General features: G+C 72.3%; 75 protein-coding genes (2 of these 75 running past the window's edge). 23 read left to right on the top strand and 52 right to left on the bottom strand.

Translation table 11 applies throughout. The annotated features are described in order from the left end of the window. The 6 genes in view from OHT01_RS09605 to OHT01_RS09630 are tightly spaced (at most 43 nt apart) and all read right to left on the bottom strand, a layout consistent with a single transcriptional unit that may run on beyond the window. A protein-coding gene (locus OHT01_RS09605; protein WP_328552705.1) for a D-arabinono-1,4-lactone oxidase crosses the window boundary here: on the bottom strand, positions 1-267 show its 5' portion. The gene continues 1,074 nt to the left of window position 1, outside the view; only the first 267 of its 1,341 coding nucleotides appear in the window; it begins with the start codon at positions 265-267; its stop codon lies off the left edge, out of view. Further along, the gene (locus tag OHT01_RS09610; protein WP_328552706.1) at positions 264-1,172 is read right to left on the bottom strand and encodes an SDR family oxidoreductase; all 909 of its coding nucleotides are present in this window, start codon (positions 1,170-1,172) and stop codon (positions 264-266) included. Before OHT01_RS09610 ends, OHT01_RS09605 begins: the two co-directional genes overlap by 4 nt. A gap of 10 nt (positions 1,173-1,182) precedes the next feature. Then, the gene (locus tag OHT01_RS09615) at positions 1,183-1,857 is read right to left on the bottom strand and encodes an RraA family protein (RefSeq protein ID WP_328552707.1); all 675 of its coding nucleotides are present in this window, start codon (positions 1,855-1,857) and stop codon (positions 1,183-1,185) included. A gap of 43 nt (positions 1,858-1,900) precedes the next feature. Then, positions 1,901-3,817 (bottom strand): transketolase C-terminal domain-containing protein, encoded by a 1,917-nt coding sequence (locus OHT01_RS09620; RefSeq protein ID WP_328552708.1) that lies wholly within the window; start codon positions 3,815-3,817, stop codon positions 1,901-1,903. Between the two features lie 35 nt (positions 3,818-3,852). Continuing rightward, complete coding sequence (locus OHT01_RS09625; RefSeq protein ID WP_328552709.1) at positions 3,853-4,662, bottom strand: SDR family oxidoreductase; 810 nt, start codon at positions 4,660-4,662, stop codon at positions 3,853-3,855. An 8-nt stretch (positions 4,663-4,670) separates the two neighbouring features. Beyond that, positions 4,671-5,720: an N-acetylneuraminate synthase family protein gene (locus OHT01_RS09630; protein ID WP_328552710.1), complete on the bottom strand. Its 1,050-nt coding sequence runs from the start codon at positions 5,718-5,720 to the stop codon at positions 4,671-4,673. 275 nt (positions 5,721-5,995) lie between these two features. Here OHT01_RS09630 and OHT01_RS09635 point away from each other — a divergent pair, with 275 nt between their 5' ends. Continuing rightward, positions 5,996-7,258 carry an ATP-grasp domain-containing protein gene (locus tag OHT01_RS09635; protein WP_328552711.1) on the top strand — a complete coding sequence of 421 codons (1,263 nt, stop codon included), beginning with the start codon at positions 5,996-5,998 and terminating at the stop codon, positions 7,256-7,258. Then, the gene (locus OHT01_RS09640; protein WP_328552712.1) at positions 7,255-8,529 is read left to right on the top strand and encodes an ATP-grasp domain-containing protein; all 1,275 of its coding nucleotides are present in this window, start codon (positions 7,255-7,257) and stop codon (positions 8,527-8,529) included. Before OHT01_RS09635 ends, OHT01_RS09640 begins: the two co-directional genes overlap by 4 nt. A 217-nt stretch (positions 8,530-8,746) precedes the next feature. Here OHT01_RS09640 and OHT01_RS09645 read toward each other — a convergent pair whose 3' ends face one another. The 16 genes from OHT01_RS09645 to OHT01_RS09720 all read right to left on the bottom strand — a co-directional run bounded on the left by OHT01_RS09645 (position 8,747) and on the right by OHT01_RS09720 (position 42,722). Next, positions 8,747-9,151, bottom strand: a complete 405-nt coding sequence (locus OHT01_RS09645; RefSeq protein ID WP_328552713.1) for an FKBP-type peptidyl-prolyl cis-trans isomerase — start codon at positions 9,149-9,151, stop codon at positions 8,747-8,749. Between the two features lie 208 nt (positions 9,152-9,359). Then, complete coding sequence (gene ilvC, locus OHT01_RS09650; protein ID WP_328552714.1) at positions 9,360-10,361, bottom strand: ketol-acid reductoisomerase; 1,002 nt, start codon at positions 10,359-10,361, stop codon at positions 9,360-9,362. Positions 10,362-10,414: 53 nt separating this feature from the next. Continuing rightward, a complete protein-coding gene (ilvN, locus tag OHT01_RS09655) occupies positions 10,415-10,981 on the bottom strand; it encodes an acetolactate synthase small subunit (RefSeq protein ID WP_328552715.1) in 567 nt (188 codons plus the stop codon). A gap of 14 nt (positions 10,982-10,995) precedes the next feature. Beyond that, positions 10,996-12,876, bottom strand: a complete 1,881-nt coding sequence (locus OHT01_RS09660) for an acetolactate synthase large subunit (RefSeq protein WP_328552716.1) — start codon at positions 12,874-12,876, stop codon at positions 10,996-10,998. A gap of 57 nt (positions 12,877-12,933) precedes the next feature. Continuing rightward, a complete protein-coding gene (locus OHT01_RS09665) occupies positions 12,934-13,722 on the bottom strand; it encodes a 4'-phosphopantetheinyl transferase family protein (protein ID WP_328552717.1) in 789 nt (262 codons plus the stop codon). 40 nt (positions 13,723-13,762) lie between these two features. Continuing rightward, positions 13,763-15,079 carry an MFS transporter gene (locus OHT01_RS09670; RefSeq protein ID WP_328552718.1) on the bottom strand — a complete coding sequence of 439 codons (1,317 nt, stop codon included), beginning with the start codon at positions 15,077-15,079 and terminating at the stop codon, positions 13,763-13,765. Further along, on the bottom strand, positions 15,076-16,683 hold the full coding sequence (argH, locus tag OHT01_RS09675; protein ID WP_328552719.1) for an argininosuccinate lyase: 1,608 nt from the start codon (positions 16,681-16,683) through the stop codon (positions 15,076-15,078). The genes OHT01_RS09670 and argH overlap by 4 nt, the downstream gene beginning before the upstream one ends. After that, positions 16,680-17,936, bottom strand: a complete 1,257-nt coding sequence (locus tag OHT01_RS09680; RefSeq protein WP_328552720.1) for an ATP-grasp domain-containing protein — start codon at positions 17,934-17,936, stop codon at positions 16,680-16,682. The genes argH and OHT01_RS09680 overlap by 4 nt, the downstream gene beginning before the upstream one ends. Beyond that, positions 17,933-18,985, bottom strand: a complete 1,053-nt coding sequence (locus tag OHT01_RS09685) for a PLP-dependent cysteine synthase family protein (protein WP_328552721.1) — start codon at positions 18,983-18,985, stop codon at positions 17,933-17,935. The genes OHT01_RS09680 and OHT01_RS09685 overlap by 4 nt, the downstream gene beginning before the upstream one ends. Before the next feature lies 1 nt (position 18,986). Then, positions 18,987-19,904, bottom strand: a complete 918-nt coding sequence (locus tag OHT01_RS09690; protein ID WP_328552722.1) for a GHMP family kinase ATP-binding protein — start codon at positions 19,902-19,904, stop codon at positions 18,987-18,989. Between the two features lie 242 nt (positions 19,905-20,146). Beyond that, the gene (locus tag OHT01_RS09695; protein ID WP_328552723.1) at positions 20,147-27,220 is read right to left on the bottom strand and encodes a non-ribosomal peptide synthetase; all 7,074 of its coding nucleotides are present in this window, start codon (positions 27,218-27,220) and stop codon (positions 20,147-20,149) included. After that, positions 27,217-38,586, bottom strand: a complete 11,370-nt coding sequence (locus OHT01_RS09700) for a non-ribosomal peptide synthetase (RefSeq protein WP_328552724.1) — start codon at positions 38,584-38,586, stop codon at positions 27,217-27,219. Before OHT01_RS09700 ends, OHT01_RS09695 begins: the two co-directional genes overlap by 4 nt. 110 nt (positions 38,587-38,696) lie before the next feature. Next, positions 38,697-39,953, bottom strand: a complete 1,257-nt coding sequence (locus tag OHT01_RS09705; RefSeq protein ID WP_328552725.1) for a glutamate synthase-related protein — start codon at positions 39,951-39,953, stop codon at positions 38,697-38,699. Continuing rightward, positions 39,950-40,939 (bottom strand): asparagine synthetase A, encoded by a 990-nt coding sequence (locus OHT01_RS09710; protein ID WP_328552726.1) that lies wholly within the window; start codon positions 40,937-40,939, stop codon positions 39,950-39,952. The genes OHT01_RS09705 and OHT01_RS09710 overlap by 4 nt, the downstream gene beginning before the upstream one ends. Further along, on the bottom strand, positions 40,936-42,267 hold the full coding sequence (locus tag OHT01_RS09715) for a methylaspartate mutase (protein ID WP_328552727.1): 1,332 nt from the start codon (positions 42,265-42,267) through the stop codon (positions 40,936-40,938). Before OHT01_RS09715 ends, OHT01_RS09710 begins: the two co-directional genes overlap by 4 nt. Beyond that, positions 42,264-42,722: a cobalamin B12-binding domain-containing protein gene (locus OHT01_RS09720; protein WP_328552728.1), complete on the bottom strand. Its 459-nt coding sequence runs from the start codon at positions 42,720-42,722 to the stop codon at positions 42,264-42,266. Before OHT01_RS09720 ends, OHT01_RS09715 begins: the two co-directional genes overlap by 4 nt. 246 nt (positions 42,723-42,968) lie before the next feature. On the opposite strand from OHT01_RS09720, the gene OHT01_RS09725 reads away from it, so the two are divergent. Both OHT01_RS09725 and OHT01_RS09730 read left to right on the top strand, forming a co-directional pair. Next, positions 42,969-43,265 (top strand): hypothetical protein, encoded by a 297-nt coding sequence (locus OHT01_RS09725; RefSeq protein WP_328552729.1) that lies wholly within the window; start codon positions 42,969-42,971, stop codon positions 43,263-43,265. Positions 43,266-43,316: 51 nt separating this feature from the next. Beyond that, complete coding sequence (locus tag OHT01_RS09730) at positions 43,317-43,529, top strand: MbtH family protein (protein WP_328552730.1); 213 nt, start codon at positions 43,317-43,319, stop codon at positions 43,527-43,529. Positions 43,530-43,591: 62 nt separating this feature from the next. Here OHT01_RS09730 and OHT01_RS09735 read toward each other — a convergent pair whose 3' ends face one another. Further along, positions 43,592-44,518: an ornithine carbamoyltransferase gene (locus tag OHT01_RS09735; RefSeq protein WP_328552731.1), complete on the bottom strand. Its 927-nt coding sequence runs from the start codon at positions 44,516-44,518 to the stop codon at positions 43,592-43,594. Positions 44,519-44,577: 59 nt separating this feature from the next. Beyond that, positions 44,578-45,933 carry a helix-turn-helix domain-containing protein gene (locus OHT01_RS09740; protein ID WP_328552732.1) on the bottom strand — a complete coding sequence of 452 codons (1,356 nt, stop codon included), beginning with the start codon at positions 45,931-45,933 and terminating at the stop codon, positions 44,578-44,580. Between the two features lie 278 nt (positions 45,934-46,211). Between OHT01_RS09740 and OHT01_RS09745 the strand changes: the two genes are divergently transcribed. Beyond that, positions 46,212-49,223: an AfsR/SARP family transcriptional regulator gene (locus OHT01_RS09745; RefSeq protein ID WP_328552733.1), complete on the top strand. Its 3,012-nt coding sequence runs from the start codon at positions 46,212-46,214 to the stop codon at positions 49,221-49,223. 88 nt (positions 49,224-49,311) lie between these two features. Here OHT01_RS09745 and OHT01_RS09750 read toward each other — a convergent pair whose 3' ends face one another. Both OHT01_RS09750 and OHT01_RS09755 read right to left on the bottom strand, forming a co-directional pair. Continuing rightward, complete coding sequence (locus OHT01_RS09750) at positions 49,312-49,794, bottom strand: hypothetical protein (RefSeq protein WP_328552734.1); 483 nt, start codon at positions 49,792-49,794, stop codon at positions 49,312-49,314. 166 nt (positions 49,795-49,960) lie between these two features. Further along, positions 49,961-50,317: a hypothetical protein gene (locus tag OHT01_RS09755; RefSeq protein WP_328552735.1), complete on the bottom strand. Its 357-nt coding sequence runs from the start codon at positions 50,315-50,317 to the stop codon at positions 49,961-49,963. Between the two features lie 277 nt (positions 50,318-50,594). On the opposite strand from OHT01_RS09755, the gene OHT01_RS09760 reads away from it, so the two are divergent. Genes OHT01_RS09760 through OHT01_RS09790 form a run of 7 tightly spaced genes read left to right on the top strand, consistent with a single transcriptional unit; the run spans position 50,595 to position 70,835 of the window. Next, the gene (locus OHT01_RS09760; RefSeq protein WP_328552736.1) at positions 50,595-51,992 is read left to right on the top strand and encodes an MFS transporter; all 1,398 of its coding nucleotides are present in this window, start codon (positions 50,595-50,597) and stop codon (positions 51,990-51,992) included. Then, complete coding sequence (locus tag OHT01_RS09765) at positions 51,976-55,527, top strand: amino acid adenylation domain-containing protein (protein ID WP_328552737.1); 3,552 nt, start codon at positions 51,976-51,978, stop codon at positions 55,525-55,527. The genes OHT01_RS09760 and OHT01_RS09765 overlap by 17 nt, the downstream gene beginning before the upstream one ends. Further along, positions 55,512-56,564: a MupA/Atu3671 family FMN-dependent luciferase-like monooxygenase gene (locus OHT01_RS09770; RefSeq protein ID WP_328552738.1), complete on the top strand. Its 1,053-nt coding sequence runs from the start codon at positions 55,512-55,514 to the stop codon at positions 56,562-56,564. Before OHT01_RS09765 ends, OHT01_RS09770 begins: the two co-directional genes overlap by 16 nt. Continuing rightward, positions 56,561-61,339, top strand: coding sequence for a non-ribosomal peptide synthetase (locus OHT01_RS09775; RefSeq protein WP_328552739.1), 4,779 nt, complete (start codon positions 56,561-56,563; stop codon positions 61,337-61,339). Before OHT01_RS09770 ends, OHT01_RS09775 begins: the two co-directional genes overlap by 4 nt. After that, positions 61,336-65,502, top strand: coding sequence for a non-ribosomal peptide synthetase (locus OHT01_RS09780; protein ID WP_328552740.1), 4,167 nt, complete (start codon positions 61,336-61,338; stop codon positions 65,500-65,502). The genes OHT01_RS09775 and OHT01_RS09780 overlap by 4 nt, the downstream gene beginning before the upstream one ends. A gap of 3 nt (positions 65,503-65,505) precedes the next feature. Next, positions 65,506-68,799 (top strand): non-ribosomal peptide synthetase, encoded by a 3,294-nt coding sequence (locus OHT01_RS09785; RefSeq protein WP_328552741.1) that lies wholly within the window; start codon positions 65,506-65,508, stop codon positions 68,797-68,799. Then, a complete protein-coding gene (locus OHT01_RS09790; protein ID WP_328552742.1) occupies positions 68,796-70,835 on the top strand; it encodes a beta-ketoacyl synthase N-terminal-like domain-containing protein in 2,040 nt (679 codons plus the stop codon). The genes OHT01_RS09785 and OHT01_RS09790 overlap by 4 nt, the downstream gene beginning before the upstream one ends. 51 nt (positions 70,836-70,886) lie before the next feature. On the opposite strand, the gene OHT01_RS09795 is transcribed toward OHT01_RS09790, so the two are convergent. The 10 genes from OHT01_RS09795 to OHT01_RS40160 all read right to left on the bottom strand — a co-directional run bounded on the left by OHT01_RS09795 (position 70,887) and on the right by OHT01_RS40160 (position 81,492). Then, a complete protein-coding gene (locus OHT01_RS09795; RefSeq protein WP_328552743.1) occupies positions 70,887-71,624 on the bottom strand; it encodes a thioesterase II family protein in 738 nt (245 codons plus the stop codon). Positions 71,625-71,767: 143 nt separating this feature from the next. Next, positions 71,768-72,232, bottom strand: coding sequence for a hypothetical protein (locus tag OHT01_RS09800; RefSeq protein WP_328552744.1), 465 nt, complete (start codon positions 72,230-72,232; stop codon positions 71,768-71,770). Positions 72,233-72,242: 10 nt separating this feature from the next. Beyond that, complete coding sequence (locus tag OHT01_RS09805; protein WP_328552745.1) at positions 72,243-72,485, bottom strand: hypothetical protein; 243 nt, start codon at positions 72,483-72,485, stop codon at positions 72,243-72,245. Between the two features lie 101 nt (positions 72,486-72,586). Further along, on the bottom strand, positions 72,587-73,741 hold the full coding sequence (locus tag OHT01_RS09810) for an OsmC family protein (RefSeq protein WP_328552746.1): 1,155 nt from the start codon (positions 73,739-73,741) through the stop codon (positions 72,587-72,589). Position 73,742: 1 nt separating this feature from the next. After that, the gene (locus OHT01_RS09815; RefSeq protein WP_328552747.1) at positions 73,743-75,026 is read right to left on the bottom strand and encodes a trans-sulfuration enzyme family protein; all 1,284 of its coding nucleotides are present in this window, start codon (positions 75,024-75,026) and stop codon (positions 73,743-73,745) included. Positions 75,027-75,029: 3 nt separating this feature from the next. Continuing rightward, complete coding sequence (locus OHT01_RS09820; protein WP_328552748.1) at positions 75,030-76,400, bottom strand: MFS transporter; 1,371 nt, start codon at positions 76,398-76,400, stop codon at positions 75,030-75,032. Next, the gene (locus OHT01_RS09825) at positions 76,337-77,437 is read right to left on the bottom strand and encodes an alanine racemase (protein WP_328552749.1); all 1,101 of its coding nucleotides are present in this window, start codon (positions 77,435-77,437) and stop codon (positions 76,337-76,339) included. The genes OHT01_RS09820 and OHT01_RS09825 overlap by 64 nt, the downstream gene beginning before the upstream one ends. After that, complete coding sequence (locus OHT01_RS09830; RefSeq protein ID WP_328552750.1) at positions 77,434-78,585, bottom strand: SagB/ThcOx family dehydrogenase; 1,152 nt, start codon at positions 78,583-78,585, stop codon at positions 77,434-77,436. Before OHT01_RS09830 ends, OHT01_RS09825 begins: the two co-directional genes overlap by 4 nt. 432 nt (positions 78,586-79,017) lie before the next feature. Continuing rightward, positions 79,018-81,330, bottom strand: a complete 2,313-nt coding sequence (locus tag OHT01_RS09835; protein WP_328552751.1) for an FdhF/YdeP family oxidoreductase — start codon at positions 81,328-81,330, stop codon at positions 79,018-79,020. Between the two features lie 21 nt (positions 81,331-81,351). Beyond that, the gene (locus OHT01_RS40160; protein WP_405915783.1) at positions 81,352-81,492 is read right to left on the bottom strand and encodes a 50S ribosomal protein bL37; all 141 of its coding nucleotides are present in this window, start codon (positions 81,490-81,492) and stop codon (positions 81,352-81,354) included. A gap of 102 nt (positions 81,493-81,594) precedes the next feature. Here OHT01_RS40160 and OHT01_RS09840 point away from each other — a divergent pair, with 102 nt between their 5' ends. Next, complete coding sequence (locus tag OHT01_RS09840) at positions 81,595-82,068, top strand: GreA/GreB family elongation factor (protein WP_328552752.1); 474 nt, start codon at positions 81,595-81,597, stop codon at positions 82,066-82,068. 59 nt (positions 82,069-82,127) lie between these two features. Here the strand turns inward: OHT01_RS09840 and OHT01_RS09845 are convergent, their stop codons facing one another. The 6 genes from OHT01_RS09845 to OHT01_RS09870 all read right to left on the bottom strand — a co-directional run bounded on the left by OHT01_RS09845 (position 82,128) and on the right by OHT01_RS09870 (position 88,591). Further along, positions 82,128-82,406, bottom strand: a complete 279-nt coding sequence (locus OHT01_RS09845) for a hypothetical protein (protein ID WP_328552753.1) — start codon at positions 82,404-82,406, stop codon at positions 82,128-82,130. Between the two features lie 94 nt (positions 82,407-82,500). Beyond that, a complete protein-coding gene (locus tag OHT01_RS09850; RefSeq protein ID WP_328552754.1) occupies positions 82,501-85,053 on the bottom strand; it encodes an ATP-dependent Clp protease ATP-binding subunit in 2,553 nt (850 codons plus the stop codon). Between the two features lie 262 nt (positions 85,054-85,315). After that, complete coding sequence (locus OHT01_RS09855) at positions 85,316-86,215, bottom strand: family 1 encapsulin nanocompartment shell protein (RefSeq protein WP_328552755.1); 900 nt, start codon at positions 86,213-86,215, stop codon at positions 85,316-85,318. Then, complete coding sequence (locus tag OHT01_RS09860; RefSeq protein ID WP_328552756.1) at positions 86,212-87,267, bottom strand: Dyp-type peroxidase; 1,056 nt, start codon at positions 87,265-87,267, stop codon at positions 86,212-86,214. Before OHT01_RS09860 ends, OHT01_RS09855 begins: the two co-directional genes overlap by 4 nt. A 144-nt stretch (positions 87,268-87,411) precedes the next feature. Further along, positions 87,412-88,047 carry a DUF1345 domain-containing protein gene (locus tag OHT01_RS09865; RefSeq protein WP_328552757.1) on the bottom strand — a complete coding sequence of 212 codons (636 nt, stop codon included), beginning with the start codon at positions 88,045-88,047 and terminating at the stop codon, positions 87,412-87,414. A gap of 58 nt (positions 88,048-88,105) precedes the next feature. After that, the gene (locus OHT01_RS09870; RefSeq protein ID WP_328552758.1) at positions 88,106-88,591 is read right to left on the bottom strand and encodes a PaaI family thioesterase; all 486 of its coding nucleotides are present in this window, start codon (positions 88,589-88,591) and stop codon (positions 88,106-88,108) included. A 148-nt stretch (positions 88,592-88,739) separates the two neighbouring features. On the opposite strand from OHT01_RS09870, the gene OHT01_RS09875 reads away from it, so the two are divergent. From OHT01_RS09875 to OHT01_RS09890, 4 genes are all read left to right on the top strand, one after another. Further along, entirely contained in the window at positions 88,740-89,225 is a 486-nt protein-coding gene (locus OHT01_RS09875; RefSeq protein WP_328552759.1) for a winged helix-turn-helix transcriptional regulator, read from the top strand. Positions 89,226-89,446: 221 nt separating this feature from the next. Next, positions 89,447-90,811, top strand: coding sequence for a diacylglycerol/lipid kinase family protein (locus OHT01_RS09880; RefSeq protein WP_328552760.1), 1,365 nt, complete (start codon positions 89,447-89,449; stop codon positions 90,809-90,811). A 129-nt stretch (positions 90,812-90,940) separates the two neighbouring features. Continuing rightward, positions 90,941-91,729 carry a polysaccharide deacetylase family protein gene (locus OHT01_RS09885; protein ID WP_443043375.1) on the top strand — a complete coding sequence of 263 codons (789 nt, stop codon included), beginning with the start codon at positions 90,941-90,943 and terminating at the stop codon, positions 91,727-91,729. A gap of 89 nt (positions 91,730-91,818) precedes the next feature. After that, positions 91,819-92,268 (top strand): SRPBCC family protein, encoded by a 450-nt coding sequence (locus tag OHT01_RS09890; protein ID WP_328552761.1) that lies wholly within the window; start codon positions 91,819-91,821, stop codon positions 92,266-92,268. A gap of 685 nt (positions 92,269-92,953) precedes the next feature. On the opposite strand, the gene OHT01_RS09895 is transcribed toward OHT01_RS09890, so the two are convergent. From OHT01_RS09895 to OHT01_RS09920, 6 genes are all read right to left on the bottom strand, one after another. After that, positions 92,954-94,129 carry a glycoside hydrolase family 6 protein gene (locus OHT01_RS09895; RefSeq protein ID WP_328552762.1) on the bottom strand — a complete coding sequence of 392 codons (1,176 nt, stop codon included), beginning with the start codon at positions 94,127-94,129 and terminating at the stop codon, positions 92,954-92,956. Between the two features lie 185 nt (positions 94,130-94,314). Further along, positions 94,315-95,469 carry an XdhC/CoxI family protein gene (locus OHT01_RS09900; protein ID WP_328552763.1) on the bottom strand — a complete coding sequence of 385 codons (1,155 nt, stop codon included), beginning with the start codon at positions 95,467-95,469 and terminating at the stop codon, positions 94,315-94,317. Positions 95,470-95,537: 68 nt separating this feature from the next. Then, positions 95,538-96,995 carry an NCS2 family permease gene (locus OHT01_RS09905; RefSeq protein WP_328552764.1) on the bottom strand — a complete coding sequence of 486 codons (1,458 nt, stop codon included), beginning with the start codon at positions 96,993-96,995 and terminating at the stop codon, positions 95,538-95,540. Positions 96,996-97,278: 283 nt separating this feature from the next. Beyond that, a complete protein-coding gene (locus OHT01_RS09910; RefSeq protein WP_328552765.1) occupies positions 97,279-99,666 on the bottom strand; it encodes a xanthine dehydrogenase family protein molybdopterin-binding subunit in 2,388 nt (795 codons plus the stop codon). 2 nt (positions 99,667-99,668) lie between these two features. After that, entirely contained in the window at positions 99,669-100,271 is a 603-nt protein-coding gene (locus OHT01_RS09915) for a (2Fe-2S)-binding protein (RefSeq protein WP_328552766.1), read from the bottom strand. Next, the gene (locus OHT01_RS09920; protein WP_328552767.1) at positions 100,271-101,161 is read right to left on the bottom strand and encodes an FAD binding domain-containing protein; all 891 of its coding nucleotides are present in this window, start codon (positions 101,159-101,161) and stop codon (positions 100,271-100,273) included. The genes OHT01_RS09915 and OHT01_RS09920 overlap by 1 nt, the downstream gene beginning before the upstream one ends. 386 nt (positions 101,162-101,547) lie before the next feature. Here OHT01_RS09920 and OHT01_RS09925 point away from each other — a divergent pair, with 386 nt between their 5' ends. Together OHT01_RS09925 and OHT01_RS09930 are read left to right on the top strand one after the other, a co-directional pair. Continuing rightward, positions 101,548-103,221, top strand: a complete 1,674-nt coding sequence (locus OHT01_RS09925) for a PucR family transcriptional regulator (RefSeq protein ID WP_328552768.1) — start codon at positions 101,548-101,550, stop codon at positions 103,219-103,221. 135 nt (positions 103,222-103,356) lie between these two features. Then, a complete protein-coding gene (locus tag OHT01_RS09930; protein ID WP_328552769.1) occupies positions 103,357-104,130 on the top strand; it encodes a hypothetical protein in 774 nt (257 codons plus the stop codon). A gap of 320 nt (positions 104,131-104,450) precedes the next feature. Here the strand turns inward: OHT01_RS09930 and OHT01_RS09935 are convergent, their stop codons facing one another. Beyond that, positions 104,451-105,299 (bottom strand): GntR family transcriptional regulator, encoded by an 849-nt coding sequence (locus tag OHT01_RS09935; protein WP_405918414.1) that lies wholly within the window; start codon positions 105,297-105,299, stop codon positions 104,451-104,453. Between the two features lie 495 nt (positions 105,300-105,794). Here OHT01_RS09935 and OHT01_RS09940 point away from each other — a divergent pair, with 495 nt between their 5' ends. Both OHT01_RS09940 and OHT01_RS09945 read left to right on the top strand, forming a co-directional pair. Then, on the top strand, positions 105,795-106,679 hold the full coding sequence (locus OHT01_RS09940; protein ID WP_328552770.1) for a (2Fe-2S)-binding protein: 885 nt from the start codon (positions 105,795-105,797) through the stop codon (positions 106,677-106,679). 379 nt (positions 106,680-107,058) lie between these two features. Next, the gene (locus OHT01_RS09945) at positions 107,059-108,099 is read left to right on the top strand and encodes a DUF2637 domain-containing protein (RefSeq protein ID WP_328552771.1); all 1,041 of its coding nucleotides are present in this window, start codon (positions 107,059-107,061) and stop codon (positions 108,097-108,099) included. Between the two features lie 90 nt (positions 108,100-108,189). Here OHT01_RS09945 and OHT01_RS09950 read toward each other — a convergent pair whose 3' ends face one another. Further along, a complete protein-coding gene (locus OHT01_RS09950; RefSeq protein ID WP_328558073.1) occupies positions 108,190-108,588 on the bottom strand; it encodes an ATP-binding protein in 399 nt (132 codons plus the stop codon). A gap of 271 nt (positions 108,589-108,859) precedes the next feature. Here OHT01_RS09950 and OHT01_RS09955 point away from each other — a divergent pair, with 271 nt between their 5' ends. Continuing rightward, a complete protein-coding gene (locus tag OHT01_RS09955) occupies positions 108,860-111,871 on the top strand; it encodes an alpha-mannosidase (protein WP_328552772.1) in 3,012 nt (1,003 codons plus the stop codon). A gap of 63 nt (positions 111,872-111,934) precedes the next feature. On the opposite strand, the gene OHT01_RS09960 is transcribed toward OHT01_RS09955, so the two are convergent. Further along, the gene (locus OHT01_RS09960; RefSeq protein WP_328552773.1) at positions 111,935-112,429 is read right to left on the bottom strand and encodes a hypothetical protein; all 495 of its coding nucleotides are present in this window, start codon (positions 112,427-112,429) and stop codon (positions 111,935-111,937) included. A gap of 271 nt (positions 112,430-112,700) precedes the next feature. On the opposite strand from OHT01_RS09960, the gene OHT01_RS09965 reads away from it, so the two are divergent. Continuing rightward, entirely contained in the window at positions 112,701-114,272 is a 1,572-nt protein-coding gene (locus OHT01_RS09965; RefSeq protein ID WP_443043376.1) for a helix-turn-helix domain-containing protein, read from the top strand. Positions 114,273-114,333: 61 nt separating this feature from the next. Here the strand turns inward: OHT01_RS09965 and OHT01_RS09970 are convergent, their stop codons facing one another. Further along, on the bottom strand, positions 114,334-115,343 hold the 3' portion of the coding sequence (locus OHT01_RS09970; protein WP_328552775.1) for a pyruvate dehydrogenase. Its footprint extends 733 nt past the window's final position; only the last 1,010 of its 1,743 coding nucleotides appear in the window; its start codon lies off the right edge, out of view; it ends in the stop codon at positions 114,334-114,336.

Raw genomic sequence — 115,343 nt, forward strand, 5'->3', positions numbered from 1 at the left:
CACCGATGGTGTCGTCGGGTCGAGGGCCACGATCCCGTCGTAGCCCGTCATGTCCAGCAGCAGGCCGTCCGTGGTCGCGATCGGGTTGAAGGAGTGACCGGTTCCGGCGGCGCGGAGCCGCAGCCCCCGGCTCCTCGCGTACTCGATCGCGTCGACGATGTCCTGTTCCTGCGCCGCCCGTACCAGATGGGCCGGGGCGCAATGCGCGGAGCGGGCCCAGTTGCTCCACAGCGGCCTGGAGCCGCCGCGGCCGAGGGGGATTCTCATGCCGTGGTCCTTTCGGAGGAGTCCCGCTGGTACAGATCCGCGCAGTGGCGGTCGACGGCGTCCTGCCAGCGGGGCATCAAGTGGCCCAGCTCGGCGAGCAGTTCGGTGTTGAAGGCCGACGTCCTGGGCCGGCCGCCGACGAACTCGCAGTCGTCGAAGGAGATCGCGGTGGGCGGATGGTCCGCGTTCAGCTTCGGGTCGTACTGCATGAGGGCGTACGCACCGAGTTCGTGGCGCGTGGCCCGGCCCTCGTTGGCGACGTGTACGACGCCGGTGGGGAACTCGTCCCGCGTCATCAGATGGATGAGGGCACGGGCCAGGTCCACGGTGTAGGTGGGGCGGCTGTACTGGTCGCTGATCAGCTCCTGCTGCTCCCCGCGCTGTGCCGCCCGGATCGTCGCCAGTACGTCGTCGTTGTTCTCCGCGGAGCCGCCGAAGAGCCAGGAGGTGCGGACGACCAGGTGCTCGGGCACGTGCGCGGCGATCTGCTCGCCGGCGAGCTTCGTCAGGGCGTAGACGCTCAGCGGGTTGGGGACGTCCGTCTCCCGGTAGCCCTCCGCCGGGGCGTCCGCGCCGTCGAAGACGTAGTCACTGGAGATGTAGACCAGTCGGCTGCCGACCGCACGGCAGGCTTCGGCCACCTGATGCACACCGGAGACGTTGACGCGCAGGGCGAGGCCGGGGTCGGTCTCGCACGGCGCGACGATGGATATCGCCGCGAGATGAAGGACGAGGTCGGGCTGGAAGGCACTGATCGAGGCGGTCGTCGCGGCTTCGTCACCGATGTCGAAGTGGGTGACGGAGACGCCCTTGACGGTCCACTCGGCGGTACGGGGGTCGGCGCTCAGTTCCCTGGTCAGCGCGGTGCCGAGGCTGCCGTCCGCGCCGGTGATGTAGAGGCGCATCTGTTTCTCCTCAGAGGTTGCCGAACTCGGCCCGCAGATCGGCGGCGGTGGCACCGGACGCGATCCGGTCACGGATCTCGTTCTCCCGGCGCGCCACGTCCCGGGAGCCTTCCAGCACCTCGGCGGCCCGCTGCGAGGCCACGGTGGCCACACCGTTCTCGTCGGCGACGATGATGTCGCCGGGGAAGATGACCTGGCCGCCGACCGACACGGGGACGTTGACCTGGACCGGCTCGATGCGGTCATGGACGGCGCCCGGGGACTGCCGCGGCGAGGTGGTCCGGTACCAGAGCGGGAAACCGATGTCGCGGATCTCGTCGATGTCCCGGGCGGCGCCGTCGATGATGGCGCCGGCGACGCCGAACTTGTGGGAGACCGTCGCCGTCAGACCGCCCCACATGGCGGTGGTGGCCAGACCGTGGCAGGCCATGACGATGACGTCACCGGGCTGGGCGCGGGACAGGATCGGCAGGGTGTTCACCCAGTCGTCGATCGAGAGGTTGATGGTGAAGGCCGGCCCCGCGATCTTCTGGTCGTGCCGGACGACCTGGAAGCCGCCGATGGCTCCCGCGCGCCGCTGTCCGTCGGTGACGACACAGCTGGGGCTGTACTCGGCGAGCAGCTCCCGGAAGCCGTCGACTATCTCCTGCGGGGGCCGCTTCAACTCGTTGTAGATGGTGTCCATGATTCCTGTTCGTTCTCGCGGTGGTCGGATGCGGGCAGGCCGGTCACTGATGTGCGACGGGGCGGATCCGGGTCAGGAACCGCTCGGCGAGGTGTCGTGCGCTGAGTCCGTGGGCGTCCAGGACCTCCGCCTCGGTGCCGCACTTGGGCACTTCGGTGAGGCCGATTCCTTCGAAGGCGGGGGTGTCGGGCAGGCCCAGTTCCAGCAGGGACCGGGCGATCAGGTCCGCCTGGCCGCCGTGGGTGTAGTGGTTCTCGACGACGAAGAGAACGCCGGACCGGCCGGCCAGCTCGGCCAGCCAGCCGGAGTCGACCCGGTTGAGCCAGGGCAGGTCGACCACGGTCAGTTCGATGCCCTCGGCGGAAAGCAGTCCGGCAGCGCGGATCAGCTGGGTGAGCACGACGGGTCCGGAACCGATGGCGACGGCCCTGCCCCCGGCCCGTACGACGCGGCCGCGGCCGAGGGTCAGCGGCTCGGCGCCCAGCTCCTCCGCCTCGGCGGGGACGGGGGTGCTGACGAGCCGCAGGTAGGTACTCGACGTCGACTCGACGCAATGGTCGAGCGCTGCCTCGACGGCGGCCGAGTTGGCCGGCTCCAGGACCACCAGCCCGGGGATCGCGCCGAGCGCGCTGACGTCACGGACCGCCTGGTGGGAGTGGCCGGGTGCGGCGGGGATCAGGCCCGCGAGCGACCCCACATAGACGATCTTCCGGTTTTCGGAGGCGTTGGTGTACATCTGCTCGTTCGGCCGCGCGTGCAGGAAGCAGGAGAACGAGTGCACGAAGGGCAGCAGGCCCCTGGCCGCCAGACCACCGGCCGTCGACACCATGTCCTGTTCCGCGATGCCGCACTCGAAGAAGCGGTCGGGCACCTCCTGCGCGAAGGGGATCAGGCCGGTGTCCAGGACGAGATCGGCGTCGAGCGCGACGATCCGCTCGTCGCTCTTCGCGCGGTCGGCCAGGGCACGGCCGTAGACCTGCGGAAGCTGGGGCCCCGCGGCCTTGGCCGGCGGCTCGACGTCCACGGCCACCAGCCGGACCGGGGCGAGTGCGTGCCGCTGGAGGAGCGAGTTCAACGACGCGACGAGTTCGTCGTGGGCGCGCCGGTAGTCCTCGCGGGCGGGGGCTCCGCTGTGGAAGCGGTAGCGCCACTCTCCCTCGGCCATGGACGTCGCCGCGAAGACGCCTGTTCCCGCTCCCTTGACCGTGTCGGCGACGATGACGGCCGGACTGCCGGCGTACTGCTTCTCCCGGAGGCGGAACGCCGTGTCCAGTTCGCGCGGCGCGTTGCCGTCGCAACGCAGGACGCCCCAGCCGAAGGCGCGGAACTTCGCTTCCAGATCGCCCAGGTCGCTCACGTCGGCGACCCAGGTGTCGGACTGGATCTTGTTGTGGTCGACGATCACGGTCAGTTCGCCCATTGCGTGGTGCACCGCACCGGCCAGCGCTTCCCAGTTCTGGCCCTCCTGGAGCTCGCCGTCGCCCGTCAGGACGTAGACCCGACGGCTCGCGCCGGTCAGCCGGTCGCCGAGGATCATGCCCTTGGCGCGGGAGATGCCCATGCCGAGCGAGCCGGTGTTCGCGTGCATGTGCGGGATGCTGACGTCGGGGTGGCCCGGCAGACCGCCGAGGCGGCGCAGTTGGTGCAGCTTCTCCTCGGGGAGTGCGCCGAGCCCGATGTAGGACGCGTAGAGGCCGGGTACGTCGTGTCCCTTGGAGGAGAAGTAGACGTCGCCGTCGTCGGCGAAGGGCGAGTTCATCTCGTTCAGCAGCAGCCAGGCGACGATGTCGGCGGCGCTGAAGCTGGATCCGATGTGGCCCGATCCGGCGCGCATGATGCTGTAGAGGGCGTTGACACGGGACGCGTCCGCGAAGGCCTGGCTGCGGTCGTGCGGATCGTCGATGCCGTCCAGGATGCGAGTGAACTCTTCGACAGGCAGCCAGGCGAGAGAGATGTTCATGGCTTCTCCAGAAGTACGTGCGGCGAGACGGTGGCTCACCAGCACACGTAGCCGCCGTCGACCAGCAACTCGGTGCCGGTCACGTAGCTGCTCAGATCGGATGCGAGAAAGAGCAGGGGCCCGGTGAGGTCCGACGCCTCGGCCATACGGCGCAGTGGGACGCGGTCGCTGAACTTGCCGCGGAAGGCGGCGTCCTGACCGCCCAGTACTCCACCGGGGGAGAGCGTGTTGACCCGGACGCCCTGTCCGCCCCACAGCACCGCGAGGTAGCGGGTCAGCGCGGCCACGCCGGCCTTGGACATGCCGTAGGCGGGCGGTTTGATGAAGGGCGGGTCCTGCGGCAGATGCTCGTAGAGCCGCGGGTCCGGGGCCATGCTGCCGTAGAGCGAGCCGATGTTGATGACGGATCCGGCACCGCCCCGCGCCATCTCCGAACCGAACACCTGACAGGTCTTCAGGACTCCGAGGGCATTGACGTCCAGGATGGACGCGGACACCTCGGCGGGGATGTCACCGAACCGCCAGCTCTCGCCCGAGGTGTTCGGGGGCTGGTCGATGCCGGCGTTGTTCACGAGGATCTCCGGCGTCCCCACCGTGGCCAGGCACGAGTCGAGAGCGGCGCGGAGGGTGTCGGTCTCCGTGACATCGGCCTTCAGGAGCTGGAACCGGTGCGCGGGGTGACGGGAGAGCGTCTCCTCCAGGAGCGGCGGGACCGTCACGGTGCGGTCGATGCCCACGACGTCGGCGCCCGCGGCCAGCAGGGCGTCGACCCAGACCGCTCCGAGACGGCCCAGCACGCCGGTCACCACAGCGACCTTGCCGGTGAGGTCGATCTGCGTACCCATGGCGGCCCTCAGCCGAGCAGGGAGAGCTGGATGGCGTCGTCGGTGGCGAGCGGACTCAGCAGGGGGCGGCCGACTATCTCGTCGATGAAGTAGGGGCGAAGGCCGTCGCCGGGCGACTTGATGGCTATGTCCTCGAAGGTGAGGACCTCGCCGACGCTCAGATCGCGCGCGGCGACGAGCTTCTTGGACATCTTGCGCATGGCGGCGGCCTCGACCGGAAGCTGCTGCTTGTCCGGGCTGCCCAGGGCGCGGCGGGTCCGGTCGAGACCGGCCATCAGCTCCCGCAGGTGGCCCGCCTCCAGCGAGAAGTGGTGGTCGCTGCCGGGCAGGGTGCGGTCCATGGTGACGTGCTTCTCGATGATCCGGGCACCCAACGTGTAGGCGATCACGCTGGATTCGGATTCGATGTCATGCCCGGACAGTCCCACCACGACGTCCGGGAACGCCTCGCGGTACGTACTGATCACCCGCAGATTGAGCAGATCGGGCGTGGCGGGATAGGCCGCGGTGCACTGGAGCAGCGCGAGCTGGTCGGTGAGGGGAGCGACGGTGTCGACGGCCCGGCGCACCTCGTCCATGGTGGCGCCGCCGCTGCTGACGATGAGCGGGATACCCGTCTTGGCCGCATACGAGAGCAGAGGAGTGTTCGTCAGGTCGCCGGAAGCGATCTTGATGGCAGGAACACCGAGTTCCGCAAGGAAGTCAACGCTGGGGAAATCAAAAGCAGTTGCAAAGAAAGCAATTCCCAGATCGGCGGAAAGCTCGGCGAGCTGACGGTATTCGTCGGCCCCGAACTCGACAGCCTCGCGATGCGTGCCATAGGTGGCGCCGAAGCTGTTGCGGCCGGTGTAGGGCTCGTCGTACATCGCTTTGGTGAACAGCGCCTTGTTGTCACGCTTCTGCAGCTTCGCCGCGTGCGCGCCGGACTCGGCGGCCATGCGGATGAGCTCGGCCGCCTTCTCGACGTCCCCACCGTGATTGTGGCCGATCTCGGCTATGACATACGCATCGGAACTGTCCGTGATGCGTCGATCACCTATCGTGATTTCCTGGGCCATGAATGCGTTCCCCTATGTATGCGTTCCCCCATGGGGACGCGAAGCATGACACCAATCTCGCCTCCCCCCGGCGATTGACTGGCCGAACCGTAGCATGATCAAATCAGATTTGGTGCAGGCTTGTTTCTTGTCTCAACTCACTTACTCGTAATGGAAGTTGAAACCAAAAACATCGCATGGGCCACATCGACTTGACGAGCCGTCAGGGGGGCGGAACCGCCTCCCCTCCTCGCTTTGACGCGGCTTGGAGCTTCCCCACCGAGAGGCAAGTAACCGTGAGTATTCTGCTGCTGCACACGCGGAACCTCAGCCGCCGTAGGCACCTGGAGCGGGTCCGGGACTACGCCCAGGAGCACGGCGAGCGGCTGCTGATGGTCATGAAGGACGCCACCTGGGAAAGCGACTACGTCGACCGCGTGGTGTCGGCCGACACCACCAGCATCGAAGAGACCGTGGCCGCCGTCCGCGCGCTCGTCGCCACGGAGGACGAAGCCGTGAACGGCGTCGTCACTTTCGTCGAGCAAAGCGTTCCGGCAGCGGCAGCCGTGGCCGCCGAACTGAAGCTGCCGTCCATCGACGAGAAGGCCGCGTATCTCGCCCGCGACAAGTACGCGATGCGCAGCGCCTTCGGCGCGGCCGGGCTCGTACAACCGGAGTTCGCCCTCGCCGCGACCGTGGACGAAGCCGTCGAGAAGGCCGCCGGTCTCGGATATCCCCTGATCCTGAAGCCGCTGATCGGCGGGGGCAGCAAGTACGTCCGCCGCGTGGACGACGAGAAGGAACTGGCCGAGCACTTCGGGCCGCTCCAGAAGGGCGCCTGGACCGGCTTCGCCCATGACCCGCTGCACACCGGCACGCGTGAGCGGTACGGAGAGGTCCTGCTCATGGAGTCCTACGTACCGGGCTCCGAGATCAGTGTCGAATCACTCGTCCTCGACGGCGAGACCCGGGTCGTGGCCGTGCACGACAAGCCACTCCCGATGGAGGGCCCGTTCTTCGAAGAGGTCTACTACACGACCCCGACACGCCTGCCCGCCTCCCTGGTCGAGCAGATCACCGAGGGGGTCGACGCCGCCCACAAGGCGCTCGGCATCACCACCGGCGCCACACACACCGAGTTCCGCATCACCGCGGAGGGACAGCCGTACGTCCTGGAAACGGCGGCGCGACTCGGCGGCGGTCCTGTCTACCAGTCCGTTCTCGCGAGCACCGGCGTCGACATGGTCACGGGCCTGCTCGACCTGGCCACGGGACGGCAGCCGCGGACCGAGGTCCCCGCGGAGCCCACCCCGACCGGCTTCTACCTCTTCTTCGCCGAGCGTGCCGGTGAACTCGTCGGCGTCACAGGCCTGGACGGGGTCGAGGCCGACGAACGGGTGGGTGAGGTCATGCTCTACGGCCGTCCCGGCGACCAGGTGCTCGTGCCGCCCCACGCCTCGGCGGCGCACGGACACGTCCTCTTCTCCGCGCCCACCTTCGCGGCGGTCGACGCGGGGTTCCTCGAATTCCGTGACGCCATCACCGTGGACGTGCGATGAGGTTCCTGGTCCTCAACAGGACACCGCTCGGCGGACGCAGGTTCCCCGACTGGCTGGGTGACGATCACGAGGCCGTCCTCGTCACCGATCCGGCGGCCGTGTCGCAGGACCCCGATGTCCGCCGGGCCCAGCTCGCCGGTTACCTCCACAGCGAGCTGTTCGAAGGCTTCCACTTCAACCCGCTGGTGGAGGCGCGCGCCCTCGATCTCCACCGCACGTTCGGCTTCGACCGGATCATCGCCCTGTCGGAGTTCGACATCCTGCGCGCCGCCCGACTGCGCGGCCTGCTCGGCGCACCGGGCCAGGACGTGACCAGTGCCACGGCCTTTCGCGACAAGCTGACGATGAAGAGGATCCTGGAGCGGGCGGGCGTTCCGCTGGCTCCCTACGCGCCGGCGGCCCATCTCGACGACCTGCTCACATTCATCCGGGTCCACGACTATCCGGTGGTCGTCAAACCGCGTCGCGGCGGCGGCTCCATGGACGTGCACGTCCTGCGCGGCGAGGACGACCTGGTGGCACTGCTCGGCGCCGACGGCAGCCTGGGATCGGACGACGGCGCCCAACTGCTGGTGGAGAAGTACGTCGAGCACGAGCTCTTCCACGTCGACGGCATCGTCGTGGACGGGCAGGTGCGCCTGATGTGGCCGTCCTCCCAGGGAGAGACGACCTGCCTGGACATCAGGGAAGGCCGTGTCCTGCGCAGTTGCCTGCTCGATCCCGACGATGTCCTCCTCGATCCCTTGCGCAGTCTGACGCGGCAGGCGCTCGACGCGCTCCCCTCCCCCGGCACCTTCATGTTCCACGCCGAGATATTCCGGGACCGCGACGGTGACCTGCTGTTCAACGAGGTCGCCAGCCGCATGGGCGGAGGCATGATCGAGCAGGTGCTGGAATCGGGGTTCGGCGTCACGCTGCCCGAGGTCTATGTCCGGTCGCTCGCGGGCAACAAGCCGCCGTCGCTTCCGGACACTCCGCTGCGGATCGCGGGCCTCTCCCTCTTCCCGCCCCGTGAGGGAGAGCTGGTCTCCCTGCCCGGGACGTGCCCCGTCCCGGGCATCACCTCGTACCAGACCCATGCGGTGCCGGGAACTCGGCTGGCACCCGCCAGGTCGAGCGTGGAGAAGATCGCCTCCGTCCTGGCGGCGGGTGACACGCGCGCTGAGACCGAGAACGCGCTGACCGCCGCCGCGACATGGTTCGAGAGCGGCTCCGTCATCCGCGACGTTCGGCCGGAGCACCGCGAAGAGGGCCGGAAGGAAGAGGGCTAGGAACAGGGGCCGCCGGCCGGCGGGGCGACCAGCGGGATCGCCGCGCCGGGGGCCCTGGCGACCAGCGGGATCTCCATGCCCGGATCCGACGACCGGCGGGATCTCCACGCCGGGATCCGGCCGGCGTCGGCCCGGACGCGGGTGTGACGGTGGACGGGACCGCCGTCGGCTGATCGAGATCATTCAGGCTGAGGGCTGTCCCGTGATCCCCGGTGGATCAGGCCCTGCTCCACCCGGTCGTGCTGGAATACGAGTCCAGCAGGTCCACCACGAAGACCAGGGTCGAGCCCGCCGGGATCAGCGGCGAGGGCGACTGGTTGCCGTAGCCCAGACGCGGGGGAACGATGATCTCGCGCCGGCCGCCGACCTTCATCCCCCTCACCCCCCGGTCCCAGCCCTTGATGACCTTGCCGCCGCCCAGGGTGAACTTGTACGGCTCACCGCGGTCCCAGGAGGCGTCGAACTCCTTCCCGGACGCGAAGGCCACCCCGACGTAGTGGACCCTGACCACCATGCCCGGCTTCACCTCGGCCCCGTCCCCGACGACCAGGTCCCGGATGGTCAGCTCGGTCGGAGCGTCACCCTCCGGAACGTCGACCTCGGGCTTGGTCGGTTCACTCATTGCAGCCTCATCAGGTTCCGTCGGAAGCCGTCGCACGGATCAGCCGGACACATGGACACTCCACGCAGCCGATGGTCACGCTACCGAGCGTGCCGGCCCCTGGAGCACACCGGATCCGGCGAACGAGACGAGATGTCGGCCGAACGGGGGCGTCGCCACGAGGAGCGGCGGGGTCGGTTCCCTGTCGGGCCGACCCCGTCGTCGTCCCTCATGCCTCCCCGTCGTTCACCCACGACATGAGCTTGCGGAGCTCCTTGCCGGTGGTCTCCAGGAGGTGGTTCTCGTCCTGGGTCTTGTACTCGTCGTACTTCTTCAGACCCGAGTGGTACTCGTCCATCCAGTTACGGGCGAAGGTGCCGTCCTGGATCTCGGCGAGGATCTGCTTCATCTCGGCCTTGGTGGCGTCCGTGATGATCCGCGGGCCGGTGATGTAGTCGCCCCACTCGGCGGTCTCGGAGACGGACCAGCGCATCTTCTCCAGGCCGCCCTCGTACATCAGGTCGACGATCAGCTTCAGCTCGTGCAGGCACTCGAAGTACGCGATCTCCGGCTGGTAGCCGGCCTCGGTCAGCGTCTCGAAACCGGCCTTCACCAGCGCGGCCGTACCACCACAGAGAACGGCCTGCTCACCGAACAGGTCGGTCTCGGTCTCCTCGGTGAACGTCGTCTTGATGACACCGGCACGCGTGCCGCCGATCGCCTTCGCGTACGACAGGGTGAGCGCGAAGGCGTTGCCGGTCGCGTCCTGCTCGACGGCCGCGATGCACGGAACCCCGCGGCCCTCCTCGTACTGACGGCGCACCAGGTGACCCGGCCCCTTCGGGGCGACCATGCAGACGTCGATCCCGGCCGGCGGCTTGATGAAGTCGAAGCGGATGTTCAGGCCGTGGCCGAAGAACAGCGCGTCGCCGTCGTCGAGGTTGTCCTTGATGGACTCCTCGTAGACCTGGGCCTGGATCGGGTCCGGCACCAGGATCATGATGACGTCGGCCTCGGCCGCGGCCTCCGACGGCGTCACCACGCGCAGGCCCTGCTCCTCGGCCTTCGCCTTGGACTTGGACCCCTCGTGCAGACCGACGCGGACGTCCACACCCGAGTCACGCAGCGACAGCGCGTGGGCGTGGCCCTGGCTGCCGTAGCCGATGACCGCGACCTTGCGGCCCTGGATGACGGACAGGTCGGCATCGGCGTCGTAGAACAGCTCGGCCATGAGGTAGCTCCGTATTCCTTATGGGTAAGTGGGTATTCGGGTGGCCGGCGGTGTCAGGCGCTCTGTGCGGCCGTCGCCGTCGCGGCCGAGGTGATACGTACCGTGCGGGTCTCGCGGACGCCTCGCTCCGTCAGGGAGCGGGAGCCGCGGCCGATGGCGATCGCGCCGGACTGCACCAGTTCCTTGATGCCGAACTGGGCGAGCATCCGCAGCATCGCGTCGAGCTTGTCGCCGGCTCCGGTGGCCTCCAGCGTGACCGCGTCGGGGGCCACGTCCACGGTCCGGGCGCGGAACAGGTCGGCGATCTCGATGATCTGGGAGCGCGTGGTGTTGTCGGCGCGCACCTTCACGAGGACGAGTTCGCGCTGGACCGCGCCCGAGGCCTCCAGTTCGGCGACCTTCAGTACGTTGACGAGCTTGTTGAGCTGCTTGGTCACCTGTTCCAGGGAGAGTTCGTCGTCGACCCGGACGACGACCGTGACGCGGGAGAGGTCCGGGTGCTCGGTGGTGCCCACGGCGAGCGAGTCGATGTTGAAGCCGCGCCGCGAGAACAGGGCGGCGATCCGGGCCAGGATGCCGGGGGTGTTCTCGACCAGGACGGAGAGCGTGTGCTGGGACATGTCGGAGGGTCCTCTCAGTCGTCCGCGGCGTCGCCGAAGTCGGGACGTACGTCACGGGCGGCCATGATGTCGTCGTTGGAAGTACCGGCCGGGATCATCGGCCACACCATCGCGTCCTCGTGGACGATGAAGTCCACCACCACCGGACGGTCGGTGACCGAGTTGGCCTTGTCGATGACCGCGTCCAGCTCGTCCGGGGACTCGCAGCGCAGGCCCACACAGCCCATCGCCTCGGCGAGGAGGACGAAGTCCGGGACGCGGGTGCCCCGGTTGGCGGCGGAGCCCACACCCCGGGTGGAGCCGGTCGCGGCGTTCGTCGCACCGTCGTGCAGCACGGTGTTGGAGAAGCGCGCGCCGTAGAAGAGGTTCTGCCACTGCCGGACCATCCCGAGGGCGCCGTTGTTGATGACGGCGACCTTGACCGGGATGTTGTTCAGGGCGCAGGTGACCAGTTCCTGGTTGGTCATCTGGAAGCAGCCGTCGCCGTCGATCGCCCACACGGTGCGGTCGGGGCGCCCGGCCTTGGCGCCCATCGCGGCCGGCACCGCGTAGCCCATCGTCCCCGCGCCGCCGGAGTTGAACCAGGTTCCCGGTTCCTCGTGCGGCAGGAACTGCGCCGCCCACATCTGGTGCTGGCCCACCCCGGAGGCGAACAGGGTTCCCTCGGGAGCGAGTTGACCGATGCGTTCGATGACCTGCTGCGGGGAGAGCGAGCCGTCGGCGGGCAGTTCGTAGCCACGGGGGTAGGTGTCCCGCCAGCGGCCCAGGTCCTGCCACCATGCGGTGTGGTCGCCCGCGTCGCCCTCCTTGTACTCCTCGCGTACGGCGGCCGCCAGCGCGCTGATCACCTCGCGGGCGTCGCCGACGATCGGCACGTCGGCGGCGCGGTTCTTGCCGATCTCCGCCGGGTCGATGTCGGCGTGCACGACCTTGGCGTACGGCGCGAAGCTGTCCAGCTTGCCGGTGACCCGGTCGTCGAAGCGGGCTCCGAGGGCGACGATCAGGTCGGCCTTCTGCAGGGCCGCGACGGCGGGCACGTCGCCGTGCATGCCGGGCATGCCCAGATGCTGCGGATGACTGCCCGGGAAGGCGCCGAGCGCCATCAGGGTGGTGACCACGGGGACCCCGGTCAGCTCCGCGAGGTCGCGCAGTTCGGCGGTGGCGTGCGCCTTGAGGACGCCTCCGCCGACGTAGAGGACCGGCCGCTCGGACGAGGTGATGAGCCGTGCCGCCTCGCGGATCTGCCGGGGGTGCGGGCGGGTCCGCGGACGGTAGCCGGGGAGCTGGACGGCCTGGGGCCAGGAGAAGACGGTCTGCGCCTGGAGGGCGTCCTTGGTGATGTCGACCAGGACCGGTCCTGGACGGCCGGTGGAGGCCAGATGGAAGGCCTCCGCGATCGTCCGCGGGATGTCCTCGGCCTGGGTGACCAGGAAGTTGTGCTTGGTGATCGGCATCGTGATGCCGACGATGTCCGCCTCCTGGAAGGCGTCCGTGCCGATCGACCTCGACGGCACCTGGCCCGTGATCGCCACGAGCGGTACGGAGTCCATGTGCGCGTCGGCGATCGGCGTGACGAGGTTGGTCGCGCCGGGACCGGAGGTGGCGATGCACACGCCGACCTTTCCGGTGGCCTGCGCGTAACCGGTGGCCGCGTGTCCGGCGCCCTGTTCGTGCCGGACCAGGACGTGGCGGAGCCTGGCCGAGTCCATCATCGGGTCGTAGGCGGGCAGGATCGCCCCGCCGGGAATCCCGAACACGGTGTCCGCGCCGACCTCTTCGAGGGAGCGGATCAGGGACTGGGCGCCGGTCATCGGCTCGCTCGGGGCGGAGGCGGACTCCTGGGCCCGCATCCGTGGAGGGTGGGCCGCGGGGGCCTGCTGCACAGCGTTCGGCATCGTGGATTCCCAAGGTTCGTAGGGCTGTTGGTGTGGGTGAGAGCGTGGTGTGCGGAGTCAGGTGAGGGTCCCTCCCGTCAGGAGCGCGGGCGGGGGTGCGCGCACCAGGTCGGCCGCCTGCGGTCCGAAGAGCCGGGTGACGGTCGGGCCGGCCGCGGTGAGTTCGCCGCGTACCGCCACCGCCGCCGCGTAGCCCCGGTCCACCGGAACGTCCAGCAGGGTCCAGCCGGACGGCGGGTACGGACCCGCGGGTGTGCCGGAGCCGACGTAGTCGAGGGACGGATCGCGGCCCAGTCCGGTGCCGAGGCCTTTGAGGTAGGCCTCCTTGCGGGTCCACAGCCTCGCCAGTGCGCGGGGCCGCAACGCCGGTGCGAGAGCGGCCAGTTCCTCCTGCTCGGCCACGTGCAGCATCGAGGCCAGTTCGGCGGTGGCCGTCTGGTCCGACACCAGGTCGACATCCACGCCGATCGGCGCCATGGCCGTACCGACGAGGGCGAGATCGCCACGGTGGGAGAGCGAGAAGAACAGGTCGTCACGGCCCGCGCCGAGCACGGTGGGCCGGCCGTGCGGGCCGCCGCAGCAGGGACAGGTGTCCCGGCCGAAGTGGATCTCCTCGGGGCGCCGGCGCAGATACGCCCCGAGGAGCCGCCGCAGTGCGACATGCGCGGCCGTGAACCTGGTTCGGTCGGCCGTGTGCATGAGGGCGGCGGCACGTCGGCGCTCGGTCGCATCGAGCACCGCCTCGTCCAGGATGCCGACGGGGACATCCGAGACCCTCAGGAGCCAGAGGTCGAGTGAGCCAGGGGGTGGCAGCTCACGGGCGACCCACGGCATTGTTCCTTCCACGGGGTCTCTCCTGTTCGTACTCGAAGGGGCCGGTCGGGCCTCATGAGCCACCGGGTGCGGTGGCCGGCGCGGTGGGCAGGTCGTGCCGTGCGCGCAGGGGACCGATCAGCAGCAACAGGGGGCTGACCGCGAGACCGGCGGTCAGCAGCCACAGCGTCGGCCTGAGCCCGAGCGCCGTGCCGAGCACGCCGCCGAGCAGGGAACCGAACGGAATGGCGCCGAAGTTGGCCACCGAGATGCAGGCCGTGATGCGGCCGAGCAGCTGGGGTGGGCAGTACCGCTGGCGGAACGCGCCCTGGATCACATTGGCGAGGACCACACCGAGGGCGAGGAGGGCGCTGCCCGCCGCGAGCGCGGCGAGCATCCAGCCCTTCCCGCCCATCGGGATCAGCAGTGCGAAGGGGGCCGTGGCGGCGGTGGCCACCAGCAGACCGCGTGCGGTGCCCCAGCGGGCGGTGACCCGCTTGGCACCGGTCGCGCCGAGGATGCCGCCGACGCTGCTGGAGGCCAGCAGCCAGCCGACGGCGCTCTCGGGCACAGCCAGCTGCCGGATCATGAAGACCGGCAGGATCGCCTGATACGCCGTCAGCAGCAGGTTGGTGACGGTGCCGTAGGCGGTCAGCACACGCAGGTACGGGTCGCGCACCGTGTACTGGAGGCCCTCGCGGATGTCCTGACGCAGCGGGGTGCGCTCCGGGGGCCGCTCGGGCCGGGGTTCCCGGCTGCGGATGCCGAGCAGGCACAGCGCCGAGACGAGGAAGGTGCCGGCGTTGGCCAGCAGGCCCGACACGGCGCCGAAGCCCTGCGCGAGCAGACCGCCGCCGCCGAGTCCGGCGACCTGGGCCACCGACTCGCTGCCCTGCAACTTGGCGTTGGCGTCCTGGAGTTGGTCCCGGTGCACGATGGAGGGCACGTACACCTTGTACGAGATCCCGAAGAACACCGCGGCGAGGCCGTTGAGGAGCGCCACGACGAGCAGGTGGGTCATGGTGAGCATGCCGAACCAGGCCGCGACGGGCACGCTCGCGAGCAGCACCAGCGAGCCGAGGTTGCACACGAGCATCAGCGGCCGGCGGCGCATCCGGTCCACCCAGGCGCCGGCCGGCAGGCCGATCAGCAGCCAGGGCAGCCAGGGTGCGGCGGCCAGCACACTCACGCTGAGCGTGCTGGCGTTCAGGGTGACCACGGCGACCAGGGGCATGGAGACCGTGGTGATGTTGATGCCGACCCGGTTGGTCGTCTCGCCGAGCCAGAGGAGGCGGAAGTCGCGGTGCCGGGACAGGTCGGGGCGGGGGGTGGCGAGCGTGGCGGTCGGGGTGGCGTCCATGGCCTCTTTCCTGGTGGTGTCCGTGCTCATGCCGCTGCCGCCTTCTGTACGGCCTCGGCGAGTTGGGCCCCGGCGTCCGACCAGCGGTCTCGGCGTGCGGTCGACTCGGCGCGGTGGGCGGCGAGCCGGCGGCGCAGCGGTGGCAGCCCGTCCGTCCCCGGTCCGCCTCCGTGGGCGCAGGCGGCGGCCACGCGGTCGGGGGCGAGGTCGGGGGTGAGGGCGCCCTCGAAGCGGGCGGTCTCCTCCAGGGAGCGGCCGGAGTCGAGCGCGGCCAGCACGGTCTCGCCGACCAGGTGGTGCGCGGCCCGGAACGGCATGCCCTCCAGGACCAGCCGTTCCGCCAGGTACGTCGCCGCGGTGAACCCCTCGCGGGCCCGCGCGGCCATCCGCTCCGGCAGCGGTTCGGTGCCCGCCACCACCAGCCGCAGCAGCGTCACGGCGTCGGTCGTGTCGCTCAGGCCGGGCCACAGGTGGCGCATGGCCTCGGTGCCGACGGCGATGGCGTTGGTGTAGCCGGCGGTGGTCATGGCCGAGGCCGCGCCCACGAAGGCGCCGAGGCTCGCGGTGGAACGGCCCTGGATGTGTTCGAGCAGGAACGGGTTGCGCTTCTGCGGCATCATCGAGCTGGAGCCGACCAGGGTGTCGGCCACCCGCAGCAGCGCCGCCTCCTCGGACGTCCACACGCTCAGGTCGCGGGCGACCCGGGCGAGTGTGACACCGAGCATCGCGGACGTGGAGAGCAGGTTCAGCGCGAAATCCCTGGAGGCCACGGCGTCCACCGAGTTGGGGGCGGCCTCGGTGAACCCCAGGAGCTGGGCGGTGCGTTCGGGGTCGACGGGCACGGAGGTGCCGCCGATCGCGCCGGCGCCCAGCGGGTTCACGTCCAACTGGCGTCCGGCGTCGAGAAGTTCGCCGTAGGCGCGCAGCACGGCGACTGCGACCCCGGTCAGATAGTGCCCGTAGGTGATCGGAACGGCGGGCTGGCCGTGGGTGTACGCCGGCATGGTCACGTCCGCGTACCGGTCGGCCTTCTCCAGCAGTACGGCGGCCAGCCGGTCCACCGCGTCCAGCAGGGCCAGGTAGGGAGTGCGGGCCTTCAGCCGGGCGGTGGTGGCGTTGAGGTCGTTGCGGGAGCGGCCGGTGTGCAGGATGCCGCCGGTCTCGTCGCCCAACTGCTCGATCAGGAAGCCCTCGTAGGCCAGATACACCCCGCGCGGCATCGGACGCCCGCGCACCGGCCCGAAGTTCTCCGCGCGCAGTTGTTCCACGGCCCGCAGCAGAGCGGCGGCCCGGGCGGGGTCCACGACTCCGCGCTCGCCGAGCATGATCAGGTGGGCCCGGTCCACCTCGCTGATGCGGCGCAGCTCGCCGCCCAGCGGATCCGCCGACTCCTCGGACACGTACTGGTCGTAGACGATGGCGTGCGCCTCGGGATCCAGGGCCGAGCTGAGCCGTCCGGTGGCGACTCCGTCACGCGCGGGGGCGGTGGTCGTACGAGGTCCTTGGGGGCGGGAGGCGGCCGGCGCCGGTGCGCCCGGCACCGGCGAGGGCGCGGGGTCGGGGTTCCGCGCCGGCCCGGTGTTCGGGTCGAAGCCCGCCCGCTCGTCGGTCCCGTGCCTGCTCACGGCGGTCATGTCAGCGCCTCCTGCCGTTCCGGTGCCGCGTACGACACCGCCTCCGCGAGCGCGTCGACGCCCTGGGCCGCCGCGTCGGCGGCCTGCGCCGGGTGGTCCGCGAGGGCGATGACGTGGCCGAGGCGGCCGCGGAAGTCGGTGGCGGGGCCGACGGGTTCGCCGGGTGCCCGGTAGAGGGTCGCCTCGACGACACCCGGGACGCGGCGGGCGCGTTCGGCGGCCTCGAACAGGTCGGGGGCGAGGATGCCGTCGCGGTCGACGGTGAGGAAGCGGATCGAGGCGCGGCCGTACCTGCTGCGCTCCGGGTCGGCCGGGCGGCCGAGCGCGGCCAGCACCTGCGCGCGCACCAGGTCGACGCCGACGACCCTGCGCACCAGTTCGGGGATCATGCCCCCGGCCAGCCGCGGGTTGACCTCGATGACCTTCGCGGCGGGACCGTCGAGCCGTAGCTCCACATGGGCCGCGCCCCAGCCGAGACCGAGGGCCGTGACGGCGCGCACCGCGGTCCGGCGCAGCTCGCGCTCCAGGTCCGCCGGGAGCGCCGCCGGCACGTCGTGGCCGACCTCGACGAACGCGGGCAGCGGGCCGACGTGCTTGGCGACGGTCACCACGGCCTCGGTGCCGAACACCTCGACCGAGAACTCCGCGCCGGTCAGATACTCCTCGACCAGGATCCGGCCGGGTGTCGCCACCCCGCGCTCGTTCGTGGTCGCCGCCAGCAGGGTGCGCGCGTGCCCGGCCACCTCTTCGTGGTCGGCGCACAGCCGCACGCCCAGGCTGCCGGAGCCCTGGACCGGCTTGACCACGACGGGCAGGCGGGCCGCCGCCGCGGCCGACACCGCCGCGTCCACCCGGTCCACGATCGCGAAGCCCGGCACGCCCACCCCGGCCGCGGCGAGCATGCGCCGCTGCCGGCCCTTGTCCCGCACGGCCCGCACCGCGTCGGCGGAGGGGCCGGGAAGGCCGAGGCGGGCGGCCAGCTCCGCCGCGGCCGAAACGTAGTACTCGGAGCTGGTCAGCACGCCCGCGATCGGCGTCTCGGCGGCCAACAGGGCTGCCATCGAGCGCAGTTCGCTCTCGTCGGAGGTGTCCACGACCACGGTCCGCAGACCGTCCTCGGCCGCGTACGGATAGCGGGCCGGGTCCGCGCTCAACAGGACGGGAACCACGCCGAGTTCGGCCGCCCGTCGGGCGAACAGCCTTCCGGTGCCTGTGGTGTTGGACTCCACCAGGAGCAGCAGTCCCCCGTTCATGACGCGATCTCCGGCATCATCACGTCGTCGAAGCCGCGCCGCGCCCACAGCAGCCGGGACCAGACCGGCGGCGCGTCCAGCGGGTGCTCCACGGTGACCGGGCCGCCGCCCGGCGCGGGTGCCGGGACGATGTTCTGCTCGCGCAGCCAGACGTCGTTGTAGACGGTGGACTGGTAGCGGTAGCCCTCGTCGGGCAGCACCATCACCACCGTGCTGTCCGGGTTCTGTGCCGCCCACCAGGACGCCACCTGGAAGGACGCGCCGCTGGTCGGGCCCATGAACAGGCCGTGGGTGCGGTAGAGCTCGTGCGTCGCGTGGAACGCCTCGGCGGCGGTCACCCAGTGCGCCTCGTCGTACGCCGAGTGCCGCACGTTGCCCGGGTGGATGCTGCTGCCCAGACCGCGCAGGGTGCGCGGGGCGTCCGGGGTGCCGAAGATGATGCTGCCGTGGGTGTCGACGCCGGCCAGGTGCAACTGCGGGTTGGCGGGCCGCAGGGCGGCGGCGAGCCCGCCCGTCGAACCGCCCGAACCGACCGGTCCCACCAGGCAGTCGACAGCGCCGACGGTGTCACCGATCAGGTCGGCGACGATCCCGTAGGCCCCCGGGTTGTCGGGGTTGTCGTACTGGCCGGGGACGAACGCGTCCGGCCGCTGCCGGCACAGCTCGGCCACCCGGGCCAGCCGGGCGCCCTGGATGCCGCCGGGCTGGCCGGTGTGCTGGACGATCTCCACCGTCGTGCCGAGCATCTCCAGTCTGGTGCGCAGTTCCTGGTCGATGGCGGAGTCGCCGACGATGGTCAGCGGGTAGCCGCGCAGCCCGCACACCATGGCCAGGCCGAGCGCGAAGGTTCCGGAGGAGGTCTCGATGACCGGGGTGCCCGGGGTGAGCACCCCGGCGGCCTCGGCCCGGTCGATGATGTAGCGGGCGGGCAGCAGCTTCATGAGGCTGAAGGCCGCAGCGTAGAGGTTGTCGCTCACCTTGATGATGCGTGGCAGCTCGGTGGCCTCCACGATCGAGGAGTGAGCCTTGGGGAGGATCGTCGTCGTCATGTCAGTCACCCGTTGTGTAGTTCCACTGCTCGTCGATACCGGTGCCGCGCAGGAGTTCCTGCGCCCGTGCGGTGCGCGCCTCGACCTCGGGGTCGTCCCGGTCGAAGAGGAGCCCCGCGATGTCCCCGCTGTGTGCCACCTGCACGCCGACGGCGCCGCAGGTCCGCTGGATGTCCCGGATCCGGTCGAAGCCCGGAACCGGCAGATGCCGCTGGTTGATCTCCGCGCTCGCCGTCGCCACCGAGCCGAGCAGGGCGACGTCCTTCATCTGGATGGCCTCGCGCAGCATGTCCCGCAGGACGGCGAACCGCTCGGCCTCGGCCCCGTCGTAGCGGGCCGGCGGGAGGGCCAGCGTGTCGACGCCCTTGCCGCGGTTGGACGGCCGTGAGCCGAAGCCCAGCACCCGCAGCGGCGGCATCCGGTAGCCGAAGTCCTCGATGACGGTGCCCTCGCGCTGGGCGAACAGCACGGTGGAGTCCTCGAACATCAGCGAGTCCGAGGCGGTCTCCGCGCGCACCGCCAGCCGGGCCACCACCCGCGGCGGCAGCGGATCGGCGAAGGCGTCCTTCACGGCCCAGATGGCCGACAGCACATCGCTGGTCGAGGAGCCGAAGCCGCGGCACAGCGGCACGTCCCCGGTCAGCTCCAGATGTCCGCCGACCGCTCCGGCGCCGGCCGGCACCACCTCCCGCACGGCCAGTTCGGCCGCGCGCCGCGCCTTTCCCTTCCAGCCCGGCGACACGGTGACCTCGGCGCCGGGAGCCGGCGTGAAGGTCGCCCGGGTCGAGTGAAGGGTGCTGGGCAGCGTCACGAGCCCGCGCACGGAACCCTCTCGGCCGGTGAAGACACCCTGCAGAATCTCGCCGTGATGGACGGGGGCCGAAGCTGCCCCGACACGCCAGTCGGAATGATCCACCATGTCCTTGACCTTCTGTTGCCGGTGAAGCCGTGACCTGCGGACGCCATCACGCTACGGAGGCCGCGGGCCCCCGTCCGGCGGCAAGAGCGGCAGGTTGTGGGCGGTTGGCGGCGGACCCCCGACGCGCACACGGCCGCTCCGGGGCTCGCGTCGCACGCACGACAACGCCCGGACCCGCGACGCGCGCACACGAAGATGCCCGGACCCGCCGTGTCGGCAGGCCCGGGCATCCGGTTCCCGTTCTACTGGCGCACTCCGCGCAACTGCTCGCCCAGCACCTTGCCGATCTCCCGCAGCGGTTCGGCGCCGGTCATCTCCCAGTGCTCGCAGTCCACGTCGTACTCCTCGATCCGGCCGAGAACGTACGGTGCCCAGGAGCCGGCGCCGCTCTGCGCGGCCGGCGTCCGCGAGGCGTTGAAGAACACCGCGTTGCCGCCGAACCGCCGCTCGGGCACGTACCGGTACCGCATCTCCAGGTGCGCCGCCGTCGCCTCGACGACCGCGGCGGCCTGCACCGGGTCCAGGGCTCCGAGGATCGGGTCCTCGCGCCGCAGCAGCTCGGCGAGTTCGGCGGGATCGGGCGCCGAGTCGGCGCAGGCCGCGTCGAGTCGGGCGCCACGGGTGCCGAGGAAGGCGGTGAGCACCTCGCGCCCGTCCACGACGGGGGCGGTGAAGCCCTCGGGCAGCGGATAGGCGTCCAGCAGGCCGAGCAGGGCCACCTCCTCGCCGAGCTCCTCCAGGCGGGCGGCGATCGCGTGTGCCACCAGTCCGCCGAAGGACCAGCCCATCAGGTGGTACGGCCCGTGCGGCTGGACGGAGCGGATCTCGGCCACGTAGGTGTCGGCCATCTCCGCCATGCTGCCCGGCCGCAGTGCCGGATCGGTCAACTCCCTTGCCTGCAGGCCGATCAGCGGCCGTTCGTCGAGGTGCCGCAGCAGTCCGGCATAGCACCAGCTCATCCCGGAGACCGGGTGCACGCAGAACAGCGGCGGTTCGCCGGAGGCGGCCCGGATCGGCAGCAGTGTCTCCAGCGGGTTCCCGCCGGCGTTCTCGGCGATGTGCTCGGCCAGCAGGGCCGGGGTCGGGTACTGGAACAGGTCCCGGATGGTGACCGGGGTGTCCCAGACCGCCCGGATCCGGCCGATGAGCCGGGTGGCGAGCAGGGAGTGTCCGCCGAGGTGGAAGAAGTGGTCGTCGATGGTGACGGACGGCACCCCGAGCACGGCCGCGTACAGGCCGCACAGGATCTCCTCGGCGGGGGTCCGCGGGGAGCGCCCCCCGGTGGCCTCGGCCCGCGGCGGCTCGGGCAGGGCGCGCCGGTCCAGCTTGCCGTTCACGGTGAGCGGCAGGGAGTCCAGGGCGACGATCGCGGCGGGCACCATGTACTCGGGCAGCGCGGCGGCCGCGTGCCGGCGCAGCTCGGAGAGGTCCACCGGGGCTTCGGCGGCCACCACGTACGCCACCAGCCGCTTGTCGCCCGGCCGGTCCTCGCGGATCATCACCGCGCACTGCGCGACCGACGGGTGCCTCAGCAGCGCCGACTCGATCTCGCCGGGCTCGATGCGGAACCCGCGCAGCTTGATCTGCTGGTCGGCGCGGCCCAGGTACTCCAGCGCCCCCTCCTGGCTCCAGCGGGCCAGGTCCCCGGTGCGGTACATCCGCGAGCCGGGCGCCCCGTACGGGTTCGCGACGAACCGCTCGGCGCTCAGCACCGGCTGCCCGATGTAGCCGTGCGCGAGCCCGTGCCCGGCGACGTACAGCTCCCCGGGCACGCCCGGCGGCAGCAGCCGCAGGTTCTCGTCGAGGACGTAGGAGTGCTTGCCCGCGATGGGCCGGCCGATGGGGATGGCGGGCGCGGACGCGGTGATGGTGTGGGCGGTGGTGAAGCCCATGCTCTCCGCCGGGCCGTAGCCGTTGACGAGGTGCAGGTGGGGATGGTCGGCCAGGGCCTTGGCGGTGTGCGCGGGCGAGGCCGCCTCACCGGCCGTCATGGCCTCCCGGACCCGGGAGAACACGGCCGGGTGCTCGTCGAGCATGTGGTTGAACAGGCTCGCCGACATCTGCAGGGTGGTGACGCCGTGCCGCTCCACCAGCTCCGCGATCTGGTGCGGGTCGGTGGGCTGGCCGGGCTGCAGTACGCAGACACCGCCGTGCAGCAGCGGCCCGAACACCTCCAGCGCGAACGCGTCCCAGGACACCGGCGAGCTCTGCAGATACGTCTGCTCAGGACCGAAGTGGAGGTAGTCCGGCCCGATGAAGGTGGCCGCGAGGGCCCGGTGCGAGGCCGCCACGCCCTTAGGCACCCCGGTCGAGCCCGAGGTGAACATGACGCACGCGGTGGCCTCCGGGTGCCCGCCGGTCTCCACGGGCGTCCCGGACAGGGCGCTGATCACGGCCGCGTCCACGGTCAGGTCGACCAGGGGCGCCGCGGTCGGCAGCGCGGTCAGATGGGTCTGGGTGACCAGGGCGGACGGCCGCGTCTGCCCCAGCACGGTGGTGAGCCGGTCGGCGGGGAACTGCGGGTCCAGCACGGTGTATCCGGCGCCCGCCTTCAGTACCGCGAGGATCGTGGCGATCAGATGCGGCGAGCGCTCCAGGTGCAGGGCGACGAGGCTGCCCGGGGTGACTCCGCGGGTGGTCAGGTGCCGGGCCAGCCGGTTGGACCACACGTCGAGTTCGGCGTACGTCAGCCGCTGCTCCTCGAAGACCAGCGCCAGGGAGTCCGGGGTGCGGGCCGCCTGCCCGGCGAAGAGCCCGTCGAGCCCGAGGACCGGCGCCCGCGTCGGCACACCGCTCCAGTCCAGCACCCGCTCCCGCTCGCCCTCGGACAGCAGGCCGAGCTCGGAGAGGGGCAGTTCGGGGTCCGTCACGGCCGCCTGGAGCAGTCGTACGAGACGGTCGGCGGCGGCCTCGATCGTCCTCGCGTCGTACAGGTCGGTGGCGTACTCGACGGTGATGTCCAGTCCGCCGGGCTCGCCGTCCGCACCCCGGTGCTCGGCGAACGCGAAGGTCAGGTCGAACTTCGCCACGGAGGCCGACGGGAAGGCGAACTCGCCCTCCAGATCGCCCAGTCGGGGCGCCTCGGTGGAGGTGTCGCCGACGGTGAGCATGACCTGGAAGAGGGGGTGGCGGGCCGTGGTCCGCTCGGGGTTGAGGATCTCGACGAGCCGGTCGAAGGGCAGGTCCTGGTGCGCCCAGGCGGCGAGGTCGCTCTCCCGGACGCGGGTCAGCAGCTCCCGGAAGCCCGGGTTGCCGCTCAGGTCGGTGCGCAGGACCAGGGTGTTGACGAAGAAGCCGACGAGGTCGTCGAGCTTCTGGTCGGTGCGGCCCGCGACGGGCGAGCCGAGCGGGATGTCCTGGCCGGCCCCGGAGCGGGACAGCAGGGTGGCCACGGCGGCCTGGGCGACCATGAACACGGTCGCGCCGGTGTCCTGGGCCAGCGCGGTCAGCTTCTGGTGGAGTCCGGCGTCGCCGTGCACGGTGTGCGTGGTCCCCCGGTTGGAGGGGCTCGCCGGACGGGCCCGGTCCGCGGGGAGCGTGGCCTCCTCCGGCAGCTCGGCCAACGCGCGGCGCCAGTGCTCCAGTTGGCGCTCCTCTTCCTCCTCCATGACCTTCTGCTGCCACAGCGCGTAGTCGGCGTACTGGACGGGCAGCGGCTCCCACTCCGGGGCCTGTCCCCCGGTGCGGGCCTCGTAGGCGGCGGCCAGGTCGCGGAAGAGTGGTGCGTTCGACCAGCCGTCGGACGCGATGTGGTGGATCACCAGCGACAGCACGTGCGCCTGCCCGCCCAGCTTGAACAGGCGGGCCCGGAAGGGGAGTTCACCGGCGAGGTTGAAGGTGCGGGAGGCCTCCGCGCCGAGCAGGCCGGCCAGGTCCTCCTCGGCGGCGGCGACGCACGACAGCTCCACCGGACCGCCCGGCAGGATGTGCTGGTACGGCTTGTTCTCGTGGACGGGGTAGAGCGTGCGCAGGCTCTCGTGGCGGGCGACCAGGTCGCCGAGGGCCTGGCGCAGGGCCTCGGCGTCCAGCGAGCCGGTCAGCCGCAGGGCCATCGGGATGTTGTACGTCGCCGACGGGCCCTCCAACTGGTCGAGGAACCAGAGCCGTTGCTGGGCCGAGGACAACGGCACCCGCTCCGGCCGGTCCTGCGGCGTGAGCGCCGGCCGCCGCGTGTCGCCGGACGCCGCGGTGAGCCGCTCGGCGAGCAGGGCGACCGTCGGGTACTGGAACAGGTCCCGGATGGTGATGTCGGCGTCCCACACGGCCCGGATGCGGCTGATGAGCCGGGTGGCGAGCAGGGAGTGACCGCCGCGGTGGAAGAAGTGGTCGTCGACGGTGGCCGACGGCAGCCCGAGGACGGCCGCGAACAGGCCGCACAGCACCTCCTCGGCGGGTGTACGGGCTGCCCGGCCGGCGCTGTCCGTGCTCTGCCGGGGCGCGGGCAGCGCACGCCGGTCGATCTTGCCGTTGGTCGTCAGCGGCAGCGCGTCGAGGACGACGAACGCCGACGGGACCATGTACTCCGGCAGCGTGGACGAGATCTCCCGCTGCACCTCCTCGACGTCCGGCCGTACGTCCTGCGCCGCGACCAGGTAGGCGACGAGGCGCTTGTCGCCGGGGCGGTCCTCGCGGACGATCACGGTGGCCTGGGCGACGGCCGCGTGGGCGGTCAACGCGCTCTCGATCTCGCCCGGTTCGATCCGGAATCCGCGCAGCTTGACCTGCTGGTCGGCCCGGCCCAGGTACTCCAGCGAGCCCTCGTGGCTCCAGCGGACCAGGTCCCCGGTCCGGTACATCCGCCCGCCGGCCGTACCGGGGAACGGGTCGGCGACGAAGCGTTCCGCGGTGAGCGACGGCCGGTTGAGGTAGCCCTGTGCCAGACCCGCGCCCGCGATGTACAGCTCACCCGGGGTACCGGGCGGCACCAGGCGCAGGGCGGGGTCGAGGACGTAGAGCCGGTGGTTGTCGAGGGCCTCGCCGATCGGGACGGTGCCGGGGTAGTCGAAGGGGCGGCGGATGCGGTGGGTGGCGGCGAAGGTGGTGGTCTCGGTCGGGCCGTAGCCGTTGACGACGGTCGTGTCCGGGCAGTACTCATGGATCCGCCGCACCGCCTCGGGCGGGACGACGTCACCGCCCGACCACACCTCCCGGACCCCGGCGAAGGCCTCCGGCGCCTCCTCGGCCATCACCCGGAACAGGCCCGCGGTCAGCCACACGCTCGTGATCCCGTGGGTGTCGATCAGCCGGCCGTAGCCCGCCGGGTCGAGGTGTCCGGGGGGAGCGACGACGAGGGTGCCGCCGTTGAGCCAGGGGACCCATATCTCGTACGTCGACGCGTCGAACGCGGCCGGCGAGTGGAACAGCACCCGGCGGTGGGCACCGCCCGCGTACCTGCTCTGCGCGGCCAGGTCGGCGACGTTGCGGTGGGTGACGGCCACGCCCTTCGGGACGCCGGTCGAGCCCGAGGTGAACATGGCGTACACCGGCTCGTCCGGGTGGACGCCGGACACCGGCGCGGTGACCGGCAGGCCCTCCGGGACCGTGGAGTCGTCGAGGACGACGAGGCGGGCGGTGGTCGCGGCGGCCACCGGGTGGTCGGCCAGCGCCTCGTCGGTGAGCAGTACGGGCGCCGCGGTGTCGGCGAGGATCTGGACCAGCCGGGTGTCCGGGTCGGTGGTGTTCAGCGGGGCGTACACCGCCCCCGCCTTCACCACCGCCAGCAGCGCGGTGAGCAGCCCGGCCGAGCGTTCCATCAGGACGGCGACCACGTCACCGCGCCGGATGCCGAGGTTGATCAGATGGTGGGCGAGCCGGTTGGTGAGCTCGTCCAGTTCGCCGTAGGTGAAGTCCTGGTACTCGTCGACCATCGCGACCGCGTCCGGGGTGCGGACGGCCTGTGCCGAGAACAACTCGGCCAGGCTCGCGTCCGGGGCGCCGGTGACCGCGCCCGCCCACTCGTCGAGGAGCTGCCGGCGCTCGTGCTCGCCGAGCAGGTCCAGGACGGACAGCGGCGTGTCCGGCGAGGTGAGCACCGACTCCAGGAGCCGCCGCAGCCGCGCCATGAGGGCGTCGATCGTACGGGCGTCGTACAGGTCGGTGGCGTACTCGATGGTGATGTCCAGGCCGTTGGGCCGCCCGTCGCGGGTGCGGTGCTCGGCGAACCCGAAGGTCAGGTCGAACTTGGCGATCTGCAGCTCGCTGTACTCGGTCCGGGCGTCCAGGCCGGGGAAGCCGACCGCGTCCGAACCGGCCTCGCCGAGGGTCAGCATCACCTGGAACAGGGGGTGCCGGGACGCGGACCGCTCGGGGTTGAGGACCTCCACCAGCCGGTCGAAGGGCAGGTCCTGGTGGTTCCACGCGGCCAGGTCGGTCCCCCGGACCCGGCCGAGCAGGTCCCGGAAGCTCGGGTCGCCGCTCAGGTCGGTCCGCAGGACGAGGGTGTTGACGAAGAATCCGACCAGGCCGTCCAGGGCCTCGTCGATGCGTCCGGAGACCGGCGAGCCGACCGGGATGTCGAGGCCGGCGCCGGACCGGGACAGCACGGTCGCGACCGCCGCCTGCAGCGCCATGAACAGGGTGGCCCCCGACTCCCGCGCCAGGTGCGTCAACGCGGTGTGCGGGTCGGCCGGCAGGTGGTCGGTGCAGGTGGCGCCGTGGTACGAGGCGGTGGCCGGCCGGGGACGGTCGGCGGGGAGCGTGGCCTCTTCGGGCAGGTCGGCCAACGCCTCCTGCCAGAAGGCGAGTTGCCTGGAGCCGGCACTCTCCGGGTCGTCCGCCTCGCCGAGCAGCTCCTGCTGCCACAGCGTGTAGTCGGCGTACTGGACGGGCAGCGGCTCCCAGTCGGGCACCTGGCCCTGGGTGCGCGCCCCGTAGGCGGCGGCCAGGTCGGCGAGCAGCGGGGCGGTCGAACCGCCGTCGGAGACGATGTGGTGCATCACCACCAGCAGTACGTGCTCCCGCTCGCCGAGCGCGATCAGTCGCGCCCGCACCGGCAGGTCCACCGCGAGGTGGAAGACCTGCGCGGACTGATCGGCGAGGACGGCCGCCAGGGTCTCACCGGTGGCCGGGACCACCGGCAGGTCGAACTCCACCTCCTCCTCGGCCAGGATGTGCTGGTACGGCGTGCCGTCCTGGTCCGGGAAGAGCGTCCGCAGGCTCTCGTGCCGGCCGATCACGTCGACGACGGCCGACCGGAGGGCATCGTGGTCGAGTTCGCCGGACAGCCGGACGGCCAGCGGAATGTTGTACGTCGTCGAAGGGCCCTCCATCTGTGCGATGAACCACAGACGCTGCTGGGCGAAGGACAAGGGGATCACTTTGTTGCTCCCATCCGGCGCATCGGCCGCAGTTTGGGCCTGGCGGCCACGGCGCCGTCGAGCTTCTCGACGAGCGTTGCCACGATCGGGTTTTCGAAGAGGGTCGCCACGGACACCTCGACCTCCAGCACGGTGCGGATACGGCCGACCAGCCGGGTGGCGAGCAGGGAGTGCCCGCCGAGGTGGAAGAAGTGGTCGTCGATGGTGACGGCGGGCAGTCCGAGGATCTCGGCGAAGAGCCCGCAGAGGACTTCTTCCCTGGGTGTGCGCGGTGCGCGTCCGGAGGCGGCCTCGCCGGTCGACTGCGGTGCGGGCAGGGACTTGCGGTCCACCTTGCCGTTGCCGGTCAGCGGGATCGTGTCCAGCACCATCAGCACCGACGGCACCATGTACTCGGGCAGCAGTCCGGCCGTGCGCCGCTTCACGTCCTCGACGTCGACACCTGCCCCGTCCTGCGCGGTGAGGTAGGCGACGAGGCGTTTGTCTCCGGGGCGGTCCTCGCGGACCGCGACGACGGCCTGGCCGACGGCCTCGTGGGCCGCCAGCACGCTCTCGATCTCGCCGAGTTCGATCCGGAAGCCGCGCAGCTTCACCTGCTCGTCGGCCCGGCCCAGGTACTCCAGCGAACCCTCCCGGTTCCAGCGGACCAGGTCACCGGTGCGGTACATCCGGCTTCCGGCAGGACCGTACGGGTCCGCCACGAAGCGGTCCGCGGTGAGCGAGGGGCGGTCCAGGTAGCCCTGGGCGAGGCCCGCGCCGGCGATGTAGAGCTCGCCGGGGGTGCCGGGTGGGGCGAGCCGGAGGCCGGGGTCGAGGACGTGGAGGCGGTGGTTGTCCAGTGCCTCACCGATCGGGATGGCCCCGGTGTGACCGAAGGGCCTCTTGACGTGGTGGGTCGCCGCGAAGGTGGTGGTCTCGGTGGGACCGTAGCCGTTGACGACGGTGATCCCCGGGTTGTGGTCCATCACCCTCCGCACGGCCTCCGGCGGCACGACGTCACCGCCGGCCCAGACCTCCCGCACCCCCGCGAGGACCCCCGGGGCCTCCTCGGCGATGAGACGGAACAGACCGGCGGTCAGCCACAGACCCGTGATCGCGTGCTCCGCGATGAGCCGCTGATACGCCGCGGTGTCGAGATGCCCCGCAGGCGCGACCACCAGCGCCCCGCCCGTCAGCCACGGGACCCACATCTCATAGGTGGAGGCATCGAAGGCCATCGGCGAATGGAACAGGACACGGGAGTGGTTGCCGCCCGCGTACATCCGCTGATGCGCCAGGTCGGCCACATTGCGATGGGTGACCGCCACCCCCTTCGGAACACCCGTCGAGCCCGACGTGAACATGGCGTACACCGGCTGGTCCGGATGCACCCGCACCCCCGGATCACCCGCGTCGCCCTGGTCCGGGGCCGCGCCCGGGACGACCTTGGCTCCCGCGGGCAGCCGCACCTCCCCGGGATCCCGGTCGGTGACGAAGAACGAGACGTCGGACTGCTCGACGATGAGCTGGACGCGCTCCATCGGGTAGCGGGTGTCGAGCGGCACGTACACACCGCCCGCCTTCACGACCGCGAGCGTGGCGACGACCGCGTCCACCGACCGCTCCTGGAAGAGAGCGACCCGACTGCCGACGCCCACCCCCTCCGCGATCAGCCGGTGAGCCAGCCGGTTCGCCCGCCCGTCCAGCTCCCGGAACGACAACTCCTCGCCCCCATGGACGACCGCCACCGCGTCCGGAGTACGCGCGACCTGCGCCGCGAACAACTCCCCCAGCCCCGCGTCGGCACCCCCGGTGACCGCGCCCGCCCGCTGCCGCAGCAGCAGCGACCGCTCACCTTCGGAGAGCAACTCCAGTGATTCGACGGGCAGTTCAGGTGAGGCCACGACCGCTTCCAGCAGTCGTACGAAGCGGTCCGCGACGCCCTCGACTGTGCTCGCGTCGAACAGGTCGGTCGCGTACTCGACGATGATGTCCAGACCGCCGGGCTCGCCGTCCTCTCCCCGGCGCTCCGCGAAGCCGAAGGTGAGGTCGAACTTGGCGATCTCCACCTTCGAGAACTCGTACGCCGTTTCCAGGCCGGGCAGTTCGGGCGCGTCAGCCGCCGTGTCGCCCAGGGTGAGCATGACCTGGAACAGGGGGTGCCGGTTGGGTGTGCGCTCGGGGTTGAGGATCTCGACCAGGCGGTCGAAGGGCAGGTCCTGGTGGTTCCAGGCGGCCAGGTCCGTCTCCCGGACGCGGTGCAGCAGGTCGCGGAAGCTCGGGGCGCCGCTCAGGTCGGTGCGCAGGACCAGGGTGTTGACGAAGAAGCCGACGAGGTCGTCGAGCTGCTGGTCCGTGCGGCCGGCGACCGGGGAGCCGAGCGGGATGTCGTACCCGGCGCCCGAGCGGGACAGCAGGGTCGACACGGCCGCCTGCGCGACCATGAACAGGGTCGTGCCCGTGTCCTGGGCCAGCGCGGTGAGCTCCTGGTGGAGTCCGGCGTTCCCGTGCACGACGTGCGTGCTGCCCCGGTTGGAGGCGGTCGCCGGGCGGGGCCGGTCGGCCGGGAGGGTGGCCTCGTCCGGCAGGTCCGCCAACGTCTCCCGCCAGAAGCCGAGTTGGCGTTCCTCGTCCTGCTCCATCAGCTGCTGCTGCCACAGCGCGTAGTCGGCGTACTGGACGGGCAGCGGCTCCCACTCCGGGGTCTGGCCCTCGGCGCGGGCCGCGTAGGCGGCGGCCAGGTCGCGGAAGAGGGGTGCGTTGGACCAGCCGTCGGACGCGATGTGGTGGATCACCAGGAGCAGGACGTGCTCCCGGTCGCCGAGGGCCAGCAGGTGGGCGCGGAGCGGGATGCCGGAGGCCAGGTCGAAGGGGGTGGCCGCGAGTCCGGCCAGGCGGGCGGCGAGTGTGTCTTGCGTGACCGGGACGACGGGCAGTCCGACCGGCTCGGGGGCCCGCACCGACTGGTAGGCCTTGCCCTCGTGGGTGGGGTAGACGGTGCGCAGGCTCTCGTGGCGGGTGACGAGGTCGGTGAGTGCCTGCCGCAGGGCCTCGACGTCCACCGCGCCGGTGAGGCGCAGGGCCATCGGGATGTTGTACGTCGCCGACGGGCCCTCCATCTGGTCCAGGAACCAGAGCCGTTGCTGGGCGGAGGACAGCGGCACGCGCTCGGGGCGCTCCTTCGCGCGGGTCAGCGCGGCCCGGGGAAGTTCGCCACTGCCCTCCGTGACCCGCTCGGACAGGGCGACCACGGTCGGGTACCGGAACAGGTCCCGGACGCCGAGCTGGACGCCGAAGGCCTGGCGGATGCGGCTGATCAGGCGGGTGGCGAGCAGCGAGTGCCCGCCCCGGTGGAAGAAGTGGTCGTCGATGGTGGCCGACGGCAGTCCGAGGACCGCCGCGAACAGGCCGCACAGGACCTCTTCCTGGGGGGTGCGCGGGGCGCGTCCGGTGACGTCGTGGGTGACCTGCGGGGTGGGCAGCGCGCGCCGGTCGATCTTGCCGTTGGCGGTCAGTGGGAGGGCGTCGAGGAGCACGAAGGCCGACGGGACCATGTACTCGGGGAGGGCCGAAGTGGCGTGCCGGCGCAGGTCGTTCAGGTCCACGCCGCCCTCGGCGGCCACCAGGTAGGCGACGAGCCGCTTGTCCCCGGGCCGGTCCTCGCGGACGATCACGGTGGCCTGGACGACACTTCCATGACCCGTCAACGCGGTCTCGATCTCACCGAGTTCGATGCGGAAGCCGCGCAGCTTGATCTGCTGGTCGGCCCGTCCGAGGTACTCCAGCGAGCCCTCGTGGTTCCACCGCACCAGGTCCCCGGTTCGGTACATCCGGGTGCCCGGCTCGTCGGCGTACGGGTCGGCGACGAACCGTTCGGCGGTCAGCGACGGACGGCCCACATAGCCGCGCGCCAGACCGGCCCCGGCGATGTACAGCTCACCGGGCGCACCGGCCGGAACGAGCCGGAGCGCGGGGTCGAGGACGTAGAGCCGGTGGTTGTCGAGGGCCTCGCCGATCGGGACGGTGCCGGGGTGGTCGAAGGGGCGGCGGATGCGGTGGGTGGCGGCGAAGGTGGTGGTCTCGGTCGGGCCGTAGCCGTTGACGACGGTCGTGTCCGGGCAGTGCTCATGGATCCGCCGCACCGCCTCGGGCGGGACGACGTCACCGCCGGCCCACACCTCCCGGAGTCCCGCGAAGGCCTCCGGCGCTTCCTCGGCCATCACCCGGAACAGCCCCGCCGTCAGCCACAGACTCGTGATCGAGTGGCCGGCGATCAGTTCGCTCAGAGTGCCGGTCTCCAGGTGGCCCCGGGGCGCCACGACGACCGTGCCGCCGGTCAGCCACGGCACCCAGATCTCGTAGGTGGAGGCGTCGAAGGTGTGCGGGGAGTGGAAGAGGACGCGCTGGTGGCCGCCGCCCGCGTACATCCGCTGGCGGGCCAGGTCGGCCACGTTGCGGTGGGTGACGGCGACGCCCTTCGGGACGCCGGTCGAGCCCGAGGTGAACATGACGTACAGCCACTGGTCGGGGTGGGTGGGGGCGGTGGGCCTCGTCGCGGGGCGGCCGTCCAGGTCCTTGGCCTCGACGACGAGGTCCCGGGCCTGTGCCCGGGTGACCAGCGGATGGTCGGCCAGCGCCCGGTCGGTGATCAGGACCGGCGCGTCGAGTTCGTCGAGGATCTGGGTGTGGCGGGTGTCCGGGTCGGCCGGGTTGAGGGGCGCGTAGGCGCCGCCCGCCTTCACGACCGCGAGCATGGCGACCAGGAGGTCGGCCGAGCGCTCCATCATCAGGGCGACGACGGATTCGGGGCCGACGCCGAGGCCGATGATCCGCTGTGCGAACCGGTCGGACTCGGCGTCGAGTTCGGCGTAGGTGAACGAGCGCTCCTCGGACGCCACGGCGACCGCGTCCGGCGTACGGGCCACCTGTGCGGCGAACAGCTCCGCGAGGCCCGCGTCCGGGAAGGCGCCGTCGGTGACCGGACCCGCGCCCAGCTCCAGCAGCCGCTCCCGCTCCTCGGGGCCGGTGAACTCCAGCTCCCCGACCGGCAGTTCCGGCGTGGCGACGGCCGCTTCCAGCAGTCGTACGAGACGATCCGCGAGCCCCTCGACGGTCCTGGCGTCATACAGGTCCGTCGCGTACTCGATGGCCAGGTCGAGGCCGTCGGGCCGGCCGTCGGCGGTGCGGTGCTCGTGGAAGGAGAAGGTCAGGTCGAACTTGGCGATCTCCAGCGGGGTGAAGCCCGACTCCGTGTGCACACCCGGGAGTTCGAGGACCGGCTTGGCCGCGTCCTGGAGGGTGAGGGCCACCTGGAAGAGCGGGTGCCGGGCGGTGCTGCGCTCGGGGTTGAGGATCTCGACCAACCGGTCGAAGGGCAGGTCCTGGTGGGCCCAGGCCGCCAGGTCGGTCTCCCGGACCCGGTCGAGGAGCTCGCGGAAGGAGGGGTCACCGTCGACATCGGTGCGCAGCACCAGGCTGTTGACGAAGAAGCCCACCATGTCGTCGAGGCGCTGGTCGGTGCGGCCCGCGATCGGCGCCCCGATCGGGATGTCCGTACCGGCGCCGGAGCGGGCCAGCGCGGTCGCCACGGCGGCCTGCGCCACCATGAACAGGGTCGTCCCGGTCTCCCGGGCCAGCCGGGTCAGCGCCTCGTGCAGCGCGGGCGGGCACTGCACGCCGTGCGTGCGGCCCCGGAAGCTCGCGGTCGCCGGACGCGGCCGGTCGGCGGGGAGGGTCGCCTCCTCGGGCAGCTCGCCCAGCGTGTGCCGCCAGAACTCCGCCTGCCGTTCGCCGTCCGTCGCCAGCAGCTCCTCCTGCCAGAGGGTGTAGTCGGCGTACTGGACCGGGAGTTGCTCCCACTCGGGTGCCCGGTCCGCGATCCGGGCGGTGTAGGCGGTGGCCACATCGCGCAGGAAGGGGGCGGTGGACCAGCCGTCGGAGACGATGTGGTGCATGACCACGAGCAGCACGTGATCCTGTGGCCCGGTGCCGAACAGGCAGGCCCGGACGGGGAGTTCGGCGGCCAGGTCGAAGGCGCGGGCCGCCTCCTCGCCGAGCAGCGCGTCCAGGGTGTGCTCGTCGGCGGGGGTGACCGGGAGGTCCAGGCGGATCTCACCGGCCGGCAGCACCAGTTGCCCGGCCTCGCCGTCCGTCACCGAGAACAGCGTCCGCAGACTCTCGTGGCGTACGACGGTGTCGGTGAGCGCGAGCCGCAGCGCCTCGGTGTCCACGGCTCCGGTGAGCCGCAGGGCCAGCGGGATGTTGTACGTCGCCGAAGGCCCCTCCAACTGGTCCAGGAACCACAGCCTGCGCTGCCCGAACGACAGCGGCACCCGCTCCGGCCGCACCCGCTCCCGCAGTACGGGCCGCCGTACGTCGTCCCCGCCCCGCTGCTCCACGAACTCGGCCAGCGCGGCCGGAGTCGGGCCCTGGAACAGGTCCTTCACGGTGATCTGCGTGCCGAAGGCCTGGCGGATGCGGCTGATGAGCCGGGTGGCGAGCAGGGAGTGCCCGCCGAGGTGGAAGAAGTGGTCGTCGATGGCGACGTCCGCCAGCCCGAGGATCTCGGCGAACAGCCCGCACAGCACCTCCTCGGCGGGTGTGCGGGGCGCGCGTCCGGAGGCGGCCTCGCCGGTCGACTGCGGTGCGGGCAGGGACTTGCGGTCCACCTTGCCGTTGCCGGTCAGCGGGATCGCGTCCATCGGCACGAAGGCCGACGGGACCATGTACTCGGGCAGGACGGCCGCGGTCTGCCGCCGCAGGTCGTTCACGTCCAGACCGGCTTCGCCCGCGGGCACGACGTAGGCGACGAGGCGTTTGTCGCCGGGGCGGTCCTCGCGGACCGCGACGACGGCCTGGCCGACGGCCTCGTGGGCCGCCAGCACGCTCTCGATCTCGCCGAGTTCGATCCGGAAGCCGCGCAGCTTCACCTGCTCGTCGGCCCGGCCCAGGTACTCCAGCGAACCCTCCCGGTTCCAGCGGACCAGGTCGCCGGAACGGTACATCCGACTTCCGGCCGGACCGTACGGGTCCGCCACGAAGCGGTCCGCGGTGAGCGAGGGGCGGTCCAGGTAGCCCTGGGCGAGGCCCGCGCCGGCGATGTAGAGCTCGCCGGGGGTGCCGGGGGCGACCAGGCGGAGGTGCTCGTCGAGGACGTGGAGGCGGTGGTTGTCGAGGGCCTCGCCGATCGGGACGGGGCCGGTGCGGTCGAAGGGGCGCCGGATGTGGTGGGTCGCCGCGAAGGTGGTGGTCTCGGTGGGACCGTAGCCGTTGACGACGGTGATCCCCGGGTTGTGGTCCATCACCCGCCGGACAGCCTCCGGCGGCACGACGTCACCGCCCGCCCAGACCTCCCGCACCCCCGCGAAGACCCCCGGGGCCTCCTCCGCGATGAGACGGAACAGACCGGCGGTCAGCCACAGACCCGTGATCGCATGATCCGCGATGAGCCGCTGATACGCCGCCGTGTCGAGATGCCCCGCAGGCGCGACCACCAACGCCCCACCCGTCAGCCACGGAACCCACATCTCATAGGTCGAGGCATCGAAAGCCATCGGCGAATGGAACAGGACACGGGAGTGGTTGCCGCCCGCGTACATCCGCTGATGCGCCAGGTCGGCCACATTGCGATGAGTGACCGCCACCCCCTTCGGAACACCCGTCGACCCCGACGTGAACATGGCGTACACCGGCTGGTCCGGATGCACCCGCACCCCCGGATCGCCCGCGTCCGCGCCTCCGCCGTCCAGGTCGCCGACGTGGAACAGCCGGGTGCCTGCAGGAAGTTGGAGACCGGAGATGTCGGTGTCCGTGAGGAGGAAGCCGATGCTCGACTGGGCGACGACGAGCTGGATGCGGTCCACGGGGTAGCGGGTGTCGAGCGGGACGTACACACCGCCCGCCTTGACGACCGCGAGCGTGGCGACGACCGCGTCCACCGACCGCTCCTGGAAGAGAGCGACCCGGCTGCCCACACCGACCCCCTCCGCGATCAACCGGTGAGCCAGCCGGTTCGCCCGCCCGTCCAGCTCACGGAACGACAACTCCTCACTCCCGTGAACGACCGCCACCGCGTCCGGAGTACGCGCGACCTGCGCCGCGAACAACTCCCCCAGCCCCGCGTCCGCACCCCCGGTGACAGACCCGGCCCACGACTCCAGCAGCAGCGACCGCTCGCCCGAGGACAGCAACTCCAGTTCCCCCACCGGCAGATCGGGCGTCCGCGCCGCCGCGTCCAGCAGGCGGACGAGCCGTGCGCCGGTCGCCTCGATCGTGCCCGTGTCGTACAGGTCGGTCGCGTACTCGACGGTGATGTCCAGGCCGCCGGGCTCCCCGTCCGCCCCCCGGTGCTCCGCGAAGGAGAACGTCAGGTCGAACTTGGCGGCCTTCAGCCAGGTGAACTCGGCCTGGGTGTCGAGGCCTTCGGCGGTCAGGGTCGGGGTGGCCGCGTCGGTGAGGGTGAGCATGACCTGGAACAACGGGTGTCGGGCCGCCGACCGGTCCGGGTTGAGGATCTCGACCAGGCGGTCGAAGGGCAGGTCCTGGTGCGCCCAGGCGGCCAGGTCGGTCTCCCGGACGCGGGTCAGCAGCTCCCGGAAGCTGGGGTTGCCGCTCAGATCGGTGCGCAGGACCAGGGTGTTGACGAAGAAGCCGACGAGGTCGTCGAGCTTCTGGTCGGTGCGGCCCGCGATCGGTGAGCCGAGCGGGATGTCCTGGCCGGCGCCCGAGCGGGACAGCAGGGTCGACACGGCCGCCTGCGCGACCATGAACACCGAGGCGCCGGACTCGCGGGCCAGCGCGCCCAGCGACGCGTGGACCTCGGGCGGGCAGTGCACGGTGTGGGTCGCGCCGCGGTAGGAGGCGACCACCGGGCGTGGCCGGACGGCCGGGAGCGTGACCTCCTCGGGCAGATCCGCCAACGCCGAGCTCCAAAAGCCGAGTTGGTCCTCCTCGCAGCCTTCGAGGAGCCGCTGCTGCCACAGCGTGTAGTCCGCGTACTGCACCGGCAGCGGCTCCCATGCCGGACGCTGTCCCCGCGAGCGGGTGACGTAGGCGGTGCTCAGGTCGCGCATCAGCGGCTGGTACGACCAGCCGTCGGAGACGATGTGGTGCATCACCACGAGGAGCACGTGCTCGCGCCCGGTGTCACCGATGCTGAACAAGCTTGCCCTCAGCGGGAGTTCGCCGGCCAGGTCGAAGGCGCGCGCGGACTCGGCGGCCAGCAGGTCCGCCAGCTCCGTGTCGCTCGCGGGCGTGACCGGCAGCTCGACGCGCACCGCGTCCGCCGGCAGCACCCGCTGAAAGGTCCGGCCGCCCTCCGTCCCGAAGACCGTGCGCAGGCTCTCGTGGCGGCCCACCACGTCGGTGAACGCCGCATGGAGGGCGCGGAGGTCGAGTTCGCCGCGCACCCGCACGGCCAGGGGGATGTTGTACGTCGCCGACGGGCCCTCCAGCTGGTCCAGGAACCACAGTCGCTGCTGGGCCGCCGACAGCGGAAGCGGCTGGGGCCGTTCCTCGGCCGCCGTCAGTTCGGGCCGCCCGGACTCGCCGCCGCCTGTGGCGATGTACCCGGCGAGCAGGGCCACCGTCGGGTATTTGAAGAACTCCCGCAGGGTCAGCTGGACTTCGAGCGTGGTGCGGACCCGGCTGACCAGGCGGGTGGCGAGCAGGGAGTGGCCACCGACGGCGAAGAAGTCGTCGTCGATGCCGATCGAGGGCAGGCCCAGGGCGTGCGCGAAGAGGCCGCACAGCACCTCTTCGACACCGTTGCGCGGGGTCCGGCCGCTCGCGGCGGCACCGGCCCGGGGCGCGGGCAGCGCACGCCGGTCCAGCTTGCCGTTGGGTGTCAGCGGCAGCGCGCCGAGCGGGACGACGGCCGACGGGACCATGTACTCCACGAGCTCCTGGCCGGCGTACCGCCGCAGTTCGGCGGTGTCGACGACGCCCTCGACGGCCGGGACGACGTAGGCGACGAGGCGCTTGTCACCGGGCCGGTCCTCACGGACGATCACCGCGGCCTGGTTCACGGACGGGTGGCCGGTGAGGACCTTCTCGATCTCGCCGGGCTCGATGCGGTTGCCGCGCAGCTTGATCTGCTGGTCGGCGCGGCCCAGGAAGACGATCTCGCCGTGCTCGTTCCAGGCGGCGAGGTCACCGGTGCGGTACATCCGGGTGCCGGGCGGGCCGTACGGGTCGGCGGTGAACCGCTCGGCGGTGATGCCGGGGCGGTGGCTGTAGCCCTGCGCCAGGTGGGGCCCGGCGACGTAGAGCTCGCCGGTCTCGCCGGAGGCCGTGTGGCGCAGGCCGGCGTCCAGGACGTACATGGCGGTGTTGGCCATCGGGATACCCAGGTGCAGCCGCTCCAGCGAGCGCAGCTCGGGGGTGAAGGCCTGGTAGCTGCAGAAGACGGTGGCCTCGGTGGGGCCGTAGACGTGCACGACCGTGGTGTCGGGGCAGTGGTCGAGGACCCGCGTCAGGGCCGTCGCGGACAGGACGTCGCCGCCCGTCCAGATCTCCCGCAGCCGGGCCAGGGCCCCGATCGCCTCGCCGGCCATCGCGTCGAAGAGCGCGGTGGTGAAGTAGGCGGCCGTGGCGTCGTGGCGGGTGATCGCCTCGCCCAGCTCACCGATGTCGATCTTCGGGGAGGAGAGGATCACGGCCAGGCCGCCGCGCAGCAGCGGCACCCACAGTTCGTACGTCGAGGAGTCGAAGGCGAGCGGCGAGTAGGCGAGGACCCGCTCGTGGGCGGCGGCTCCGAAACCGGGGTCCAGGGCCAGTTCCACCACGTTGCGGTGGGTGTTGACGACACCCTTCGGGGTGCCGGTGGAGCCGGAGGTGAACATGACGTACAGCGCCTGGTCGGGGTGGACCGCGACGCTCGGCGCGGGTGCCGGGTCGTACGCCGTCACGCTCTCGTCGCTCACCCGCAGCACGGGCAGGTCCGCGGCGAACGCGGTCGTCCCGTCCGCCGGGCGGTCGGTGACCAGCAGCACGGCGTCGGTGTTGCCGAGGATCCAGGTCTGCCGCTCGGCACGCTGGCGCGGGTCCAGCGGCACGTACACACCGCCGCTCTTCAGTACGGCGAGCACCGTCACGACGTAGGCGAGGGAGCGGTCGAAGAGGAGGCCGACCGCGTCACCGGGGCCGGCGCCCGCCGCGATCAGCCGGTGCGCCAGGGCGTCGGACGCCCCGTCCAGCTCCCGGTAGGTGAGCTCGCGCTCCCCGCTCACCAGGGCGACCGCGTCGGGCGTGCGGGCCGCCTGCGCGGTGAACAGCTCGTGCAGCGGGCCGGCGGGGAGGTCCACCGCCGTGTCGTTGTACGCGGCGATGTGCGCGGGCACGCCGTCGGCGCCCGTGGAGAGAGCCGGCTCGGCTTGCTGCTGGGACATCTCGACACCTTCTCGGAAGCTCGGTTGGCTGGTCTCGCGGCGTGCCGGGAGACCGACGGAGCCACGGCGGGACAGGGGCAACTGCGAAGTCGTAGAGGAATCAGGGGTGTTCAGCCGGGCGGAAGCAGGACATCCCTCGCGTCCAGTGCGTCCACCCGGTACTTGCCGAGCGCGCTGATCAGCAGCCGCAGTTCGAGGGCGACGCTCTCGACGAGGCGGACGAGCCCGTCCCCGGCGTCCTCGTCGACCGCGAGGAGCGCGGCACGGCCGAGTCCGACGGCGTGGGCGCCGAGCGCCAGTGCCTTCACGGCCCGGGTGCCCTCCCACATCCGGCCGCTGGCCAGCAGGCAGTTGCCGGTACGGCCGATCCGGATCAGGCATTCGCCGAGCGGGAGCCCGACCTGGCCGAGGAACCCGGTGGGCGCCCAGGCCGTGCCGCCCTCGGCGCCGTCGACCGTGACGGAGTCCGCGCCGGCCGCCCAGGCGGTGGCCGCCGCGAGTGCCACGTCCCGGCCGGGGTGGAGCTTCACCCACACCTTCACGCGCGGGAAGTTGTTGCGCATCAGCCGGATCTGCTGGCGCAGGATCTCCTCGGTGAACGTGCCGGGGCTGCTGATCCGCAGCACCCGGTCGCCGTCCGTGCCGAACACCTCGTCGGTGGCGTACTGTTCGGCGACCCGCCCGGCGGCCTCACGGCCCAGGACGGTGAGCCCGCCCAGGCCCGGCTTGGCGCCCTGCCCGACCTTCAGCTCGAAGGCGAGCCGGCCGGAGGCCAGCAGGGGTTCGGACACCGGGTCGCTGTAGACGAGGTTCCACACCTCGGCGTCCGCGTCCTCGGTGGACTGCTGGACCACGACACCGCCGTACCCCTCGTTGCCGCTGGAGCCGGCTGCCTCGGTGTAGGCGGCGATCCGGCCGAGCAGCGGGGAGACCTCGGCCTCGGACGCGGCACGGTAGCCGTTGACCGGGACGACGTTCTCGCCGATGACCATCGGGATGCCCAGCCGCCCGGCCTGCCGGCCGGCCGCCTCGCCGAGGTCGCGGCTGGCGACCTGGGTGGAGCCGAACGCCGACACGTACAGCGGCAGCCGGGAGGCGAACCCGCCGACCACGGCGTCCAGTTCGACGTCCGTGTACAGCGGCTCGCGGGCCAGCTCGATCAGCTTCTTCAGCCGTTGCGGCATGAACACCGGCGGCACGATCCGGGTCCGCTCCAGCAGGTCGTACGCGTCCTGCCCGGCCGGCACCGCGCCCAGCAGGCCGCTGCCGTAGCCGTCCAGGGCGGGAAAGGCTGCGGCAGCGCCGTGCCGGGCCCGGTGCCGCACCTGTTCCTCGGGGAAGCCGGTGGCGCTCAGTACGGTGCTCATGCCGACACCACTCCCGGCAGCTTCGGGTAGGCGCTGGCCTCCCAGGCGGCGGCGCGGCCGGTGACGTAGCGGGTGAGGCGCTCCAGGCCGATGCCGAAGCCGGAGCTGGCGGGGATGCCGCGCCGGGCGAGGTCCAGGTACCAGCCGTACTTGGCGGGGTTCTCGCCGGTCTCCCGCATCCGCGTGACCAGGGCCGCGTAGTCGTGCTCGCGCTCGCTGCCGCTGGCCAGCTCGCCGTAGCCCTCGGGGGCGATCAGGTCGAAGTTCCGCAGCACGCCGGGCCGCTCCGGGTCCTCACGGTCGTAGAAGCCGCGCGAGCCCTTCGGGTAGTCGACGACGAAGAAGGGCCGGCTGCTCTTCGCGGAGATGATCTCCTCCCCCTGCCAGTCGATCTCGGCGCCGGGGTCCTGGGGGTGGCCGAGCGCGACCAGGTCCGCGGTGGCCTCCTGGTGCGTCATACGGCCGAACGCGCCCTGCACCACCTCGCGGAAGGCGTCCGCGTCCCGCCCCAACAGCTCCAGTTCGCCCGGGAGTCCACCGGCCACCTCGGCCACGACGTGCGCCACCAACTGCTCGGCGAGCTCCATCGCGTCCTCGCGCCGGGCGTCGCGCATCTCCACGTCGATCTGGTGGAACTCGGCGAGATGGCGGTGCGTGACGGCCGTCTCCAGGGGCTCAAGACGGACGTTCGGCGCGATGTAGAAGATCTTGTCGAAGGCGAGCAGGGAGGCCTGCTTGTAAAGGATCGCGCTGGTCATCAGCTTGTACTTGTGGCCGTAGAAGTCGATGTCGACCTGCTTGGAGCCCCGGATGCCCGGATCGGTCACCGGTCCGATGACCGGCGGCAGCAGCTCCTGGAAGCCCCGGCCGGTGAGGAACGCGCGGGTCGCGGCCAGCATGCGGGACTGCACCCGCAGCGTGGCGCGGGTGCTCTCGCGCATCAGGTGCTGGTCGGGCGAGGACGGGAACGCGGGCGTGCTGTTCATGGTGCTACCTCCTGGGGGGACCGGGGTGCGGACGAGGGGGCGGGGCGGGGCCTGTCCGTGGGCTTGTTCGCGGCGCTGTCGTGGCGGCGCTGCACGAACGACAGCGCGTCGAACAGACCCGCCGCGGTGAGCCGGCGGCCGCGCCGCTGGACAGGGCCGATGGGCATCGACCCGATCTCCGACCAGACGAGCCGGCCCGAACCGTCGATCCGGCTCCTGGTGCGGCCCGCGTTGTCGGGGTGCAGGCAGTACGGGACGTCGAGCAGACCGCGGGCGAACGCCTTCAGCAGCGCCTGCCCGAGATCCGCGTCCAGTTCGAGTACGGCGTCCACGAGGGCTCGGGCCTCGGCGTAGACGGCGTTGTCGGCCGGGCCGGCGTCCGGAGCGGGAGCCGCGCGGTGCCGGGCCGCCGCCCGCGAGGCGGTGCGCAGCGCCTCGACGTTCTCCGCGACCGTCGGGATGCGGTGCGACTCGGCCGTCGTCTTCACGATCAGCCGGGCCGCCCCCGTCTGGACGGCCAGCTCGGCGGAGCGTTCGAGGAGGTCCAGGGAGCCACGGCGGCTGCGCGGGTACAGGCCCATGTAGGTGTAGAGGACGATGTGCCAGTCGGTGTCCGGCAGCAGTTCGCCGGCCAGTCGGCGCAGCGCGTGCACCGCCTCGCGGTCCTGTCCGGGGTGGGTCTGCTGGGCGTAGCTGAGCGAGATGCTGCGCAGGCCGGCCCGGTGGAAGAACAGCGCCTCCAGGGCGCTGATCGCCACCAGCAGTCCCGGCGGGCACAGTTGGCCGAGCATGCAGCCGCCGAAGGTCTCCAGGTGCGGCTCCACGCCACCGCCCCGCAGCGCGGCCAGTGCCTCGCAGCTCTCCTGCCAGTTGCGTACCGAGTCGAGCAGTGGCGTGCGCCCGTAGGGCAGGCAGTACGACACCGGTCCGCCCTCGGTGGCGTCCAGGCCGAGCGGGGCCAGCGCGGCGACGATGCGCTGCGGGCTCGCCGAGCCGTGCCGCACCTGCACCGGGAAGCCGGCGTCGCGGACACCGTCCAGCACCCAGGCCGCGGTGTGCGGGCTGTAGGAGGTGATCGGGAACCCGTTGAGCGGGACCCGCTCGTGCAGTGCCCGCACCGCCGACGGCTCGTCGCCCACCCGCGTGTAGCTGTCGATGGTGACGGTGCCGACGACCGCGTCCGCCGCGCCCTTGGTGGCCAGCAGGCCCGAGCGCATCAGCGCCGGGTCCGAGAACCCCATCCGCGGCTGCACCACGAGCGCCCCGCGGGCCTGCGCCTCGGCGACGAAGCGGCCGAAGGACGGGGTGGGCCGGTGGAGTGCGCTCATCGGGCCACCGCCTTGCGCGCGGGCAGGGCGCCGACGAAGGACTCGAAGGCGGTGAAGCCCGCCCCGTCCTGGAACACCGCGTCGAAGCCGGCCCGCATCAGCTCGCCGGCCTGCGCCTCCTGACGGCCGCCGACGCCGAGCTTGCCGCCGATGACGGCCGGCAGGTCCGCGAGCTCCCAGCGGGACCTGACCGCCTCGATGAGCGGCCCGGCGTCGTTGAAGCCGTGCCCGTTGACGCTGCTGACCACCAGCAGGTCGGGCTGGGACTTGCAGCAGGACTCCACGATTTCGTCCTGGGGAACACATGGCCCCAGGTTGACGACGTTGTGCCCGAGGTCTTCGAGCAGCAACTGGATGAATACGAGATTCCAGGTGTGCGCATCGGACGGCAGCCCGGTAACGACGACGTCCAGCGGCCCGGATCGAGGGCGATCCGCCCATTCGACAGGCTTCATTGTTCGCTTCGTCCACATCATGGGGTGACAGGGGAGAAAGAGAGTTGGAGAGAAAAGGGCTCCGGTGGGCCCGGAACTTCATCTCGGACATCACCGTAGGTTCGCGCCGCCGCCGTTTCCGGCGTCCCCGGCGGCAACCGACAGGCAGCCGGGCAGCAGTTGGCGGCCACCTGCCGCCGGGGCGCGTTCCGGGTCCGGACACTGGAGCGCACGACACACCCGAGTGACCGAGTAAGGAGTGAGGACATGGCGGACGCGCTGGAGGACGTTCTGGACCGGGCACGCGAGGGCATCGACCGGAGCGAGGCCCTGGGAGAGGCCCAAGTCGCCGTACTGGAGGCGGCGTCGAATCTCGTGCGGGCGAGCCGGCCGCGCCTCGCGCAGGCCCCGTCGGAACACGCGGAACTGCTGCGGGAGGCCCTCGCCTCGGTGCGCGCGGCCACCGTGGCCACCGGGATCGCCCTGACACGCGCCCACCGGAGCCCGGCGGTTGCCGCCCAACTGCCTGGCACGCTGCCCGGCACGAAGGCCGTGCGGATCTAGCGTTCTTCCCACACCCCGACTTCCGACCCGACTTCGCAGAGGTGGAACACCATGGCAACGAATCCGTTCGAGGACTCCGATGGCCGTTACGTCGTTCTCGTCAACGACGAGGGCCAGCACTCGCTCTGGCCCGCTCGCATCGAGCAGCCGGCCGGCTGGGAACTCGTCAAGGCCGAGGCCTCCAAGGAGGAGGCCATGGAATTCATCGAGGCCAACTGGACGGATATGCGCCCGCGTTCCGTCGTCGCCGCGCTGGCGAGCTGAGAACGAAAGCGAAAGGCCGGGCGGGCTGGATGATTCCAGCCCGCCCGGCCTTTCGCGTGCTTTCAGTTCCCGGCACCGGTCACGCACCACTCCAGGACCGCCATCGCCGCCGTCATCTTGTGGTAGGCCTGCCGCCAGGCGACGCTGCTCGGCCCGTCCAGCACCTCGTCCGTGACCTCCTGCCCGCGTACGGCGGGCAGGTCGTGCAGGAACACGGTGTCCGGGCCGCCGAAGCGGGCGAGGAACTCCGCGTCGATACGGAAGCCCTCGAAGTCCTTCAGCCAGTCGGGATTCGCCTTGGGCACGCCCATCGTCTGCCAGCGGCTGGTGTACACCGCGTCGACCGGGCCCTCGACCTCGTCGGGCGACACGACCTGCGTCACCGGGGCCTTGCCGCCGGCGAGTTCGTCGGCGAGGTCCAGCTTGTCCTTCGGCACCTCGTAGCCGCTCGGGCACAGCAGGGTCAGCCGCAGACCGGGGGTGAGCGCGGCGGCCAGCGCGAGGGCCGCTCCGGAGCTGTTGCCCTCGCCGACGGCGAGCAGGTGCAGCCCGTCCAGCGAGCCGAAGTGCTCGGTGAGCGTGGCCAGGTCGGCGATCGCCTGGGTGGGGTGCTCGTCCAGGCTCAGCGCGTTGACGACGGCCAGGTCCGGGCTGCTGCCGAGCCGCCGTATCTCCTCGACCTCCCCGTTGGTGCGCACCACCAGCGCGTCCAGGTACTGCCCGAGCACCCGGGAGGTGTCCTCCACGGTCTCGCCGGTGGACAGTTGGAGCTCGTCCGGGCCGTAGGTGACGACGTCGGCGCCCAGCCGGGTCGCCGCGCTCCAGAACGACGTACGGGTCCGGGTCGAGGACTTGCGGAAGTAGACGCCGACCTGCTTGCCGTCGAGCGTCCTGCGGTCGACACCGGCGCGGCCGAAGAACACGGCCCGCTGGACGATCCGGTCGAGTTCGGCGGGCGTCAGATCGGCCAGGGAGATCAGGTTGCGCATGGTGAAGTGCCTTTCGTACGAGAGGGATCAACGGGTTCGGGCAGGTCCTGGGGGCAGGTTCAGTCGGCCGCGCCGACCAGGTCCGCGGTCGTCGGCCGTCCGGTGCGCAGCAGTTCGCGGACCAGGTTGAGCACGGTGAAACCGACGGGTCCGCCCGGCTCGGTGGGCAGTTGGCGGATCAGGCCACGCAGCAGCAGGCCGTGCACGTCCCGGGCGGCCTCGGCCAGGGGTGTGCCGCTCGCGCGCGCGGCGGCGTCCACCGTCCACGGTTCGGGCAGGCCCGCCAGCGTGCCGAGGAAGTGGGCCGTACGGGCGTCCAGTTCGGCGAGCACGGCGTGCAGCCGCTCGCTCAGCGTGCCGCCGGGGTCACCGGCGGCGGGGGTGACGTCGTCGACGAGGAGCAGCGGGGTCGAGCGGGCGACGTCGAGGAGTTGGTCCGGGGAGTAGAGCAGCAGCCAGGAGGCCGCCGCCTCCAGCGCCTGCGGGATGCCGTCCATCCGGTGGCAGATGTGAGCGACGGTGGTGACGACGGCGTCGGTGGGCAGCAGGTCGGGGCGCATGTGGCTGACGTACGACAGCATCAGCTCGACGGCCGGGCGGCCCGCGACCAGGGAGTCGCCCGGCAGGGCGGACCCGTCGTCGGACGGGACCGGCAGCGGTGCCGGCAGCGGGGCCAGCGGCAGCAGCCGGCCGGCCGGGGGCCGGCTCACCCGCCGCGTGGTCACGATGATCTTCAACTGCTCGCAGGCGCGCAGCAGTCCGAGCAGGGCGGGCACGGCGGCCGCCGAGTCGTCGAGGCCGTCCAGCACGATCAGGGTCGGCTTGGCGCCGATGACGGCGGTCAGGTCCTCGTAGCGGTCGCCGTCCCGGACCAGCGCACGGACCCACTCGTTCAGCGGGGCCCGCGGACCCTGCTCCGGGCCGGTGCCGGCGGGGCGGTCCATGGGCACCCACAGCACCGGCATCCGGTCCCGGGCGTGCAGTACCAGCGCGGCCTCCTGTGCCAGCCGGGACTTGCCCACTCCGGGCAGCCCCACCAGGGTCAGCAGCCGGTCGTGCCGGTTGTCCAGCCGGCCGGTCAGCGCCTCCAGTTCGGCCCGGCGGCCGATGAGGGGGCACAACGGCGGGGGCGGCGCGGCCAGTTCCGCGCTGCACAGGAACTGAAGCACCCGCCCCGCCGCGTGGGCGTCGGCGGCCAGTTCGAGCTCGGCACGTCGGGCTCCGCTCATCCGCATCGCGTTGGCCAGCAGTTTGAGCGTTTCCTTACGGGGATTGCGTACGCGTCCCTGCTCCAGGTCCCGGATGGCGCGAACACTCACCGTGGAGAGTCCGGCGAGCTGCTCCTGGGTGAGGCCCGCCCGCCGCCGCGCGTTCTGCAGCAGCACATCGAGGCCGGATGCCGACTCGGAATTCATCAATGTCCCCTTCTTCCCCAATTCTTGGTCACGTGCCAGGTAGGCGACCCGAGTCGACCAGGAGTCCGGAACCACTGCGTCCGGCAGGAATTTCCCCGGTGTGCATACCTTGCGGAAGTCGTCGGCCGTGCTCGTGGCCTGCCGACGGGGAACAGAGTGCGCGTCACTCTTCCCGAATGCTTCCCGGCCCAGTACCGCAGCGTTCCGCATGCGGTTACGATCTTTCGCGAGCGGGAGCGAGCTGCAAGGGGAAGCGGCGACGAAGGGGGAGGCCGTCGGTGACGACGCCAACAGGGGAACAGCTTCGGTTCAATATTCTCGGCCCCATCGAGGGGTGGTCCGCGGGTGCCCGGCTGAGACTGGGCGGGATCATCCAGGAACGGGTTCTGGCCACTTTGTTACTGGAGCCCGGAAGGGTTCTCCCGGTCACCCGCCTGGTCGAGGCGGCCTGGGACGAGGACCCTCCGGCCACCGCTTCGCATCAGGTCCGCAAGGCGGTCGCCGACCTGCGAAGACGCATTCCGGGCGGTGCCGAGGTGCTGCTCACCGAGGGTCCCGGATATCGCATCGTGATCGACGAGTCCCAGAACGACCTCTCCGAATTCGGAATGCTGGTGCGCACCGCCAGAACGGCAGTGGCCGAAAGCCGGCCGGCCGAGGCGGTCGAACTGCTGCGCGCCGCACTGGCGTTGTGGCGGGGTCCGCTGCTCTCCGGCAGCGGCGGCCCGGTGATCGAGGCCGCGGCCACCACCATCGAGGAACGCCGGCAGGCCGCCTGGGAACAGCTCGTCGAACTACGGCTGGCACTCGGCGAGTCCGCGGAGGTCATCCCGGATCTACGCGAGTTGACCGCCCAGCACCCGCTGCGGGAGACCCTGCGCGGCCAGTTGATGGTCGCCCTGTACCGCTCGGGACGGCAGGCCGAGGCCCTGGAGGAGTACGCCAAGGTCCGCGATCTGCTCGTCGAGGAACTCGGCGTCGACCCCGGTCCGCGACTGACCAAGCTCTACGAGGGCATCCTCCGCGAGAGCCCCGAGCTGGCCGGACCCGAACCCGCCGCCCTCGCGCCGGCTCCCGTCCCGCTCCCGGCCGAGCCGCCCCGCACCCTGCCCCACGACCTCGCGGACTTCACCGGCCGCGAGGCCGAACTGGCCGAACTGCTGCGCTGCGCAACACAGAAGGGCGAGCAGGGCCCGCGGCTGGTGGCCCTCGACGGTATGGGCGGCAGCGGCAAGACCTCCCTCGCGGTGCGCGCCGCCTACCTCCTCGCCCCGGAGTACCCGGACGGCCAACTCCACATCGACCTGCGCGGATACACTCCCGGCGACCGGCCGGTGCCGGCGGGCACCGCCTTGGACAGCCTGCTGCGGGCGCTCGGCATACCGGGAGACCGAATACCCGACGACGTGCTGGGCCGCACCGCACTGTGGCGCGCCACGCTCGTCGGCAAAAGGCTGCTCATCCTCCTCGACAACGCGGCCGACGCGGCCGGGATCGGCCCGCTGCTGCCCGCCTCCTCCGGCTGCGTCGTCCTGGTCACCAGCCGGGCCCGCCTGGTGGACCTCGACGGCGCGGAGTGGATCTCCGTCGGGACGATGTCGGCCGAGGAGAGCACGACCCTGATGGCCGAGACGCTCGGGGCGGAGCGCGTCGCCGCCGAACCCGAAGCCGCCGCGGAACTGGCCCAGTTGTGCGGACATCTGCCGCTCGCCCTGCGTATCGCCACGGCCCGGCTGCGCAATCGTCCGCGCTGGACCCTGCAGTACCTGGCCGAGCGGCTGCGGGACGAGACCCGCAGGCTCGACGAGCTCAGCGCGGGCGCCCGCAGCGTCTCCGCCACCCTCCGTCTGTCGTACCAGGCCCTGGACGACAAGTGCCGTACCGCGTTCCGGATCCTGGCGCTGCATCCGGGCGGGGACATCAACGTGCACGCGGCCGGAGCGCTGCTCGGCACGGACATCTGGGACTCGGAGGACCTCCTGGAGACACTCCTCGACGTCCACCTCGTCCAGCAGCCCGACATGGGTCTCTACGCCTTCCACGACCTGGTCCGCAGCTTCGCGCAGAGCCTGCTGGGCGAGTCGGCCGACGGCGAGGACAAGGTGGCGGTGGAACGGTTGCTCGGGTACTACCTGACGGCCACCGACACGGCCTGCGAGGTGCTCTACCCCGGCCGGAAGAAGCGTCACACCGGAATCCCGCCGTCCGCCGCCGAGCTGCCGGACCTCAGGGACGCGGACCGGGCGCAGGAGTGGTTCACCCGCGAACAGACGGCACTGATCTCGGCCGTCGCCCTGGCCGAGCGGCGCGGCCACGACCGGTATGTGGTCTGCCTGGTCCGCAACCTCGTCTTCCAGCTCAACGCGCACGGACAACTGGAGGAGTTCGGCGACCTCGGGCGTATCGCGGTGGCCGCGGCGCGCCGGGTCGGCGATCTGGGGCTGCTCGGGGTGAGCCTGTCCAACCTGGGCGTCGCCTGCTGGAAGCTCGGCCGCTTCGCCGAGGGGATCGAGGTGGCCAAGGAGGGACGGGACGTCGCCGACCGGCTCGGCGACCAGCACACGGTGGCGCACAGCGAGAGCACCCTCGGCCAGTTCAACAGCCTGCTCGGCCGCTTCCCCGACGCCCTGGTCCACCTGGAGAAGGCGACCGCGCTCGAACGGGAACTGGGCGTCGCCCGCTCGGAGGCCGACAACCTCACCATCCTCAGCACGCTCTACGAGCAGTGGGGCCGGCCCGAGGACGCCAGGACGGCGGCCGAGCGGGCGGTCGAACTGCGCGAGCGGCTCGGCCAGCGCAAGCACCAGACCGCCACGCTCACCGACCTGGCCCTCGCGCACGTCGGGCTGCGCGCGTACGACGAGGCGGACCGCTGTCTGCGGCAGGCCCGCGAACTGTTCGACGACGCCGGGGATCCGGGGGACGTGGCGCTGACCCTGGCCCTGTCCGCCGACGTCGACGAGCGGCTCGGCCGGCCCGTACGCACCCCCGATCTCGTCGCCCACGCCCTCGAACTCGTCGAGTCGAACGTGTCGCCGCTGCGCCGGGCCAAGGTGGAGAACACGGTGGGCCGCCTCCGGTACCGGCAGGGGGACGCGAAGAGCGCGCTCGACCTGCACGTCCACGCGTACCAGCTCGCGTCGGCCATCAGCTACCGCATCGAGGAGGCCTACGCCCTCGCGGGAATGGCCGACGCGCTCGGCGGCGCGGAGGAGGCCGCCACGCACCGGGCGGCGGCCGAGGCGCTCTTCTCCGAGATGGGCGTACCCGCGAACCGCCGCCGCACCTGAGGGTCTTGCCCAGTTTCCCGCCCGACGACAGTGCCCCGCACCGGAGTTCCGGTGCGGGGCACTGTCGTCGGGCGGGGGTCCGGGTGGGTCACACGGCCAGGGAGGTCGGGTCCTGGACGTCCTGGACGGTGACGACGGTGGGGTCCTGCACGTCGGCGTAGGTCACCGAGGTGGGGTCCTGGACATCGGCGTAAGTGACCGAGGTGGGGTCCTGGACATCGGCGTAAGTGACCGAGGTCGGGTCCTGCACATCGGCGTAAGTGACCGCGGTCGGGTCCTGCACATCGGCGTAAGTGACCGAGGTCGGGTCCTGCACATCGGCGTAAGTGACCGACGTCGGGTCCTGCACATCGGCGTAGGTCACCGAGGTGGGGTCCTGCACGTCGGCGTAAGTGACCGAGGTGGGGTCCTGGACGTCCTGGGTGGTGATGACCGTCGGGTCCTGGACGTCCGCACGGAGGTGCTGCACGCTCTGCCGGCCCTGCGAGTGTCCCGCCTCGTGTGCCGCGCCGAAACCGAAGGCCAGCGCCGCCGCGACAATCCCGAAGAGCCCAGCAAGCTTGCGTCCCATGGTCCCGCCCCTTAGTGGTGTTTGTGTGGTTTGCGGTGATTTCCGCTTCCCGACACCACTGACTTTCCTGGGGGGCGTTCCCAGGCCGGTCCCCGTCCGTTACCGCCCTGCGGGAACGCAGGGGGAACCGTCCCGGGAACGCCCCGGGAACGGCTCCGACCAGCGACTATTCACTCAGGCTGCATGCCACCACCCTCGGTCCGGAGGGCGTCAGCACCAACCGGGTACGGGCCGGTCCCGACTCATGGCCGGCCAGATCGAGGAGCGATCTCACCAACGAGCGCATGGCGGCCCGTTCCGACTCGTCCGACGGCGCCGGAGCGATCCGGGCCACGCTGTGCATCCCGTCCACCGTCTCCGTCTCGACGCTGAACTCCGGTCCGTCCAGGGGCGCCCGTTCCACGAACGGTGGTGCGCCGCCGTCGGCGGCCACCCGCTCCGCCCAGCGCTCCACGGAGGACAGGTCCTGGAGGGCGTGGGCCAACTCCGTGCCGTCGGGTGAACGGTCCCGCGCGTCCTTCACGGCAGTACTCCTTCTGCGGATTGAGCAGACAACTACACCGGGAGCGTCGCCTGGACCGGTCCCGGTCCCGTCCCGTTCTGTTACCCCGCCGATCCCGCCCGGACGTTCGCGATGGGAACGCGGCGGTAATCGGCCCCCGCATCATGACGGCCAATCGACAACGGACCCGGCCCCACGAGGGCCGGGCCGTACGGCATGCAACCGTCCTGGGGGCAGTGCAGTGAAAGCGACTCCAACCGACTCAACTCCTGGCCGATTCACCGGCCTCGGGCCGCTCATGCTGGTCTGGTCGGGCCAGGCCGTCTCACTCGTCGGCAGCGCGGCAGTGAGGTTCGCCTTCGTCGTGGACGTCTGGTCCACCGGGCAACGGGCGAGTGCGGTCACCGCACTCTCGCTGTGCGCACTGCTCCCACAGGCGGTCCTCAGCCCCATTGCGGGCGCAATCGTCGATCGCATGCGCAAGCGGTCCGCGCTGCAACTGGCCGACGCCGGCGGCCTCCTGATCGTGGGCTGCCTCGCCCTGCTCCACTACCTCGGGCTGCTCCACTCCTGGCAGATCTACGCGGCCACCACCCTGCTCGGCGCCTGCGCCGCCTTCCAGTTCCCGGCGCTGTCCTCGGCCGTCCCGCTGCTCGTCCGCAAGGACCAGCTCGGGCGCGCCAACGGGCTGCTGGCCGGCGCCAAGAGCGCGGCGAGCATCGGCGGCCCGGCCCTGGGCGGGGTCATGCTCGCCCTCTTCGGGATAGGCCCGACCCTCCTGGTCGACCTGGTGAGCTACGCCCTCGCCCTGATCGGCGTACGACTGGTGCGGCTGACCGGCGACCGGCCCGCGCCGCCGACGGCCGGACCGCGCCGCAGGATCACCGCGGAGTCCGGGGAGGGCCTGCGCTATCTGTTCCGCACGCCCGGCCTCAGGGACCTGATCGTCAACTTCTGTGTCGTCAACCTGGTCATGGTCTTCGGCTTCGCACTGATCCAGCCCATGGTGCTGCTGCGGGCCGACAGCGCCGCGCTCGCCACGGTCAACACCGCGATCGGCGTCGGCGGAGTCGCCGGCGGTGTGCTGATGGCCACGTGGGGCGGGCCGCGCAACCGGGGGCGCTCGATGATGCTCGGGATCGTCGGGATGTGCCTGTCCGCGCTGGTGGGCATGGCCTTCGCCGACGGGGTGGCCGGCTGGTCGGCGGCCGTGCTGATCGGCGCCCTGCTGATGACGGTCGTCAACTCCCAGATGCAGGCCATCGTGCAGACCAAGGTCCCCCAGGAGTGGCAGGGCCGGGTCTTCGGCGCGGTGATGTTCCTCGGCTACATCTCCGTGCCGCTCGCCACCGCCCTGTCCGGCCCGCTCGCCGACCATGTCTTCGAGCCTCAGGCCGCCCACGGCACGGGGCTGTTCACCGTCCTCGGCCCGCTCCTCGGCGACCGTCCCGGCAGCGGCATGGCGGGGATGTTCCTCCTCGCCGGACTGGCCGGGATCGGGGTCTCGTTGTGGGGGCTGGCCAGCCGGAACATCCGCGAGATCGACGTGGTGCTGGCGGACGTGGACGTCCCGGACCCGGACACCGTGCGGGACGGCGCGCAGGACACCGCGGACACCGCTGACACCGCTGACACCGCTGACACCGCTGACAGCCAGAACGCCCAGGAAGGAGCCCGGGATGAAGTGCGTGCATGAACTCGTCGAGGACCGGGCCCGGTCGGCGCCCGGTGCCACCGCGCTGATCGACGGCGACGACCGGCTGGACTACGCCGAACTCGACGCGCGCGCCGCCAGGACGGCGGGGCTCCTCGCGGAGCGGGGCGTACGGCCCGGTGACACCGTCGGCGTGTACCTGGAGCGGTCCGCCGAGCTGGTGGTGACCGTCCTCGGGATCCTCAAGGCCGGAGCCGCCTATCTCGTCCTCGACCCCGCCTTCCCGGTGGCACGCCTGCGGGCGATGGCCGCCGACGCGGCCGTCACCGCGCTGGTCGCACCCCGCACCGGCCTGCCGACCGGCGTCGACGCGGCCGTCGTGCACCCCGAGGACGCGGCGAGCGCCCTCCCGCTGCCCCACGGCGCGGTAGCCGTACGCCCCACCGATCGCGCCTGCGTGATGTTCACCTCGGGCTCGACCGGGCGGCCCAAGGGCATCGCCTCCCCGCACCAGGCCGTCACGGCCACCCTCACCGGCCAGGACTTCGCCTCCTTCGGCCCGGGTGCCGTCTGGCTGCAGTGCGCGCCCCTGTCCTGGGACGCCTTCGCGCTGGAACTGTGGGGCCCGCTGGTCAACGGCGGCACCTGCGTGCTCCATCCTCCGGGGCGGCCCGAACCCCTCGTGATGGCCCGCCTGATCGCCGAGCACGGCGTCACGTCCCTGTACCTGTCGGCGTCCCTCTTCAACGTGGTCGTCGACGAGTACCCCGACGCGCTCGCCGGCCCGAGTGAACTCCTCGTGGGCGGCGAGGCGTTGTCGCCCCCGCACGTCGCCCTGGCCCTCGAACGCCGGCCGGGGCTGCGGCTGAGCAACGGCTACGGACCCGTCGAGTGCATGGTCTTCCTCACCGTCCACCAGGTGACCCCCGAGGACCTGCGCACCGGCGGCCCGCTGCCGATCGGCCGTCCGCTCGCCGGAAAACGCCTGTACGTCCTCGACGAGCGGCTGCGGCCGGTCCCGGACGGCGGTACCGGCGAGCTGTACGCGGCCGGCGCGGGCCTCGCCCGGGAGTACGTCGGACAACCCGCCCTCACCGCCGAACGCTTCGTCGCCGCCCCCTCGGGCGAGCGCCTGTACCGCACCGGAGACCTGGTCAGGCGCGGCCCGGACGGCGTTCTGGAGTATCGGGGACGCGCCGACAGCCAGGTGAAGATCCGCGGTTTCCGGGTGGAGCCCGGCGAGGTGGAGAGCGTCCTGACCGGCCACCCCGCCATCGACCGGGCAGCCGTGGTCGCCCACACCCACCCCGCCGGAGACCGCCAGCTCACCGCGTACGTCGTCCCGCGCGGCGGCCGCGAACAGGCGCCCACGGCCGAGGAGTTGCGCACCTACGCCCGGGGCATCCTCGCCGACCACCTGGTGCCGGCCGCCTTCGTGCCCCTGGACGCGCTCCCGCTCACACCGAGCGGGAAGCTGGACCGGGCGGCCCTGCCGGAGCCCGGCTCCGGCTCCGCGCCCGCCGCCTCCGGCAAGGCGGCCGAAGGAACGGTACGCACCCTGTGCGACCTGTTCTCCCACGTCCTCGCGACCCCGGTCGCCCCCGACGACGACTTCTTCCACCTGCGCGGCAACTCCCTCCTCGCCGCCCGTCTGACGGGCCGTATCCGCTCGGTGCTCGGCGTGGAGCTCGACATCCGTACCCTCTTCGAGGCGCCGACCCCCGCACGTCTCGCCCCCTTCGTCGACCGCGCCCCCGCCGCCGCGGCCCCGCCCTCCCCCGCCCCCGCCTCGGGCCCGCTGCCCGTCTCGGACGCCCAGCGGCGCCTGTGGTTCCTCGACCGGACCGGTGCGGGTGCCGCCTACAACCTGCCGATGCTGGTGCGGCTGCGGGGAACGGTCGACCCGGACGCGCTGGCCGAGGCGCTCGCCGACGTGGCCGATCGGCACGAGGTGCTGCGCACGCTCTTCGACGAGGCCGACGGCGTACCCGTACGACGGGTGGTGCGCGGGGCGTCGGCGCGCCCGCCGTTCGCCCGGGTGCGTGTCGGGGCGGCCGAACTGGACGGCCGGCTGGCGGAGGAGGCCCGGTACCGCTTCGACCTGCGTGCCGAACTGCCCTGCCGGGCCGTGCTGTTCACCCTGGAGGAACGCCCGGACGAGCACGCGCTGCTCGTGCTCGTGCACCACATCGCCGGTGACGGGTGGTCGCTGCGGCCGCTGTTCCGCGATCTGTCCCGTGCCTACGCCGCCCGCGCGCAGGGCCGGCCCGCCCGGCTCGGTCCGCTCGCCGTCCCGTACGCCGAACACGCCCGCCGCCGGCTCGACCGGCTCGGCTCCACGGCCGACCCGCGGTCCCCCGCCGCCCGCCAGCTCGCCTACTGGAGCGAGCGGCTGGCCGCGCTGCCCGCCGACGGACCGTTGCTCCCGCGCCGCCCCGAGCGGCCCGCCGTGCCCGGTCCGGACGCCGGTGTCGTCGTACGGCGGCTGGACGCGGCGGCGCACGCGCGGCTCGCCGACGCGGCCCGGGACCGGGGCGCCACGCTCTTCATGGCCCTGCACGCCGCTCTGGTCACCGTGCTGCTGCGGGCGGGTGCCGACGCCGACACGGCGGTGGGCGTGCCGGTGGCCGCGCGGGCGTCCGAGAGCGACGTCGAGGACGTCGTCGGGTTCTTCGTCAACCTGCTGGTCCTGCGCGCCGACGCGTCCGGCGACCCCACCGCGGGCGAGCTGCTGGCCCGGGTCCGGGACACCGGCCTCGGTGCCCTCGCCCACCAGGACGTGCCGTTCGAGGACGTCGTCGCCGCGCTCAACCCGGCCCGCAGGCCCGGTCGGCAGCCGTTCACCGAGGTGGTCCTCGCGCTCCAGAACAACGCCCGCGCCGAAGTGGCGCTGCCCGGCGCCGAGAACGGCGTGGAGCTGGTGCGCACGGGGTCGGCCCGGTTCGAGCTCCTCGTCGACGTCCTGGAGACGACCGGCCCGGACGGCACACCCGGCGGCCTCACCCTCACCTTCGAGTACCGGACCGACTCGCTGGAGGAGCCCTTCGTCGGCTGGCTGGCCGAGGCACTCACTCAGACGCTGGCGGCGGCCGCGGCCGCCCCGGAGACACGCCTGTCCGCACTCGCCCTGCCCGAGCCGCCCCGCCGGGCCGGCGCCGGTGACCGCCTCGCGTCAACGGCCGCCGGACCCGCGCCCACGCCCGAGCACCCCCGTACCCCCCTGGAGGAGCGCGTCGCAGCCGTCTGGCGCGACGTCCTCGGCCTGCCGCGGGTGGGCCGGCACGACGACTTCTTCGGCCTCGGCGGCAACTCGCTGCGCGCGGTGCGGGTCGCCGCCCGCCTCAGCACCCCCGACCGTCCCGTCCCCGCGGCACAGCTCTTCGCCACCCCGACCGTCGCCACCCTCGCCGCCGGACTCGAACGGGCCACGGCCCTCCCCCAGCCGGCCATGGCCCCCATCCCGCGCAGGCCTCGCGTGCCGCGCGTGCCCGACCAGACACCCCAGACGCCCGCGGCGGCAACCGCAGCCCGCCGCGGCACCAGGAAGCAGGAGGACAGGCAGTGGACCTCAGCGTGATGTTCTTCGGTGCCGACAGCACCGCCGCGCAGACCCGGCACGCGCGCACCTACGAGGACATCCTCACGGTCGCCCGCGCCGCCGACCGCCTCGGCTTCCACGCCGTATGGACGCCGGAGCGCCACTTCCAGCAGGTCGGACAGGTCTTCCCGAGCCCGCCGGTGCTCGGCGCGGCACTCGCCGTCGCCACCGAGCGGATCGGGATCCGCGCAGGCAGCGTGGTCCTGCCGCTGCACCACCCGCTGAAGGTCGCGGAGGACTGGGCGGTCGTCGACAACCTCTCGCACGGCCGGGTGGGCCTGTCCGTCGCCACCGGCTGGCACTCCGCCGACTTCGCCCTCGCCCCCGGCAAGTACGCCGACCGCCGCGCCCACACCCTGGACACCGTCCCGCTCCTGCGGTCGCTGTGGGCGGGAGAGAGCGCCGAGTTCCCCGACGGCACCGGGAAGCCGGTGAGCGTGGTGCCCCAGCCGCGCCCGGTGCAGGACACCCTGCCGCTGTGGATCACCACCTCCGGCAACCCGGAGACCTGGGAGGCGGCCGGCCGGCTGCGCTGCGGGGTGCTCGGCGCGACCGTCGGCCAGAACAGGGACGACCTCGCCGACCGGATCGCCCGCTACCGCACCGCCTGTGCGGCCGCCCCCGACCAGCGGGGCACCGACGCGCACGGCCGGGTCACGCTCATGGCACACACCTTCGTGGGCGCCGACGACGCCGAGGTACGGCGGCTGGCCGCCACCCCGCTGAAGGCCTATCTCGCCTCCTACCTGCGGCAGACCGCCGCCAACCGCACCGCCGACGCCGGCACCGCCGCGCTCACCGAGGAGAAGACCGCGCTGCTCGCGGAGTTCGCGTTCGAGCGCTATCTGAGCTGGGGCAGCCTGCTGGGCTCACCCGGGCACTGCGCCAAGATGCTCGCCGATCTGGAGGAGCTGGGTGTCGACGAGGTCGCCTGCTTCGTCGACTTCGGCCTCGGAACCGACGACGTCCTCACGAGCCTGCACCGGCTGGCCGAACTGAAGGAGACCCTGTCATGACCGCCCCCGTCTCCCCGGTCGCGCGGCGCCTCGCCCGGCCCGCGGCCTCCCTCGCCGACCGCTTCAGCGCCCTCGGCGGCGAGCAGCGGGTCAGCCTGCTGCGGCGGATGGTGGAGAGCGGACGCGTGCGGGACATCCCCGCCGTCGTGCCGCCCCGGGACCCCGCCCGGCCCGTCCGGCTCAGTCCCGCGCAGCAGGACCTGTGGGTGTACGAGTCGCTGTATCCCGGCACCCCGGCGCTCAACCTCTGCTGCGCCTACCACTTCGACGAACCGGTGGATCCGGCCCACCTGGAGGCCGCGCTCACCCTCATCCAGGAGCACCACGACATCCTGCGCACCCGCGTACGCGAGACGGCCGACGGCGAACTACAGGTGGAATTCCCGGACTTCGGCCCGTTCACCCTGGAGCACGACGACCTGACCGGCACCGGCACCACCGTCCACCAGGCCTTCGACGCCTTCCGCCGGCGTCCCTTCGACCTCTCGCTCGGGCGGGAGCAGTTGCTGCGCGCCCGCTTCGTCCGCGTCGACGAGCGGCGTACGACGCTGATGCTGAGCATGCACCACGTGATCGGCGACTGGTGGTCCTTCGACGTGCTGCAGACCGAGTTCGCCGAGGCCTACCGGGCGATCCGCGAGGGCGGCCGCCCTCGGCTGACCCGGCCGGCCGTGCAGTACGCCGACTTCTCCGCCTGGCAGGGCGAGTTGGAGGAGGCGGGTGTCTTCGCCGAACGCCTGGCGTTCTGGCGCCGCTACCTCGCCGACCTCCCCGGCCCGCTGGCCGCCCCCGGCCACGGGTCCACCGCCGACGACCCGGACCGCGACCCCGACGAGATCGTCCACATCGGCTTCGACCTCGACGCGCCCACCGCGGCCTCGGTCCGCGCGCTGGCCCGCCGCTCCGGCACCACCGTGTACGGCGTGCTGATGGCCGCGTTCGCGGTGCTCGCGCACCGGGTCACCGGAGCCGAGGACATGGTGCTCGGCACGCCCGTCGCCAACCGCTCCGCCAAGGGCCTGGAACAGGTCATCGGGTACGTCATGAACGCCGTGCCCACCCGCTGGCGGGTGCGCCCCGAGGACGCCTTCGCCGACCTGCTCGCCGTGTTCGCCGCCGACTTCCCCGACCTCGTCGCCAACGCGGACCTGCCGGTCGGACGGATCGTCGCGGCCACCGCACCCGAGCGCAGCCTCGGCCGCTCCCCGCTCTTCCAGTGGGTGTTCATGCACCTGACGCAGCAGCCGAGCGTGTCCGCGGTACGGGAGTTCGCCGAGCCGGAGCGCATCCACACCGGCGGCGAGCACGACCTCGTCGGCGTGGTGAAGGACAACGGCGACGCGATGATCGGCAGCTTCGAGATCCGCACCGACACGTTCTCGCCCGAGGCGGTGCACCGCTGGGCGGAGTGCTACGTCGAGCTCCTGAAGCAGGTCACGGCCGACCCGGCGCTGCGCGTGGCCGACCTCGACATCGTGCCGACGCCCCTGCGCGACCGGCTGCTCGACGCCTCGGCCGGCCCCGCCGCGGGGAAGCCGCTCTCGCTGCCGCTGCTGGTGGCCCGCCAGGCCGCCCGCACGCCCGGCGCCGCCGCCCTCGACACGGGTGCGCTGACCCTGTCGTACTCCCAACTCGTGGACCGCGTCGACCGGTTGGCCGGACTGCTCGCCCGGCACGGCGCCGGACCCGGGCGGGTCGTGGCCCTCCTGCGCGGCCGCGGCACCGACTGGCCGGTGACCGCGCTGGCCGTCCAGCGGACCGGCGCCGCGTATCTGCCGCTCGACCCCGAGCACCCCGCCGAACGGCTGCGCCGCACGCTGGCCGACGCGCGGCCGGTCCTGGTCGTCACGGACGACCCGGCGTTCGTGTGCGCCGAGGCGCCGACGCTGGTCCTGGGCCCGGAGGCGTACGAGGGCGAGCCCTTCAGCGGCCCCTACCCGGACCCGTCCGCCCCCGCCTACGTCATCCACACCTCCGGCTCCACCGGCGCCCCCAAGGGTGTCGTCGTCCCGCACTCCGGTCTGGCCGCGCTCGCCGCGACCCTGTCCGACCGCCTCGCCCTGGGCGCCGGGGACCGGGTGCTCCAGCTCGGCACGCCGACCTTCGACATCTCGGTGGCCGATCTGTGCATGGCGTTCGGCTCGGGCGGCACGCTGGTGCTGCCGCCGGAGGGAATGCTGGTCGGCGAGGACCTCGGGCGGGTGCTGACCGCACGGCGGGTGTCGGCCGTCATGACGACACCCGCGGTGCTGGCCACCGTGCCCACCGGGGTCTACCCGGACCTGCGGGTGCTCGCGGTGGGGGCGGAGGCGTGCCCGCCGGAGCTGGTGACCCGCTGGGCGGTGGACGGACGCGGCTTCCACAACGTGTACGGACCGACCGAGGCGACGGTCGCGGTCACGCTCTGCGACCCGCTGACGCCCGGCGCGGCCGCCCCGCCCCTAGGCACCCCGGTCGCCGGCGCGCAGGTACGCCTGCTCGACGAGTGCCTGCGCCCGGTACCCCCGGGTACCCGCGGCGAGCTCTACCTCGCGGGCCCGCTGGCCCACGGCTATCTGCGCCGCGCCGCCCTGACAGCCGAGCGGTTCGTGGCAGACCCCTACGGTCCCCCCGGCACCCGCATGTACCGCTCCGGCGACCTGGCCTGGCGCGACGACGACGGGACCACCCACTACCTGGGCCGCACCGACGACCAGATCAAGCTGCGCGGCCTGCGTGTGGAGCCCGCGGAGATCGCGGCCGCCCTCGCCGAACACCCCTCCGTCGGCCGGTCCGTGGTCCTGGTCCGGGAAGGACGGGCGGGCCGGCCCCAACTCGTCGGATACGTCGTCCCGGTCGCCGGTCACGCCCCGGAACCGGACGACCTGCTCGCCCACGCCGCCGAACGGCTGCCCGCCGCCCTGGTCCCGGCCGACGTGGTCGTCCTCGGCGCGTTCCCCCTGACATCGGGCGGCAAGATCGACCGGGCCGCGCTGCCCGCGCCCGCACCGCGGGCCGCGAGCCCCGCCGTCCGCCGAGACTCCGCCTCCGCCGCCTCCGCCGCCGAACAGACCTTGCGCACGCTGTACACCGAGGTACTCGGCGCCGGTCTCGACTCCGTCGACGCCGACGGCGACTTCTTCCGGCTGGGCGGCGACAGCATCATGGCCATCCAGCTCGCCGCACGGGCCGCCGCGGCCGGTCTGCTCCTCGCCCCGAGAGACGTGTTCACCGCCCGTACGCCCGCGCGGCTGGCCGCCCTGGCCCGCCCGGCCGCCGTCGGACCGGACACCGGGCCCGACATCCCCGAGGGCCGCTTCCCGCTCACCCCGATCATGCACTGGTGGCGCGAACAGGCCGCCCCGCTCGGCACGTTCACCCAGTCCATGGTGTTCCCCGTACCGGACGGCACCGACCTCGGCCGCGTCCGCGCGGCCGTGGCGGGCCTGGCCGAGCGGCATGCCGCCCTGCGCGTGCGCCTGCTGCGGCACGACGAGCACGCCGACTGGGAACTGGAGGTGGGGTCCGCCGCCGTCCGCGCGGAGCGGGTCGCCGTCCCGGCGCACACCGCACCGGAGGCGCTCGCCGCGGAGCTCGCCCGGACCACCGAACTCGATCCGGAGCGGGGCGAGATGCTGCGGGCCGTCTGGCTCGACGCCGGCCCCGGGCGGGCCGGCCTGCTGCTCCTGATCGTGCATCACCTGGCCGTCGACGGGGTGTCCTGGCGCGTGCTGGGACCCGAGCTGGCCCGGGCGCTGGAGGGGACTGCCGAGGCGGGATCCGGGTCCGGTGCCTCGTTCGTACGGTGGGCCCGACTGCTGCCCGCCGAGGCGGACCGGGCGACCGGCGAACTGGACTGGTGGAAGGGGCAGTTGGCCGGTGCCGAAGAGGCGCGGCTGGCCGCCGGCCGCGGGGTCGGCGCACGCCGCGGCACCGTCACCGTCGAGCTGGACGCCGGGCTCACCCAGGACGTGCTCGTCACCCTGCCCGGAGCCTTCCACTGCGGGGCGGACGCCGTGCTGCTCACCGCCCTGGTCCGGGCGGCCGTACGGCACCGCGGCAGCGGAACGGCCCTCCTCCTCCACCTGGAGGGGCACGGCCGCGAGGCGCTGTCGGCGCCGGTGGACGTCTCCCGGACCGTCGGCTGGTTCATCACCCAGTACCCGGTCCGGCTCGACCCCGGCGCGGACACCGGGGCCGCGGCGCTCAAGCAGGTGAAGGAACAACTGCGTGCGGTGCCCTCCGCCGGACTCGGCTGGGGCCTGCTGCGCCATCTCCACCCCGAGGCCGGCCCCGAACTGGCCGCGCTGCCCGGACCCGACGTCCGCTTCGCCCACCTGGGCCGGATCGCCGGGGACGACGCGGCCGGCGGCCGACTGCTCGACCCCGGGCCCGACGCGGTACCGGTGGCACACGCCCTGGAGATCGACACCCTGGCCCGGGGCACGGAGGGCGAACCGCGTCTGGAGGCCACGTTCTCGTACGCGGAAGGCGTGTTCACCGAGGACGAGGTGCGGGAGCTGGCCCGGCTGTGGACCGGGGAACTCACCGCGCTCGTCGCGGACACGGCGGACGGCCCGGCCGCCACGTACACCCCGTCCGACTTCCCGCTGGTCGAACTGACCCTCGATCAGCTCACCGAGTTCGAGGACGACTTGGGGTTCGAGGACGCGGACGAGACGGAGGGCTCGGACGGCTTCGACGGATTCGACGACTTCGAAGCCGTCGACGACCCGGACGGATCCGTGGACTTCGAGAACTTCGAGGACTTCGAGAGTGAGGTGAACGACCGGTGAGCGGGCGAGTCGACGACGTCCTTCCGCTGTCCCCGGCCCAGGAAGGACTCCTCTTCCAGACCCTCCGGGACACGACGGGCCCCGATCCCTACCTGGTCCAGGCCCGGTTCCGCGTGGGCCCCGGCACCGAGCCGGGCCGGGTGCGGGCCGCGGTGACGGAACTCCTGCGGCGCCACCCCAACCTGCGCGCCTGCTTCCGCCACGAACAGCTCGACCGGCCCGTGCAGATCATCCCGAGCGCGGTCAGGGTGCCATGGCGGGAGGCCGACCTGACGGGGCTCGACCCGGACCGGACGGCCGCCCGGATGCGGCAGCTCGTGCGCGCGGACGCGGCCCGGCGGTTCGACCCGGCCCGGCCGCCGCTGGTGCGCGCCACGCTCGCCCGCCACGACACGGGCGCCGAACTGCTGCTGTCCTTCCATCACATCCTGCTCGACGGCTGGTCCATGCCGGTCCTGGAAGCGGACCTGGCCGCCCTCGTCGCGGGCCGGCCCCTGCCGCCCGCGGCGCCCTACCGCGACTACCTGGCGTGGCTGGCTCGCCGCGCCTCCACCGAGGGGGACAAGGCGGAGACGGCCTGGGCGCAGGCCCTGGAAGGGTTTGAGCCTCCGACGCCGCTCGCGTCCCCGTCCTCCGACGACACCGCGTGCGACCGGGCCCGGGTCCGGCTCTCCGCCTCGGTCACCGCCTCCCTCGTGCGGCAGGCGGCCACGGCCGGTGTCACCCTCAACACCCTTGTCCAGGCGGCCTGGACACTGGTCCTGGCCCGCACCACCGGCTCCCGGGACGTGGTCTTCGGCGCTGTCGTCTCCGGCCGCCCGCACGACCTGCCCGGTGTCGAGAGCATGGTCGGCCTGTTCGTCAACACACTGCCGGTGCGGGTCCAGTTGCGCAACGGTGAGAGCACGGCGGACCTGCTGACCCGTCTCCAGGACGAGCAGGCCCCCCTGGTCGACCACCACCACGCGCGCCTCGCCGAGGTGCAACGCGCCGTGGGCGTGGGGAGGTTGTTCGACTCGGTGCTCGCGTTCGAGAACTTCCCGCAGCGCGCCGAGGACGAGGCGGGCCCGGACGAGCTGAGCCTGCTCCAGGTCACGGACGCGACCCACTATCCCGTGACGCTGGCCGTCGTCGCGGGCGAGCGGCTGTGGCTGTCGGTCGGCTGCCGGCACGGGCTGTCCGCGGCCGCCCTGGCGGACCGGACGGCCCGGGCCCTGGAACAACTGGCGGGCGATCCCGGCCGGCCGGCCGACCTGATCGACGTGCTCCCGCCCGATGAGCACCGACGGCTCCTCGCGCTCGCCACCGGGCCGCGGCGCCCGCTGGCCGATCCGGCCACCGTCACCGGCCGGTTCGCCGCGCAGGCCGCGCGCACCCCGCGGGCCCCGGCCGTCGAGTCGGCCGACGGTACGGTCCTCGACTACGCCGGCCTGGACGCGGCCTCGGACGCGCTCGCCGCCCGGCTGGTCCGGGCGGGCACGGCACCGGGCGACGCGGTCGCGCTCCTGCTGCCCCGCTCGCCGGCCGTCGTCGTGGCCCAGCTCGCCGTACTCAAGGCGGGCGCCTGCTGGCTCCCGCTGGACCCGGCCCAGCCACCGGAACGCCTGGCCCGGCTGACCGGGCGGGCCGGGGTCCGGCTGGTGCTCACCTCGGGCTCCACGGCCGTACAACTACCGGACGCGATACGGACGTTGGACGTGACGGATGCCGAGCAGGAGACCGGGCCGCCTGCCTCCGTTCCCTCCGTGCGCGCCGGGCACCCCGACGCGGCGGCCTGCATCCTCTACACCTCGGGCTCCACCGGCGAACCCAAGGGTGTCGTCGTCCCGCACCGCGGTATCGCCGAGCTCGCCGCCGACGCCCGTTTCCAGGGCGGCGGACACCGGCGCGTGCTCCTGCACGCCCCGTACACCTTCGACTCGGCGACGTACGAGGTGTGGATCCCGCTCCTGAACGGCGGGACCGTCGTCCTCGCCGAGCCGGGCCCCGTCACCCCCGACCTCCTGCGGCGTGTGATCCCCGGGCGGCGGATCACCGCGCTGCTCCTCACACCCGAACTGCTGCGCACCGTCGCCGAGATCGCACCGGAGGCGGTCACCGGGCTCACCGAGATCTGGGCGGGCGGCGACGTGCTCGCACCCGGCACGGTGGCCCGGATCCGGGCGCACTGCCCGGGCACGGCCGTCGTCAACGGGTACGGGCCCACGGAGGCGACCGTCTTCGCCACCGCCCACACCGCCGACGGCGGCCCGGGGGCCGTCCCCGTCGGGCGCCCGCTGGACAACACCCGCGCGTACGTCCTGGACGGCTCGCTGCGTCCCGTACCCGTGGGCGGCACCGGCGAGTTGTACCTGGCCGGGACCGGACTCGCGCACGGCTATCTCGGGCGGCCCGGACAGAGCGCCGAACGGTTCGTCGCCGATCCGTACGGTCCACCGGGCAGCCGCATGTACCGCACCGGCGACCTGGCCCGCTGGACGGTGGACGGCGTGCTGGACTTCGCCGGCCGTGACGACGACCAGATCAAGGTCCGCGGTTTCCGTGTCGAACCGGCCGAGGTGGAGTCCGCGCTCGCGGCCTGCCCCGGTATCCGGCGGGCGGTGGTCGCCGCCCGCCCCGACGCGGCGGGCGGCAAGAGGTTGGCGGCCTGGCTCGTACCCGACGAGCCGCACGACGGGCCGCGCAACGGGCCGCACGACGAGCCGCTGCACGAGGGCTGGGCCGAAACCCTGGCCCGGGCAAGGGAGTTCGCCGCCCGCAGGCTGCCCGCCCACCTGGTCCCGTCCGTCTGGGCCCGCATCGACCACGTACCGCTCACCCGGCACGGCAAGACGGACCGGGCCGCGCTGCCCGAACCCTCGGGCACACCCCCCGCGGCCGTGCCGGGCAGAGCCCCGCGCGACGAGCGGGAACGGCAACTGTGCGCGCTGTTCGCGGAGGTCCTCGGCGTGTCCGGCATCCACCCGGACAGCGACTTCTTCGCGGCGGGCGGCCACTCGCTGACCGCCCTGCGCCTGGTGTCGAAGGCGCAGGCCGCGCTCGGCAGGCCGGTCCCGCTCGCGGCCCTGTTCACGGCACCGACCCCGGCCACCCTGGCGACCCGCCTCGCCGCCGTTCGCACCCCGGCTGCGCTCCAGGCCACCGGCACCGCCCCCGTCGCGGGCCTCACCCCGGTCGCGGGCCCCGGCCCGACCGCGAGCCTTGTCCACGCGGCAGACCCGGCCCCGTCCGCGGGCCTGGTCCATGCCGCAGGCTCCACCCCGGCCATGAGCCCTGCCCAGGCCGCGGGCCCCGCCCCGATCGCAGGCCTCGGCCCGGCCACCGGGCTCGATACCGGCCTCCCTCCCGACGCCGGCCTCGCCCCCGACGCCGATCTGGCACCGCTTCTCACCCTGCGCTCCGGCGGGGGCCGCATCCCCCTTTTCTGCGTCCATCCCGGCCTGGGCCTCGGCTGGTCCTTCGCCGCCCTGCTCCCGCACCTCCACCCCGAGCGGCCGGTACACGCCCTGCAGAGCCCGGCGTTCACCGAAGGGGTGGAGCAACTGCCTTACACCGTAGGGGCGTTGGCCGAGGCGTATGTCGAGCGGATCCGTGCGCTGGTGCCCAGCGGCCCGTACGCGCTGGTCGGCCGGTCGTTCGGCGGTCCCGTCGCCCACGAGATGGCCGTACGCCTGCGCCGGGCCGGACAGGAGGTGCGGCTGCTGGCCGTGCTGGACGCGATGCCGCAGCCGCCCGGCACACCCCGGCTGCCCGCGGACGTGGTCGAGCGGGAGACGCTGCGGATCCTGCTCGACAGCCACGCCCCGGACCGGCCCCCGCCGCCCGGCGCCCTCGACCGGGCCAAGGCGTTCGCGGTGGTCCGCACCGGAGAGAGCCCCCTGGCCGCCTTCGACGACCGGGTCCTGCACACCCTGACCGACGCCGGAGCCCATCACATCCACCTCTCCCGCGCCTGGCGTCCGTCCTCGTACGACGGCCGCACGATCCTCTTCTCCGCCACCCGGGACGCCCACGCCACGACGGCCGAGAAGGCCGCGGCCTGGCGGCCGTTCACCGCGGGCCTCGACGTGCGGGAACTGGCCTGCGCCCACAGCGGCGTCCTCGGACCCGACCCGGCGGCACGCGTCGCCGCGGTCCTCGAATCCATCCTCCGGAAGGACTGACCCATGACGATCGACACCCTCGACACCCTCGACGCCCTAGGTACCCTCGACACGCTCGCCGACGTTCAGCCGGCCTCCGACCAGGGCTCCTTCGACGAGTACGAGTTCCCCGTCTCCGACGCCCAGAGCCGGCTGCTGGTCCTCGACCAGTTGAATCCCGGCACCGCGCAGTACAACGTGCCCGCCGCCTTCGCCGTGAGCGGCCCCTTCGACCTCGCCGCGTTCGGCCGCGCCCTGGACGCGCTGGTCGCCGGGCACGAGTCCCTGCGGACCGTCTTCCGCACGGCCCCCGACGGCACCCAGACCCAGCTCGTACGGGCCGCCGGCCGGGCCGCGCTCACCACCGAGGAGGGCGTGCCCGTCGACCGCGTGGACGCCCTCATGCGGGCGGCGGCCGCCCGCCCCTTCGACCCGGCCACCGGACCGCTGCTGCGCTGCACCGTGTACGCGGTCGACGACGGCACCCATCGCGTCCTGCTCGTCGCCCATCACCTGGTCTGCGACGGCTGGTCGCTGGGCGTCATGCTCGACGGGCTGGGCGCCGCCTACCGCGACGAGGCGGCCGGCCGGCCCCACAGCCCACCCGAACCGGCCCTGCAGTTCCCGGACTTCGCGGTGTGGCAGCGTGAACGGCAGGCGGCCGGGGACTGCGCACCGGCCGTACGGCACTGGGTGGACGCGCTGCGCGGCGCGCCCGCCACCCTGGAACTGCCGGCCGACCGGCCGCGGCCCGCCGTGCGCACGGCGTCCGGCGGCACCGCCCCCTTCCTGCTGCCCGCCGCCACCCGCGGACGCCTCGCCGAGGCGTCCGCCGCCGCGGGGGCGACCCCCTTCATGACGCTGTTCGCCGCCTACGCCGCCTTCCTCGGCCGCCTCACCGGCCGCGAGGACCTCGTCATCGGCTACCCGGTGTCCGGCCGCGAGCATCCCGACCTCCAGCAGACCGTCGGCATGCTGGCCAACACCCTCGCCCTGCGCGTCGATCTCAGCGGCGACCCCTCCCTCCACGAGCTCACCGCCCGCATCCGTACCGCCCTGCGGGCCGGCGCCCCGCATCAGGAAGCCCCGTTCGACGCGGTGGTCGACGCACTCGCACCGGTCCGCGAGAGCGCCCACGACCCGGTGGTGCAGGTCGTGTTCGCCTACGACGACGACACCGCCCTCACCCTGGACCTCGCGGGCACCGACACCCGCCGTCTCGAACTCGCCCTGGACACAGCGAAGTTCGACTTCCATCTGCATGTCGAACGCTGGGGCGAGGACCTGGCGGCCCAGTTCATCTACCGCGCCGACCTGTTCGAAGCGGCGACCGTCCACCGCTGGACCCGCAACTTCACCGTCCTCCTCGACGGCCTTCTCGCCGCCCCGAACGCGCCCCTCTCGTCCCTCGACCCCGTCGCCGAGGACGAGCGGCGCCTGATCCTCGCGCAGGCCGACCGCCTCGCCGACGCCGCCCCCGCCGACCGCCTGGTCCCCGACCTGATCGCGGACGTCGCCGCGGCCCGCCCGGACGCCACCGCCCTGGTGTACGGCGAGGAGCACCTCAGCTACCGCCAACTCATCGAGCGCGCGGACGCGTTGGCCGCCCGGCTCCGCGCCAGGGGCGTACGTCCCGGATTCCGCGTCGGCCTGCTGCTGCCCCGCTCGGCTGACCAGGGCCTCGCCGCCCTCGCGGTGCTGCGGGCGGGCGGCGCCTACGTCCCCCTGGACCGGGCCCACCCCGACGACCGCCTGCGCTACATGGTCGAGTGCTCCGGCGCCGGCCTGCTGCTGACCGCCGGGGCCACCGCCGACCGGGCCGCGGAACTCGGCGTGCCCTGCCTGCGCGTGGACCGCCCCGACCCCGCGGAGGAGCCGCCCGTGGCCTCGGGACCGGCGCCCGGCGCCCGCGACCTCGCCTACGTCCTGTTCACCTCCGGCTCGACCGGTCGTCCCAAGGGTGTGGCCGTCGAACACCGGGCCCTGGTCAACCTGGCGATGGCCGCGCGCCACTCCTTCCCGGTGACGGCCGAGGACCGGGTGCTTCAGTTCGTGGCCTTCGGCTTCGACGTCGCCGTCTCCGACCTGTTCTTCCCCTGGGTCGCGGGCGCCGAGCTGCACGTCCCGCACGAGGACGAGCGGCTCGGCGAGGCCCTGCTGCACCGGCTGCGCGACTCCCGGATCACCTATGTGTTCCTGCCGCCGTCCGCGGCCATGCTGCTGCCCGACGTCACCGGAGAACTGCCCGACCTGCGCACCCTCGCCGTCGGCGGCGAGTCCTGCCCCGCCGAACTCGTCGAGCGGCTGCACGCGCCGGGGCGGCGGATCGTGAACGCCTACGGCCCCAGCGAGGTCACCGTCTACTCCCACACCGGCGACCTCGTCCCGGGCGGCCCCGTCGTGCTCGGCCGGTCCGTCGCCGGCGCCCGCTACTACGTCCTGGACGACCGGCTGCGCCCCGTCCCCGTCGGCGTCACCGGCGAGATCTACATCGCCGGTGCCGGACTCGCCCGCGGCTACATCGGCCAGCCCGGACTGACCGCCGAACGGTTCGTCGCCGACCCCTACGGCGACTCCGGCACCCGGATGTACCGCAGCGGCGACCTCGGCCGCGTCGACGCCCACGGCGTGCTGACCTACCTCGGGCGAAGCGACCTCCAGGTCAAGCTGCGGGGCGTACGCCTCGAACTCGGCGAGGTCGAGTCGCTGCTGGCCGCCCACCCGGACGTCCGGATCGCCGCGGCCACCGTGCGCGGGACCGGGGGCGAACAGCGGCTCGTCGCCTATGTGGTGGGCCGCGACGGCTGCGAGCCGCCCGCGGACGAAGCGCTCCGCGCCCATCTCGCCGAACGGCTGCCCGCCTTCATGGTGCCCGAGCTGTTCGTCCGCCTCGACGAGTTGCCGCTCAGCAGCAACGGCAAGATCGACCGCTCCCGGCTGCCCGAGCCCGCCCTGACCCTGCGCGCCCCGGACGCGTCCTGGACGGCCGCCGACACCCCCATGGAACGCCTGGTCGCGGACGTGTGGGCACGCGTGCTGACCATGGACCGGGTCGGCGTCCACGACAACTTCTTCGAAATGGGCGGCAATTCGGTCCGCCTGCTCCGGGTGCTGGCCGCCCTGCGCGACGCCGGCGTGGACGGCGGGCTGACCCTCGTCGACCTGTTCCGGCACCCCACGGTCGCGTCCCTCGCCGCCCGCCTCGACCGGGCCCACGGGGCGGACCTTCCCGACTCCGCCGCCCGTGGCGGCGAACGGCACCACCGGCGCACCGCCGCCGTCCGACGACTCCGCTCCCGGAAGGGGACACTCCGATGACCGACACCACCGCAGCAACGCCCGAGAACCTCGATTCGGCCATCGCCGTCATCGGCATGAGCGGCCGCTTCCCCGGCGCCCCCGACCTCGGCACGTACTGGAGCAATCTCGTCGCCGGGACCTGCTCGATCACCGACCTCACCGAGGAGGAACTCCTCGCCGACGGCGCCGACCCGGACGAGATCCGCGGCCGCGACTACGTGCCCGCCAAGGGCGTACTCGCCGACGCCGACCGCTTCGACGCCGCCCTGTTCGGCTTCCACCGCACCGAGGCCGCGGCGCTGGACCCGCAGCACCGGCTGCTCCTGGAGACCGCCTGGTCCGCCCTGGAGGACGCCGGCCACGACCCGCTCGACGCGCCGCGGCGGACCGGCGTCTACGTCGGCGGCGGCGTCACCGAGCACATGCTGGCCGCCCAGACCGACCCGAAGCTCGCCGCGCAGCTCGGCGCGCTCCAGGTCCGCATCCTCACCGACCGCGAGTTCCTCGCCCCCTGGATCTCCTACCGCCTCGGCCTCGACGGCCCGAGCCTCACCGTCCAGACGGCCTGCTCCACCTCGCTGACCGCGATCCACCTCGCCGTCCAGGCGCTGCTGCTCGGGGACTGCGACACCGCGCTCGCCGGAGGCGTCGCCGTCGACACCGTACGCAGGCGTGGCTACGTCCACTACCAGGGAGGGATCTTCTCTCCCGACGGCCGCTGCCGCCCCTTCGACGAGCGGTCCGGCGGCACCGTGCCCGGCAACGGCGTCGGCGTCGTCGTACTGCGCCGCCTCGCGGACGCGCTCGCCGACGGCGACCCGGTGCGGGCGGTCATCCGCGGCAGCGCCGTCACCAACGACGGTGCAGCCCGGGTCGGCTTCACCGCCCCCGGCGTCGACCAGCAGACCGCCGCCATCGTCGAGGCCTGGACGGCGGCGGGCCTCGACCCGGCCGACGCCCAGTACCTGGAGGCGCACGGCACGGCCACCGAACTCGGCGACCGGATCGAGGCGAGCGCCGCGAGCGCCGCCTTCAAGAGCGCCCTCGGCACCCGCTCCGTCGGCCTCGGCTCGGTGAAGGCGAACATCGGCCACCTGGACGCGGCGGCGGGCGTGGCCGGGTTCATCAAGACCGTCCTGATGCTGGAGCACGCCACCCTCGCCCCGACCGCCGGAGCCGGCCGCCCGCACCCCGAACTCGCCCTGGACGAGTCGCCGTTCCACGTCGTCGACCGGGCCGGGCCCTGGCCCGAGCCGGAGTCCGGGCCGCGCCGGGCCGGCATCAGCTCCGTCGGCATCGGCGGCACCAACGTCCACGTGGCGCTGGAGCAGGCCCCGCCGCACCCCGGGCCGCCCCGCACCTCGGGCCCCGAGGTCCTGCTGCTCTCCGCCCGTACCGGGGACGCCCTCAGGGCCCTCGCGGGCCGGCTCGCCGCCGCCCTGCGCTCCCCCGGCGCCCCCAGCCTCGCGGACACCGCGCACACCCTCCGCTTCGGCCGTACCCCGTTCGCCGAGCGCGCCTACGTCCTGGCCGCCGACCGTGCGGAGGCGTCGGACCGGCTGGCCGAACTCGCCGAGGGCCGCGCGGGGTCCGCCCCGGCGGGCGCCGACGACCTGCGGGCGATCGGCGAGGCATGGCTGCGCGACGAGCGGCTGCCGTGGCCGGACCGGGGCCGCCGGGTCTCGCTGCCGACGTATCCGTTCGCGGGTGAGAGCTACGGGGCGTTCGGCCTGGAGACGGTCCGCGCGGACCCGGAGCCGGAGCCGGGGAGCGCGCCGGACGCAGGTCTCGACCCGGCCGTGCGCGCCCTGCTCGTCGAGACGCTCGGCCTGGAGTCCGCCGACGACCTGGGGATGACGTACTTCGCCGCCGGCGGGGACTCCCTGGCCGCCGTGCACCTGGTGGGCTGCCTGCGCGACGACTTCGGCGTCGACGTCCCGCTCACCCTGTTCCTGGAGGAGCTGACGCTCGACGAACTGGCCCGGCGGATCGTCGAGGCCCAGGCGCCGGACGACTCGCTGGACGCGCTGCTCAGCGAGTTCGAGGGCGCGTGAGAGAAGGGGCCGGCGGTTTCCGCCGGCCCCTTCGTCCACCTCTGCCCCGCCTCACACGCGTACGGCGGCCTGCGTCAGCACCTGGGCCACATACGGCAGATGGTCGTCCAGGTAGAAGTGCCCGCCCGGCAGCACACAGGTCGTGAACGCCCGCTCGGTCTCCCTCTCCCAGGCCGCCACCTCCGCGACCGGCACCCTCGGGTCGGCGTCCCCCGTCAGTGCCACCACCGGGCAGCGCAGCCGGGGACCGGGGCGGTGGGTGTGGGCGAACAGCATCGCGTAGTCCGCGCGCAGGGCGGGCAGTACGAGTTCCAGCAGCACCGGGTCGGCCAGCAGTGTGTCGTCGGTCCCGGCCAGCAGCCGCATCTCCGCGAGCAGTTCGGCGTCCGAGGGCGGCTTCGGCCACCGGGCGGCGACCGGCAGCGAGGGCCCGCCGCGCCCCGACACGAACAGCGCCGCGGGCGTCAGGCCGCGCTCCTGGAGCGCCCTGGCCGTCTCGAACGCCACGACCGCGCCCATGCTGTGCCCGAACAGTGCCAGGGGGCGGTCGGCCGGATCCTCGGGCAGTGCGTCCAGTACGGCGTCCACGACCTCGTCCACGCGCTCGGCGAACGGCTCCGTGAAACGGTCGTGCCGCCCCGGGTACTGCACCACCAGGGGCTCCACCGGACCCGTGACCGCGGCCGACAGGGCGTGGTGGGCGGCGGCCGCGCCACCCGCGTGCGGGAAGCACAGCAGGCGTGCGGGGGCATCGGGTGCGGGGTGAAAACGCCGTATCCAGTCGGCCATGGAACTCCCTCTCCGTTCTCGGTGCTCTCGGTGTTCTGGGTGTTCTGGGTGTTATGGGTGTTCTGGGTTCATGAAACGGGCCGGGCCCCGGTACCGGTTCCCCGGCCCGGGGCCCTGATCGTTCTCCCTGTACGCCGGGCGGCTCATCGGTCCGCGGCTATCCAGCTCTCCAACTCGTCCAGGGTGGTGTCGGGGTTGGCGACGAGCACGTTCAGCTCGTCGTCGTGCGGGTTGAGGGTGACGACGGCGGGGCAGCGTTGGCAGCCCTCCGCACCGACCTGGTTCCACCACTTGCAGTGCGGGCGGAGGTGGCACCGCGGCACGGGACCGGTCGCGGCCTTCGCCGGTACGGCCCGTATGCGCTCGATCAGACCGCACGACTCGCCCACCCGGTTCGCGCAGTCCGACACGCAGTGCGAGGCGAACCGCAGCACCCGGTTGGGCGCGATGCCCTCCGGGACGGCGCCGAGCACCTCGGCGGCCGGCACCGGATCGGCGAGATAGACGACCTCGCCGCGTTCCCCGGAGCGGACGCCGAGGACCACGGACTCGGGGCGACTCGCGTCGCCACTGGGACACCAGTTGAGGGGACGCTCCACGGTGCTCACCTCCGCATCCCTAGCAGGAGGCCTTGTAGGCGCCCGACTTGCCGATGCTCTCGACGATGCCGCCCACGACGCCGTCGGTGACGGCGCCGTTCGCCTGCTCGGCCGCGACAGCCTTGGCGATGCCCGCCGCGAGCTGCTCCTGCGAGGTGATCCGCTCGGGCCGGGCGGACGCCGCCGCGGGCACGGTGCCCGCCGTGACGAGCCCGGTGACCAGCGCCGCGGCCGCGGCCGCTGTACGAAGACCGTTGTTCATACGTGTTCCTTCCCAAGTCGCCTACTACCTACGGGACTTGACGGTAGGGACCCGAAGGGGCCGCAACCGGCGGTAGGGGCGGCAGCTCGGCGGCGGAGCGCTCACGCGGCCGCGCGCTGCCGGCGGGTGACCTCGTCGCGGATCGCCTCCGCCCGCGCGGTCGTACTGCGATGGGAGAACCCGGCCCCGTCCGGACGGGTGAGACGGACGTCGACCGGACCGGAACGGCGCAGCGTGGCCGGGACCGTCGCGCGGGACATCGCCCGGCCGAGCGCCGCCCGCAGCTCGTCGGCCGGTGTGTCGCCCCGCGCGCTCAACCGCACCCGCAGGTCGTGGAAGCTGCTGGAGATGTCCCGGTCGACGTTCAGCATGCCCCGGGTGTCCAGCCGGCCCCCCGCCCGCAGTCGCACGTCGGACAGCCCGAGGCCGCGCGTCTCCTCCCGCACCAGCGTGGTGAGTTCACCGCACAGCGCGGACAGCAGGATCTCCTGGGAGTTGGGCCCCTTGTCGATGCCGAGCATCTGCTTGGCCTGGTCGACGACGAGGGGACCCGACCGGTGCCGCACACCGTCCAGCGTGAGCTCCGTGCGGTACGTCGCCTCGGAGCCGTTCTCCCACACGACCTCGGCGCGTACCGGGGCCGTCGAGGCGGCCGGGGCGTCCCGCGGCTCCCAGGGGACGGTCACCTCGGTGCTCCCGCCGTCGGGACGGTGGACCGTGGCGACGAGCTCGATCGCCGACTCGTCGAGGAACACCCGGTGGTTGGGGCTGAACGCGGTGACGAGCCGGCTGATCGACTCGACGGTGTCCGGCGGGGCGTCGCAGTCGAGCTCGCAGTGCCAGGCCAGGTCGCGGAGCGCGGCGCCGGCCGCGGGCCGCCCCGCCGCGTCCAGCGCGAGCCCCGCCGTCACGGTCATCCGCAGCGAGCCGAGGGTCACACCCCGGGCGGTGTAGCCGTTGACCTTCGTGATCAGCACACAGGAGCCGAGCGCGGCCAGCGCGGACTCGTACGGGGTCGGGGCGCGGTCCGCGCCGTACGACGGCACGGCGCCCAACTCGCCCTGGTCGATCCGGAAGTCGCGGGCCACCCGGATCGTGCCCGAGCGGAGCGTGAGGGCCTCGGTGCGGATGCCGCCGTCGGGGTGCGCGGCCTCGACCGGCGCGGCGACGGCGAAGTCCGCGATCGCCTCCTCGGGGTGGTCCCGCAGCTCGTGCACGGTCTCCGAGACACCGGTGATGTTCAGTCCGTTGCGCATGTCACAGTCCCCCCAGTGCCTGGTCGAGATCGGCCAGCAGATCCGCGGTGTCCTCGATACCGGCCGAGAAGCGGACCAGACCGGGCTCGATGCCGACGTCGAGGCGCTGCCGGGCCGTCAGGAAGCTGTGCGAGGTGTTGAACGGCAGGCTCACCAGTGACTCGACCCCGCCCAGACTGGTGGCGACGACGGGCAGCCGCAGCCGGTCCAGCAGCTTCAGCGCGGCCTCGTCACCGCCCTCCAGCTCGAAGGAGACCATGCCTCCCCAGCCTTCGGCGCACAGCTCGCGCAGCCACGGGTACGGGTAGTCCGGGCGGCCGGGACGATGCACGGCGCGCACCGCCGGGTGCCCGGCGAGGAAGCCGGCCAGCGCGTCGGCGTTGACGCTGTGCTGCCGCATCCTCAGGGCGAGCGTCTTCAGCCCCCGCTCCAGCAGGAAGCACATCAGCGCGTCCAGCGATCCCCCGAACTTGAGGAGTTGGGACCACACCCGGTCCACGTACTTGCGTGGCCCGGAGACGACGCCCGCGGTGACGTCGCTGTGCCCGTTCAGGTACTTGGTGGCGCTGTGGATGACGAGATGCGCCCCGTGGTCGAGGGGCCGCAGGCAGACCGGGGAGAGGAAGGTGTTGTCCACGACCAGCAACAGGCCGTGTTCCCGGGCCAGTTCGCCGAGCTCCCGCAGCGGAAGCGCCTTGAGCAGGGGATTGGTCAGCGTCTCGAAGAACAGCACCTGCGTCTCGTCGCGCACGGCCGCCCGGATCGCGTCGAGGTCGGTGGGGTCGGTGAACGTGACACTGCGGCCGAGCTGGTGCATGTCCTCGCGCAGCAGGTTGAAGGTGCCGCCGTACACGTCCCGCGAACTGACGATGTGCCCGCCGCGGTTGGTGAGCGCGAGCAGGGTCGTGGTGATCGCGGCCATGCCGGAGGAGCACACGAGCGCGCTCTCGGCGCCCTCCAGCGAGGCGATCTTCTCCTGCACCGCCCACTGGTTGGGGCTGCCGTAGCGGCCGTAGATCGGTACGTCCCGGATGTGGCCCTGGTCGAACGCCTCGTAGGTGTCCTCGGTGAAGGCGAACGTGCTGCTCTGGAACACGGGCGTGCCCACGGCCCCGGTCACCGGATCCTCGTAGGTGCCCGCGTGCACGCTGCGGGTGCCCGGCCCGGTGCCGTCCACCACCCGCTGCTGCGCCAGCCTCGGCCCGGGCACCCGCCCGCGCCGCAGGCTGTCCGCCCACGGCCGGTCGGGCCCCGCCCCGGGCGCGTTCCCCTGCGACTTCGTCATCTGTCAGTCCTTCCTCACGTTCGTGGTTCGTTCCTCCGGTACGGCAACCGGGTCCCGCACCTCGCGCTCGTCCCGCTCCACGGACCCGTCCCGTATCTCCCGCATCTCCCGCACGTCCCGCACGGCGAGGGGTGCGAGCGCGATCGCCAGGTGGGCCAGGCCGACGGCCAGCAGGGTGTCGCGGGTGCCCCAGAGCGCGGCGGCGGGGCCGGCCAGCGACTGGCCCAGCGGGAGCATGGCGTAGGAGCCGAGCCATTCGTACGCGCTGACCTTGGACAGCGAGGCGGCCGGCACCTCGCGCTGCAGCACCGTCTCCCACAGGGGGTTGAACACCATCAGCCCGAGCCCGCCGACGAACGCCGCCCCGACCACCGTCGGCACGGACGTCGCCCACGCCATCGCCAGCGTCGGCGCGGCGAACAGTGACACGGCGAGCACGGCGAACCGCAGCGGCCGCCGGGGGCGTACGTACAGGGCGACCGCGCCTCCGGTCACCGCCCCCGCCCCGAACCCGGTCAGCACCGCGCCCCAGGCCCCCGGCCCGCCCAGCGCCCGCTCGCTCGTCTCGGGCCCGAGCACGGTGAACACGGCGTAGCACCCGTTGGTCAGCGAGGCTGCCCCGATCAACGACCACACCCAGGAACGGGACCGGAACTCCCGCCAGCCGTCGTGGAGTTCGCCCAGGAGGCGGCGGGTGCTCCTGGCCGCCACCGGGGTGGCCGCGGCCTCTGCCGGCCGCAGCCGCGCGAGGCACAGTGCGCTGACCGCGAAGCTCAGCGCGTCCGCGGCGATCGCCCAGCCGGCGCCGGCGGTCACCACCAGCAGGGTCGCCAGGAGGGGGGCCGCGATCTGGGCCGCGGAACGCTGGATGCCGAGCAGGGCGTTGGCCGACTGCCGCTGCCCCTCCGGGACCGTCTGCTGGAGCAGCCCCGAGACCGCCGGCACGAACAGCGCGGACGCCGCGCCGTGCACGGCCTGCAACGCCATCAACTGCCCGACCTGGGCGTGTCCCGCCAGCACCAGCACGGCCGTCGCCGCCTGGACGAGGGCCCGTGTCACATCGGCGCCCACCATCACCGCGTACCGCGGCAGCCGGTCGGCCAGTGCCCCGCCCACCAGCATCAGCGCCACCAGCGGCACCGTCCGCGCGGCCAGCACCAGCCCCAGATCGCCCGCCGACCCCGACAACCCCAGCACCGCGAACGCCAGCGCGGGCGCGACCATGAAGTCCCCGAAGCAGGAACTGAGCTGGGCCAGGAAGAACCAGCGGTACCGGCGGACCCGCAGAACGGCGAGCCTCGACGGCCGCTCTACCGGTCCGCCCCGCCGTCGCTCCGCCGTTCCGGCACCCGCGCGTTTCCCCCGTCCTGCCATACGTCTTCCGGTCCCCCCGGCTCGTCGGTCTCGTTCCGTACCCGCCAGATGAGGTCGGGCCGTCCTGGCTCCTGAGCGGTCACCCGGTCGATCCCGGGCATCAACGCACAGATGTGCGGGGGCAGGACATGGCCCTCGGCGCCCGCCCGCCGCACCCTCTCGCCCGGCGCCTGCCACGGATACGGGTACGCGTCCAGCAGCGCGTCCGCGTCCGGGCCGGCGTTCACGGACACGGCCACCTCGTCCAGCGCGCACACCCCGATCGCCGCCATCCCGGCGTCCTGGAGCGCGTACGCGCCCGCGCAGATCTCGGTCACGCCCGTGACGGCCATCGCCCCCGCGGCCGTGGGCGTCCCGCCCACCGCGACCGTGGGGAAGCGGAACCCGTGCCGGCGCAGCAACGCGGCGCACCGTACGACGTATTCGGCCGCGTCCCGTCCCACCGCGTCCCGCGCGGCGGCGTCCTGCCCGCTGGTGAGGGCCTGGTAGCCGGTGACCCCGTCGAGCCGCAACGCGGGCGAGGCCGTGACCGCGCGGGCGAGTTCCAGGAGGTGACCGTCGGGTGTGGCCGTCACGTCGTCGCCGGTGCCGAGCTGTATCCGCACGCCCAGCACGCTGCCCGCCGCCCGCGCCGCCGCGCCCAGTCCCAGCGCGGACTCCACGCCGTCGACGTGCACGGACACCCGGCAGCGCCGGGCCAGCCGGGCGAACAGGGGCCGGCGCCAGGCGTCGTTCCAGGGATGCGCGATGACGATGTCGGTGATCCCGGCGGCGGCGTACTGCCGGGCCTGGGCGACCTGGTTCACGGCGATGCCGACGGCCCCGGCCCGCCGCTGCCGGTGCGCGATCTCCACGGTCCGGTGGGCCTTGGCGTGCGCGCGTACGGCGACGCCGTGCCGGCGGGCGGCGCGGTGGAAGGCTGCGAGGTTGCGATCGAGGCGGACGAGATCGACGTACGCACGAAGCCCGTCCCCGCTGGTGCCGCTCGTGTCGCTGGTGCCGCTGGTGCCGCTGGTGCCGCTGGTGTCGCTCATCATCCGAGCCCGTCCCACGCGTCCTCGGCGAACGAGAATCCCGCGGGCCCGCCCTCCAGCATGGCCCGTTGACGCGCCACCTCGCCCGTGGTCGGCGTTCCCGCCGCGTTCAGCCCGAGCAGGATCTCCTTGTCCCACTCCAGCCCGAGCGCGTCCTCGATGGCCGCGTCCCGGGTGGCCGCGGTGAAGAGCATGCCGAGCCCGAGCGCGGTACCGACCAGGTAAGCGGTCTGGCTGACGTGACCGAGCTCCATGAACAGCGTCCGGTAGACCCGCCCGGTCCGGTACTTCCAGGCGGTGCGCTCCAGTACGGCGGTGTAGAGCAGGAGGACGCCGACGTCGCCGAGGTAGGTCTGGTCGCCGCACCAGCGGACGACCTCCGCCCGGTCGACGGGGCCCGGCCGCAGGGACTCCAGGGCGTGCTCGCGGGAGTGGTAGTGGTAGATGCCCGGGTCGACGCCCTCGACGTCCAGCACGACGGGATAGATCTCCAGCGCCTGCAGCGCACCCGGCGAGGGGCTCGCCTTCAGCACCGCCGGGCGCAGCCCCGCCGCCTCCCCCGACCGCACGGAGTGCAGCGGGCCGCCGACCCAGCGCAGCAGCGCGGCGAGCTGAGGTTCCGTCATGGGCCGAGCGGCGTCGAATTTCCGGGTGGAACGCCGGGCCCGTAAAGCCTGCGCCAGCCCGATGCCGCCCAGGTCGTCAGAATCCACGCGGGTCAGCGGAAACCGCTCGGCTTCCGGATATTCCTTGAATTCCGGCGGTTGCGGACAATCCGGCAGCCGGTTCACCAGCCAGGCGGTGTCCTCGGCCGCGGTGGAGAATTTCTCGTCGTGCAGATTACGGCTGGCCAGATGGAAGTAGGTGGCCGAGGTGCCCCAGGAGGACCAGGGCCCGAGCCGCTCCTCGAAGCGGTGCTCGGCCGAGTCCTCGGCGACGAGCACATGGGCGGCGAGCAACTGCCGTATCAGCGAGTTGCCGCCGACGACGGGATCGAGGTCGGCGTCGACCCCGGTCCAGTCGGCGAACCGGTGCAGCAACCGCCGTGCTTCGGCGCCGAGCGCCAGCTGACGGTGCCGCACCGGATCGTCACAGACCAGCTGACCGTTGCGCCAGAAGAAGACGCAAAGGCGCGATATCCGCAGGCGCACGGTCGTGGCCACTGTCAGGCGGCAGTGGGAAGCTGACAGGTCTGGGCGGCCGCGTACTCGTCCTCGGCCAGGACCTCAAAAGCGGACTGCTCGAATTCGATTTCCATTTCTTCGCGCATGGGACACCTCTTTCTTGAAGTGTGATTCCGGGAAAAGGGAGCCGTGCTCGGAGCTGCCGCGAATTTAGTTGAACGCGGCAAGGCATGTCCAGCCCACGCAGATCGAATTCAGTCACCATGCGATCACAGGTAACCGCCGCGAAACTGCCGCCCGGAATTCCGCCCCGCCCGGCACTCCCGTGCCGCCCCCGCCCATTTCCGCCCACCCCGTGCGCGATCCCGCCCCCCGGACCCCGAATCCGCCCCCTTCACCCGCCGGCACCCCTCGGCCACCCCGACCGAAAATCACCCGCCGGTCGCCGGCCCTCGGTACTCAGCCGGCCGGTGTGATGGTGACCTTGACGTGTTTCATCAGGGGCTGGTCGCTCTGGAGGCTGTAGTCGCCGATCGCGCACAGGACGTTCATCTCCGGCATGTAGCCGGCCGCGCAGCCGCGCGGGATGTCGTACGGAATGGCCAGGTAGCCGTCGAGACCGCGGTGGCTGCCGTCCTTGGCCGTGCTGACGATGTCGACCGGGGTGAACTCGGAGATGCCGCGTTCACGCATGTCGCCCTCGTTCATGAACACGAGGGTCCGCAGGTTCTTGACGCCCCGGTAGCGGTCGTTGTCGGAGTAGATCGTCGTGTTCCACTGGTCGTGGGACCGCATGGTGCCGAGCGCCAGCGTGCCGGGGGCGGGGACCACGTCGGGCAGCGGGGCCGCGGAGAACTCGGCCCGGCCCGACGGTGTGAGGAAGACCAGTTCGCGGGCGGGCTGTTTGATGCGGAAGCCGAGCGGCAGGCGCACACGGCGGTTGCAGTCCTCGAACCCGTCGAGGGCCTGCGCCATGGTGTCGCGGATGCGGTCGTAGTCCTCGATGTACCACTCCCACGGAGTCCCGCTGTCCGGAAGGGCCGCGCGGGCCATTCCGGCGACGATCGCGGGCTCGGACAGCAGGTGCTTCGAGGCGGGGCGCTTCATGCCGACGGACAGGTGGACCATGCTCATCGAGTCCTCGACCGAGGTGCTCTGGACGCCGCCGCGCTGATGGTCCTTCTCGGTCCGGCCCAGGCACGGGAGGATGAGCGCGCGGCGGCCGTGCACGAGGTGGCTGCGGTTGAGCTTGGTGCTCACCTGCACCGTGAGGTCGCAGTTGCGCAACGCCGCGTAGGTGTACGGGGTGTCGGGCGCGGCGAGGGCGAAGTTGCCGCCCATGCCGACGAACACCTTCACCTCGCCGCCGTGCATGGCCCGGATGGTGGCCACGGTGTCCCGGCCGTGCTCGCGGGGCGGGTCGATCTTGCACACCTCGGCCAGCCGGTCCAGGAACTCCTCGCTCGGCCGGTGGTCGATGCCGCACGTGCGGTTGCCCTGGACGTTGCTGTGGCCGCGCACCGGTGAGGGACCGGCGCCCTCGCGGCCCAGATTGCCGCGCAGCAGAAGGAGGTTGACGATCTCCCGCACGGTGTCGACGCCGTGCTCGTGCTGGCTGACGCCCAGACACCAGCTGATGATGGAGCGGTCGGCGTCGCGGTACACCCGCGCCGCCTTGAGGATGCCGTCCCGGTCGATGCCGGACTGGCGCTCGATCTCGTCCCAGGACGTGGCCTCGCACACCGCGCGGTACTTGTCGAAGTACGCCGTGTGGCGGTCGATGAACTCCCGGTCCAGGGCCTTGGGATCGGTGCTCGACTGCTCCAGGATCGCCTTGGCCATACCGCGCAGCAGCGCCATGTCGCCGCCGATGCGCGGCTGGAGGTTCAGGGTGCTGGTCCGGGTGGACTTGAGGACGGCCATGTCCGTGAAGTCGTGCGGAACGATCGTACGGGTGGCGGCCGCCTCGATCAGCGGGTTGACGTGCACGATCTGGGCGCCGCGGTGGTAGGCCTCGGCCAGGGCGGTGAGCATCCTGGGCGCGTTGGAGGCGGCGTTGACACCCATGATGAACAGGGCGTCGGTGGCCTCCCAGTCCTTGAGGTCGGCGGTGCCCTTGCCGGTTCCCAGCGACGCCTGCAGACCACGGCCGCTGGCCTCGTGGCACATGTTCGAGCAGTCGGGCAGATTGTTCGTGCCCAGTTCGCGGGCCATCAACTGGTAGAGGAACGTGGCCTCGTTGCCGAGGCGGCCGGAGGTGTAGAACGAGGCGCTGTTCGGATCGTCCAGTTCGCGCAGTGCGCGGCCGACGAGTTCGAACGCGTCGCGCCAGGCGATCGGCACGTAGTGGTCCGACTCCGGTTCGTAGACCATGGGTTCGGTCAGCCGGCCCTGGTCCTCCAGGTCGTAGTCGCTCCAGCCGAACAACTCGGTCACCGAGTGGGCTGCGAAGAACTCGCGGCCGACCCGCTTGTTCGTCATCTCCCAGGTGACGTGCTTGATGCCGTTCTCGCAGATGTCCAGGTGCAGGCCCTTGGTGTCGTCGGGCCACGCGCATCCGGGGCAGTCGAAGCCCGTGTTCTCGTGGTTCATCCGCATGATCGCTCGTGGACCGTCCACGAGAGCGCGTTCGCGCACCAGGAACCGGCCGACGCTCTTGGCCGCACCCCAGCCGGCCGCGGGGTGACGGTAGGGGTGGAATTCCGGTTCGCCCTGGGGGGCGGGCCCCACTCGGGGTTCCCGCCCGTCCTGGCCGTCCTGGGATGCGTTCAAGGGTCTCACCGGGCTCGATGACTAGGACTGGGGTCGCTTCCCGTGGTTCGCGGCGTGCTTGCGGCGCGCCTTCTTCTTCCGGCGTCGCTTCGACGACATGGGACCTCCCTCGCTCGCAGGACGGCACGAGGCGTCCTGAACTCCGGTGGCCCACGATTCCATACATCACATATCGTCGCGATTCGACTCGATGGCGCATCAAAACGCACAGATATGCTGATGACGGTCGCGTACGACCCTTCCTTCGGCACCCGAGGAGCAGGCATGACCAGCGAACCAGCGCCGATCAGCGAGGCCGCCCGGCACGCTCTGGAGCAGGAGCTCGGCGACCTCCACGCCGAGCGGGGAACGGTCGCCGCGACGCTGCGGGACTCGGACGCGGAGGTGGGCGACCGGGCCGACGAAGCGGACGAGTTGCAGCGCACCGACGATCTCCAGCGGCTGGACGACCGTATCGCCGAGATCACCACTCGGCTCCGTCAGGCGGATCTGGCGGGTCCGCCGCCGACCGATCTGGTCGGCGGCGGCAGCACGGTCACCGTCCGGTTCGCGGACGGCACGACGGACACCGTCCAGATCGGTGGGACCGCGGCGGTGGCGGACCGGACGCTCGTCACCGCCGACAGCCCGCTCGGACGTGCTCTCCTCGGCCACCGGGCGGGAGACACCGTGGACTTCCAGGCACCCGACGGACCGCAGAGCGCGGTGGTCGTGTCCCTGGGCGATCCGTCCGGGTGACCGGACTCGCCGCGGGTCCGACATCACCGGGGGCCTGAAATCACCGTCCCGCGTCGATCTCAGTCCCCGTAACTGGAGGGCGGGTAGGGGTCCCGGGACCGCCGGGTGAGGTTGCCGGTCGGGATCCGGCCGGCGCCCACCTCCAGATCGATCTCCACGCGCTCTCTGCGGTACTCGGCTTCGGGGTCGTCCATGGGACCGCCCAGCAGCCCTGCCTCCCGCCGCTCACGGACCGTACGTGCGTGGAGTTCGTCATCGTCGGAGCGCAGGGGCATTCCCCTGTTGTGAGCGTGCTCCGGATCGCCTTCGACAGCCCGGTTGGACTTGTGGTGCGTCATGCGCCGCCTCCTCAAACGACTACCCGGCGTTCACGCGCCCGGGTACGTCTTCGGTGTCAGAAGTCCTCCGTTCCCGTCCTTCGCCTTACGTTGCCTACTCGTCCCCCGTGCCGACGGCGGACTTCCCGCTCCCCGCCTCCGCGCCGTCGGCCGGAGTACCGCCGCCCGAGGCGCTCTTGCGCACGGTGCAGTGGACGGAGCCGTCGCGGTCGTCGGCGACGATCGTGTCGCCGGGCTCGGCCTCGCCGCCGAGCAGGAGTTCCGCGATCCTGTTGTCGAGCTCGGTCTGGATCGTCCGCCTCAACGGGCGCGCCCCGAACTCCGGTTGGTGGCCGTGGGCGATCAGCAGCTTCTTCGCCGCCTCCGTCACCTCCAGCTTCATGCCCTGCGCGTGCACCCGGCGTTCGCTCCGCCCGAGCAGATGCCCGACGATCTGCGCCAGGTCGTCCCCGGTCAGGCTGTGGAAGATGATGATGTCGTCGATGCGGTTCAGGAACTCGGGCAGGAACCGGGTCCGCAGCTCGTCCATCAGCGCGTCCTTGAGATCGGACGCATCCCCCTGGTGGTCCAGGATGCGACGCGCGCCGATGTTCGAGGTCATGATCACGACGCAGTGCCGGAAGTCGACGGTACGCCCCTGACCGTCCGTCAGGCGGCCGTCGTCGAGGATCTGGAGCAGCGTGTTGAAGACGTCGGGGTGCGCCTTCTCCACCTCGTCGAACAGCACGACGCTGTACGGCTGCCGACGGACCTTCTCGGTCAACTGCCCCGCCTCGTCGTACCCGACGTATCCGGGAGGCGCTCCGACGAGACGGGCGACCGTGTGCTTCTCCTGGAACTCGCTCATGTCGAAGCGGATCATGCGGTTCTCGTCGCCGAACAGCAGCTCGGCGAGGGTCTTGGCCAGCTCCGTCTTGCCCACGCCGGTCGGGCCGAGGAAGAGGAAGGAACCCACGGGGCGGTTCGGGTCGCCCATACCGGCCCGGTTGCGGCGCACCGCCTGCGAGACGGCGGTGACCGCCTCGTCCTGGCCGACGATCCGGGCGTGCATCTCCTCCTCCAGCTTGAGGAGCTTCTCCTTCTCGCTGGCGGTCAGCTGGGACACCGGGATGCCGGTGCGCCGGGAGACGATGTCCGCGATGTCCCGGGCGGTCACGGACACGACACCGGCGCGCCGCTCCTCGATCCCCGCGCGCTCGCCCTCCGCCTCGGCGATCCGCCCCTTCAGCCGTCCCGCGCGCTCGAAGTCCTCGGCGGCGACGGCCTGGTCGCGTTCCCGGCGCAGTTTCGCGACGCGGTCCTCACGTTCGGCGACCTCGGTCGAGCGCGAGGCGCCGCGCAGCCGGACCCGGGCGCCCGCCTGGTCCATCACGTCGATCGCCTTGTCGGGCAGGAACCGGTCGCTGATGTACCGGTCGGACAGTTCCGCCGCCGCGGCCAGGGCGCCGTCGGCGAAGCGGACCTGGTGGTGCGCCTCGTACGCGTCGCGCAGACCTTCCAGGATCTGCACGGTCTCCTCGACCGTCGGCTCCGGGACCAGTACCGGCTGGAAGCGCCGTTCGAGGGCCGCGTCCTTCTCGACGTACTTGCGGTACTCGTCGATGGTGGTCGCGCCCACCACGTGCAGTTCTCCGCGGGCGAGAGCGGGCTTGAGCATGTTCCCGGCGTCCATCGAGCCCTCGCCCGTCGCGCCCGCGCCGACGACCGTGTGCAGTTCGTCGATGAAGAGGACGATCTCCCCGTCCGATGCCTGGACGTCCTCGATGACCTTCTTCAGCCGCTCCTCGAACTGCCCGCGGTACTGGGCACCCGCCACCATGCCGGACAGGTCGAGCGAGACGACGCGCTTGCCCTTCAGGGTGTCGGGGACGTCTCCGGACACGATGCGCTGGGCCAGTCCCTCGACGATCGCGGTCTTGCCGACGCCCGGCTCGCCGATGAGCACGGGGTTGTTCTTGGACCGCCGCGAAAGGATCTCGATGGTCTGCTCGATCTGCTCGGCCCGTCCCACGACCGGGTCGAGCCGCCCGGCCTTCGCCTCTTCCGTCAGGTCGCGTCCGAACTCGTCCAGGGTCGTCGCCGGCTTGTCCGGCTCGGCGGGACGGTTGTCCGGGCGGCCCGTCCGTTCCGTGAGTCCCGCCAGTTTCTGCGCGTCCTGACCGTCGGCGCGCAGAAGCTGGGCGGCGCCGGTGTCGGCGTCACCGAGCAGGGCGCCGAGAATGTGCTCGGGGCCGATGTAGGACACTCCGGACGCCTGCGAGCGGGCGTAGGCGGTGGCGAGGGTGCGCTTGGCCGCCGGGGTGAGGCCCGGTTCCGAGGACGGTTCGCTGCTCTCCCGGGGAAGCACCTCGGCGAGCTGGGCGGCGAGGGCGTCGGGGTCCACCTCCGCGCGGGCCAGCAGCGAACGCGAGGGTTCCACCTTCGTGGCGGCCCAGAGCAGGTGCTCGGTGTCGAGATCGGACGACCCGTCCTGCAGGGCCCGCTGCGCGGCCAGGTTCAGCAGTTCCTGCGAGGACTCCGTCAGCAGCCGTCCGATGGGCACCCGCTGCACCGCTGGAGGAGACGACGCGGGTGACATCCCGAAAAACCGGTTCAGCAGTTCACCGAAAGGGTCGGACGAGCCGAAACCGTAGGACGACATCGACATGGGGCGGCTCCCGGTGCGGCGATGGGTCCTTTCCACCATTTCGCGGCGCCTATTGCTCCGCAACCGGAGCGGCCGTCCGCGAAGCGCGGGTCCTGGCCTGCCGTCTTTCCCCGGAGAGGTCTGAACTCGCCGGAGGGGGAGGCGCGTTGGCGGACGACGGGAAACGGGCGGTTCTCCGGAGAACCTCCGGAGAACCGCCCGGGAACCCTCGCGGAGCGCCGTACCGAACGTCGGGGAGGACGCCCACGCACCCCGGGCGGGGTCAGGCCCTGCCCGCGCCCGCCCCGGTGTCCGAGCCGCTGCCCGAGCCGGTGTCGGTCCCGATCCACGGGTCGAGCGCCACCACGGCCTCGTCCGTGTGGACCAGGAAGGTCAGGGTCTGCCGGAAGTACAGGTCGATGCCGGTCGCGTCATGGGCCGTGTAGCCGATGGCGAGATCCTCACCGAGCCTGAGTTCGTAGTCGCCGCCCCTGGTCGTGAGCAGGAAGGCCCCCTCCACGGCGGGCGCCCAGATCAGCCGGCCGTCGAGCATCCGTCCGAGGTGGGCGGCGATGGGATAGCCGTGGTCGGAGGTCTCGCTGACGGCCGTGTACGCCTCCGCGCCCAGCAGCAGCGCGTACGGGCCCTGCACACCCGCCAGCCGCAGGGTGCTCAGGGCGTGGCTGACCGCGTCCGGGAAGTCGCGCGGCTGCGCGGGCAGCCGGAGGACGGGGTTGGAGGTACGCGCGCGAAGACCCTCGACACCGGCCGCCGTGTACCCGTTGAAGACGGTCTGGTCCTCGGCGAACGCCATGGTGCGCGCCGCGTCCTTGACCGGTTGCCAGTCGGAGTCCTTGGCGCCGCGGTCCACGTCGTCGACGGCGGCGCGGCTCACCCTGAACGGCACCGTCAGCTCGACCAGCGGCCGCACCTGGCGCAGCCGGGCGGCGACACCGGGTGACGGCCCGTCGATGCGGGACAGGTGGCCGGTGCCCACCGCGGCGAGTCCGGGGCCGTCGGGGCCCGACACGTCCACGACGCGCCGGCCCGCGAGGTTGCGCCGGAAGGTGCGGCGCGCCTCGTCCTCGATCTCGTTCCACGCGGCGGGCGTGACGGGGGCGAGTTCGCGGTGCAGGTTGCCGGTACCGGTGCCGGGGGCGGTGACGTCGGGCGTGGTCGTCATGGTCGGACTCCTTTGAGGCTGCCGATCCCCAGTGAGCCGTCCGCCGCCGCCCGCTCGCCGGAGGCGGCGGGGAGGCCGGGAGTGGCGGGACGGTCCGCCGCCCGCTCGTCCGCCGCCCGCTCGCCGGGAGCCGCGGGCAGGTCGTCGAGGAAGTCGGCGGTCGGTACGTGGAAGAGGCATCCGGTGATCGCGGTCGAGAAGTCGAGGATGCGGTCGTGCGAGGCCCGGCCGTCTCCCAGGAACATGTTCCGGAGCATCTGCTCGGTCACCTCGGGGGTACGGGCGTAGCCGATGAAGAAGGTGCCGAACTCGCCCTGTCCCAGGGAGCCGAACGGCATGTTCTCCCGCACGATCCTGCGTTCGTCGCCGTCCTCGCCGGTGATGGTGTTGAGCGCCACGTGGGAGTCGGCCGGCTTGACGTCGTCGGGGAGTTCCACATTGGCGAGCTTCGTGCGCCCGATGACCTTCTCCTGCTCGTCCGACGGCAGCGTGTTCCACGTCCGCAGGTCGTGCAGGTACTTCTGGACGATCACGTAACTGCCGCCCGCGAAGGCCGGGTCCTCGTCGCCGACGAGGACGGCGTCGGCGGCCGGCCGGCCTTCGGGGTTCTCGCTGCCGTCGACGAAGCCGAGCAGGTCGCGGTTGTCGAAGTACTTGAATCCATGGACCTCGTCGACGACCGTGACCGCGCCGTCCAGTCGTTCCACGATCAGCCGGGCCAGTTCGAAGCAGAGGTCCGCCCGACGGGCCCGGACATGGAACAGGAGGTCGCCCGGCGTGGCCGGAGCCCGGTGGCGCTTGCCCGTCAACTCCGTGAACGGGTGGAGATGTTGGGGGCGGGGTCCGTCGAACAGCCGGTCCCAGGCAGCGGATCCGATGCCGACGACGCAGTCGAGGTCGTCGCCCGGCGCCCGGAAGGCGACGGAACGGCGCAGTCCCGAGACATCCTCCAGCAGGGCCCGGACCGTGTCCTCGTGCCCCGGCGTGACGGTGACCACGAGGAAGACGGTGGCCCCGGCCGGTCGGGAGATCACGGCCTGTGGCTCGGCCAAGAGTCGTCCTCCTCATGATTCATGGGACGCGGAGTGTCGGTCGTAGGCGAAGGTGTCCGTCGTACGCGGACCGGTCGGTTCCTTCTCCCATCCTGCTTCGTCCCCGGGGAAACCGCACCAGAACCGGGTGCGGCCGCGGTGCCGTCAGCCGCTCACGAGTCCCACGACGACGTTGATGGCCGTTGCGAGAATGCTGGTGCCGAACACGTACGACAGGAGTGAGTGCCTCAGTACGATCGAGCGGATCCTCGGGCTGGAGACGTCGGTGTCGGACACCTGATAGGTCATTCCGAGGTTGTAGCTGAAGTAGAAGAAGTCGCGGTACGCCGGTGGGTCGTCCGTGTTGAAGTCGATGCCGCCGTCGGCCTCGTAGTACACGTAGGCGTAGCGGGTGGCGTACATCAGATGCAGGGCGGCCCAGGCCAGGAAGACCCCGCACAGGGCGGTCACGGCCGCGGCGTGGCCGTGGTCGGCACGGCCGCCGCGCAGGAGCAGCAGCACGATGGCGAAGAGCCCGCACAGGGCGACGGCGACCACCACGAGTTCGTCGGTCAGGGGCCGGAAGTCCTCGCGCCGCGCGTTGTCGCGGGTGGCCGCGGCCGTCATCGGCCACAGCACCGCCCAGCCCGCCAGGACGAAGAGCAGTTCCGTCGCGGCGATGCCGGCGAGCAGGCCCAGCAGAACGTCGGTCGACACCCCGACGACCGCGCCGGCCGCTGCACCGAGGACCACCGCGACGATCAGGCGCGGAACGGCGTCCAGGGGCAGGCTCGTCCTCATACACCGGCACGCTATCCCCGGGACCGCCGGTCGGCCCGCCGGGACCGCGGGCGGCCGGTCAGACGGGGAACAGCAGGCAACTGCTGGTGGTGTGGGCGAGCAGCCGGTCGGCGTCGTCGAAGAGCTCCGCCTGGGCGAGGGCCGTACGGCGGCCGCTGCTGAGTACGGTGCCGACCGCGCGGACCTTGCCGGTGTCCATGGTGATCGGCCGCAGGAACTTCACGTTCAGGTCGAGCGAGGTGTACCCGGTGCCCCGGGGGAGCACGGACTGCACCGCGCAGCCCGCCGCGGAGTCGAGCAGTGTGGCGTAGACGCCGCCGTGGACGCTTCCGATCGGGTTGTAGTGCTCCTCCCCCGGGACCAGGGAGAAGACCACGCGGCCGTGCTCGACCTCTTCGAGGGTCATGCCGACGGTCGCCGAGACCGGTGGCGCGGGGAGCCGTCCGGCCCGCATCTCACGGAGGAAGTCGAGGCCGCTGTACCGGGCGACGGCGGCCGCGGAGACGGCCGGGTCCTCCCAGTCGTACGTACGAGACCTGCCCATGGCGCTCCCCGTTCCTCGGTGATCCGAGCTCGCGCTCCGAACTCGCGGTCCGCATCAGGTGATCCGGCCTCGCGGCCTGACTCTGTTTTTCGAAGTTAGCCAGTCGGCACCTGGCTGTCAATCCCGCAGTCAGCCTACGATGGGGCCCATGACGTGGCTCGACACAAGTACCGAGAACTGCACGGTCCAGCGGGCGCTCGACCTGATCGGCGAGAAGTGGTCGATGCTGGTCCTGCGGGACGCGATGAACGGTGTACGGCGCTTCGACGACTTCCGGCGGCACGTCGGGCTCTCCGAGAGCGTGCTGGCGGACCGGCTGCGCAAGCTCGTCGCGGCCGGGATCCTGGACACCGTCGCGTACAGCGAGCCCGGCAGCCGCACCCGGTACGAGTACCGGCTCACCCGCAAGGGCTGGGAGCTGTGGCCGGTCATGATCGCCCTCAAGCAGTGGGGCGACCGCTACACGGCGGATCCCGAGGGCCCGCCCCTGGAGGTCGTGCACGGGGACTGCGGCGAGCGGGTGCGGGTGGAGGTCGTGTGCGGCGCCGGGCACGGCGCGCTGATCCCGCCGGAGGCCCGCACCCGCCCCGGCCCGTCCGCGCGGCACGCCGACCCCGCCGCCGGCCGGCCGTGATCCGGGCGGCGGACGGACCGGGAGGCGAACCAGGAATCGGGCCGGGACACAGGCCGCCTCGTGGTGCCGGAGCCCCGCTCATGGCAGCGTGACCTCATACGGGCCGTCCCAGCACGCCGCCATGGATGTCCGCGCCGCGGGCACATGGCTCTCGTGACGGGTGGAACGGTTCCTCCCGTCCGGTGAAAGCGGCGCGCGAGGGACCGACCAGTGGAGGAACGATGAGCACGGACACGGGTCCACCGGCCCGCGAACGGTGGGCGGCGAGAGTCTCACTGGCCTCGGCCGCGCTCGCCGTGGCGCTGCCGCTCGCCTTCGGAGGCGTACGCGGCTTCCTGCTCCTGCTCGCCGCTCTCGCCGGCATGGCGGTCGCGGCGGCGGCGCTGTGGTGGATGCTGACACGGCGAGGCCCGGTGCGCTGGATCGCGGGGCTGCTGGCGATCGTCGTGCCCATCGCCGTCATCGTGGTCCTCGCGATCACGCTGCTGTGGACCCTGTTGCTGTCCCCCGTGCTGTGGATCATCGCCGTGTGGAGCGGCCGTTACGCGCTGCGGAGCGCCCGCGGCCGGATCCGGCCCATGAAGGAGCACCGCACCCCGCCGCCCCGACGGCCCTTCGTCCTCATGAATCCGCGGTCCGGCGGCGGCAAGGTGGAGCGCTTCGGTCTCGTGGAGAAGGCCGAGCGGCTCGGTGCCCGCGTGGTGCTCCTCGACCCGGAGCACCATCAGGACGTCACCGAGCTGGCCCGGCAGGCGGTCGCGGAAGGAGCCGATCTGCTCGGCGTCGCGGGCGGCGACGGGACGCAGGCACTCGTCGCGGCCGTCGCCGCCGAACACGGTCTGCCGTTCCTCGTCGTCTCGGCCGGCACCCGCAACCACTTCGCCATGGACCTCGGCCTCGACCGCGACGACCCTGCCACCTGCCTCGACGCCCTCTCGAACGGGGTCGAGCTCCGGGTGGACCTCGGCTTCGCCGGGAAGCACCCGTTCGTCAACAACGCCTCGTTCGGCGCGTACGCGGCGGTCGTCCAGGATCCCGCCTACCGGGACGACAAGGTCGGCACCATCCTGCAGCTCCTCCCGGACCTGCTCACCCGCCAGCGCGGACCCCGGCTGACCGCCGAGGCGGCCGGCACGACCCTCGACGCGCCGCAGGCGCTGCTGGTGAGCAACAACCCCTACCGCACGAACGATCCGGCCGGTCTGGGCCGCCGCGAGCGGCTCGACTCGGGGCTGCTCGGCGTCCTCGGCGTCAAGGTGGACAGCGCGGTCGAGGCGGCCGCCCTGCTGCTCTCCCCCGATCCGCGCGGCCTGTCGGTCCTCACCGCGCGCGAAGTGGTCGTCGGCGCCGACAGCGACGAACTGGAGGTCGGCATCGACGGCGAGGCCATGGTCCTGCCCACCCCGGTGCGCTGCCGGCTCGAACCGGGTGTGCTCCGCGTCCGCGTCCCCAGGAAGCGGCCGGGTGTCCCCGCGGTCCAGCCCACCCTGGACTGGCGCCGGCTGCTCGCGCTGGCGATGCTCGTGGGCCGTACGGCGGGCGTACACCGCTCCGGCCGCAAGCCGAGGCCCGAGCAGCAGCCGTAACCACGGCCGGGCGGCGATCCGGCAACCCCCGAGCGTCGTCACACAAGCCGACGACACCAGTCGATCACTCCATTTGCGCAGCTCAAGTGACTATACACCGAGTGTATACACTCCATATATAGTCGCTCCATGCCTTCTCTGACCAGGAAGATGAAAAGACCGGTGGCCGGGTTCCGCGCCGCGGCCGCGATCTCCGCCGCCGTCGCGCTGGCCCTGCCGCTGACGGGGTGCGCGTCCATGGACACCACCGCGCCGAGCGCCGCGAGGGCGCATGCGGGAGCCGCCGGACAGGCGGAATTCGGGGCGGTGGACTGCCGGAAGGCCAAGTGCATCGCCTTGACCTTCGACGCCGGGCCGAGCGAGCACTCGGCCCGGCTGCTCGACATCCTCAAGGAGAAGAAGGTCAAGGCGACCTTCTTCCTGCTCGGCAAGCGGCACATCGAGAAGTACCCGGAGCTGGTGCGGCGCATGGCCGACGAGGGCCACGAGGTGGCCAGCCACACCTGGGACCACAAGATCCTCACGCGGATACCGCCGGCGGAGATACGAGAGGAACTGCGCCGTCCGGACGATGAGATAGAGCGGCTCACCGGGCACAGACCGACGCTGATGCGGCCGCCGCAGGGGCGGACCGACGACACGGTACGGAAGATCGCGCGCGAGGAGGGGCTCGCCGAGATCCTGTGGAGCGTGACCGCCAAGGACTACCTGACGGACGATCCGGATCTGATACGCGAGCGGGTCCTCCAGCAGTCGTCCCGGGACGGGATCATCCTGCTGCACGATCTCTACCCGGGCACCGTCCCCGCGGTACCCGGGATCATCGACGCGCTGAAGGAGCGCGGGTACGTGTTCGTGACGGTGCCGCAACTGCTGGCACCGGGGAGGGCCGAGCCCGGCACGGTGTACCGCCCCTGACGGTCGGCCGGAAAGGGCGGGCGGGGCGGCGCGGCGCGGCGGAGGGTTCGCCCTCCGCCCCTGAGCCGTCGAGCGCCTACGATCATGCCGTGGTCCTGTTCGTCCTGGAACGCGCGTCCCGGCACTCCGTCGCCGAGAGCTGGCGGCGCCTGACCGACTGGCCCCGGCACGCGGACGTCGTCCCGCTGACCCGGGTCACCGTGCGCACCCCGCCGCCGACGCGGGAGGGCACGGTCTTCGTGGCACGCTCGGGGCTCGGGCCGCTCGCCTTCGACGACCCGATGGAGGTCGTCTCCTGGCGGCCGCCTCACGACGGGGGCACCGGAACGTGCCGCCTGCTCAAGCGCGGCACGTTCGTCACGGGCTGGGCCGAGTTCGAGGTGCACCCGGTGTACGGCGACGGGTCCACCGGTTCACGGGTGGTCTGGCGGGAGAACCTGAGCGTGCACCGCCTGCCCGGCTTCACCGACCGGCCGCTGGGGTGGTCGGCACGATGGATGTTCGGGCGGGCGATGGACGGCCTGCTGACACACGAATGACAACGTCCGGGCAGCATGCGAACACCCGAACCGGGCGGAGGAGCTCCGCCTGCACGGGAGCACCCTGGCGGGCCGGGAGCACCCGGCACGGGCGGGGCACCCGCGCAGGCGGGAGCACCCGGTTCGGGCGGGAGCACCCGGTTCGGGCGGAGCACCCGGTTCGGGCGGAGCACCCGGCTCGGGCGGGAGCACCCGGCACCGGCGGGAGTGCCTGGCACGGGCGGCAACACCCCACACAGGCGGAGCCCCTGCACCGGCGGGAGCACCCGGCACGGGCGGAGCCCCCGCACGGGCGGCAGCACCCGGCACCGGCGGGAGTGCCTGGCACGGGCGGCAACACCCCACACAGGCGGAGCCCCTGCACCGGCGGGAGCACCCGGCACGGGCGGAGCCCCCGCACGGGCGGCAGCACCCGGCACAGGCGGCGCCCCTGCACCAGCGGGAGCACCCGGATCGGGCGGAGCCCCCGGCTCGGACGGGAGCACCCGGCACGTGCGGGAGCGCCCCCGCACGGCCCGAGCACCACGCAGGGCCGGGGCATCCGGCACGGGCGCGGCACCCGGCACGGAAGACGCACCCGGCACGGCGGGGCGCCGTCGGGGAGGGGAACACCCGGGTCCGGTGTTCCCCTCCCCGGCAGTGAAGGACCTGTGCCTCCTGGACGCGGTCTCCGTCGACCGCTCCGTCAGTCTCCCGGGATGACGGGCGGGCTGGCGAGCCGGGACAGTTCCAGGGCCTGGTCGGGGAACCAGTCCCCCGCCTTCGGGTCGACCGTCCCGCGCTCCGGGTCCTCGGGCCCCGCCGTTCCGCGCAGACAGAGCCCGTCCGACTCACCCGGCGTCTTGATCCACAGCCGGGCGTCCTGGAGCGGATCGCCGGTACGCAGGGTGGGCCGGGCGCCGAGCCCCCGGTCCGGCGGGTTGCACCAGTCCTGCGCGTCCGTGTACTTGCCGGCGGGCGGGGTCCAGGTGCCCACGCCGTTGCGGCTGGAGTCCGTGACGAAGTGCTTCATCCGGGACGGCGACGCATGGACGTGCGCGTCGAGCCAGGCCTGCGCGTCGGCCCGCGACCACCACTGGTTCGGGCACTCGGCGACGTCACCACCGCTGTCCGCATAGGCGAGACAGGACGAGATCAGCTTGCCGTACCAGGAGTTGGCATCGTCGGTCTGGTAGTTGGAGGCGTTGGTGTAGAAGCCGGAGGCGCGCGCCACCCCGCCCTTGATCAGGCGCGGCACGATGGAGTTGACGCTCTGCCAGCCCGGATGCCCGGTGTCGAGATAGACCCGTGTCCCGGGCAGCGGCTCCAGGGCGTCGACCGCGTAGTTGACCTCGGTGTACCGAGCGGCGGTCTTCGTGCCCTGCGCGTCGTCCTGGCCGCAGTCGGCGGGCAGCAGGGCGAGGGCGTCGGGTTCGAGGGTGACGATCACGTCGCCGTGCCCGATCCCCCGGGCCACCGCGTCGATCCACGCCTGGTAGTCCGCGGTGTCGGCGGCGCCGCCCGCCGAGTAGTTGGAACAGTCCCGGCCGGGGATGTCGTACAGCACCAGCGCGGGAACGGCGTGCTCACGGCCCGCGTCGCGCACCACCGCGCGGACCTGCCGCTCGACCTCGGCCGGTGTCTCGTCGCCGAACCACACGGCCTGCGGGGTGTTCACCATCGCCAGAATCCCGGCCGCGTCACGGAACCGGCCGGCTCGGGCGAGCCCGAGTACCTGCTGGTACGCAGCCGGGTTCGGGTCCGGGACGTACAGCGCGGGTCCGTGGTCCGCGGACTGTGCCGCCTGCGCCGGGGGTACGGCGAAGAGGGCGGCCAGCCCGACGGACAGAGCGGCGAGCCAGGTGGGGGTGCGTCGTCTCATACGGTTTCACTCCGGGGTCGCAACGGTCACCAGGGACTTGCGGGAGCGCTCCCACAGGAGGGTCGCCGAGAGGCATGCCTGCGTCAATACAGCGCACAGAAGACAGGCGCAGAAACACAGGACGGGCACAGAAAAGGTGGGCGCAGAAAGGGTGGGCCGGTGGTCCCACCATCGTGCGACCGCCCTCAGGCCACCGATCCGATCCGCCGCGCCGGAACCGGGGACGCGTCGTGATGGATCGGCGTGTGCGCGCCGGTGAGGGAGACCCCGCTGCCCCCACGCCGGTCGGCCACGATCTCCGAGGCGATCGACAGCGCCGTCTCCTCGGGAGTGCGCGCTCCGAGGTCCAGGCCGATCGGTGACCTGAGGCGGGCCAGTTCCATCTCGGTCACGCCGACCTCGCGCAGCCGCTCGTTGCGGTCCAGGTGGGTGCGGCGTGAGCCCATGGCGCCGACGTAGGCGACCGGGAGCCGCAGCGCGAGCCGGAGCAGCGGGACGTCGAACTTGGCGTCGTGGGTGAGGACGCACAGGACGGTGCGGGAGTCGACCTCCGTGGCCTCCAGATAGCGGTGGGGCCATTCGACGACGACCTCGTCCGCGTCGGGGAAGCGTGCCGCCGTCGCGAAGACCGGGCGGGCGTCGCACAGCGTCACCCGGTAGCCGAGGAACTTGCCCATGCGGACCAGCGCCGAGGCGAAGTCGATGGCGCCGAAGACGATCATGCGCGGGGGCGGGACCGACGACTCCACCAGGACCGTGATCGGTGCTCCGCAACGAGAGCCCTGCTCTCCGATCTCCAGGGTGCCGGTGCGGCCTGCGTCCAGTTGGGCCGCCGCCTCGCCCACCACCGTACGGTCGAGCTCGGGATGGGCGCCGAAACCGCCCTCGTACGAGCCGTCGGAGCGCACGACGAGGGCCCGGCCCATCAGTTCGGCGGGCCCGCCGACGACGCGGGCGAGCGCCGCCGCCTCCCCGCCCGCCGCGGCGGCCAGTGCCGTCGCGAGCACCGTCCGGCGGGCGGTGTCCCGCGAGCGGACCGGGGTGACCAGGATGTCGATGACGCCACCGCAGGTCAGGCCGACCGCGAAGGCGTCGTCGTCGCTGTAGCCGAAGCGTTCGAGCACGGTCTCGCCGTCCTCCAGCGCCTGCCGGCACAGTTCGTAGACGGCCCCTTCCACGCAACCGCCGGAGACCGAGCCGATCGCCGTGCCGTCGGAGTCGACGGCGAGCGCGGCGCCGGGCCGGCGGGGCGCGCTGCCGCCGACCGCGACCACGGTGGCGACGGCGAAGTCGCGGCCCTGCCCGACCCACCGGTGGAGCTCTTCGGCGATGTCCAGCATCTCTCGGTCTCCTTGGCTGTGTGTCTGCCTGTCCGCTTGTCTGCGGTCGCGTGGAAGGGACGGGGGCGTCAGTGGACGCCCAGCCAGCTCTCGATCGGGTTGAGCGCGAAGTAGACGAAGAAGACCGCCGTCAGACCCCACATGAAGGCCCCGATCTCCCGGGCCTTGCCCTGGGCGATCCTGATGGCCGCGTAACTGATCACGCCGGCCGCCACGCCCGCGGTGATCGAGTAGGCGAACGGCATGATCACGACGGTCAGGAAGACCGGGATGGCGGTGGCCCGGTCGGCCCAGTCGACATGGCGCGCGTTCATCATCATCATGGCGCCGATGACCACCAGGGCCGCCGCCGCGATCTCGCCCGGGACGATCGCCGTGAGCGGGGTGAAGAACAGGCAGGCCGCGAAGAAGAGGCCGGTGACCACGGAGGAGAGGCCGGTACGGGCCCCCTCGCCGACGCCGGTCGCGGACTCGACGAACACCGTCTGACCGGAGGCGCCGGCCACCCCGCCGACCGCTCCGCCCGCGCCGTCGATGAACAGCGCCTTCGACAGGCCCGGCATCCGGCCCTGGGCGTCGGCCAGTCCGGCCTCGGTGCCGACGCCGATGATCGTGGCCATCGCGTCGAAGAAACCGGCGAGCACGAGCGTGAAGACGATCATGCCGACCGTCATCGCACCGACCTGGCCCCAGCCGCCGAACTCGACCTTGCCGAAGAGCGAGAAGTCCGGCATCGAGACGGCGCCGCCGTGCAGTTCGGGGGCGCCTCCCGCCCACTCCTCCGGGTCGATGACCCCGGCGGCATTGAGGACCACGGAGACGACCGTGCCGGAGACGATGCCGATGAGGATTGCGCCGGGAATGCCGCGCGCCTGGAGCATGAAGATCAGCAGCAGGGTGGCGGCGAAGAGCAGCACCGGCCAGCCGGCGAGTTCTCCGGTGGCGCCGAGAGCGAGCGGGGTGGCCTTGCCCTGGTGCACGAAGCCGGCCTTGACCAGGCCGATCAGCGCGATGAACAGGCCGATTCCCATGGTGATGGCGTGCTTGAGGGCCAGCGGGATGGCGTTCATGATCATCTCGCGCAGCCCGGTGACGACCAGGAGCATGATGACCGCTCCGTACATCACGCACATGCCCATCGCCTGCGGCCAGGTCATCTGCGGGACGACCTGCGAGGAGAGCACGCCGGACACCGAGAGTCCGGCGGCGAGGGCGAGCGGCACCTTGCCGACGAAGCCCATGAGCAGGGTGGTGAAGGCCGCCGCGAACGCGGTCGCGGTGATCAGGGCCTTCTGGCCGAGCACGTCCCCCGCCACGTCCTTGCCGGACAGGATGAGGGGGTTGAGCAGCAGGATGTACGCCATCGCCATGAAGGTGGTGACGCCGCCGCGCACCTCACGCGCGATCGAGCTTCCCCGCTGGGTTATGTGGAAGTACCGGTCGAGCCAGGACCGTCCCGCCGGAACGCGGCTGCCCGCGCCCGCGTCCTGCGCGGTGGTCTTCGGCTCCAGTGACTGCTGGGTCATGTGGGCCTGCTCCCAAGGTTCAAAGGGGCACCCGGACAGCCGTCCTGACGGCTGGTCAACCGCGAGCGCGGTTGCGGGATTTGGGATGGTGCTTCGGCCGCACGACCCGGGGGACGGCCCGAGGCGAACGTGAAGAACGCGTTGAACTCTTCTGTGTTGCTTGGTTGTTGCTCACTGCTTCCTGCCGGGTCCCGGTTCCGCGAGCGGTGCGGTGACCGGGTGCTCCGGGCGGCGCGGCGAAGTGTGACGTTCCCGGCGCCGCCCGGAGTGGACTGCCCGGTGCCTACGCGGTTCCCGTGAGGTGTTCGGGGCGTACCGGCGTCCGGTCGAGCTCCAGACCCGTCGCGTTCCGGATCGCCGCGAGGACGGCCGGGGTGGACGACAGGGTCGGGGCCTCGCCGATGCCACGGAGCCCGTACGGGGCGTGGTCGTCGGCGAGTTCGAGCACATCGACGGGGATGGTCGGTGTGTCGAGGATGGTGGGGATCAGATAGTCCGTGAAGGACGGGTTGCGGACCTTCGCGGTCTTCGGGTCGACGATGATCTCCTCCATGACCGCGATGCCCAGGCCCTGGGTGGTGCCACCCTGGATCTGGCCGATGACGGACAGCGGGTTGAGCGCCTTGCCGACGTCCTGGGCGCAGGCCAGTTCGATGACCTTGACCATGCCGAGTTCGGTGTCCACCTCGACGACGGCGCGGTGCGCGGCGAAGGAGTACTGGACATGGCCGTCGCCCTGCCCGGTGCGCAGGTCGAAGGGTTCGGTCGGGCGGTGCCGCCACTCGGCCTCGACCTCGACGGCTTCTCCTTCGAGCACGTCGGCGAGGTCGGCGAGGACCTCGCCGCCGTCGGTGACGACCTCGCCTCCCTCCAGGAGGAGTTCGGCGGTCGCCCACGCGGGGTGGTACGTGCCGAACTTGCGGCGGCCGAGTTCCAGGACCTTCTCGCGGACCAGCTCGCAGGAGTTCTTGACGGCGCCACCGGTGACGTACGTCTGACGCGAGGCGGACGTCGAACCGGCGCTGCCCACCTGGGTGTCGGCCGGCTGGATGGTCACCTGTGCGACGCCGAGTTCGGTGCGGGCGATCTGCGCGTGGACGGTGACGCCGCCCTGGCCGACCTCCGCCATCGCGGTGTGCACGGTGGCGACCGGCACACCGCCGACGACCTCCATGCGGACCCGGGCGGTCGAGTAGTCGTCGAAGCCCTCGGAGAAGCCGACGTTCTTGATGCCGACGGCGTACCCGATGCCGCGGACGACGCCTTCGCCGTGCGTGGTGTTGGACAGACCGCCGGGCAACTGCCGTACGTCGGCCTCCTCGCCCGCGGAGAGCCACTGCTGCTCGGGCGGCAGAGGCATCGCCTTGACGCGGCGCAGGAGTTCGGCGACCGGGGCCGGTGAGTCGACGCGCTGCCCGGTCGGCAGGAGCGAGCCCTGCTCCATCGCGTTGAGCTGACGGAACGCGACCCGGTCCATGCCCACCTGGTCGGCGAGCTTGTCCATCTGGGCCTCGTACGCGAAGCACGCCTGGACCGCGCCGAAGCCGCGCATGGCTCCGCAGGGCGGGTTGTTGGTGTAGAGCGCGATGGCCTCGATGTCGACGTCGTCGACCACGTACGGGCCGACGCCGAGCGAGGAGGCGTTGCCGACGACCGCCGGGGAGGCCGACGCGTAGGCGCCGCCGTCGAGCACGATCCGTGCCTTGACGTGCGTGAGCTTGCCGTCCTTGGTCGCCCCGTGCTCGTAGTACAGCTTCGCGGGGTGGCGGTGGACGTGTCCGAAGAAGGACTCGAAGCGGTTGTAGACGATCTTGACGGGCTTGCCGGTGCGCAGCGCGAGCAGGCAGGCGTGGATCTGCATCGACAGGTCCTCGCGGCCGCCGAACGCGCCGCCGACGCCGGACAGCGTCATCCGGACCTTGTCCTCGGGCAGGCCGAGCACGGGGGCGATCTGGCGCAGGTCGGAGTGCAGCCACTGGGTGGCGATGTACAGCTCGACGCCACCGTCCTCCGAGGGCACGGCGAGTCCGGACTCGGGGCCGAGGAACGCCTGGTCCTGCATGCCGAAGGTGTACTCGCCCTTGACGACGAAGTCGGCCCTGCCGGCGGCCTGTTCGGCGTCGCCGCGGACGATCGGCTGGCGGTGCACGATGTTCGGGTGCGGGACGTGGCCGATGTGATGGTCGTCGCGGCCCTCGTGGACGAGGATCGCGTCGGGCGCGGTCGCGGAGGCCTCGTCCGTGATGACCGGCAGCTCCCGGTACTCCACCTTGATCTTGGCGGCGGCGCGGCGCGCGGTCTCCGGGTGGTCCGCGGCGACGATGGCGACCGGCTCACCGTGGTGGCGCACCTTGCCGTGCGCGAGTACCGGGGTGTCCTGGATCTCCAGGCCGTAGTTGCGCACCTCGGTGGGCAGGTCGTCGTACGTCATGACGGCGTACACGCCGGGCTGCGCGAGGGCCTCGGAGGTGTCGATGGACACGATCTCGGCGTGCGCGACCGTGGAGCGCAGGATCTGGCCCCACAGCATGTCCTCGTGCCACATGTCGGAGGAGTACGCGAACTCGCCGGTGACCTTGAGGGTGCCGTCCGGGCGGAGCGTGGACTCGCCGATCCCGCCCTTGGTCCTGGAGCCCTGCGTGATGTTCGTGGGTGTTCCGGTCGTCCCCATGGTCAGACCGCCTCGGACTGCCGGGCGGCCGCGAGGCGGACCGCGTCCATGATCTTCTCGTAGCCGGTGCAGCGGCACAGGTTGCCCGAGAGCGCCTCGCGGATGTCCGCGTCGGTCGGGTTCGGGGTGCGCTCCAGCATCTCGTCCGCCGCGATCAGCAGGCCCGGGGTGCAGAAGCCGCACTGGACGGCTCCGGCGTCGATGAACGCCTGCTGGACGGGGGCGAGTCGGGTGCCCTCGCCGGTCTGCGAGTCGTGCCCCTTGGCCGCCCAGCCCTTGGCCTCGTCGAGCGAGATCCCTCTTCCGTCGGGGGTGTTGGACGCCCCGGTGGCGCAACCCCCGTGCTCCGCGCGCTGTTCGGCGAAGTCGGCGAGCCCCTCGACGGTGACGACCTCGCGGCCCTCGACCTGACCCGCGGCGACCAGGCACGAACACACCGGAACGCCGTCCAGGCGGACGGTGCAGGAGCCGCATTCGCCCTGCTCGCAGGCGTTCTTGGACCCGGGCAGGCCGAGTCGCTCGCGCAGCACGTACAGGAGGCTCTCGCCCTCCCAGACGTCGTCGGCCTCCTGACGGCGGCCGTTGACCGTGAAATTGACGCGCATTACGCGACTCCCTCCGTACGGGCGGCGCTGCCGCGATAGGACTCCCAGGTCCACATCAGCGTGCGGCGGGCCATGACGCCGACCGCGTGGCGGCGGTAGCTCGCCGTGCCGCGGACGTCGTCGATCGGGTTGCAGGCGGCGGAGCACAGTGCGGCGAACTGCTTGGCGACCGACGGGGTGATGATCTTGCCGTTGTCCCAGAAGCCGCCCTCGTCGAGCGCCGCGTTCAGGAACTCCTCGGCGGTCTTCGCGCGGACCGGGGTCGGCGCGGCCGAGCCGATGCCGGTGCGGACCGTACGGGTCTCGGGGTGCAGGGCCAGGCCGAAGGCGCACACCGCGATCACCATGGCGTTGCGGGTGCCGACCTTCGAGTACTGCTGCGGTCCGTCGGCCTTCTTGATGTGGACGGCGCGGATCAGCTCGTCGGGCGCCAGCGCGTTGCGCTTCACGCCGGTGTAGAACGCGTCGATCGGGATCAGCCGAGAGCCGCGCACCGACTCGGCCTCGACCTCGGCGCCCGCCGCGAGGAGGGCGGGGTGGGCGTCGCCGGCCGGGGAGGCGGTACCGAGGTTGCCGCCGACGCCGCCGCGGTTGCGGATCTGCGGGGAGGCCACGGTGTGGGAGGCGAGGGCCAGCCCGGGGAGCTCCCCGCGCAGGTTCTCCATGATCCCGGTGTACGGGACGGAGGCGCCCAGGCGCACGCTTCCCTCGCCGACCTCCCACTCGCTCAGTTCTCCGATGCGGTTCAGGTCGAGGAGGTACTCGGGCCGGCGGTGATCGAAGTTGATCTCGACCATCACGTCGGTGCCACCCGCAATCGGCACAGCGGTGGGGTGCTCGGCCTTGGCGGCGAGCGCCTCCTCCCAACTGGCGGGGCGAAGGAAGTCCATGAGTGGCTCTCTTCATTCGTGTCGTGGGTCGTTCTGATCAAGCCAGATCGTGTGCGGGCGGCCCGGCTCGTTCATGAGGTGTTCACGTGGAGTGAAGTCAGTACACAGCCGCGTCCCGCACCGGGGTCAGTCACCGAAACCATGAAGGAGTTGGCTGGCCAGCGCGTGCATCTTGTAGATTCGTATGAACCGAGGTCATCAGCAACCTCTTCGTTTTTCTGTGGAAACAGAGAGCACAGCTCTTGAATGCCCAGGACACAGGCCCAAGGGGCCGGGACCACCGATTCTCGGAACCCACGGACCGGCTCCTCGGAGCGCGGGGACCACCGGCGGGCCTCACCCACGATCCATCGTAGATTTCGAGACAAAGAACGGCGGCGACGAGAATGCGGCTGCGCGCACTGCTGGACACCGACGCGCTGGGCCTGCGGCTGCTCGGCGGCGAGGACGAGCTCGACCGCGGCGTACGCGGTGTGATGACCACCGACCTCAAGGACCCCAGCCGCTATCTCTCGGGCGGCGAGCTGGTCCTCACCGGTCTGGCCTGGCGGCACGACGCCGACGACTCCGAGCCCTTCGTCCGCATCCTCGCGGGCGCCGGGGTCGCGGCCCTGGCCGCGGGTGAGGCGGAGCTCGGGGACATCCCCGACGATCTGGTCCTGGCCTGCGCCCGGCACCGGCTGCCGCTGTTCGCCGTGAACGAGTCGGTCGCCTTCGCCACGATCACCGAGCACGTCGTACGTCAGGTGTCGGGCGAGCGCGCCGGGGATCTGGCCGCCGTGGTCGACCGGCACCGCCGGATGATGACCTCGGGCCCGGCCGGCGGCGGCCCCGACGTGGTCCTCGACCTGCTCGGCACCGACCTCGACCTGCGCGCCTGGGTCCTCTCGCCCGCCGGCCGGCCCATCGCGGGCTCGAAGGTCGGGGGCGCCGCGCTGCCCGCGGACACCTGCGCCAAGCTGGCCGCCGAGCATCTGTCGGCGGTCCGCACCGGGCGCCGGGCACCGCACCGGGTGACGGTGGGCCCCGCGATGTACTCACTCTTCCCGATCCGCTCGTCGGGACGCGCCGCGGGCGCCTCCCGCGACGTACGCGAGACGGTGCTCTCCGACTGGCTGCTCGCCGTCGAGGCGGACGCAGGGGACTGGCCCGAGGAGCGGCTCGACCTGCTCCAGGGCGTCACCCAGCTGATCGCGGTGGAGCGGGACCGGCGGGACGCGTCGCGCACCGTCCGGCGGCGGCTCGCGCAGGAAGTCCTCGAACTGGTCCAGACGGGTGCGGCGCCCGCCGAGATCGCGGCACGGCTGCGGGTCGCGGCACCGGTGCTGCTGCCGGGCCTGGGGGCGGCCCCGCACTGGCAGGTCGTGGTGGCGCGGGTCGAGTGGGACGGCGGCGCCATCGAGGGCGGCCCGGTCGCCCAGGCGCTGCTGGAGGAGATCCTCGTGGACCCGCTGTCGCCGGGCCCGGAGCACTCCGACCGGATCGCCGTCGCCCACACGGGCGACGAGGCGGTCGCTCTGGTCCCTCTTCCGACGGGCCCGTCGGAAGAGGACGGCACCGAGCCCGGTCTGCACGCCGACACGCTGCTGGCCGCCGTACGGGACCCGCTGTCGGCCGGCCTGAACGACGACGGGCGGCTCACGCTCGGCGTCAGCGCGACCGTCCACTCGGCGGAGGGTCTGCGCGGCGCGCTGGAGGAGGCCCGGCACGCCCGCCGGGTCGCCGCGGCACGCCCCGGGCGGGTCTGCGCGGCCGGACACCAGGAGCTGGCCTCGCACGTCCTGCTGCTGCCCTTCGTCCCGGACGACGTGCGCCGCGCGTTCACCGCCCGGCTGCTGGACCCGCTGCGCGAGTACGACAGCCGGCACCGCGCGGAGCTGATTCCGACCCTGGAGGCGTTCCTGGACTGCGACGGCTCCTGGACGCGCTGCGCCGCCCGGCTGCACCTCCATGTCAACACGCTGCGCTACCGCGTCGGCCGTATCGAGCAGTTGACGAGTCGTGATCTGTCGCGCCTGGAGGACAAGTTGGACTTCTTCCTGGCACTGCGGATGAGCTGACCCAGATGCCCCCGGGTGGGCGACCCGCACCCAATGACTTTGTGAAATCCTTCACCTACCCCCTTGGCCGCGCCCGGTGATCCGTGCTGAGATGCCACCACTCAACAGCTCAATGGTGTGCTCGGGGAGGGCAACGTGGCGCATACCGCCATGTCTGGTACCGGAACCACTGCAGGGGACGATCCACTCCAGACCGCGGTATGGCGGCTGCGTTCGCGCGCCTGCTGGGCCGACGCGGCGGCGCTGATACAGCCGCACACGGCGGGGGCCGCCCTGCAGAGAGCGTCGCTCCTGGTCGAGCGCTGTCTCTACACCGAGCAGGGCTGGGCCGAGGCGGAGGACGCGCTGCGCACCGCCGAGGCACTGGCACAGAGCGACGACGAGCGCGGCGCGGCGGCCTGTGAGCGGGGTCAACTCGCCTATGCCGCCACGCTGCTGAGCGTGCGCGACCGGGCCGACGAGGCACGTGCGGCGCTCGGCCGGGCCGCAGCGCTGCTCGCGCCGGGGGCGCCCGGCAGGGCCCTGCTGGACTTCCGGCGCGGGCTGCTGGCCGAGAATCTGGCGCACGCGCCGCAGGCGGCCCGCGCCGCGTACCGGCGGGCGCACGCGGGAGCGACCGCCCAGAACGACGCGCTGCTCATGTCCTTCACCTGGCGGCACCTCGCCGGACTCTCGCTGCGCGAGGGGGAGTTGGCGGAGGCCCGGCACGGCTTCGCCGAATCGCTGCGGATCCGGGAGGAGCTGGGGTATCTCGTCGGTACGGCCCCGGCGCTGGCGTCACTGGCCGACGCCGAGACCGAGCCGGAGGCGTCGCGGCTCCGGGCGGAGGCGGGGCGCCTGTTCCGGCTGCTCGGGGGTGTACCCATCTGGCTGGCGGCCCAGTTGAACCCGCCCGCGGCGACGGCCTGACCACACCGGGCGGGCGGACACTCCGCCCGCCACGGCCACCGCTCACCCACCCGGCCCGCGGACGGACCCCCGACACCCCGGGCGGCCCTGCCGGCACACGCCTCGCGCGGGCACGGGCGGCACGCCACGCGGGCGGCGGGCACGGGCCAGGGGCCGGACCGCCGCAGAAGCGACCGGCGGCGCGCCTCACCTGCGGGACGGGCCGGACGTCTCCCGGATCGGACCGGCGGGCGGGGTGGACGGCCCCTGGACGGCGCGGGCCCCGGACGGGGCGTGGGCACGCCCGGCGGACGGGATCGTGCGTCAGGACTGTGGGCGTCTCAGGGGGCGCCGGTGAAGTGCTCGCGCACCAGGGCCTGGACGACCGTCAGATCCTCGGCGATCAACGCGTCCAGCAGCGCGGTGTGTTCGGCCGCGTCGGCCACCAGGTCGGCGCGGCCCCGGGAGACGGGACCGCCGACGAGCGGCCACTGGGCACGCCGGTGCAGATCGTCGGCGATCCGCACCAACTGCGCGTTGCCCGCGAGGGCGAGAACCGCGCGGTGGAAGGACCGGTCGCACTCCGCGTAGGTCGCGCGGCAGCCCGAGGACGCGGCCCGCACGGTGGCCTCGGCGAGCGGACGCAGCTCGGCCCAGCGCGCGGCGGGCACGGTGCGTGCGAGGCGGAGCATCACCGGAACCTCGATCAGGCCCCGGATCTCGGCGAGTTCGGCCAGTTCCCGGGTGCCGCGCTCGACGACGCGAAAGCCCCGGTTGGGAACGACCTCGACGGCTCCTTCGAGGGCGAGTTGCTGCATCGCCTCCCGGACGGGCGTCGCGGACACCCCGAAGCGTTCACCGAGCGCGGGCGCCGAGTACACCTCGCCGGGGGCGAGTTCACCCGCGACGAGCGCGGTGCGCAGCGCGTCGAGGATCTGTCCGCGCACGGAGGCGCGCTGCACGACGGGCCGCGCGGTCTCGGCGCGTACGACGGGGCGGGCGTCGTCGCCGCGTACGGGACGGACGTTCTCCGCGTGCGCGGCGAGGCCGATGCCGTCGACGCGTACGGGGCGCGCGCTCTCGGAACGTCCTCCGGGGCGCGTCTCGTCGGTGTGTGCGGGGCGGTTGTTCCCGGGGCGTACGGCGGGGTCGGGGCTCCCGGGGCGTACGGGCGTGCGGGCGTCGTCCACACGGGCCGCGGGGCGGGTGCCCTCGGCGCGCGGGCGCGGGATCGGCACCTCGCTGTGGGTGTGCTCCCCGCGAGCCGCCGCGGGGGCCTCGGCCGACCCGCCGCCGGGTCCGGCGCTCGACCCGCCGCCGCGTCCAGCACCCGCCCCTGCGTCGATCCCGGTGCCGGGGTCGATGCCGGGGTCGGTGCCGGGTCCGTCGCCCGTGGCGCCCGCGGGGACTCCCCTGGGCCGGCGCACGTCGGCGGCACCCGCCTGCTCCGGGACCCGGAAGGCGCTCGCGAGGGTGTCCGGGGCCCACGACCCTGCGGAGCCGTGCGCGCTGCGCGGACCGGACTGCTCCACGGGTCCTCCTCCGGGTCGGTCGCACATGGGGGCATGGCGTCTGTTGTTACTCGTCCGTCAAGCACGATAGGCGCACATGGCCTCAGTTCAAACACCCACCAGGCGAGGTAAGGTAAGGCTTACCTGCTAACGATCGTGAAGCGATGGTTCCGCATGTCCGCTCCCGCCCTGCCCGTCGACGCCTCCCCGAACGTCCCGGCCGGCCCCGGCCTGCCGGGCGCCACCGCGTCGCCCGTGACGGAGGCGTACGCACGGCTGAGCGCGGTCTTCCCAGGGCTGGCCGTCACCGAGCTGACGGCCGGGGAAGCGGCCCCGCGGGGCGCGGGCTGGGCGGCCGCCGCCCGGCTCGCGGAGGGCGGGCCCGGCCTCGACGAGTTTCTCGCCTGGGACGAGGCCCAGGTGCTCCGCGACCACGGCCGGCGGGCACGGCCCGACGTCGTCGCGAGTTTCGGCCTGCACCGGTACGCCTGGCCCGCCTGCCTGCTGATCACCGTGCCGTGGTTCCTGCTGCGCCGGGTCCCCCGCCTGCCTGTGGAGGACGTCACATTCCAGCGCGAGACCGGCCGGATGGCCGTCCGCGTCGACGCGTTCGCCTGCCTGCCCGACGACCCGGCCGCCGGCCTGCCGGGTGCCAGGGTCGTCCCGGACGAGGAGGCGCTGCGGGCGGAGGTACGGGCCGCGGTCGCCGAGCACCTCGAACCGGTCCTCGGCGGATTCGGACCGCGGACGCGGCGCCGCGGACGTGCGCTGTGGGGCATGGCGACCGACGAGATCGTCGAGGGCCTCTGGTATGTCGCCCGGCTGTTCGGCGAGGAGCGGCGCGCGCTGCGCGAACTGGAGCTGCTGCTGCCCGGCTCGACCCGGCCGTACGCCGGTTCGGCGGCCTTCCGCGAACTGACCGGCCCGGACGGGGAGTCCCTGCCCACCCGCGACCGGGTGAGCTGCTGCCTCTTCTACACACTGCGCCCCGCCGACACCTGCGACACCTGCCCGCGCACCTGCGACACGGACCGCGTCGCCAGGTCGACGGCCGCCTAGCCAGCCCGACGCCCGCGTAGCCGGGCCGAGGACTGTCGGCGCACGGCCGGGTCGGGGGCCGCCGTCGCGGGCCGAGGCGTCCGGCGCGCTCGGGTCGGCGGGCGCACCGGAGCCGACCGGGACACCCTCGATCCGATCCCGGATCACAGATGCTTCACAAATTCCTCACTTGTCCCGGGAACTCTCCGCGGAACCATCCGTGTGGGTAGTCTTATTCGTACTCAACTCCCGTCCCTCGCGCGGCAGTTCGAGCAGGAAGTCGCCCTGCGTACCTTCTTGCACTTCCTTGGCGGCCTCTTGCCCCGAAACCCCCTGAGGGCCGACGTGATTGGGCCACTATGGCGGGCGTTACGCCCTATCCCAATGCAAGGGACCCCAGATGAGACTGACCGACATATCGCTGAACTGGCTGCTTCCAGGCGCCGTTCTGCTCCTGGGCCTGCTGGCGGCGGTGGCGGTGCTCGCGCGCGGCAAGCGGTCCGGGGACGGCGCGAGCAGCGACGACTCCTGGGAGCGCACCGAGGAGCGCCGCAGGCGTAAGGAGGCCGTCTACGGCTCGGCCTCCTATGTGCTGTTGTTCTGCTGTGCCGCGGTCGCGGCGGCACTCTCCTTCCACGGCCTGGTCGGCTTCGGCCAGCAGAACCTGGGCCTCTCCGACGGCTGGGAGTACCTCGTCCCGTTCGGCCTGGACGGCGCGGCGATGTTCTGCTCCGTCCTCGCGGTGCGCGAGGCCAGCCACGGGGACGCGGCGCTCGGCTCCCGCATACTCGTGTGGACCTTCGCCGGTGCCGCGGCCTGGTTCAACTGGGTGCACGCGCCCCGGGGCATGGCCCACGCCGGCGCTCCGCAGTTCTTCGCGGGCATGTCCCTGTCGGCCGCGGTGCTGTTCGACCGGGCTCTGAAGCAGACCCGTCGTGCCGCCCTGCGCGAGCAGGGTCTGGTGCCGCGTCCGCTGCCGCAGATCCGCATAGTCCGCTGGCTGCGCGCGCCCCGTGAGACGTACAGCGCCTGGTCGCTGATGCTGCTGGAGAACGTCCGCTCGCTGGACGAGGCCGTGGACGAGGTGCGCGAGGACCGGCGCCAGAAGGAGCAGAACCGACTGCGCCGCCGGAACGAGGAGCGGGTCGAGCGGGCGCACCTCAAGGCGCTCAGCCGTGGTCACCGCGGCTTCGCCGGACGCGGTGGCGCCCGGGAACTGGAGACCGCGACCGTGGAGCGCGCGCCCGCCGGTGCCTCCGCGGAGCCTGCCATATCCACCGCGGAGCAGCTGCCCGCACGTTCGCGGCCCTCCCTCACTCCCGTTCGCAAGAGCACTGAGCCGATCACCGTCGATCTCACCACCGAGGACGACACGATGGCCCTGCCGCGGCTCGACTCCCTGGAGCGCAAGCTCAAGGATCTGGAGCAGCAGTTCGGCTGAGGCGCGGACGCCCGGTCCCGGGCGACAGCCCGGACGGCCCGGCCGGAATCTCCGGCCGGGCCCGGACACGACAATGGCGGCGCGGTGTTCCTACACCGTGCCGCCGTTCAGTTCGAACCACACCGCCTTGCCCACCCCGTGGGCCCGTACGCCCCACGCGTCCGCCAGGGACTGGACGAGGACGAGACCTCTGCCGTGCGTACCGTCGTCGGCGTTCGGTACGCACAGTCTGGGCCTGCGAGCCACGAAGTCCCGGACCTCCACGCGCAGTCCGCGCGGTCCGACGGTCGCCGTCAGGACGGCGTCGTCGTCGGTGTGGATCAGTGCGTTGGTGACGAGCTCGCTGGTCAGGAGCTCGGCTATCTCGGATCCGCCCGGCTTCCCCCAGTGCCGTAACAGCTCCCTCAGCGCCTTGCGCGCCTCGGGGACCGCCCGCAGATCGGCTTTGCCCAGCCGGCGCCGCAGCTGCGCGCCGTCCGGTCGGTCCATCGCCCCGTCGGACGCTTCCTCCACTGGATCGGTGGAGAAGGCCCCCCTGGTCATGGGACCACCTCCCTGTGCCTGCCGCTTCATGACCCCCGCCTGCGTGCCGATGTCGGTTCCCCTCTGCTCGAACACGTTCACGGGAATCCATGCCCCCTTCGGGAACGTGACAGTCATGTCGAATCGTCGGCCACCTGCCGTACGGTCACGGGTGCGCGGCGCGCGCACGGGGAAGTGAAGGGTTCGACAGAGCCGCCCGAGCAGCCGAGGAGCCGCCGTGCACGACGACCGTTCGCTGGTGGAGGCGCGCCTGGAACGCGCGCTGCGGCAGTGGCTGCGCCCCGCGCAGTACGCGGACCGGGTTCCGCTCGCGCTCTCCGTATGGCACGTTCCGGGCGAACCGGTGCCCGTGGACCAGGCACTCCAGGCCTCCTACGAGCCGTTCACCGTCGGTACGGTCTGGGGAAAGCCCTGGTCGACGAGCTGGTTCCGGATCGATGGCCGGGTGCCCGAGGAGTGGGCGGGCCGCCCGGTGGAGGTGGTGATCGACCCCGGGTTCACGGGGGACGGACCCGGATTCCAGGCGGAGGGCCTGCTGTACGACGCCGCCGGAATCCCTCTCAAGGGCATCCATCCGCGCAACCGCCACCTGACGGTCGGGGCACCGGCGAGGGGAGGCGAGGAGGTACGGCTGCTCCTGGAGGCGGCGGCCAACCCCGCCGTCCTGCACGGTTTCGAGCCCACGCGGCTGGGAGACGTCCTGACCGCCGGCGATGGGCCGATCTACCGATTCGCGGCTGCCGATCTCGCCGTACTCGATCAGGACGTCTGGCATCTGGTCCTCGATACCGAGGTCCTCTCGGAGCTGATGTACGAACTGGATCCGGAGCGGCCGCGGCGGCACGAGATCCTGCGGGCGCTGGAGAACATGCTCGACGCCCTCGATCTGCACGATGTCTCCGGTACGGCGGTGGCTGCCCGGTCCGAGCTGGCGGAGGCCCTGGCGCGGCCCGCGTCGGCGAGCGCGCACCGGGTCTCGGCGGCCGGGCACGCGCACATCGACTCGGCGTGGCTGTGGCCGCTGCGCGAGACGGTCCGCAAGGCCTCCCGGACGTTCGCCAACGTCACGGCCCTCGCGGCGGACTACCCGGAACTGGTCTTCGCCTGCTCACAGGCACAGCAGTACGCCTGGGTAAGGGAGCACCAGCCGCACATCTGGGAGCGCATCAAGAGGGCTGTGGAACAAGGCAACTGGGCCCCCGTGGGGTCGATGTGGGTGGAGTCCGACGCCAACATGCCGGGTGGAGAGGCGCTGGCCCGGCAGATCGTGCACGGCAAGCGGTTCTTCCGGGAGGAACTGGGCGTCGAGACCGAGGAGATCTGGCTGCCGGACTCCTTCGGCTACACCGCCGCCTTCCCGCAACTGGCGAAGCTCGCCGGCGTCCGCTGGTTCCTCACCCAGAAGCTGAGCTGGAACCAGACCAACAAGATGCCCCACCACACGTTCTGGTGGGAAGGCATCGACGGCACCCGGGTCTTCACGCACTTCCCGCCCGTGGACACGTACAACTCCCAGTTCCACGGGCGCGAACTCGCCCACGCGGAGCGCAACTTCGCGGAGAAGGGGCGGGCAACCCGCTCGCTGGTCCCGTTCGGGTGGGGTGACGGCGGGGGCGGCCCGACCCGTGAAATGCTGGAGAAGGCACGGCGGTTGAGGTCCTTGGAGGGCTCACCGCAGGTCCGGATCGAGAAGCCGTCGGCCTTCTTCGCCGCCGCCGAGGAGGAGTACGGGGCCCACGCGCCGGTGTGGTCGGGCGAGCTGTACCTGGAGCTGCACCGGGCGACCTACACCACGCAGGCCAAGACCAAACAGGGCAACCGGCGTTCGGAACACGCGCTGCGCGAGGCCGAGTTGTGGTGCACCACGGCCGCCGTACGCGATCCGTCGTACACCTACCCGTACGACGAGCTGGACCGGCTCTGGAAGACGGTGCTGCTGCACCAGTTCCACGACATCCTGCCCGGCTCGTCGATCGCCTGGGTGCACCGGGAGGCACGCGAGACGTACGCGCGGGTGCTCGCGGAACTGGAGGCGATCACCGCGGACGCGGTACGGGCCCTGGGGCCCGGCTCGCCCGCCGTCCTGAACTCCTCGCCGTACGAGCGGACCGAAGTGGTCGGGGACGCACGGGTGACGGTGCCGGGGCTCGGCGCGGCCGCGGCGGGAACCGGACCCGGCTCCAGCGTGCGGGCCGAACAGACCGACGGAGCGGTCGTGCTGGAGAACGACCGGCTCCGGGTGCGGATCGACGGCGACGGACTGCTCACCTCCGTACGGGATCTCACGCACGGCCGGGAGGTGCTCTGCGGTCCCGGCAATCTGCTCCAGCTCCACCCCGACCATCCCAACGCCTGGGACGCCTGGGACATCGACCGGCACTACCGGCGCACGCACACGGACCTGACGGCCGCCGAGTCGGTGGAACTCGTGGAGAGCGGGCCGCTGCGGGCGACCGTGCGCGTCATCCGGGCGTTCGGCTCGTCCCGGATCACCCAGGAGATCCGGCTGTCGGCCGCGAGCCGCCGGCTGGACATCGTGACCGACATCGACTGGCAGGAGTCGGAGAAGGTCCTGAAAGCCGCCTTCCCGCTCGACGTCCAGGCCGAACGGTCCGCAGCCGAGATCCAGTTCGGGCACGTCCACCGCCCGACCCACGCCAACACCGGCTGGGACGCGGCCCGTTTCGAGATCTGCGCCCACCGCTGGCTGCGGGTCGCGGAGGCCTCTTACGGCGTCGCGCTGCTCAACGACTCGACGTACGGCCATGACGTGACCCGTACCCCGCACGCCGAGGGCCTCGGCACCACCGTACGGCTGACCCTGCTGCGCGCCCCGCACAGCCCGGACCCGGAGACCGATCTCGGCACGCACCGGTTCACGTACGCGCTGCTGCCGGGGGCGGACGTCGGGGACGCCGTGGCGGAGGGACTCGCGCTCAATCTGCCGCTGCGGCAGGCCGCGGTAGCGGAGTTCGAACCGCTGGTGAGCGTCGACGACCCGGCGGTCACCGTCGAGTCGGTCAAGCTCGCGGAGGACCGCGGCGGCGATGTGGTGGTGCGGTTGTATGAGTCCCGGGGCGGGCGGGCCCGCGCGAAGGTGACCCCCGGTTTCCCGGTCTCCCGGGCGGAGGTCACCGACCTGCTCGAACGGCCGCTGCACGCGGCCCCGTCGGAGATCGAGCTGCGGCCGTTCCAGATTCTCACCCTGCGGTTGCGGCCCGCGCGCTAGCACGCGCCGGTCCGATGGGCCGGGCCCGCGGTGTGCGGGCCCGGCCCCGGAGGACGGGCGGAGTCAGTTGCCGTCGATCCGGATGATCTTGTGGTTGCTGTCCAGGCCGACGACGAGCCCGGTGGTCTGTCCGCCGCCCCAGGTGAGGGTGACCCCGATCTTCCTGTGATCCGCGGCGCCGTTGTCCTTGACCGTCCACTTGGCCGGGACGTTCTGGGCGCGCAGGACGCCGTCCGCGTGGTTGCGGTTCTCCCAGGCGGTCAGCTTCCGCAGCGCGCCCGCCTGGATGTAGTACTTCCGGAGTTCGGTGGCGAGCCTGCCGCCGTGGTCGGGGTCGCTCTGGGCGTCGATGTAGGCGCCGTAGAAGTCGGCGATCCGGGTCACGTTGTCCGAGCTCCGGCCGCTCACCGTCCGCTGCGCGGCTGCCGCCGTGACCGTTCCTCCCGTGGTCGCCTGTGCCGAGGCGCTGAGCCCGAGCGGCAGGGCCACGGCGGCGACGAGGCCGGCGATGAGCGCGGTGCGGCGGCCGTGCTTGCGGGCGGTCGTGTTGCTGTTCATGAGTGTGCTTCCCCGATTTCGGTGAGTGCGGAAAGGTGTCGCCCTGTGCGGGACGGGCCCTGCGCCTCCGTGGTGCGAAGGCCGTGACCTCCGTGGCGGGAAGACGGTGACCTCCGTGGTGCGAAGGCGGTGACCTCCGTGGCGGGAAGGCCGTTCCGGCGACACCAGGAGCATCGGCCGCCCCACGGTCCGGGCACAACGGACGGCGGCCCATCCGCAACGGTGGAACCGTCCCAGGCCTTCTGACCTCTCCTTACGGGGAGTGCCTGGGATGCCGTCCTGGGACGCGAGGCGGGGGGAACCGGTGTCATCCCAGGACGACGTCGAGGAATTCGCGGCGCTGCTGCGGCGGCTGAAGGCGCGCACGGACCGCAGTTACGCGGCACTCGCGCGACGGCTGAACATGAACGCCTCGACGCTGCACCGGTATTGCGCCGGGGAGGCGGTGCCGCTCGGCTTCGCACCCGTGGAGCGGTTCGCCGCGATGTGCGGGGCGAGTCCGGCCGAACGGGTCGAACTCCACCGCCGCTGGATCCTGGCCGTGGCGGCACGCCGGCGCTCCCGGCCATCTCCCGGAGGCGAGTCCGCGTCGCCACCTCCGCCGGGTGCGCCGCCGGAACCGGTGTCGTCCAGCACCTCGCCGGTGACCACCGAACCCGCCCGAACGACCACCGAGGCCCCGGGGTCGACCTCCCCCGCACCCTCGGGCACGGCTGCCCCCGCAGTATCCGAGACGGCTGCCCCCGCCGCAGCGGGCACAAGTGCTCCCGTCGTGCCGGTGACGGCCGCCGGCTCGGAGCCCACGGCGGCCTCCGGTCCCTCGTCCGGTCCCCGGGAACCCGGCGCGGAGAAGGGGCTCCCCGGCTCGCGGCCGGAGCCGGAGCCGGATCCGGCCGGGGTGCGGCCCCTCGCTCCGCGAAAGCCCTGGCACAGGCGCCGTTTCGCGGTCACGGCGGCCGTCGTGACCGCGCTGCTGGCGACGCTGGGCAGCCTGTCCACGCTGTCGTCCGGACACAATGGGACCGCCGGGACCGCCGGCGACGACGACCGAACGGCCGGTGTCCCGAACGGGAGGACGGCGGGCGAGCGGCACGGCCCCTTGGCGTCCTCCGCACCCCCTTCCACCGCGCCCGGCCGGGCGCCCGGCTCTCCCTCCCCCGAGGCGCCCGCCTCGAACGCCGGCTCACCGAGGCCGTCCACCAGCCCCTCCCGCACGGCCGCCTCCGCCGCCCGTCCTCTCACCTGGACCGCGAACTCCCAACTGTGGAGGCTCGGTTGCAGCCACGACTACGTCATCCGCAAGCAACCCGGGCAGGTACCGCCGCCCCCGGCCCCACAGGACGCCGCGCCCTGGGCGCGGACCCAGGGGGCCGTGCACGGCGGTGAGACCCTGGTGGAGATCTCCGTGCAGGGGCGGACGGACACGGCGGTCGTCCTGGAGGCGCTGCGGGTCCGCGTCGTCGGGCGGTCCACGCCGGTGAAGGGCACCGTGTACGCCATGGACCAGGGCTGCGGCGGCGAGATCAGCCCCCGCTCTTTCGCCGTCGACCTGGACAAGGACCGGCCGATCGCCCGATCGGTCCCGGGCAGCGAGATGGGGACGAACACCCCGGCGATGCGCATGCCCTACCGGGTGTCCGCGAAGGACCCCGAGGTACTGTTGGTCGACGCCCGGACCGTCGGCTGCGACTGCCGCTGGAATCTGGAGCTCGACTGGTCCTCGCAGGGCCGCACCGGCACGGAGGTCATCGACGATCACGGTGTCCCGTTCCGCACCAGCGGCATCAAGGGCCTGCCGCACTACTGGTACGCGGACCGCGGCTGGACCCCTCTCCCCGGCTGAGCCGAAGGCGCCGCCCCGGTCGCCCGGTCGTGCCGACACCTCGGCCGCGTGCCGAAACGCCCTACGGGCGGGGCACGTTGCGCAGGTTGGAACGGGCCATCTGCACCATGCGTCCGACTCCGCCGTCCAGCACGATCTTCGAGGCCGAGAGCGCGAAGCCCGCCACCATGTCGGCGCTGATCTTCGGCGGGATGGACAGCGCGTTCGGGTCGGTGACGATGTCGACGAGGGCCGGGCCCTTGTGGGCGAAGGCGTCCTTGAGGGCGCCGGCGAGCTGCTTGGGCTTCTCGACCCGGACGCCGTACGCCCCGCACGCGCGGGCCACCGCCGCGAAGTCCGGGTTCTTGTTGGTGGTGCCGTAGGAGGGCAGCCCGGCGACCAGCATCTCCAACTCGACCATCCCCAGGGACGAGTTGTTGAAGAGGACGACCTTCACCGGCAGGTCGTACTGCACGAGGGTGAGGAAGTCGCCCATCAGCATGGAGAATCCGCCGTCGCCGGACATCGACACGACCTGCCGCCGCCGGTCGGTGAACTGGGCGCCGATCGCCATGGGCAGCGCGTTCGCCATCGACCCGTGCGAGAACGAACCGATCACGCGGCGGCTGCCGTTGGGCGAGATGTAGCGGGCCGCCCAGACATTGCACATGCCGGTGTCGACGGTGAACACCGCGTCCTCGTCGGCGAGTTCGTCGAGCACGGAGGCGACGTACTCGGGATGGATCGGGACGTGCCTGTCGACCTTGCGGGTGTACGCCTTGACGACCCCTTCGAGGGCGTCCGCGTGTTTCTTCAGCATTTTGTCGAGAAAGCGCCTATTGCCCTTGGGCCGCACCCGCGGGACGAGACAGCGCAGGGTCTCCCGCACATCGCCCCACACGGCCAGGTCCAGCTTCGAGCGGCGTCCCAAGCGCTCCGGCCGCACGTCGACTTGGACGATCTTGACGTCGTCGGGGAGGAAGGCGTTGTACGGGAAGTCGGTGCCCAGCAGGATGAGGAGATCGCACTCGTGCGTCGCTTCGTAGGCCGCGCCGTAGCCGAGGAGCCCGCTCATTCCGACATCGAATGGAT

The sequence above is a fragment of the Streptomyces sp. NBC_00358 genome, from assembly GCF_036099295.1.
Classification (GTDB): Bacteria; Actinomycetota; Actinomycetes; order Streptomycetales; family Streptomycetaceae; genus Streptomyces.

Excerpts from the sequence above, each read along its gene's own strand:
- OHT01_RS09765 (WP_328552737.1), top strand. The coding sequence starts at position 51,976 with ATGAAGTGCGTGCATGAACTCGTCGAGGACCGGGCCCGGTCGGCGCCC.
- OHT01_RS09740 (WP_328552732.1), bottom strand. The coding sequence starts at position 45,933 with ATGAATTCCGAGTCGGCATCCGGCCTCGATGTGCTGCTGCAGAACGCG.
- OHT01_RS09760 (WP_328552736.1), top strand. The coding sequence starts at position 50,595 with ATGCTGGTCTGGTCGGGCCAGGCCGTCTCACTCGTCGGCAGCGCGGCA.
- OHT01_RS09950 (WP_328558073.1), bottom strand. The coding sequence starts at position 108,588 with ATGGACCGACCGGACGGCGCGCAGCTGCGGCGCCGGCTGGGCAAAGCC.
- OHT01_RS09640 (WP_328552712.1), top strand. The coding sequence starts at position 7,255 with ATGAGGTTCCTGGTCCTCAACAGGACACCGCTCGGCGGACGCAGGTTC.
- ilvC (WP_328552714.1), bottom strand. The coding sequence starts at position 10,361 with ATGGCCGAGCTGTTCTACGACGCCGATGCCGACCTGTCCGTCATCCAG.
- OHT01_RS09705 (WP_328552725.1), bottom strand. The coding sequence starts at position 39,953 with ATGAGCACCGTACTGAGCGCCACCGGCTTCCCCGAGGAACAGGTGCGG.
- OHT01_RS09805 (WP_328552745.1), bottom strand. The coding sequence starts at position 72,485 with ATGAACAACGGTCTTCGTACAGCGGCCGCGGCCGCGGCGCTGGTCACC.
- OHT01_RS09610 (WP_328552706.1), bottom strand. The coding sequence starts at position 1,172 with ATGCGCCTCTACATCACCGGCGCGGACGGCAGCCTCGGCACCGCGCTG.
- OHT01_RS09785 (WP_328552741.1), top strand. The coding sequence starts at position 65,506 with ATGACGATCGACACCCTCGACACCCTCGACGCCCTAGGTACCCTCGAC.
- OHT01_RS09735 (WP_328552731.1), bottom strand. The coding sequence starts at position 44,518 with ATGCGCAACCTGATCTCCCTGGCCGATCTGACGCCCGCCGAACTCGAC.
- OHT01_RS09810 (WP_328552746.1), bottom strand. The coding sequence starts at position 73,741 with ATGCGCAACGGACTGAACATCACCGGTGTCTCGGAGACCGTGCACGAG.
- OHT01_RS09940 (WP_328552770.1), top strand. The coding sequence starts at position 105,795 with ATGTCCGCTCCCGCCCTGCCCGTCGACGCCTCCCCGAACGTCCCGGCC.
- OHT01_RS09645 (WP_328552713.1), bottom strand. The coding sequence starts at position 9,151 with ATGAGTGAACCGACCAAGCCCGAGGTCGACGTTCCGGAGGGTGACGCT.
- argH (WP_328552719.1), bottom strand. The coding sequence starts at position 16,683 with ATGACCGCCGTGAGCAGGCACGGGACCGACGAGCGGGCGGGCTTCGAC.
- OHT01_RS09840 (WP_328552752.1), top strand. The coding sequence starts at position 81,595 with ATGACCAGCGAACCAGCGCCGATCAGCGAGGCCGCCCGGCACGCTCTG.
- OHT01_RS09815 (WP_328552747.1), bottom strand. The coding sequence starts at position 75,026 with ATGACGAAGTCGCAGGGGAACGCGCCCGGGGCGGGGCCCGACCGGCCG.
- OHT01_RS09710 (WP_328552726.1), bottom strand. The coding sequence starts at position 40,939 with ATGAACAGCACGCCCGCGTTCCCGTCCTCGCCCGACCAGCACCTGATG.
- OHT01_RS09790 (WP_328552742.1), top strand. The coding sequence starts at position 68,796 with ATGACCGACACCACCGCAGCAACGCCCGAGAACCTCGATTCGGCCATC.
- OHT01_RS09855 (WP_328552755.1), bottom strand. The coding sequence starts at position 86,215 with ATGACGACCACGCCCGACGTCACCGCCCCCGGCACCGGTACCGGCAAC.
- OHT01_RS09820 (WP_328552748.1), bottom strand. The coding sequence starts at position 76,400 with ATGGCAGGACGGGGGAAACGCGCGGGTGCCGGAACGGCGGAGCGACGG.
- OHT01_RS09685 (WP_328552721.1), bottom strand. The coding sequence starts at position 18,985 with ATGACGACGACGATCCTCCCCAAGGCTCACTCCTCGATCGTGGAGGCC.
- OHT01_RS09945 (WP_328552771.1), top strand. The coding sequence starts at position 107,059 with ATGAGACTGACCGACATATCGCTGAACTGGCTGCTTCCAGGCGCCGTT.
- OHT01_RS09680 (WP_328552720.1), bottom strand. The coding sequence starts at position 17,936 with ATGAACGGGGGACTGCTGCTCCTGGTGGAGTCCAACACCACAGGCACC.
- OHT01_RS09715 (WP_328552727.1), bottom strand. The coding sequence starts at position 42,267 with ATGAGCGCACTCCACCGGCCCACCCCGTCCTTCGGCCGCTTCGTCGCC.
- OHT01_RS09720 (WP_328552728.1), bottom strand. The coding sequence starts at position 42,722 with ATGAAGCCTGTCGAATGGGCGGATCGCCCTCGATCCGGGCCGCTGGAC.
- OHT01_RS09845 (WP_328552753.1), bottom strand. The coding sequence starts at position 82,406 with ATGACGCACCACAAGTCCAACCGGGCTGTCGAAGGCGATCCGGAGCAC.
- OHT01_RS09910 (WP_328552765.1), bottom strand. The coding sequence starts at position 99,666 with ATGGGGACGACCGGAACACCCACGAACATCACGCAGGGCTCCAGGACC.
- OHT01_RS09915 (WP_328552766.1), bottom strand. The coding sequence starts at position 100,271 with ATGCGCGTCAATTTCACGGTCAACGGCCGCCGTCAGGAGGCCGACGAC.
- OHT01_RS09690 (WP_328552722.1), bottom strand. The coding sequence starts at position 19,904 with ATGGTGGATCATTCCGACTGGCGTGTCGGGGCAGCTTCGGCCCCCGTC.
- OHT01_RS09920 (WP_328552767.1), bottom strand. The coding sequence starts at position 101,161 with ATGGACTTCCTTCGCCCCGCCAGTTGGGAGGAGGCGCTCGCCGCCAAG.
- OHT01_RS09730 (WP_328552730.1), top strand. The coding sequence starts at position 43,317 with ATGGCAACGAATCCGTTCGAGGACTCCGATGGCCGTTACGTCGTTCTC.
- OHT01_RS09700 (WP_328552724.1), bottom strand. The coding sequence starts at position 38,586 with ATGTCCCAGCAGCAAGCCGAGCCGGCTCTCTCCACGGGCGCCGACGGC.
- OHT01_RS09615 (WP_328552707.1), bottom strand. The coding sequence starts at position 1,857 with ATGGACACCATCTACAACGAGTTGAAGCGGCCCCCGCAGGAGATAGTC.
- OHT01_RS09825 (WP_328552749.1), bottom strand. The coding sequence starts at position 77,437 with ATGATGAGCGACACCAGCGGCACCAGCGGCACCAGCGGCACCAGCGAC.
- OHT01_RS09960 (WP_328552773.1), bottom strand. The coding sequence starts at position 112,429 with ATGAACAGCAACACGACCGCCCGCAAGCACGGCCGCCGCACCGCGCTC.
- OHT01_RS09885 (WP_443043375.1), top strand. The coding sequence starts at position 90,941 with ATGCCTTCTCTGACCAGGAAGATGAAAAGACCGGTGGCCGGGTTCCGC.
- OHT01_RS09875 (WP_328552759.1), top strand. The coding sequence starts at position 88,740 with ATGACGTGGCTCGACACAAGTACCGAGAACTGCACGGTCCAGCGGGCG.
- OHT01_RS09660 (WP_328552716.1), bottom strand. The coding sequence starts at position 12,876 with ATGCCGAACGCTGTGCAGCAGGCCCCCGCGGCCCACCCTCCACGGATG.
- OHT01_RS09965 (WP_443043376.1), top strand. The coding sequence starts at position 112,701 with ATGCCGTCCTGGGACGCGAGGCGGGGGGAACCGGTGTCATCCCAGGAC.
- OHT01_RS09625 (WP_328552709.1), bottom strand. The coding sequence starts at position 4,662 with ATGGGTACGCAGATCGACCTCACCGGCAAGGTCGCTGTGGTGACCGGC.
- OHT01_RS09775 (WP_328552739.1), top strand. The coding sequence starts at position 56,561 with ATGACCGCCCCCGTCTCCCCGGTCGCGCGGCGCCTCGCCCGGCCCGCG.
- ilvN (WP_328552715.1), bottom strand. The coding sequence starts at position 10,981 with ATGTCCCAGCACACGCTCTCCGTCCTGGTCGAGAACACCCCCGGCATC.
- OHT01_RS09925 (WP_328552768.1), top strand. The coding sequence starts at position 101,548 with ATGCGGCTGCGCGCACTGCTGGACACCGACGCGCTGGGCCTGCGGCTG.
- OHT01_RS09880 (WP_328552760.1), top strand. The coding sequence starts at position 89,447 with ATGAGCACGGACACGGGTCCACCGGCCCGCGAACGGTGGGCGGCGAGA.
- OHT01_RS40160 (WP_405915783.1), bottom strand. The coding sequence starts at position 81,492 with ATGGAATCGTGGGCCACCGGAGTTCAGGACGCCTCGTGCCGTCCTGCG.
- OHT01_RS09630 (WP_328552710.1), bottom strand. The coding sequence starts at position 5,720 with ATGGCCCAGGAAATCACGATAGGTGATCGACGCATCACGGACAGTTCC.
- OHT01_RS09850 (WP_328552754.1), bottom strand. The coding sequence starts at position 85,053 with ATGTCGATGTCGTCCTACGGTTTCGGCTCGTCCGACCCTTTCGGTGAA.
- OHT01_RS09895 (WP_328552762.1), bottom strand. The coding sequence starts at position 94,129 with ATGAGACGACGCACCCCCACCTGGCTCGCCGCTCTGTCCGTCGGGCTG.
- OHT01_RS09795 (WP_328552743.1), bottom strand. The coding sequence starts at position 71,624 with ATGGCCGACTGGATACGGCGTTTTCACCCCGCACCCGATGCCCCCGCA.
- OHT01_RS09905 (WP_328552764.1), bottom strand. The coding sequence starts at position 96,995 with ATGACCCAGCAGTCACTGGAGCCGAAGACCACCGCGCAGGACGCGGGC.
- OHT01_RS09870 (WP_328552758.1), bottom strand. The coding sequence starts at position 88,591 with ATGGGCAGGTCTCGTACGTACGACTGGGAGGACCCGGCCGTCTCCGCG.
- OHT01_RS09620 (WP_328552708.1), bottom strand. The coding sequence starts at position 3,817 with ATGAACATCTCTCTCGCCTGGCTGCCTGTCGAAGAGTTCACTCGCATC.
- OHT01_RS09865 (WP_328552757.1), bottom strand. The coding sequence starts at position 88,047 with ATGAGGACGAGCCTGCCCCTGGACGCCGTTCCGCGCCTGATCGTCGCG.
- OHT01_RS09750 (WP_328552734.1), bottom strand. The coding sequence starts at position 49,794 with ATGGGACGCAAGCTTGCTGGGCTCTTCGGGATTGTCGCGGCGGCGCTG.
- OHT01_RS09670 (WP_328552718.1), bottom strand. The coding sequence starts at position 15,079 with ATGAGCACGGACACCACCAGGAAAGAGGCCATGGACGCCACCCCGACC.
- OHT01_RS09900 (WP_328552763.1), bottom strand. The coding sequence starts at position 95,469 with ATGCTGGACATCGCCGAAGAGCTCCACCGGTGGGTCGGGCAGGGCCGC.
- OHT01_RS09725 (WP_328552729.1), top strand. The coding sequence starts at position 42,969 with ATGGCGGACGCGCTGGAGGACGTTCTGGACCGGGCACGCGAGGGCATC.